Below are 115,343 nucleotides of genomic sequence, written 5' to 3' on the forward strand. Positions count from 1 at the left end.
GGCGGGTCGCTCTCCGCCGGACGTTGTGCTCGACTTCGCCGAGCACGCGCGGCGAAAACGCGCGCGACATCAGGTTGCGCAGCTCGCGGTGCCGAGGCCGGTCGGTGACCGCGAGCATCTTGCCGCCGGCGGAGTCTCCGCCGCGCAGCAGCACGTCCAGCACGGTCCCGCGTGCGGAGCTCAGCACCTTCACGTTGGCGTAGCAGGAAAGCACGTCGGCGTGGCGGGCGACGACCCAGAAACCAGGATCGCCGGCGTGCCAGTACACGGGCTTCGACTTCCGTACTTCGCGCCAGAACTCGTGCGCATCGTGCCGGACGAAGGCGGTGGCGTCGGTCAGGTCCAGCTCAGTCCGCGTACTCATCTGCGAATCGTGACAACAGCGGAGATGGCGTCGCTGATATCTTGCCCAGGTCTTTCTCCTTGAATGAGAGAAGAAAGATTGATGATCAGTCACTCGCTGCCGTGCCATGCTCCGGAACATGGGTCACCGAACTCACCGGCGCCGCTGGCGAGGCCGATCAATCATGTGCGTTGTCCGATCGCACGAGTGGTGCGCTTTCCGCATCCCGGTGGCTCGACGACAACTTTTCCATCCTGGTCTGCCGCGATGCCGCCGGATGTCGCACTCGTCGGTGTTCAGTACCCGGGCAGAGGGGCCCGATTCGGCGAGCCACCGGCCGGCACCGTCAGGGAGATGGGTTCTCACGTCGCCGTCGAGGCAAACGTCGCCGTCGTGCCCGGCACCGGCTTTGAAGAGGTGCTGAAAGCCGGAGTCATGAACTCATCGACTTCACCAGTGCAGTCACCAGCGAGGAGGCGGCGTCTTGAGCTCTCTGACGTATGCGGATTATCTGCGGATGGAGACTTTGCTTTCGCTCCAGGAACCGCGGACTCCGGACTCGGCCAGCCGGGCGGTCGTGCTGGCCGAGCAGTTCTTCATCATCACGCACCAGTCTTGCGAGCTGTGGCTGAAACAGATCGGGGCGGACTTGGACGCCGCCGCCGAAGCCCTCGTACCCCCCTGTGACACCTCCGATCTGGAGCTGAGTTTCGAATTCCTGTTGCGAACTGGTGAGATCCTCCGGGTACTGCAGGACCAGCTTCGTGCATTGGAGAAACTGTCGCTCCGCTACTTCGCCGAGTTCCGGCCTTTTCTGGACACGGCGAGCGGCGCCCAGTCAACGCAGTTCCGGCGGCTGACAGGGCTCCTGGGCAACGACCACCATCCAGGCAGCCTGTATGAGGCGTTCGTTGCCGCAGCCGAGTATCACGGGCAGTCAGTTCACGATGTGTGCCGTCGTGGTGTCGAGTGCGGAGTTCTGCACCGCATCGCGGAAGCGCTGCTGGAGATCGGAAACGGATACTGGCACTGGAAAGTGGCACATCTGGCGCTGGTGTCGAAGATGCTCGGGGACCATGACGGAACCGGCGGGTCGAGCGGCGTTGACTTCCTCGCCCGCCGCGTCACCAGACCCTTCCCCGAACTGCGTCGGCTGCGGGGGAAGGTGCACCACTGCTAGATCCTAAGGGCTGTCCCGTAATCCCCGGCGGGTCAGCGCATGGCGTCAGATGCGGTGCATCGCAAGGCGGAGGGTCGTCCTCATACTGGGCGTATTCGGATGAGCCCGACAACGCAGCGAGGTGCCGTAGCTGGCGTCGGGCGCCCGGCGGGGATGCGGGACAACCCTTAGGTGGCCGCGGTTTCCAGCACGTAGCCGCGGCCCCACGCCGTCCGGATGACGAGGTCGATCGGCGACAGACGGCGGCGGAGCCGCATGATGTGGAGGTCGAGCGAGTTCCTCGTCGGCCTCGGCACGCGCTCCGCGAGCCGCTGCGTGAGTTCGTGCCGGTACACGACCTCCCCGAAGTGCTCGATAAGCAGCTCCATCAGTTCGGTCTGGACATTTGATATGGTGATCGAATGAGCACCGAAACCCAGCGTTCCCGCCGAATCGAGTGTCGGAACCTGGCGGCTGTCGAGCCGGTTCTGTAACGCCCTGACACGAGCATCCAGATCATCGCGAGATATGGGTGCACGAACCCAGTCTTCGAAGGGATCGTTGCAGACTGGAGGTCGCGCACCTCCCTCGACGACGAGAAGACGGGGTACGCCTTCCCTCTTACATCGATTCCGAAGGTCCGTTTGGGCCGGCCATCGGACGAACATGACGTCGCTGTTTGTGCCTCCCACAGAACACACGCCTCCCCGTTGACGCTCATGGATGGTCACCATCTCCGCCTTTATATGGCGTACAACCGGCGGCGGCACCGATGCGTTCCGGGCAATCCCGAGCGCGCGCCTCGCAGCACGCCCGTGGCCTACCCGTTCATTGCCTCCCGGAGACTGCGGGGCCGCATGTCGGCCCAATTCTCCTCCACGTAGGCGATGCTCGCAGCCCGTCCCGCCGGACCGAAGACGATGCGCCAGCCGGCCGGTACCTCGGAAAACGTGGGCCAGAGCGAGTGCTGGTCCTCGTCGTTGACCAGGACATGGAACTGGCCATTCTCATCGTCGAACGGATTGATGCTCACCTGTATCCTCCAGATCTCTTTCCACCGGTCAGGGTTTGGTCAGGGTCACTGCGCTGCCCGCAGAATCCGGTTGATGACTCGGCTGATCTCAGCCGCGTTCCGCGGCCGGTACATCTCGTCGTGAGCGCAGGCGATGTCAATGCGCTGGACCGGCCGTCGATGTGCGCGGCGCGCGGTACGCACCGCCGGCCGGGTCGGGGTCGGGCAGGCGGCACGGTCCACCTTCCCGTTCTCGGTCAGCGGCAGTCGGTCGAGCACCACGATCTCACCGGGCATCATGAACTCCGGGAGACGGGCGGCGAGTTCCTCCCGCAGCCGCGACGGCAGCCGTGACACACGGCGGGACACCGCGGGAACGTTCAGCAGACGGGACGAGGGGGCGTCGGCCGGACGGCAGACGCCGTCGCAGCAGAGGACGTCGACATCGGGCACCATGACCGCCTCGAAGCAGTCCACCGCCTGTGCCGACCAGGTGCCGTACACCGCCAGCCCCTGTGCGGCACCCCATGCCTCCAGCTCGGCCGGGTCGAGCGTGCCCCGCGACTCGACGGAGGCGCCCCAACCACATCCGCCGCTGCGCGTACGACAGGGGAATCATTTCCTCGTTCACCTTTCGATCATCCTGCGCAGCGGCTTTCGGGAAGAGGCTGACATGTCGTTCCAACGGCCGGTCAGTTCAGCGACGGTGGGGGCGGTGAAAAGGGTCCGGATCGGGATCTCCACGCCCAACTCCGCCCGCACTCGCGCCACCAATCGGGTGGCCAGCAACGAATGCCCGCCCAGCGCGAAGAAGTCGTCGTCAATACCGACCCGCTCCACCCCCAGCACCTCGGCGAACAGGGCGCACAACATCGTCTCCCGCGGCGACCGCGGAGCCTGGTACCCATCTCCACCGAATTCCGGCCGCGGCAGTGCCAGACGATCCAGCTTTCCGTTCGGCGTCAACGGCAACTCCGCCAACACCACAAACGCCGCTGGAATCATGTACGCCGGCAACCGCTCCCCCACCAGAGTCCGCAACTGCTCCGCCGACGGCACCTCATTCCCGGCCTCCGGCACCACATAGGCCACGAGTTGCCGATCGCCGGGGTGGTCTTCGCGGGCGATGACGGTGACGTGGCGGACGGCCGGATGGCGGGTCAGGGTGTGCTCGATCTCCGCGGGTTCGATACGGAACCCTCGCAGCTTGATCTGGTGATCGGAGCGCCCGAGATACTCGACCTCACCCGTGCTGGTCCAGCGGGCCAGATCCCCGCTGCGATACATCCGCGCACCGGCCTGACCGAACGGATTCGCCACGAACCGCTCCGCGGTCATCCCCGGCTGATCGTGATAGCCACGGGCCAAGCCGTGCCCGGCGATCCAAAGATCACCGGTCACACCGGGGGGCACGGGGTGAAGAGTGCGGTCGAGGATGAGGATCTGGGCATTGGCGACGGGGCCGCCGATGGAGGGAGGCATGCCGGCGGTGCCGGGAACGAGGTGGGCGGCGGTGGAGTAGATGGTGGCTTCGGTGGGGCCGTAGAGGTTGGTGACCTCGGCGGCGTGTTCGCACAGGGTGTCGGCCAGTGATGTGGGCAGCGCTTCGCCGCTGGTGATCACTCGCAGCCCGGTGAGGCAGGTCGGGGCGTGGGTGGCCAGCACCTGCCAGAGCGCTGGGGTGGCCTGCATGATGGTGACGCCCGCGCGGTCGATGAGGTCGAGCAGTGCCGCGGGTTGGGTGATGGTGTCCTTGCCGGCCAGTACCACCCGGGCACCGGCCAGCAGGGGCAGGAACAGTTCCAGGGCGGCGATGTCGAACGCCACGGTGGCGACTGCCAGTAGCCGGTCGTCCGATGACAGCGAGAAGCGGCCCTGCATACCGGTGAGCAGGTTGACCAGGGAGCCGTGCTCGATGACCACACCCTTGGGCTTGCCGGTGGATCCCGAGGTGTAGATGGCGTAGGCGGCGTGGTCGAGACCCACCGCGGTCTGCGGGTCGTGGGCGGGATAGGCGGACAGGTTCAGCTCGGCCAGCACCTGCGGGTCCAGCACCAGCACCGGTCTGCTGTCCTCGACCACGGACCGCACCCGGGCGGGCGGATGCTCCGGGTCCACCGGCACGTAGGCACCACCTGCCTTCCACACCGCCAGCAGCGCCACGACCAGGTCGAGCGAGCGCGGCAGCAGCACCACCACTCGCGACTCCAGCCCCACGCCCTGCTCGATCAGCCAGTGCGCCAAGCGGTTGGCGTGCTCGTTCAACTCCAGGTACGTCAGCCGGCGACCGTCGAACTCGACGGCAACCGCGTCCGGCGTCGCCGCCGCCTGCTCGGCGAACAGCTCGGGAACGGTCACCTCGGGGAGCGCGGCCGCGGTGTCGTTCCAGCGGTGCAGCACCCGGTCCCGCTCGCCGTCGCTCAGCACGTCGATCGCGCCGACGGTGGTCTGCGGGTCGGCGGCGATCTGCCGCAGCACCCGGGTCAGCCGATCGGCGATGACCGCGACCTCGGCGTGCTCGAAGGCGTCGCGCCGGTACTGGAAGGAGAGGCGCAGCAGCGGGTCCGCCGCCGCGATGACGGTCAGCGGGTAGTGCGGCGGGGCGTACGGGCGGATGCCGGTCACCGTCAAATCTGCCGACGCGCTCGCCGCCGAGAGGCCGGCGCGATCGACGGGGAACGACTCGAACACCACGAGAGCGTCGAACAGGGCGCTCAGCCCGGTTGACCGCTGAATGTCGGCGAGCCCGAGGTGGTGGTGGTCCAGCAGCCTCGCCTGAGCGTCCTGCAGCCGCCCCAGCAGTTGCGCGACGCTGTCGGTCGGCGTGCACCGCACGCGCACCGGCACCGTGTTGATGAACAGGCCGATCACCGCGTCCACACCCGGCAGTTCGGACGGCCTGCCGGAAACCGTGGCGCCGAACACCACATCGTCGCGACCGGTCAGCCCGGCGAGCACGATGGCCCACGCGCCCTGCACCAGTGCGTTGACGGTGACGCCGAGGCCCGCGGCCCGGCGCGCCAGCAAAGCGGCGTCCTCGCCGGACAGCGCCGCGACCACCTCGCCGCTCCCTCGGCCGGCCGAGCGCGCCGTGGGTGCCAGGAGGGTCGGCTCCGCCACGCCGGCCAGCTCCACGGCCCACGCCTGTGCCGACTCCGCCCGGTCCTGCCGTGACAGCCACCGCAGGAAGTCCCGGTAGCCCTGGGTGCGCGGCAGGTGGGCGTCGCTGCCTCCTGCCGCGTACAGGTGCATCAGTTCTTGCTCGATCAGCGGCAGCGACCAGCCGTCGAACAGCACGTGATGGGCGGTGAGCGCGAGCTCGGCCCGTTCCGGCCCCATCGTGACGAGGGTGAGCCGGAGCAGCGGTGGGCTGTCGGGGCGGAAGCGGGCGTCCCGCTCCTCGGCGAGGACACGTTCGAGGCGCTCGTCGGCCTCGGGCTCGCCGGTGAGGTCCACGTGCCGCCAGGGCAGTGGGACATCGTCCACCACGATCTGCACGGACTCACCGGTCGCGCTGGACAGGAACGCGACCCTGAGGTTCGGGTTCCGGTCAAGCAGGGCCTGGCCCGCGGCACGCATGCGCACCGCGTCCACCGGGCCGCTGAGCCGGAACACGAACTGCGTCTGGTAGGCCTCGGAGGCCGTGTCCGCGAGCATGGTGTGGAACAGCAGGCCGTCCTGCAGCGGTGTGAGCGCCCAGACATCGCTTACCCGGCCGAAGCGCTGCTGCCAGGTGTCCAGCTCGGCCTGGCTGACGTTCACCGGCGCCACATCGGACGGGGTCAGCCCGGTCGCGCCCGCGGTCACCGCGGTGTGCAGGCCCCGCAGGGCTGCGCACCAGGTGTCGGCCAGGTCGCGGACCTCGTCGGCGCAGAGCACGCCGGTGGCGAAGGTGAACAGGGCGGTGAGCCGCGCGCCGTCCCCGGTGCCGGTCACCAGGGCGTTGAGCTCCAGAGCGCTGAGCGCGGGCATCTCGGGATCAGGTGCCGCGACGAGCTCGGCGAATTCCGGCGCCGGTGTCCATCCGGGGCCGCGCGTCGGCTCGGGACCGTCGAAGGAGAAGTGGCCCAGGAAGTTGAAGCCGATCTCGTCCGCCGGGTACGGGCGCAGAACCGCTGCGGTCTCGTCGTTGAGGTAGCGCAGCAGTGTGTAGCCGATGGCCTTGTCGGGCAGCTCGCGCCGCTGCTCCTTCACGCGCTTGAGGGCGTCGCCGGCGGCCACTCCCCCGGCGATCGCCTCCTCGACATCGATGTCGGAGATATCGAACCGGACCGGGTGGACGCTGGTGAACCAGCCGACCGTGCGGGAAAGGTCCGCGCCCGGGACGAGATCCTCCTGCCGGCCGTGCCCTTCCAGGCGAACGACGGTGGCGCCGTCGCTCACGCCCCGCTGGTGCCGACCCAGCGCCAGGACGAGGGCGGTGAGCAGCACGTCGTCGACGCCGCAGCGGTACGCCGCGGGCACCGACGTCAGCACGGCGTCGGTGAGGTCACCAGGGAGCTGTATACGAACGGTCTCCGTCGACGCGGTGAAGTCCGCCTTCGGATCGAGCGGCCGGGAACCGACCGCGGCGACGGGGGCGGCGAGCATGTCGCGCCACAGCGACAGCTCCGCCACCCGGTCGGGCCGTTTCGCCTCGTCGGCCAGCACGCGCAGCCAACGCCGCAGCGACGTCCCCACCATCGCAAGCCCCGGTGTCGTGCCCGCCCGGACGTGCCGCCACGCTTCGGCCAGGTCGGGGAGCAGCACCCGCCACGACATCCCGTCGACGACCAGATGATGCGCCGCGACCAGCAGCCTCCCAGGTCCGCCCGTCATCGGCTCGAACCACACCAGCCGGAGCATCCTGCCGTACGAGGCTTTGATGTGGCGTACCGCGGCGGCGGCCTCGGTACGCAGCAGTGCCCGCCACGAGTCCCCGCTCCAGTCTCCTGGGCAGGCGACCCGCTTGATGAGCTGGGCCGCGTCCGTCGAGCCGGGCGGGTACACCAGCAGGCCGTCCTCGGCCAGTTGTGAGCGCAGCACGTCATGACGGTCGAGGACGGCGCGCACTGTTGCGGTGAGGTTGTCGAGATCCGTCTCGGCCGGTACCTCCAGCACGAGCCACTGCGCGAGCCGGTCAAGGCCGGGTCCGCGCTCGGCGACGAGCCGCGCCATCGGCGGCAGCGGCAGCAGGCCGACGCCGCCGCCGTCGAGCTCGGCGAGTGCCGATGGGGCGGTGTCCCGGGTCGCGGCCACGGCCAGCGCGGCGACGGTCCGGCACTCGAACACGGTGCGTGGGCTGAACGCGAGGCCGCCCGCGCGGGCGCGGGCCACGACCTGTATCGCCCGGATGCTGTCGCCGCCGAGAGTGAAGAAGTCGTCGTCCACCCCGATCCGGCTCACCCCGAGCACGTCGGCGAACGCGGCCGCCAGGATGCGCTCTTCGCCGGTTCGGGCCGGCCGATGAGCCCGGCCGGCGAACTCCGGCTCGGGCAGCGCGCCGCGGTCCAGCTTGCCGTTCGCGGTCAGCGGCAGCCGGTCCAGCACAACGAAAGCGGCAGGTACCAGGTGTGCGGGCAGCCGGGCCGCGACGAAGCCCCGCAGCTCGGCGACGTCCAGCCCTGTATGGAAGTCCCAGTCCGCGCCGGCCCGGCCGATGCTGCCGGAGGTCTTCGGCACGACATGGGCGACGAGCTGGACGGCCCCGTCGGCACCGCGGCCCACCCTGGCGAGGACCGCTGCCTGGACCACCCCGGGGTGTGCGGCCAACGTCGCCTCGATCTCCGCGGGTTCGACCCGGAAGCCACGGATCTTCACCTGCTGATCGGCGCGTCCCGCGAATTCCAACTCGCCGTTCTCGTTCCAGCGCGCCAGGTCGCCCGTCCGGTACATGCGCCGCCCGGCCGGGCCGAACGGGCACGCGACGAAGCGCTCCGCGGTCAGGGCCGAGCGGTTGTGGTAGCCCCGGGCAAGCCCGGCGCCCGCGATGTACAGGTCACCGAGCACTCCAGGCGGGACCAGCCGGAGCCGGTCGTCGAGCACGTACAGCGCGGTGTTCCAGATCGGCGTGCCGATCGGGATGGTGCCCGCCCCGGGCCTGCATTGCCACGCGGTGACGTCCACCGCCGCCTCGGTCGGCCCGTACAGGTTGTGCAGGGGTACACCGAATACGTGGTGGAACCGCGCGGCGAGCTCGGCCGGCAGCGCTTCGCCGCTGCACATGACACGGCGCAGGCCGGTGCAGGCTCCCGCCGCCTCGTCGTTGACGAACTCGGCGAGCATCGACGGAACGAAGTGAAGCGTCGTCACCCCGGCCCGCTGGATCAGCTCGGCGAGGTACGCCGGGTCGCGGTGCCCATCCGGCCGCGCGACCACGAGGGTGGCGCCGGTGATCAGCGGCCAGAAGAACTCCCAGACCGAAACGTCGAAGGAGGCCGAGGTCTTCTGCAGCACCCGGTCCGAGCCGTCCAGCCGGTAGCGCTCCTGCATCCACAGCAATCGGTTGACGATCGCGGCGTGCGTGATGACGGCGCCCTTGGGCTGCCCGGTCGACCCCGACGTGTAGATCATGTACGCCGGGTGCTCGACCGAGTGTGGCGCGATCGACGTGGGCCCGTCGGTGAGGGGGACTTCGTCGACCGTGATCAGGGGGACGTCCGTCCGGGGCAGCAGGTCGGCCGTGTCCTTGACCGTCAGGAGCAGCGTCGGCTTCGCGTCGGCGAGCATGAACTCCACACGGGTGGTGGGATAGTCCGGGTCGACCGGGACGTAGGCGGCGCCCGCCTTCAGTACGGCGACGAGCGCGACGACCAGCTCCGGCGAGCGGGGAATCGCGACCGCGACGAACCGTTCGGGCCCCGCGCCGCCCTCGATCAGCATGCGGGCCAGACGGCCGGACCGGTCGGCGAGCTCCCGATACGTCAGGCAGGTGTCCTCGAAGGTGACCGCGATCGCGTCCGGGGTGGAGCCGGCCTGCCGGTCGAGCAGTTCCGTCAGTGTCGCGGTCGGCGGGGTGACCGTGGGTCCCGCGTACTCGGTGAGCAGCGTGTGGTGTTCCGCGGCGCTGAGTACGGAGACGTCCCCGACCGGGGCGCGCGGGTCGGCCAGCGCCGTCCGTACGAACGTCACGAACCTGTCGGCGAGTCCGGCGATGTCCTCGTCGCCGTACACCGGCCGCGGGGCGTCCAAGCGGACGAACAGGTCGCTGTCGGCCCCGCCGTCGGTGTAGGTGCAGACCATGAGCTCGTCGACCACGCCGAAGGTGCCGCCGGCGAAGCGGGCCACGCTGCCCGCGAGGTCGAGCGCCTCGACGAAGGGAATCACGTTGACGACGGCGCCGAACGGGCTGCGCGTATCGCCGGCGTGGCCTGTTGCCCGCTTGATCAGGGAGATGTCGTGCCGGGCGTGCCGCAGCACGCGCCGCCGCTCCCGGCCGATCGCCTCGGACAGCTCGACGAAGTCCGCCGCGGGGGGCACCTCCACCTGAAGCGGCAGGCGGTTCGAGAGGAGGCCGAGCGATCGTCGCATGGCTCCGACGCGGTGGTTGACGGTAAAGGTCAGCAGCGGCCTGGGCAGACCGCAGATATGTCGCAGAAACGCCGTGGCCGCCGCGGAAAGCAGGTCCGGCACGCTCGACTTCACCGCGAGGGCGGTGCGCCCCCAGGCGGCGAGCTCGGCGGCGGGGATCGTCGCGGTGCGGGTGGTCATCCCCTGCCGCTCGGTGAGGCCGTCCCAGTACCCGGCCTCGGTGGCGGGGCCGTCGGCGGCCGGGCGGACACCGGTGGGGAGCCGCGCCGCGGTCGGCTCGTCGGCGAGATAGTCCTGCCAGAACCGCTCGGCGTCGGCGAATCGTTCCGATGCCCGGTACGCGGCGTCCTTTTCCGACGCGTCGCCCGGTGGGTCCGCGGGGCGCTCCGGTACGGCGGAACCCGAGCGCAGCGCACGGTAGATCTCCGCGATCCGCTGGGACAGCAGCGTGAGGACACCGAACGCGTCGGTGAGGGTGTGGTGGAAGACAAGAACCACGAGGTGGTGGTCGCCGCCCAGCCGGATGGAGCCGAGCCGCAGGAGCGCGTCCTCGCCCAGGTCGAACGGCCGGTGTACGAGTTCGGCCACGATGGCGCGTGCCGCATCGGCGGGGTCGTCGGCGTCGCTCACGTCGGCGTGGAACGGCTCCCACGCCTCGGGGTCCCGGGCAACCAGCCGCAGCCCGTCATCGCCCCGGCGGAAGTTCACCGTCAGCGCTTCGGCCTCGGCCACGGCCGCCCGCAGTGCCGCCGCGAGCAGGGGAATGTCCAGGTCACCATCGACGTCCCACAAGGTCGCCACATTGTTCGGAGTGTCTGGAGCGAGCTCCTGCGCAAGCCACATGGCCTCCTGCGCGGACGTTACGCCGGTACAACCCATCCAGACTTCACTCCCCGTAAAGGTGGTATCCAGATCAGCGGCCACTCGTCGCCAATCGTCGTTGCGGCTCCCGGGTTTGATCAGCTGGCATGAAAGATGTTGGCCAGAGATCGAAACAGAACCGGACAGAGTTCGAAACAGAACCGGACGTCGAGCCGTTGGTCCGGTTAGCTGCGCGAGCGCGGCGCAATGGCCGGTACCCGACCGGCCCGCCGCGCCCACCACCGGCTCACCTGCCTACCGCGACCCGCCCTACCGCGACCCGTCCGACGGTGACCCGTCCGACGGCGGAGCCTCGGCCTCGGCATCGTGGGAGCTGGTCCGGATCACCTCGGCCACGGTCAACTCGTAGGAGGAGTACCACCGTTCTCGGCCCAGCCGCTGCGCCAGCTGATGCGCGGGGTCGGCACGCCACTTCTCCAGGGTTTCCGCATTCCGCCACCTGACGACCGCGAGGCGCTCGCCGTCCTCGGCCGTGTAGTGCTTGACGTCCATCAGATCGGACCCGGCGATGACGCGGACCCGCTCGCGCATTTCGGCCTCGGTGGCGTAGTAGTCCTCGCCCGCCTGATCGGAGAGGCGCGACGTGAACAGGATCACGAACATCCGGAGTCCTCCAGGGTGACTGTGTTCGGAGTGAGGGGCGGCGTGCAGGCGCGCAGCCGGCTGTCGGACGCCGTGACGAGCTCCGCGCCGTACCGGCCGAGCAGGCTCTCCACGAGGCGGTCCAGGCGCTGGTCGTTCCTCAGCACCGAGGCATAGCTCTCCTCCGTGAAGGCGCACTGCTCGTACAGGGGAACGAACCGGTCGGGGAAGAGGTCGACAAGACGCTTCCGCAGGACTCCCTTGGCGTGGGCCGTCTCCTCCTGCGGCGGGTTGGCCATGATGTAGTAGTGCTGGTAGGAGAGGTAGGAGATCGCGTCGGCGTCCTCGGTCCGTGACTTTTCATAGGCGGCAAGCGCCGCCGTCCAGTCCTCGGTGGAGTCGAGGCAGGCGATGAGGGTACGGGCGTCCTCGAAGCCGCAGTTCATGCCATGCCCCATGAAGGGGGCCATCGCGTGGCAGGAGTCCCCGAGCAGCGCGAACGTGTCCCGCCAGACCCATCGGTCGCAGCGTACGACCATGAGGCTGGAGACGGACCTGGTGGCGAGCTGTTCGGCAAGGTCCGGGATGGCGGCCGTCGGTTCGGGAAAGCCTGCTGCGAACACCTTGAGCAGGTCCTGGCCCTCGACCGTGGCGTAGGAGGGCGCCGGCCCTTCGCGACGCATGAACAGGGAGCCGGAGAACTCCCCCGACGGCATGGGGAACGCGGCGAACAACGCGTCACCGGTCGGCCAGTAGTGCATGGTTCTGCGGTCGAGCCAGCCGCCCGGCACATCGATCTCCTGATAGGCCAGCTCAAGATTGCGCACCTCTGCCTGTGCGCCGCGGGCTGCCAGGGCGGCACGGGCAGCGGAATGCGCGCCGTCGCAGCCGAGTACGCGGCGACATGTCAACCGCTGCCGGCCGTGCCGGTCTTCCACGAGCACGGCCGGTTCGTCCAGGTCCACGGAGTGCACCCGCTGCCCGAAGCGCAGGCGTACGCCAACAGTCGCCTCGGCGGCGTCCAGCAGGATGTGATGCAGCCGCTCACGCTCCACCGACCAGATCGGCTGCCCGTCCCGGCTGTACGGCGTGACATGGGAGCTGCCGTCGGGCAGGTGTGCGCAACGTCCGTGAAGGGGCACGCATATCTCCCGCACCGCCTCAGCGAGACCCAGGTCCGACAGGACGCGCCAGCCTCGCGCGGACAGCATCACCGTGAGGGACCGTCCCTGGCCGCCGGCACCACGCCGCGGGTCCGCTCGCTTCTCCAGGATCGTGACCGGACCGAACCGGGGGGCGAGATAGACGGCCGCGACCGCACCCACCAGGCCGGCCCCGACGACGACGATCTCAGGGCTCCCTTCGGTGCGGGCTTCGTCCTTCGCGTGCATTGCTTCGCCGTCCCCTCGTCCGACATCCGCTCCGCCGCCAACCGTCGGTCCGCGTCGTGTTCTCAGCACGCTCTTCCCTGTGGCTGCCGCAGTTCCGCCAGAACCACGGCCCCCGCCTCCTTCGTGCTCAGGGACCCGCCGAGGTCGGGGGTGACTCTTCCGGCCTCGACGGCGGCCACGACAGCACCCCGAACGGCGTCTGCCTCTCCGGTATGGCCCATGTGCTCGATCAGCAGCGCCGCGGAGAGAATGGCACCGAATGGATTGGCGACCCCGGTCCCCGCGATGTCGGGCGCGCTGCCGTGCACGGGCTCGAAAAGACCATGCCGGGTCGCGGGGTTGAGATTGGCCGACGCCGCCACGCCGAGGCCGCCCGCGAGGGCGGCGGTGAGATCGCTCAGGATGTCGCCGTAGGAATTGTTGGTGACGATGACGTCGAAAGCCGTCGGATCGGTAGCCAACTTCATCGCGGCGGCGTCCACATAGAGATGTGACGTGTCGAATTGCGGGTGCAGTGCGACCGCCTCGTGCCAGCAGCGCTGCCACAACTGCCCGCCGTTCCTTACGGCGTTGGCCTTGTCCACCATGCATACCGAGCGTCGCGCCACGGAGAAGGCGAAATCCATGATGCGCGAGACACCATGATGGGTGCTGAGGTCCACGTCGATGGCGATTTCCTGCGGGGACCCCACGCGAGTGCTGCCGCCGACGCCGCTGTAAAGGCCTTCGGTGTTCTCCCTGACGATCACACAGTCGATCGCGCGTCGCGTTTCGTCGCGCAAGGGGCTCAGTCTGTCGTGCCACAGCCGTGCGGGCCGGTAATTGGCGTAGAGGTCGAGTTCGAGGCGCAGTGTGGACAGCACGCTCCGTACGTATGCGGTGCCGCTCAGCCGGGGATCCCCGACCGCACCGAGCAGCGTCGCCTCGCTGGTCCGGATCCGGTCGAGATCGGCCTCGGACAGAGCGGCCCCGGTGCGCAGGTACGTTTCCGCGTTCACCTGGTCGAGGACATCCATCCGCACACCGAGTGCAAGAGCCTCAAGAATGTCCAGCGCCGGTTCGATCACTTCCGGCCCGATACCGTCACCGGGAATCACGGTGATCCTTTTCAAAGCGGCACCCCGTAGTCATAGGGACGAAGGCGACATCCTCACGTTCTCCGGCGCCGCTCACGCCCTGCCCTGGCGCACGACGTCCGCGACCAGTCCCGCGACGTCGGTCGCCACATGGAAGTGCCCTCCCGGCCGCACGCTCAGCGTGAACTCACCGGAGCTGACGCGCGCCCACTCCCCCAGTCGCGCCTCGTCCACCAGCGGGTCGCCCACACCGTGATAGCAGCGCACCGGGCAGGACAGCGGCCGGATCCCGGGGCGGGGCCGGTAGTTCGCGTGGGCCCGCAGATCCGAGCGCAGCGTCGGCAACAGGAGCTCGCGCAGCTCGGCGCTCTCGGCGATACCGGGTTCGATGCCGCCCAGCCCGCACAGCTTCGCCCAGAACTCGTCGTCGGGTGCCAGATGGATGCTGCCACCGCCCGCGACTCCGGGCGGGAGCGCGGCGGACACGCACAGCTCTCGCGGCTCCTCGCCCGCGTCCCGCAGTACCAAGGCGGTCTCGTAGGCCACCAGCGCGCCCAGGCTGTGCCCGAACAGCACACAGTCGCTCGCGGGGAGCCGCAGCAGTTCCGCCGCGGCGCGGCCGGCCATGGCGACCACATCGTCCATGGATGGCTCCCCGAACCTGTCACCGCGGCCGGGGTACTGGACGGCCGTGAGCGACACGCCGGGCGGCGCCGCGGTGGACCACTCGCTGAAGGCGGTCGCCGACCCTCCGGAATGCGGGAAGCACACGACACGAACGTCGGGACGGTCGACGGCGGTCAGAGACCGCACCCAGCCCCGTTCCCGTATCCGGCTCATCATCTCCGCCTTTCTCGTCGGCCATCGCTTCGCCCGTCCCATGGTTTCCGCTCCATGCGAAATCACGGAGTCCGCGAAAGATGTCGGCAAGACATCAGCGGCGCTGTGTGGTCGGCCCATGACGATGCGAGGGAAAGGAGGATCCCGGATGAGTCGGTCGCTCGATCTCACCGATCCGGTCACCTTCGTGGGGATGGACGCGTACGAGTGCATCGGGTACGCGGCGAGAGCCCCGTGTCCCGACCAACGCTGCCACGGTCCTCACCTCCGCGCCGGTGCTTCCCTGGGCAGGGCCGAGGTGCGCGCGCGGCCGCGGTCCCTCGTCAAGTCCCCACGGGAGATCGAGTCTGCCGGGGTGCCGCAGCGCATCTGCACCAACTCCCGTACGCCTACGGGCGTCTCCCCGTGGGTTTGAGTCCGCGGTCGGCCTCCTGAAGGGGAACGCGATCATGCTCGACGGTTTTGTGCCCTGGCCCTACTACCTCGCTGCGGACCTCCGCCGGTCGGGAATCTGGCTCGGCCGGCCGATCGGTGACCTGCTGCACGAATCCTGCCGGCGGCACGCCGACCGCGTGGCCGTGGTCTGCGGCGAGCGCAGGATGACCTACGCGGAGCTGTCCCAACAGGCCGACCGGCTGGCGGGCGGCCTGATCGAACTGGGCATCAGACCGCTTGACCGAGTGGTCGTACACCTGCCCAACATCCCCGAGTTCGTCATCCTGGTCTTCGCTCTGCTGCGGGCCGGAGCCATCCCGGTCCTGGCGCTGCCCGGGCACCGCAGGGCCGAGATATCCCATCTGTGTGCCCATTCCGGCGCGGTGGCCTACGTCGTGAAGGACGAGTTCGGCGGATTCGACTTCCGCCGGCTCGCCCGGGAGATCCCCTCGATCCCGCACGTCCTCGTCAGCGGCGATGCCCAGGAGTTCACCGCACTGGAGTCGCTGGGCAGCGAGGGCGTACCCATGCCCCGCGTGGACCCGTCCGATCCGGCGCTGTTCCTGCTGTCCGGGGGCACCACCGGACTGCCGAAACTGATTCCCCGGACCCATGACGACTACGTCTACGTCATGCGGGCCACCGCGGAAGCGATGCGCGTCGGCCCGGAGCTGGCCTACCTCGCCGTCAATCCGGTCGCGCACCAGGCGGCGCTCGCCTGTCCGGGTGTGCTCGGCAGTCTCCTGCTGGGCGGCAAGGCGGTCCTCACGTCAAGTGTGCGACCCGACGAGGTGTTTCCGCTGATCCGTCGCGAGAACGTCACCGTCACCACGCTCGTGCCCTCCGTGCTGCGGTTGTGGGCCGACTCCCGACGGCAGCCCGGCGAGCTGTCCCGACTGCTCATCCAGGTCGGCAGCGCCCCGCTCGACCCGGCACTGGCACGTCGGGCGGGTCAGGTCCTCGGGTGCCGGATCATGCGGTGGTACGGCATCAGCGAGGGTCTGCTGACCCACACCAGGCTCGACGATCCGGACGAGGTGGTCGTGAACACCGACGGCCGGCCCATGTCGCAGACCGACGAGGTCCGTATCGTCGACGAGTCCGGAAAACCCGTACCGGACGGGGAGGCCGGCGAAATGCAGGTACGGGGTCCGTACACGATCCGGGGGTACTACAGGGCTCCTGAGGAGAACGCCCGTGCGTTCACTCCGGACGGCTTCTTCCGGACCGGCGATCTCGTCCGGCGCAGGCCGGACGGCAACATCCTGATCGTCGGAAGGATCAAGGACGTCATCAACCGGGCCGGTGAGAAGGTGTCGGCGGAAGAGGTGGAGCGGCAATTGCGCACCCACCCGGCCGTACAGGACGCGGCCGTGATCGGCGTGGCGGACACCGTGCTCGGCGAGCGGACCTACGCGTTTGTCGTTCTGACCGAGGCGGATGTCCGGACGTCCGCGATGAAGGAGTTCCTCCGGGGTCGCGGCCTGGCCACGTACAAGATCCCCGACCGGCTGGTCCCGGTCGCCCAGTTGCCGCGCACCCCGATGGGCAAGGTGGACAAGAAGGCGCTGCGCGCGCTCGCTGCCGCGTCGCCAAGGTGACCGGCTCACAGGCACCGGCCGCACGCCAATGGCCCGCGATCCGAACCGATCGCGGGGCCGTTGCCATGCCTGTTCAGTCGCCCAACTGCCCGCCCCTGACGGCCGAAACGAAGGAGGCCCAGCCGGCCGCCGGGAACACGAGCGCCGGGCCGTGCGGAACCTTGCTGTCTCGTACCGGGACGGCAGCGGCGAAGTCGTCAGAGACCTCGACGCACTCGCCTCCGTCCTGATTGCTGTAGCTGCTCTTGCGCCAAGCTGCGGCACTCAAGTCGATGGGTCGCACAGCACTTCCTCCAACGTGGCCAAGACGAACTTCCGCGACTCAGCCGGAGACAACGCCAGGTCGCGCATCGCATCGTACGCACGCTGCAAACGCTCAACCGGAGCGTTCTCCTCGATGAGATCGCCTCGGTAGCCGTTCTCCGTGTAAGCCACCGTACGTCCGTCCGCCAGCCGCAGGAACATCACGGTGGCGTTCATCAAGCCATGCAGTCCGACTCTGAGCGGAAGCACCTGCATCGTCACATTGGGCTGCTCTGCAACCTCCGCCACGTACTCCAACTGCCCCCGCCACTCCCCCACATCCCGCAACGGCATCCGCAGCACCGCCTCCGACAGGATCGTCCGGAACGGCGGCGCATCCTCCCCCTCCAACAACTCCCGCCGCCCCATCCGCGCCTCAACCTGCTGCTCAAGTTCCTTCCCCTTGAGCCCACCCGCCGCCAGCACCTCCCGTGCGTACCCCGGCGTCTGCAACAACCCCGGAAGCACGCTCACCGCGAAGTGCCACAGGCTCACCGCCTCCGCCTCCAGCGCCATGTACCGCCGGTACCGCTCCCGGAACTGCGTATGGTCCCCGGCGGCCAGCTCCCACAACGCCAGCAGCAGTCCCGGCGTCCCGTAGTGCTGGTCCAGCGCCTGGACGACCTCCGGGCTGCCGAGCGTCTCGCCCTTCTCCATCTTGCCGAACAACGACCAATCCCAGCCAAGCCGTTCGCCGAGCGCCCGCAGGCTGGTGCCGCTCCCGGTCCGCAATGTCCGCAACTCCTCGGCGAACCGCTGACGGGGTTCCTGGCTGCGGCCGGTGATGACGCGTCGCTGCGGCATACCGCTCCCTCCGGGACGTGCGCGTGACCGATGTGGAACGTGTGGAACCACCTCCGCGCGACGGGGAAGCACCGCCCCGTCCACAACCCGGTCGCCCACATCCGGCCGCATCCTCGTAACGACCGGACTACGCAGCGTAATTCACCCAGCGCAACCCGGTCATGGAATCAACGGAATCACACCGACCGCCGCACCGACGAGGAAGCACATGCCCCCCACGCCGCCCGTACCCCACACCCCCAAGATCCAGGAAGCCCGCGATGCCCGCGACGCCCTCGCCACCGCGCTCTCCCAAGCCGGCATCCAGCTCCCCGCGATGGACATCCACACCCCCTGGGCGGACGACCGCAAAGCCGAAGCCCGGTACGCGCTCGTCCATCTCGGCGTGTGCTCCGCCCCCGTGGCCCACATGCTCGCCAACGTGATCACGAAAGGGATCACCGGGTGACGGAGGACACCGACGCGGTCCCCTCCGTCGGTAGGACCGTCCACGACACGGTCCGCGACCGCGTGGGACGGGTCATGGGCCACGTAGGCCCGTACGTCCAACTCCGCCCGCTCGCCGGTGGCCTCGAATGGGACGCCGACCCGAACCACCTCCGCCCCCTCACCCCGGCCGAGCTGCTGAGCGCCCTGGTCGCCGAAGCGAACGCCCGGAGCAGACAGCACAGGTGACAGGACGGGCGACAGCGCCACAGCCACCCGTAGCCGGACCCCCGGCCCCCGCTCACCCCGACCTGGCCGACTCCGACCTGGCCGACTCCGATCCCTTCCCCTCCCCGTGATCAACACCCTCACCTAGGATGGCGAGAACCATCTCAGCGGCCCGACGGGCTTCCTGATCCGCCTCGCGAGAGCGCGCGGCGGACATCGAAGGACATGCCCCCACCCGCACGAGTCTTCTTCGTGCTGCCTGGGGGCATTGCCTTGCTGTTCCGTGAGTCCGCGGCGTCCGTGGCCGCTCGCATCCTCGAAGGGTCGCTGGCGCTGCATCTGACCGAGAACTTCCGTCACCAGCACGGCCGGCGCGCCGGGCAGCCGGAGGTACGGTCCTGGGAACGCAGCCTCCCGGCCCTCGTCAACGCCCTCATGGAGGCCGGACTCGACGACGTCGAGATCCTCATCGAGTACAGCCTGCCCCTCACCAGCAAGCGCGCGGACGCCGTACTCGCGGGCGTGCACCCCACCACGGGTGAACCGTCGTACGTCGTGGTCGAACTCAAGCAGTGGAGCGCGGCCTACCCGGAGGAGGACGAGCCGCTGCTGTGCCGGATCGACGCGTACGCGCACCCCGTACTCAACCCGATCGAGCAGGTCCGCGGCTACTGCGAGTACCTGCTGTCGTTCAACGGCGCGCTGGAACGAATGCCGAGGTCCCTTGCTGGGGTGGCGTTCCTGCACAACGCGACCGAGTTCGGTGTCGCGGGTCTGCGGGGCGTCAAGGAGGACCAGCACGGGCGGATGTACACCGGTGAACAGCGCGGCGCCTTCCTGGACTTCCTGCGCTCCCGGCTCGCCGCGAAGCCCGGTGCCGAGGCCGCCGACGTACTGTGCGACGCCAGGATCCGGCCGTCCAAGCAGCTGATGGCCGTCGCGGCGGCCGAGATCCGCGACCGCGAGCAGTTCGTCCTCCTCGCCGAACAGCGGGTCGCCTACGAGCAGGTGATGTCCGCCGTCCGCAAGGCGAAGCGGTCCAATCACAAGCAGGTCGTCGTGGTGACCGGCGGTCCCGGCTCCGGCAAGAGCGTCGTGGCACTGTCGCTCCTGGGCGAGCTGTACCGGCGTGGGGTGACCGCTCTGCACGCGACCGGGTCCGCGTCGTTCACCAAGACGATGAGGAAGGTCGCCGGGGCGCGCATGCCCGTCGTGCAGAAGTTGTTCATGTACTTCAACAGCTTCATGGACGCCGAGCCGAACGACCTCGACGTGCTGATCTGCGACGAGGCCCACCGGCTGCGGAAGACCTCCGCCAACCGCTACACCAAGGCGGAACTGCGCACCGGCCGCCCCCAGGTGGCCGAGCTGATCGACGCGGCCCGGGTGCCGGTGTTCCTGCTCGACCAGCACCAGGTGGTGCGGCCGGGCGAGATGGGGACGACGGAGGAGATCAAGCGGGCCGCCGCCGCGCAGGGCCTCGACTGCACGGTCGTGGAGCTGGACGGCCAGTTCCGGTGCGGCGGGAGTGACGCGTACGAGAAGTGGGTCGTCGACCTGCTCGGGCTGGAGAGCGGCACGCCCGGCGTGTGGGAGCCGGACGGCAAGCTGGAGCTGCGGACGGCCGAAAGCCCTCAGGAACTCGAGGACTTCCTCGTCGCGCGGCGCGAGGAGGACTACGGAGCGCGCATGTCGGCCGGCTACTGCTGGAAGTGGACCACCAAGGTCACCCCGGACATGACGACGCTTCCCACCGACGTCGTCATCGGCGACTGGGCGCGGCCCTGGAACGTGTACGGCGACCGGTCCGTGCTCGGCGCGCCGCCCGCACCCCTGTGGGCCACCGATCCGGCCGGTTTCGGGCAGGTCGGCTGTGTCTACACGGCGCAGGGATTCGAGTACGACTGGTCGGGCGTGATCATCGGCCCCGACCTGGTGTGGCGTACGGACCGCTGGGTCGTGGACCGGTCTGCGTCGAAGGACCCGATCTTCACGAAGGCGACGCCGGACAGCGACATCGACCGGCTGATCCGCAACACCTACAAGGTGCTGCTGACGCGGGGCATGGTCGGCACGATCATCTACTCAACGGATCCCGAGACGCGTGAGAAGCTGCGCTCGCTGGTGCATCCGATGTCGGGGGTGGAGGCACCGGTCCTCGTGTAGTCGGGCGAGTGCGAAAAGTGGTCGCCGGGACGCTGATCGCGCGCCGCGGAAACGACGTCCGCCGGTGGACGTGGGCGGGCTATCGGGCCAATGCGACGTTGGGCGCGACGCTGATCGCCGGCCCGGTTCGACCCGCCCGGCTTGGCGGCCACCGCTTGCGCGCGGCCGGGCTGCACCATGCTCACCACCGACCACCCACGCGTGACCGCCGAGAAGATCTGATTCGCGACACCACGACGGGCCCGCACAACGCCTGTTCCCGAGTGCCCGGCTACCTCAACTCCGGCCCTGTTCCCGGAGGATGAGACACCCCACTGTCTGTCCTTGCGCGGTGATGCTGAAGTGGGGTGATGCATTGCGGCGGCGGTGAGGCCGGGGTGCGGCGCCGGTTGCTCCGGCCGACCAGGAGTGTCCCTGGCCCTCGGATGCTGTGATCAGTGCCTGGACGAGCCGGCAGAGAGGTCCCCTCCGCCTCACCTCCGCCGGTCGTGCGTCAAACGTGCGTCACGTGCGTCACGTGCGTCGAACATGCGTCAAGATATCGCCCGTAACGCACGTAGCGCACATAATGCCCATCTGCCGAACTCGCAGGTCAGCGGCCCTTTTCGGCAGGCTCAAGGATCGCCACGCACTCCACGTGATGCGTCATCGGAAACAGGTCGAACGCCCGCAGCGTGCGCGGCTTGTAGCCGTTCTCGGCGAAGTACGCCAGGTCCCGCGCCAGCGCCGCCGGGTCGCATGCGACGTACGCGATGCGTCGCGCGCCGAGGCCCGCCAGGTGCTTCACCGTCTGCTTGCCCGCCCCCGCGCGCGGCGGGTCGAGCACAATCAGGTCCACCTCGGTGATCTGGGTGCGCGGAAGGATCTGTTCGACCTTGCCCTGTTCGATGCGCACCCGCTCGAAGCCCTGGAGGTTGTGCCGCGCGTCCTCGACGGCGCGCTTGCTGGACTCGATGCCGAGCACCGCGCCCTTCTCGCCCACCCGGTCGGCGAGGGCGCCCGCGAACAGGCCGACCCCGCAGTACAGATCGAGCGCCATGTCGCCCTTGCGCGGCAGCAGGCCCTGCATGACGGCCTTCATCAGCGTGTCGGCTGCCTGCGGATGGACCTGCCAGAAGCCGCCGTTGCCGACGCGGTAGGTGCGGTCGTCGGCACGCTCGCGTACGAAGGCACGTCCGTGGACCCGGTGGACCCCGCCGTCCTTCTCGTCGACGCGCAGCACCGAGACCGGCTTGTCCAGCTCCACCAGCGGCAGCCGGCCGCCCGGGCGCGGGGTGAGGATGACCTGGCGGTCGTTCGATCCGGTCGCCGCGATCGCCTCGACCGAGGCCATCTGCGGCCAGTCCTGCAACTCGATGCCGAGCTCACTGACCCCCGGCGCGGCGATCATGCAGTGGTCGATCGGCTGGATGTCGTGCGAACGGTGCTTGCGCAGTCCCACGCGGCCGTCCTCGTCGACGGCGTACTGCACGCGCGTGCGCCAGGCCGGCACCTCGCCCGCGGGCAGCTTGTCGCCGGGCGCCGGCATGACCGTGCCGTCCCAGCCGGCCTCCTCGGGGGTGAGGCCCGCGAGCCGCTGGAGCTGTTCGGCGATCACCTCACCCTTGAAGCGGCGCTGCGCGCCCGGCTTGGCGTGCTGCCAGTCGCAGCCGCCGCACTTGCCGGGACCGGAGTAGGGGCAGGGCGCCTCGACGCGGTCCTTGGACGCCTCGATGATCTTCACCGCGTCGGCGCGCAGGAAGCGGGAGTCCTCGTCGCCGTCGGTGACACGGGCCACGATCTTCTCGCCGGGCAGTGTGTGCCGTACGAACAGCACCCGCCCTTCCTCGGTACGGGCGATGCAGTGGCCGCCGTGTGCGACGGGTCCGACCTCGACCTCGTACTCCTCCCCGACCAACGACGACTCGGATGCGTTCTGCATGGCGGGGTGACTCCAGGGATGCGAGAGGGGCTGCCGTCCGTGTGCGGACGGCAGCCCCCCAGTCTACGTGGGTGCGCGGACCCCTCAGCCCTTCCCGCTGGGCTCCTTGGGGCGCTGGTCCACGGGACCGCGGCGCACGGAACCGGGCGCGTTCCACTCCTGGCGCTTCCTCGCCCGCTTCCTCGCGGCCTCCGAGGACACCAGCTGGTACGGCACCGAGGTCACCATCACGCCGGGCGTGAACAGCAGGCGACCCTTGAGCCGCAGAGCGCTCTGGTTGTGCAGCAGGTGCTCGTACCAGTGGCCCACCACGTACTCGGGAATGACGACGCTGACCACGTCCCGCGGGCTCTCGCGCCGAAGCCCCTTGACGTACTCGATGATCGGCCGGGTGATCTCGCGGTACGGGGAGTCGAGGATCTTCAGCGGCACATTGATGCCGCGCCGCTCCCACTCCTCCTTGAGCGCCTTGGTCTCGGCCGGGTCGACGCTGATGCTGATGGCTTCGAGCTTGTCGGAACGCATCAGCTTGGCGTACGCGAGGGCGCGCAGCGTCGGCCTGTGGATCTTGGAGACCAGGACGATGGAGTGCACGCGCGACGGCCGCACATAGTCGTCGGGGCGCTCCTCGGCGGCGGCGATCTCCTCGGAGACCCGGTCGTAGTGCCTGCGGATCGCGGTCATCGTCCCGTAGAAGATCACCATGCCGAGCAGCGCCACCCAGGCGCCGTGCGTGAACTTCGTCGCCAGCACGACGACGAGCACCAGGCCCGTGAAGAAGGCACCGAAGGTGTTGATCGCCCGGGAGCGGACCATGTGCCGACGCTTGGCCTGGTCCTTCTCGGTCCGCAGATGGCGGTTCCAGTGCCGGACCATGCCGATCTGGCTGAGGGTGAAGGAGACGAAGACGCCGACGATGTAGAGCTGGATGAGCTTGGTCGAGTCGGCGCCGTAGACCCAGACCAGCAGGATGGCCGCGCCGGCCAGCAGCACGATGCCGTTGGAGAACGCGAGCCGGTCGCCCCGGGTGTGCAGCTGGCGGGGCAGGTAGCGGTCCTGCGCGAGGATCGAACCGAGGAGCGGGAAGCCGTTGTACGCGGTGTTCGCGGCCAGGAACAGCACGAGTGCGGTGGCCGCGGCCAGGACGACGAAGAAGAACGTCCCGTCTCCGAAGACGGCGGCGGCGACCTGGGAGATGACCGGGTCCTGCACGTAGTCGTCGCCGACCGGGACGCCGTTGCGCAGCAGGTCGTTGGCGGGCTGCTCGGCCATCTTCACGTCGGTGGCCATGGCCAGGCCGATGATGCCGCAGAACATGGTGACGGCGAGGGCGCCCATGAGGGCCAGCGTGGTCGCGGCGTTCTTGCTCTTCGGCTTGCGGAAGGCGGGGACGCCGTTGCTGATCGCCTCGACGCCGGTGAGCGCTGCGCAGCCGGAGGAGAAGGCACGCAGCAGCAGGAAGACGAGGGCGAAGCCGGCCAGGCCCTGGTGCTCGGCCTTGATCGCGAAGTCGGCGGTGGGGGCCTTCATGGTGTCGTCGAGGACGAGGCCCTTGAACGCACCCCAGGCGATCATGATGAAGACACCGGCGACGAAGACATAGGTCGGGATCGCGAAGAGCTTGCCCGATTCCTTGACTCCGCGCAGATTCATCAGGGTCAGCAGAATGATGATGGCGACGGCGCAGAGAACCTTGTTCTCGACCACGAACGGGATCGCGGAGCCGAGGTTCTCCACCCCGGACGAGATCGACACGGCCACGGTGAGGACGTAGTCGACGAGCAGCGCGCTGGCGACCGTGAGGCCGGCCCTGGGGCCGAGGTTGGTGGTGGCGACCTCGTAGTCGCCGCCGCCGCTCGGGTAGGCGTGCACGTTCTGCCGGTAGGAGGCGACGACGGTGAACATCAGCACCACGACCGCGGCCGCGATCCACGGGCTGAAGTGGTAGGCCGACACACCCGCGATGGAGAGCACCAGGAGCACTTCGCCCGGCGCGTACGCCACCGAGGACAGCGGGTCGGAGGCGAAGACGGGCAGAGCGATGCGCTTGGGGAGGAGTGTTTCTCCCAGCCTGTCGCTGCGCAGCGCCCTCCCGATCAAGATCCGTTTGGGGAGGTCGGTCAGTTTGGACACGCAGAGGATCGTAAGCGTTCGAAATGCGCCATGCCCACCCACCACCCCCCTCGGCCGCGGAATCTCCTGTTCCGCACGCGTAAGGGGTCCCTGCGCGGACCGCGCGTGTGTAGCTTGGGCCGCGGTCTGAGACCCTGTTAAGCCTGAGCACAAGACCATTGCCAGCCGGAAGGACGGTCGTGCACATCGTCATCATGGGATGCGGGCGAGTGGGAGCCGCTCTCGCGCAGACCCTGGAGCAGCAGGGGCACACGGTCGCCGTCGTCGACCAGGACCCCACAGCCTTCCGACGCTTGGGTTCCGGTTTCGGCGGACGCCGCGTCACGGGGGTCGGTTTCGACCAGGACACCCTGCGTGAAGCGGGGATCGAGGAAGCCGGCGCCTTCGCCGCCGTCAGCAGCGGCGACAACTCCAACATCATCGCCGCGCGGGTCGCCCGCGAGATGTTCGGTATCGAGAACGTCGCGGCCCGTATCTACGACCCGCGGCGTGCGGAGGTGTACCAGCGCCTGGGCATCCCCACGGTCGCCACGGTCCGCTGGACGGCCGACCAGATGCTGCGCAGGCTGCTGCCGTCCGGCGCGGAGCCGCTGTGGCGCGATCCGAGCGGCGGCGTGCAGCTCGCCGAGGTGCACACCTCCGCCTCCTGGATCGGTCACAAGGTCAGCAAGCTGCAGGAGGAGACGGGCGTGCGCGTCGCGTTCCTCACCCGGCTGGGCGAGGCGGTTCTGCCCACGTCACAGACCGTGCTGCAGGAGGGCGATCTGGTCCACGTGATGATGCGTACGGACGAGATCGAGAAGGTCGAGGCGGCTTTCGCCGAAGGCCCTGAGGAGGGCGGTCACTGATGCGGGTCGCTATTGCCGGCGCCGGCGCGGTGGGCCGTTCCATCGCGGGCGAGCTGCTGGAGAACGGGCACGAAGTGCTCCTGATCGACAAGGCGCCGACCGCCATCTCGGTCGAGCGGGTGCCGCAGGCGGAGTGGCTGCTGGCCGACGCGTGCGAGATCACCTCGCTGGACGAGGCCGCGCTGCAGCGCTGCAACGTCGTGATCGCGGCCACCGGTGACGACAAGGTGAATCTGGTCGTCTCGCTGCTCGCGAAGACGGAGTACGGCGTTCCGCGCGTGGTGGCCCGGGTCAACAACCCCAAGAACGAGTGGCTCTTCAACGAGTCCTGGGGTGTCGATGTCGCCGTCTCCACGCCGCGTCTGATGTCGGCCCTGGTGGAGGAGGCGGTGAGCGTCGGCGATCTCGTACGGCTCCTGCGCTTCAGCCACGGCGACGCGAACCTGGTCGAGCTGACGCTGCCGCCGGAGTCGGCGCTGGCCGGCACTCCGGTCGGGGATGTCGCATGGCCCGAGGACACCTCGCTGGTCACGATCATCCGCGGCTCGCGGGTGCTCACTCCCAGCACGGAGGAGACGCTGGAGGCGGGCGACGAGCTGCTGTTCGTGGCGGCCCAGGCGCGCGAGGAGCAGCTGGAGGACCTGCTGTCGGTCCGCCGCGAGGACGCGACGGGCTGACGCCCGGTTCGCCGGTCGTCCGCACGCCGCAGGGCCCGGATCCCAGGACGGCATCCGGGCCCTGCGGCGTATGCGGTGAGCCGCCCCGCGACGGATGCGGTGAGGCGGTGTCGCGGTACGCGGCTACGGTTTGCGGTGCCTGGCCGGACCGTCCGACAGCCGCTGGACGCCTTCGTCGACCAGGGGCTCCATCGTCTCGTCGAACCGCCCGGCCGCGCGCTCGCGCTCCTTCTCGGCCTGCTCCTCCGCCTCCATCTCCGCGAAGACGTCGATCGGCGCGGGTGCCTTGGCCAGGAAGACCCAGGTCAGATACACCGCCAGCAGGAACGGCGGGATCTTGAGGGCGATCAGGACCCAGCCGAGCTGAGTGGTGTCCGCCCACCAGTACAACGGGAAGAGGATCGCGCACTTGGCCAGGAGGATAAGCCCCCACGCCCAGCTCGCCTTGGCGTACGCCTTCTTGCGGCCCGGGTTCCGGGTCCGCCAGGAGAGGTTCTCCTTGAAGACCGGGCCGAGGATCAGACCGATCAGCGGGACGCCCGCGATCGTCGTCACGATGTAGGCGATCGCCAGGCCGAGGGTGTAGAGCATGCCCGGCAGATAGAAGTCCTTGGCGTTGCCGGTCATCATCGCGAAGACCACACCGAAGGCGACCCCGAAGACGCCGCTGAAGGCGTGCTTGACGGTGTCCCTGCGGATCAGCCGGACGGCGACGAGCAGCAGCGAAACCGCGAGGGCGGCGATCGCGGAGACGTGCAGGTTCTTGTTGACCGTGAAGATCGAGACGAACAGCAGTCCGGGCAGAACCGTCTCCACCATGCCGCGCACGCCACCGAAGGCCTCGAACAGCGCCGCCTCCGTCACTGCTTTGGCGTCGCTGTCCTGCTTCTGCTGGTCGTGCGCGGTCGAGTGGGCGGGGGTCGGCTTGTCGAAAGACGTCACCGGCTACTCCTGTCCGAGCGGTCGGAGTTCGTATTTGGGGTTGAACAGCACCCGGCGGCCGTGGCTCATGGAGATCCGGCCCGAAGCGATGAGCCTGCGGCCCGGTTCGATGCCCACGATGGACCGGCGGCCGAGCCAGACGACGTCCAGCGGGGCCGTACCGTCGAAGAGCTCCGCCTCCAGCGCGGGTACACCGGCCCTCGGACGCAGGGTGACGGTGCGCAAGGTACCAGCCACCCTGACTATCTGGCGGTCACCGCACTCGGCGATGCGGGTACACCCCGATGCCTGCGCGTCCTCACGCAGTTCCTCGGACTCGAGGTCCTGCTGGGAGGAGGACAGCCGGTCGAGCATGCGACGGAAGCGCCCGGCCGGCTTCTCAGCCTTGTCGGAGCGGGGTGCGGCACTCATGGGTCAAGACTACCGGCCATGTCTGTCCTCGAATCAGCGCTCGAAGCGGTAGCCCATGCCCGGCTCGGTGACGAAGTGCTCGGGGTGCGAGGGGTCCGCTTCCAGCTTGCGGCGCAGCTGGGCCATGTAGACCCGCAGATAGTTCGTCTCGGTGCCGTAGGAGGGGCCCCAGACCTCCTGGAGCAGCTGCTTCTGGCTGACGAGCCGGCCCGTGTTGCGTACGAGTACCTCGAGCAGATGCCACTCGGTCGGGGTCAGCCGCACATCGCGCCCGTCCCGGTGGACCTTCTTCGCCGCGAGATCGACGGTGAAGCCCTTCGTCTCGACGATCACGACGTCGTCGTCTCCGCCGCCGACGGGTTCGGCCCTGCGGACGGCGGCGCGCAGCCGGGCGAGCAGCTCGTCCATGCCGAACGGCTTGGTGACGTAGTCGTCGGCGCCGGCATCCAGCGCCTCGACCTTCTCGTCGGAGGTGTGCCGGGCGGAGAGGACCAGGATCGGAACGCGGGTCCAGCCGCGCAGGCCCTTGATCACCTCGACGCCGTCCATGTCGGGAAGACCGAGGTCGAGCACGACGACGTCGGGGTGGCGGGCCGCGGCCACCTGGAGCGCGGTCGCACCGTCGGGAGCGGCGTCCACCTCGTACTTGCGCGCCTTCAGGTTGATCACGAGGGCGCGCACGATCTGCGGCTCGTCGTCGACCACGAGCACCCGGGTCATCGGGGCCTGCCTTTCTGCACTGGTGTCCGAGCTGTCGCCGGACCTGTCGCGGAGCCTGTCGCCGGAGCAGGCGCAGTGCCTGTCGCCGGAGCTGACGTCTGCGCCTTCTGTCCCGCCTGCTTCCGTCCCGCCGTCCCGGTCACGAGGTGACCCGGGCGGGCAGATCGGCGGCTATGGAGGTGTTGCCCGGGGCCGCCCTGAGGGTCAGGACCATCGTCACGCCCCCGCCGGGGGTGTCCTCGGCGGCCAGGGTGCCGCCCATGGACTCGACGAAGCCACGGGCGACCGCGAGACCGAGGCCCACCCCGGCACCGCGTGGAGCGTCACCGTAGCGCTGGAACGGTTCGAAAATCCGCTCCTTCACGTCATCGGGGACACCGGGCCCACGATCGGCGACCCGCACCTCGACCCGGTCGCCGAGTGCGCTCGCGGCGACGGTGACGGGGATGGCGTCGGGGCTGTACTTGACGGCGTTCTCCACGATGTTAGCGACGGCTCGCTCCAGCAGCCCACGGTCGACGGCGACCATGGGCAGCGTCTCGGGGATGTCGAGATCCACGCTCTCGGCGGGCACGCCGACGAGCGCCATCGGGACCACCTCGTCCAGGTCGGTCACCCGGATGAGCGGGGTGACGGTGCCGGTCTGGAGGCGGGACATGTCGAGGAGGTTGCCGACGAGATGGTCGAGGCGGTCGGCGCCGTCCTCGATGGCTTCGAGGAGCTCCGCCTCGTCCTCATCGGACCAGGCGACATCGTCGGCCCTGAGCGAGGAGACGGCCGCCTTGATGGCGGCGAGCGGGGTGCGCAAGTCGTGACTGACGGCGGCGAGCAGGGCCGTGCGTATCCGGTTTCCCTCGGCCAGCCTGCGGGCCTCCTCGGCCTGTCCGACCAGGCGCTGGCGGTCCAGTACGACCGCGGCCTGCGCGGCGAAGGCCGACAGCACCCGGCGGTCCTCGGCGGGCAGGACCCGGCCCGAGAGGGCGAGTGCCATGTGGTCGCCCACGGGCATGTCGACGTCCGCGTCCTCGGGACGTGCGACGGTGCTGGGGCCGACGCTGCCGGCACACGTCCACGGCTCGACGTCGCTCTGCCGCTCCAGCAGTGCGACGGAGACCATGCCGAAGGTCTCGCGGACCCGCTCCAGCAGCGCTTCCAGGCTTGTCTCGCCCCGCAGGACGCTGCCGGCCAGGAAGGAGAGGATCTCGGACTCGGCCCGCAGCCGGGCGGCCTGATGGGTGCGGCGGGCGGCCAGGTCGACGACGGAGGCGACCGCGACGGCCACCGCGAAGAAGATCACGATGGCGACGATGTTCTTCGGGTCGCTGACCGTGAGGGTGCGGGTGGGGGGCGTGAAGTAGTAGTTCAGCAGCAGCGAGCCCACGGCGGCCGAGGCGAGGGCCGGCAGCAACCCGCCGAGCAGCGCGGACAGCACGGTCAGGAAGAGGAAGAGCAGGACGTCGTTGGCGAGCCCCAGGCTGTCGTCGAGGCTGGTCAGCAGCAGCGAGAGCAGTACGGGACCGGCGACCCCGGTCAGCCAGCCCGCGATGATCCGGGAGCGGCCGAGCCGGGCGCCGCGGGCGACCGGCAGTCCGCGGCCCTTGCCGGCCTCGTCGTGGGTGACGATGTGGACGTCGAGGTCGGGCCCGGACTCCCGGGCGACGGTGGCGCTGACGCCGGGGCCGAAGACGTACTGCCAGTTCGGGCGGCGGCTCGCGCCGAGGACGATCTGGGTGGCGTTGACGCCGCGGGCGAAGTCGAGCAGGGCGTGCGGGACGTCGTCGCCTATGACGTGGTGGAAGGTGCCGCCGAGGTCTTCGACGAGGGTGCGCTGGACGGCCAGTTCCTTGGGCGAGGCGGAGGTCAGCCCGTCGCTGCGGGCGATGTAGACGGCGAGCACCTCTCCGCCCGCGCCCTTCTCGGCCAGCCGGGCGGCGCGGCGGATGAGGGTGCGGCCTTCGGGTCCACCGGTGAGGCCGACGACGATGCGTTCACGGGCCTGCCAGGTGGAGCGGATGTTGTGCTCGCCGCGGTACTGCTGGAGGTATTCGTCGACCCGGTCGGCGACCCAGAGGAGCGCCAGCTCGCGCAGGGCGGTGAGGTTCCCGGGGCGGAAGTAGTTGGACAGGGCCGCGTCGACCTTGTCCGAGGTGTAGATGTTGCCGTGGGCCATACGGCGCCGCAGGGCCTGGGGCGACATGTCGACCAGTTCGAGCTGATCGGCCCGGCGGACGACCTCGTCGGGAACGGTCTCGCGCTGCCGTACGCCGGTTATCGACTCGACGACGTCGCCCAGCGATTCGAAGTGCTGGATGTTGACCGTCGAAATGACGTCGATGCCGGCCGCGAGCAGTTCCTCGACGTCCTGCCAGCGTTTTGCGTTGCGTGAGCCCGGCACATTGGTGTGCGCGAGTTCGTCCACGAGGGCGACGGCGGGACGCCGTGCCAGGACCGCGTCGACGTCCATCTCGGTGAAGACCGTGCCGCGGTAGTCGATCTCGCGCCGGTGAAGCTGCTCCAGGCCGTGCAGCATCACCTCGGTGCGGGCGCGTCCGTGGTGCTCGACGAAGGCCACCACGCAGTCGGTGCCACGCTCCACGCGCCGGTGCGCCTCGGACAGCATCGCGTACGTCTTGCCGACGCCCGGCGCCGCACCGAGGTAGATCCGTAGCTTGCCGCGTCCCATGGCCCCATTGTCTTTCGGAATCCGCACCTTCACGCTGCGTCGACCTTACGGCCAGCGTTCCGGACAATCCGGGCACCGGGTGACCCTCAGCTGCGGTATTGACGCGATTCTGATGCGCCCGCCGCATACCGAAGCGGCCCGTGGCGGTCCGGGGATCCGGAACCGCCGCGGGCCGCGGGCAGACTGCGGATGCACCAGCCCCCGAAGGGGTCAGCGCACCTCGGTGATCTCGGGGCCGCGCTGCAGCTGCCCCATGCCACCGGAGAACCGGGAGTTCTCCTGGTCCTCCTGCTGGACACCCTCGGGAACCATCTGAGCGTCGTCCGGCAGCTTGAGGACGATCGGGTCGCGCGGCGCCATCGGCCCCTCGCCCCGTACGACGACGGTGTCCCGGAAGATCTGCTCCAGGAGACCGGCGGCCTCCGGCTGCACCGCGCCCTGTCCGGAGATCACTCCACGGAGGAACCAGCGCGGGCCGTCGACGCCGACGAAGCGCACCAGCTGTACGCCTCCGGTGCCGTCCGGGAGCTGCACGGGCACCTGGGCCCTCAGCTCCCAGCCGAGCGGGCCCTCGACCTCGTCGATGATGCCGCCCTGCTGCGTGATGCCCGAGGCGATCTCCTCGCGGACCTCGCCCCAGATGCCTTCCTTCTTCGGCGCCGCGAAGGCCTGCAGCTGTACGGCGCTGTCGCGCAGCACGACGGTGGCGGCGACGATCGCGTCACCCGCGACCTCGACGCGCAGCTCCATTCCGTCCACTCCGGGCACGAAAAGGCCGCCCAGATCGACCCGGCCCTCGCCGGGCTTGGATACCTCGGACACGTCCCAGGGGCCGTCGGGCCGGGGCGCCGGCGGAAGGTTCACCCGGCGGGGCGTCCCCTTCTCATCGGCGTACTCCGTGTCACGCTCGTCGACGACCTGCTCGGCCTCGCCCGCTGCGTCCGCCGCGTCCTCGGCGGAACCACTCTTCTTGCGACGTCCGAACACGTCACTGTCCTTCCCGGTCGGATACGGCCGAAGCGTATCGATTCCCACCCGTTGAGCCGTCCACTGCGGCATGACCGCCGGTGGAACCGAAGCCCCCCTCGGCCCGCGCCGAGCCGGGAAGCTCCGCCACCTCATGGAAGCGCACCTTCTCGACCTGCTGGACGACCAGTTGGGCAATCCGGTCGAACCGATCGAACCGCACACTCTCGCGCGGGTCGAGGTTGACCACGATCACCTTGATCTCCCCACGGTACCCGGCATCCACGGTCCCCGGGGCATTCACGAGGGCTACTCCGCAGCGGGCGGCGAGGCCGGAGCGCGGGTGCACGAAGGCCGCGTACCCGTCGGGCAGCGCGATGGCCACTCCGGTCGGAAGCACGGCCCGTTCTCCGGGGGCCAGCTCGGCGGCCTCGGTGGTCACGAGATCGGCGCCGGCGTCGCCCGGGTGCGCGAACGCGGGGAGCGGCACCTCGGGGTCCACACGACGGATCAGCACATCGACAGGGTTACGCATCAGGGGTTCACCTCGAAGGCGCGGGAGCGCCTGATCTGGTCGGGGTCGGCCATCGCTGCCTGGATCTCCTCCGGGCGGCCGTTGTCGATGAAGTGGTCCACTTTGACCTCGATGAAGAGGGCTTTGGCCCGGACTGCGACGGGCCCTTCCGGGCCGCCGATGCGCCCCACGGCGCTGGAGTAGATCTTCCGCCCGGAGACCGCGTTCACCTCGGCCTGCAGATGCAGGACGGTGTCCACCGGCACGGGACGGACGAAGTCGGTCTCCAGCCGGCCGGTGACCGCGATGGTGCGCAGCAGCCAGTTCAGCGAGCCCAGCGTCTCGTCCAGGGCCGTGACCAGCACACCTCCGTGCGCGAGGCCGGGCGCTCCCTGGTGGGCGGGCTTGACGGTGAATTCGGCGGTGATCGTCACGCCTTCACCGGCCCGCGACTCGAGGTGCAGCCCGTGCGGCTGTCCCCCGCCGCAGCCGAAACAGTGTTCGTAGTGCGCGCCGAGGAGCTCACCGGGGGCAGGGGCCTCGGGATGCCGTACCGGCGGTAGGGCATCGGCCGGAGGAGTCAGAGCCGAGCCCCGGGCCGATGGTCCGGGGCTCGCCCCCCGGGAATTCGCAGTGCTCACAGGCGCAGACCTTACCCGCGCGGCCACCGGCCGGCCGCACCGTGCCAAGCTTGGCGTCATGCAGCCTTCCGCCCCGCGCTACGAAGAACGTCTGACCGCGCCCCGTTCGTGGTGGGCCATCACCGCCCTGATGGGCGTCGCGGGCGGTCTCGTCCTGCTGCCGCTGGGTCCGCTGCCGATGCTGGGCGGCCTGATCCTCGCCACGGCGGTGGCCGGCGTCGTGGTGAGTTCGTACGGCTCGGTACGCATCCGCGTGGTGGCCGGCTCGCTGGTCGCGGGCGACGCCCGGATTCCGCTGACGGCGCTGGGCGATGCCGAGGTGCTGGACGCGCAGGAGGCGCGCGCCTGGCGCTCCTTCAAGGCCGATGCGCGCGCGTTCATGCTGCTGCGCAGTTATGTGCCGACGGCGCTGCGGATCGAGGTAACAGATCCGGATGACCCGACTCCGTATGTGTATCTGTCGACCAGGAACCCGAAGGCGCTGGCAGCCGCCCTGGGCGAGGTGCGCGCGGCCTGACGGCTTGGGGACTCAGCGTCCCAGTTCGCGCGTCACGGAGAACGCTTCCAGCGGTTCCTCGGGCTGTTCCAGCGGCGGGAGCGCGGGCAGCGCGTCCCAGGGGACCTGTCTGGTGCGCAGATCCTTGCGGATGCGCCCGGCGAGCTTCCTGGTGTCACGACGGTTCATCACGGCGCCGACGGCCGCGCCGACCATGAACGGCATCAGGTTCGGAAGATTGCGCACCATGCGCTTCATGATCTGCTGGCGCAGCTCGCGCTTGAGCTGGCCGCCCAGCGCGGCGTTGACCGTCGAGGGCTTGGCCACGTCGATCCCGCGCTCCTGCGACCATGAGGTCAGATATGCGGTGCTGCGCTCGGTGAGGTTGCCCGGCGGCCGCAAGCCGTAGACCTCATGGAGCTCGGCGATGAGCTTCAGCTCGATCGCGGCGACGCCGGCGATCTCCGCGGCCAGCTCGGCCGGCATCGCCGGCGGGACGGGCAGCATCGCGGCCGCGCCGATGCCCGCACCCACGGTGGAGGTGCCGTTCGCCGCGCCCGTGACGAGCTTGTCCGCGAGCTGCTCCGGGCCGAGGCCCGGAAACTGTCTGCGAAGCGTCTTGAGATCGCGAACCGGCACACGGGGTGCGTTCGCGATCAGCAGGTCGGCGATGTGGCCGAGCACCGCTTTGGCGCTCTCGCCGCCCTTCCGGACGCCCTGGCGTACGGCGGCCAGGCGTGGGGCCCTGAACCTGGACCCCGCCTGACCGGCTCCCGCGAGCGAGGCCATGGGGCCCCGCCCGTCATCTCCTGCGCCGTGGAGCAGCAGGGCGGCCGACTGCTCGGCAGACGCTATGGCGTCCTGTGCCGGGCCCGTACCGCCCTGGTGCGCCTGCGACGGCTTCTGACGCCGAAGACGCCGCTTCCTGGACGGTGTCTCGCCTGCCACGGCCGACCCGACCTCAGTCGCAGTCGCGGCAGATCGGCTGGCCGTTCTTCTCGCGGGCCAGCTGGCTCCTGTGGTGCACCAGGAAGCAGCTCATGCAGGTGAACTCATCCGCCTGCCGTGGCAGCACGCGAACGGACAGTTCCTCGTTGGAAAGGTCCGCTCCGGGCAGCTCCAGGCCTTCGGCCTGCTCGAATTCGTCGACATCGACGGACGACGTCGTCTTGTCGTTCCGGCGGGCCTTCAGTTCCTCAAGGCTGTCCGAATCGACGTCGTCGTCGGTCTTGCGTGGGGTGTCGTAGTCCGTTGCCATGTCGCTCTCCCCCTCTGGGTGTGGTGTCTGCGGTGTCTCCAGCGCACGTAACGCGTGAGAGGCCGGACTTGTGCCCGACCCGAGGCGGAGATTTTGCCTCACATCAAGGTCTGTTACTCAATCGACACCCAACCGGATCCCCCGAGAGTGATCGGGTTGGATGGCGATCGGGACCGTACACGGTCCGAATGTCGCACTTCACGGGCGCCACCCCGTGTACTTCCCGTGATCTCGACCCCCGGAAACCCGGACTTTTCCCGGCTTTCCGGTAAGAGTCTTGATCACAGAGAGTAGATGGCCTGAAATTCGCCTATGTGATCGATCCCACACGGGCCCCTCGGGTATGAGTCCCAAAAATTCCGCGCAAAGCGAACGAAGCAATGTGCGTCGATCAGCATCTCAGACCGGGAGGGTGACACGCATCACGAGGCCACCGCCCTCACGAGGCTCCGCGATGATACGGCCTCCGTGGGCGCGCGCCACCGAGCGGGCGATCGAAAGCCCCAGGCCGACGCCCTTGTCGCTGCCCGTGCGCTCCTGGCGGAGCCGTCTGAAGGGCTCGAAGAGGTTGTCGATCTCGTATGCGGGAACCACCGGCCCCGTGTTCGAGACCACCAGGATTCCCTGGTCCTGCTGGATCTCTGTGCTGACATGCACCCAGCCACCTTCCGGAATGTTGTAGCGCACGGCGTTCTGGACGAGGTTCAGGGCGATCCGCTCCAGCAGGACGCCGTTGCCCTGCACCACGGCGGACGCCCGTTCCCCGCGGATCTCGATGCCCTTGGCGTCGGCCTCGGCGCGGGCCTGGTCGACGGCGCGCGTGGCGACCTCGGCCAGGTCGACCGGTTTGCGCTCGACGATCTGGTTTTCACTGCGGGCGAGCAGCAGCAGGCCCTCGACCAGCTGTTCGCTGCGCTCGTTGGTGGCCAGGAGGGTCTTGCCGAGCTGCTGGAGCTCCGTGGGAACCCCCGGGTCCGAGAGATGGACTTCCAGCAGCGTGCGGTTGATCGCGAGCGGTGTACGCAGCTCGTGCGAGGCGTTCGCGACGAAGCGCTGCTGCGCGGTGAAGGCCCGGTCCAGCCGGTCCAGCATCTCGTCGAACGTGTCCGCGAGCTCCTTGAGCTCGTCGTCGGGGCCGTCGAGCTCGATGCGCCGGGACAGATCGGAACCGGCCACCTGACGCGCGGTGCGGGTGATCCGGCCGAGCGGGGACAGGACCCGTCCAGCCATCGCGTAGCCGAAGGCGAAGGCGATGATGCTCAGGCCCAGCAGCGCGAAGAGCGAGCGGCGCAGCAGGTCGTCCAGAGCCATCTCGCGCTGGTGCTGAAGACATCCCGCGACGGCCTGGTTGAACTGCTGGCCGGTGCCCCCTCGCGGGAGCCTGCACCAGTCGGTGGTGGCCTGAACCTGGCCCTCGACGATCGTGAACGGCAGATCGGCGACGCTGACGTGCAGCGCCTGCGCGGTGAGCAGATAGATGATCGAGAGCAGCAGGATGCCCGCGATCAGGAACATTCCGCCGTACAGCAGCGTGAGCCGTATCCGGATCGTGGGACGGAGCAGGGGACGGACCGGGTCCCTGGGGTCCCAGGTCGGTTTCGGAGGCGCCTCGGGCGGCGCTGGAGTCGCTGCCACCGAGATCAGATCCGGTAGCCGGAGCCGGGAACGGTGACGATCACGGGCGGCTCGCCGAGCTTTCGGCGCAGGGTCATGACGGTGACCCGCACGACGTTCGTGAACGGGTCGGTGTTCTCGTCCCAGGCCTTCTCCAGGAGCTGCTCGGCCGAGACGACCGCGCCCTCGCTGCGCATCAGGACCTCCAGGACGGCGAACTCCTTCGGGGCGAGCTGGATCTCCCTGCCCTCGCGGAAGACTTCGCGGCGGTTCGGGTCGAGCTTGATGCCCGCGCGCTCCAGGACGGGCGGCAGCGGCACGGTCGTGCGCCGGCCGAGCGCCCGCACGCGCGCGGTGAGCTCACTGAAGGCGAAGGGCTTGGGGAGGTAGTCGTCGGCGCCCAGCTCAAGCCCCTCCACCCGGTCGCTGACGTCGCCGGAGGCGGTCAGCATCAGGACCCGGGTGGGCATGCCCAGCTCGACGATCTTGCGGCAGACGTCGTCACCGTGGACGAGCGGGAGGTCCCGGTCCAGGACGACCACGTCGTAGTCGTTGACCCCGATGCGCTCCAGCGCCGCGGCGCCGTCGTACACGACGTCGACGGCCATGGCCTCCCGGCGCAGTCCGGTGGCCACCGCATCGGCGAGCAGCTGCTCGTCCTCGACGACGAGTACGCGCACGTCGTGATCCTTCCTCCGGGCCCGTCACCCATGATGAGGGCAGGTGTGTGCACTGACTGTGCGCGTCCATCCTGCCCTTTACGCGCGTAAACCGGCCGTAAGACAAAGCCCACCGGACGCCGCCGACCTGGGCCTGAAGGAATCCACCGGATTCCTGGGCCAGTTGAGGTTTCTCTGAGGGAAGGCTGGGGGAGGACGTTTAAACACCCGCGATCACGCCCTGTATGTGGCAAGCCACGACCTGTTCCAGGGTTGATCACCCACCGTCGGCACACCCCCGTGCCACTGACCCACGACGAGGGGGCGCACCATGGACGCATTCACCTCAGGACTGCTGCAGCGCATAAAGGCCGCGCAGACCGACCTCACGCTGGCTCGCGAGACGGGCGACGACTTCCTGGCGGATGTCGAGCAGGCAGAGCTTGACGACCTGCGCCGCCTGGCTGCCGAGCACGGCGTCGAGGTCAGCGCGGCATAGCGCCGAACCGACAGTGAAGGGCCCCGACGCCGCGGGACGGCGCCGGGGCCCTTCACTGTCGGTTCGGCGCGGCACTGTCGGTTCGGCCCGGCCGTGACGGCACCCCCCTTGGGGCCCTCTCTTCGGGACCGGGGCCCGTCGTGTGTTCGGGATCAGGCCAGGGTCTTTCGTTTGCACCAGGCCCGCTCATGCACCAAACCCCGCTGATGCGCCAGACCCCGCTCACTGATCCGGCCTGATCCAAGTGAAGGGCCGCCTAGTCGTGCCAGGCGCCGAACTCCTCCAGGAGCGTCTGCAGCGGCTCGAAGACTCCGGGGCTCGCCGCCACCGTGAGATCGCCGTCCGCCCGGCTGCCCGGGCGTCCGCCCGTCAGGGCTCCCGCCTCGCGGGCGATCAGATCGCCCGCGGCGAGGTCCCAGGGACTGAGCCCGCGCTCGTAGTACCCGTCGAGACGGCCCGCCGCCACATCGCAGAGGTCCACGGCAGCGGAGCCGCTGCGGCGGATGTCCCGCAGCCGTGGGATCAGCCGCTGGGCGACGTCCGCCTGGTGGCTCCTGACGGACGCGACGTAGTTGAAGCCCGTGGAGACCAGGGCCTGGTCCAGCGGGGGCGCAGGGCGGCACTGGAGGGGCTTGTCGCCGGTGTACGCCCCGTTGCCGAGGACCGCGTGGTACGTCTCCCGGCGCATCGGGGCCTCCACCACGCCCACGACCCGCTCGCCGTCGCGCTCGGCCGCGATGGAGACCGCCCAGGTCGGCAGGCCGTACAGATAGTTGACCGTGCCGTCGAGCGGATCGATCACCCAGCGCACTCCGCTGGTACCGGCCGTGGAGGCGCCCTCCTCGCCGAGGAAGCCGTCGTCGGGGCGGCGCTCGCCCAGGAAGCCGGTGATCAGCTTCTCCGCCGCGATGTCCATCTCGGTCACGATGTCGATCGGGCTCGACTTGGTCGCCGCGACGCCCAGGTCGGCGGGGCGGCCGTCGCGCAACAGCTCCCCGGCCCGGCGGGCTGCTTCCAGGGCGAGGTCGAGCAGTTCGGACAGGAGAGTTTCGGTCACGGGGGCTTCCTTGGGACGGGAGGTTCCTCGGACGGCGACGGGAGGTTCCTCAGGCGTACGGGCTGTCCGCGCCGGCGGCTGCGGATTTCGGGGCCCGGGCCGGGCAGCAGCCGACCGGGCAGAGGTCGTGGGAGGCGCCGAGCGCGCCCAGCGCGCACCGCTCGGCGCTCACACCGCGCTCGGTGGCCGCGCGCTCCAGGACGAGGTCCCGCACGGCCACGGCGAACCTCGGATCCGCTCCCACCGTCGACGAGCGCCGCACGGGCAGTCCCAGCTCTGCGGCCTTCGCGGTGGCCTCGGTGTCGAGGTCGTAGAGCACTTCCATGTGGTCGGACACGAAGCCGATGGGGACCATCACCACCGCGGGCGCGCCGGAAGCATGGAGCCCCTCCAGGTGGTCGCAGATGTCCGGCTCCAGCCAGGGGATGTGCGGGGCGCCGCTGCGCGACTGGTAGACGAGCCGCCAGGGGTGCTCGATGCCCGTCTCGTCCCGCACCGCGTCGGCGATCAGCCGGGCCACGTCCAGGTGCTCGCGCACATACGCGCCGCCGTCCCCGTGCTCGTCGGCCGGTCCGGAGGCGTCGGCCGCGGACGTCGGGATCGAGTGCGTGGTGAAGGCGAGGTGGGCCCCGGCGCGCACCTCCTCGGGGAGGTCGGCCAGCGACTCGAGGACGCCTTCGATCATGGGGCGGACGAATCCGGGGTGGTTGAAGTAGTGCCGCAGCTTGTCCACGCGCGGCAGTTCGAGGCCCTCGGCATCCAGGGCGGCCAGGGCGTCCGCGAGGTTCTCGCGGTACTGGCGGCAGCCGGAGTAGGAGGCGTACGCGCTGGTGGTGAGGACGGCGATGCGCCGGTGGCCCGCGGTGACCATGTCACGCAGGGCGTCGGTCAGATACGGCGCCCAGTTGCGGTTTCCCCAGTAGACGGGCAGGTCCAGGCCGTGGTCGGCGAAGTCCTTGCGCAGGGCGTCCAGCAGGGCACGGTTCTGGTCGTTGATCGGGCTGACCCCGCCGAAGAGGAAGTAGTGCTGCCCCACCTCCTTGAGCCGTTCCTTGGGGATGCCGCGCCCTCGCGTCACATTCTCCAGGAAGGGGACGACGTCGTCCGGGCCCTCGGGCCCGCCGAAGGAGAGCAGCAGCAGGGCGTCGTACGGGGCTGGGTCACGCTGATCCGACATGGCCCCGATCCTGCCACCAGCCTCCGGCACCGGGAAAACCGCGGTGCGCCGGACACGCGTTCGGGCGTAACCTGTGAACGCCCGTCATACGCCTTACCGGAGCGCTCCTTGCCCAGTCCGTACCGCGTCATCTTCGCCGCCCCCGGCAGCAAGGGGTTCTCCGCCGCAGGTTTCGTCGGCCGTATGCCTCTGTCCATGATGGGCATCGGCATCGTCACGATGATCTCCCAGCTCACCGGCCGCTACGGGCTGGCGGGCGCGCTGGCGGCGACGCTGGCCATGTCGGCTGCGGTGCTCGGCCCGCTGATCTCGCGGCTGGTCGACCGCCACGGCCAGGCCAGGGTGCTGCGCCCGGCGACCCTCGCGGCGGTCGCCGCTGTCGCGGGCCTGCTGATCTGCGCCGTGCGGGGGGCGCCGGACTGGACGCTGTTCGTCTTCTCCGCGGCGGCGGGCGGTGTGCCGAGCGTGGGTTCGATGACCCGCGCCCGCTGGACCGAGATCTACCGGGGATCGCCGCGCGAGCTGCACACCGCGTACGCCTGGGAGTCGATCGTCGACGAGGTGTGCTTCATCGTCGGGCCGATCATCTCGATCGGGCTGTCCACCGCCTGGTTCCCGGAGGCCGGGCCGCTGCTCGCCGCCGCGTTCCTGGTGATCGGTGTCTTCTGGCTGACCGCGCAGCGCGCCACCGAGCCCGTGCCGCAGCCGCGCGAGCATCACACCCGCGGGTCCGCGCTCCGCTCCCCCGGGCTCCAGGTACTGGTGGCCACCTTCGTGGCGACCGGCGCGATCTTCGGCGCGATCGACGTGGTCACCGTCGCCTTCGCCGAGGAGCAAGGGCACAAGGCCGCGGCGAGCGTCGTCCTCGCGGTGTACGCCCTCGGCTCGTGCCTTGCCGGAGCGGTCTTCGGACTGCTCCATCTCAAGGGTGCGCCTGCCCGAAGGTGGCTGGTGGGGGTGTGCGCGATGGCCGTGAGTATGATCCCCCTCCAACTGGCCGGGAACCTTGCTTTTCTGGCCGTGGCGCTCTTTGTCGCGGGCCTGTCCATCGCTCCAACGATGGTGACCACCATGGCCCTGATCGAAGCTCACGTACCGCGCTCCAACCTGACCGAGGGCATGACCTGGACCAGCACCGGGCTCGCGGTCGGGGTGGCGCTCGGCTCCTCGGCCGCGGGCTGGGTGGTCGACGCCGCCGGGGCGGACGCGGCCTACGTGGTGCCCGTCATGGCGGGAGCGGTCGCGGCCCTGGTGGCGTTCCTGGGGTACCGCCGGCTGCGCAGGCCGGTGCCGACGCGGGAGGGGCAGCGTGAACGGGACTACGAGGACGGAGCGCAGCACGTGGCGTAACTGGGCGGGGAATGTGAGCGCCCGTCCGGTACGGGAGGTCTCGCCCGCCTCCACCGAGGAACTGGCCGCCGCCGTACGCAGGGCGGCCGAGGACGGCCTCAAGGTGAAGGCCGTCGGCACGGGCCACTCCTTCACGGCGGCCGCGGCCACCGACGGCGTGCTGATACGGCCCGAACTGCTCACCGGGATCCGGGAGATCGACCGCACGGCCATGACCGTCACCGTCGAGGCTGGCACCCCGCTCAAGCGGCTGAACGCGGCACTCGCCCGTGAGGGACTCTCCCTCACGAACATGGGCGACATCATGGACCAGACCGTCGCCGGCGCGACGTCCACCGGGACGCACGGCACCGGCCGCGACTCGGCTTCGATCGCCGCCCAGATCAGGGCTCTTGAGCTGGTCACGGCCGACGGTTCGGTGCTGACCTGCTCCGAGAAGGAGAATCCGGACGTCTTTGCGGCGGCCCGGATCGGGCTCGGCGCGCTCGGTGTCGTCACCGCGATCACCTTTGCCGTGGAGCCGGTCTTCCTGCTGACGGCCCGCGAGGAGCCGATGGCCTTCGACCGGGTGACGGCGGACTTCGAGGCGCTGTTCGCGGAGAACGAGCACTTCGAGTTCTACTGGTTTCCCCACACCGGCAACTGCAACACCAAGCGCAACAACCGCAGCGCCGGCCCCCCGGCCCCTCCGGGTCGGCTGAGCAACTGGATCGAGGACGAGCTGCTCTCCAACGGCGTCTTCCAGCTGGCCTGTTCGTTCGGCCGCGCCGTTCCCGCGGCCATCCCGGCGATCGCCAAGATCTCCAGCCGCGCCCTCTCGGCCCGTACGTACACGGACATTCCCTACAAGGTCTTCACATCTCCGCGCCGCGTGCGATTCGTGGAGATGGAGTACGCGCTTGCGAGGGAGGCTGTCGTCGAGGCGCTGCGCGAGGTGAAGGCGATGATCGAGCGCTCACCGCTGCGGGTCAGTTTCCCGGTGGAGGTGCGGACGGCCCCCTCCGACGACATCACGCTCTCGACCGCCTCGGGCCGGGAGAGCGCGTACATCGCGGTGCACCTCTACCGAGGCACCCCCCACCAGTCGTACTTCACCGCGGTGGAGCGGATCATGACCGCGCACGGCGGGCGACCGCACTGGGGCAAGGTGCACACGAGAGACGCGGAGTACTTCGCCGACGTGTATCCGCGGTTCGCCGAATTCACCGCGCTGCGCGACCGGCTGGACCCGGGGCGGCTGTTCGGCAACGACTATCTGCGGCGGGTGCTGGGCGACTGAAGCCGGGCCCTGGCGGGCGCGTGCAGTCGGGCGGGCACGGCCTGAAGGACGCGGTCGCTCCCCGGCCGGGGAGTCCGTGTCCGTCCCGGCGCAGGGCGCCCCTGCTGGACCGTGACGTCGCGTATCTGCTCGCCGGTCCGGCGGAACAGGTGCTGGAAGACCGAACCTCCGCACGCAACCACGACACTGACGACTCCGGCGCCGGTGATCGTCCAGTACACGCGCAGCCTGGACGCGAGCACCGCCGCGGCGATCGCCGCCGGCGCACGTCCGGCGACCTGACGAAGGCTCAGGCCGATCCGCTGTTCCCTCTTTCTCCTTCTTCTCATCCACCCCCAAAAGGGACTGACGAGCGAAACGAATAGTTCCTTTTGAGAAGATTCCGTGAAACAAGACACTGATCACCCATGTCGGAGACGCCCAACTCCCGCCCCTGCGGAGAAGTTGGGCGGCGCGGCGGTCCACCCCCGTGGCCCGAATGGAGTACTGTGGCCAGCCCTGGGCCCGGCCTCCCTTTCGGGCGTTCGGACCCCAGGTAGGGGGCCGAAAGCGGCGCTCGATCCGGCGGCGCCGCGGCACCGCACGGGTGCTTGATGCGGAGAGTGACCACCCGGTCACTCAGGGTCGCAAACAGGTAACCGTGCCATAACGGCGATCCAGGGCCTGTGCCCGACACGCCGGGCAACTCGGCAAGGTTGTGGCAGGCTGCACCCGGGCAGGCCACACTCGACTAGCGGAAGCAGCGACGCACGTGACGTCGGCAGGCACCACCCGGGAGGTCCCCATGCCCGAACTGCGTGTCGTGGCCGTCTCCAACGACGGCACACGACTGGTGCTCAAGGCTGCGGACAGCACGGAATACACGCTTCCGATTGATGAGCGGCTGCGCGCCGCCGTGCGCAACGACCGCGCCCGCCTTGGCCAGATCGAGATCGAGGTCGAGAGCCATCTGCGCCCCCGCGACATCCAGGCGCGTATACGCGCCGGAGCCTCCGCGGAAGAAGTCGCCCAGTTCGCCGGAATTCCGGTCGACCGGGTGCGGCGCTTCGAGGGGCCGGTACTCGCGGAGCGCGCGTTCATGGCGGAGCGGGCCCGCAAGACCCCCGTGCGCCGTCCTGGCGAGAACACCGGACCGCAGCTCGGTGAGGCGGTGCAGGAGCGGCTCACGCTGCGCGGCGCCGAGAAGGACACCGTGCTGTGGGACTCCTGGCGCCGGGACGACGGCACCTGGGAGGTCCTGCTGGTCTACCGGGTCGCGGGCGAACCGCACTCGGCGAGCTGGACGTACGACCCGCCGCGGCGGCTGGTCCAGGCCGTCGACGACGAGGCGCGCGCGCTGATCGGCGAGACGGACGACACGATCGCCTCTCAGGAGCCGAGCTTTCCGTTCGTGCCACGCATCGCGCGGCTGCCGCGGGACCGGCCCCTGGACCGGACGCTCGACCGCCCCGGGGACCGGCCTGCCGTGCCCTCCGGGGAGCCCGAGGAGAACGGCGGGGAGCGCGACTCGCTGACGAGTCTGCTGGAGGCGGTGCCGAGCTTCCGTGGCGACATGGTCGTCCCGGAGCGGCCCGCGCCGCCGGAGCCCGCCACGGCCGAGCCGGCCGACGAGCCCGAGGCGGAGGAACCGGTCGCTCCGGCCGCCTCGGCGGGCGCTGGGTCGGCGTATGCCGACGTGCTGATGCCGCGCTCGGTGGCGGGCCACCGTGACCGTCTTACGGGCACGACGGACCGCCAGGCGGAGGCGGACGGGGTGCGCCCCGGCCGGCGCGCCGCGGTGCCGAGCTGGGACGAGATCGTCTTCGGCACGCGCCGCAAGAAGCAGGAGTAGCAGGCGAGTCAGTGACGATGGGGCCCGGCACCGTGAGGGAGCATCCGTGATGTTGCCGGGCCCACCGTCATGCGGGCCGTCAGCCCGGCTGGGAGCCCGTAGCCACCGGGCGCGAGGTGTCCCGGGACCACTCCGACCATGAACCGGCGTACAGCGCCGGAGTGAATCCCGCGATCTCCAGGGCAAGTGCCTGCTGAGCGGCGGAGACGCCCGAGCCGCAGTAGACCCCGACCACGTCCATGTCCTGCGTCGCGCCGAGCCCGAGGAAACGGCCGGTCAGCTCCCCCGGTGCACGGAACCGGCCCTCCTCGTCGACGTTCTCCGTCGTCGGGGCCGAGACCGCACCGGGGATGTGGCCCGCGACCGCGTCGATCGGCTCCACCTCACCCCGGTAGCGCTCCCCCGCCCGTGCGTCCAGCAGCAGGCCGTCCCGGGCCAGCGCGGCCGCGTCGTCGGCGTCCAGCAGTGGCAGAGCGCCCGGCTCGGGCTGAAAGGTCCCTTCCACCGGATCGGGGACCTTGGTCTCCAGCGGTCCCGTCCACGCGGTGAGTCCGCCGTCCAGGACCCGGACCGCACTGTGCCCGCTCCAGCGCAGCAGCCACCAGACGCGGGCCGCGCCCCAGCCCTTGTCCCCGTCGTACGCGACGACGGGCGTGCCGGCGGAGATCCCGGCGCGGCGCATCACCGCGCCGAAGGCGGCCAGGTCGGGCAGCGGGTGACGGCCGCCCGCGCCGGGCGGTCCGGCCAGTTCCGCGTCGAGGTCGACGAAGACGGCGCCCGGGATGTGCCCGGCGTCGTAGTCGGGGCGTCCATGCGGTCCGCCGAGGCGGTACCGCACGTCGAGCAGGACCGGCGGAGTCGGTCCGGCAAGAGCCTTCGCAAGATCGGTGGCGGAGATGATGGGGTTCATGAGGTCCATCCTCGCGCAGGGCCCTGCCACACCGTAACGCCGGCGAAACGGATGAGTAATCACAAAGCGGGCATCCTCCATCGGGAACCCGCCAAAAGCGGCGCGGCCGTGGCGTGGCGGACGCCGGGTGATGCAAGCATCTGCACCGGGCGCGGCCGTTCCGCACGACGGCCACCCCGTCCCCCGGCACGACCACCACGAATGGTCCGAGGAGAGAGTGACGATGACCGAGGCGACTCGGCACACGCCCGGCACACCCAGCTGGGTCAGCTTGATGGTGCACGGCCTTGACGCAACCCAGACGTTCTACGGAGAGCTGTTCGGCTGGGAGTTCTCTCCCGGCCCTCTGCAGCTCGGCCCGTACGTCCGCGCGTTGATCGAGGGCAAGGAGGTCGCGGGCATCGGCCGGCTCCCGGCCGACCGGCATCTGCCGATCGCCTGGACGCCGTATCTGGCGACCGACGACGCGGACAGGACCGTCGAAGTGATCAGGAGCTGCGGAGGAACGGTCGGAGTCGGCCCGCTGGACGCGGACGACGCCGGCCGGCTGGCCGTCGTGACCGACCCGGCGGGCGCGGTCTTCGGTATCTGGCAGATGAGCGCCCACAGCGGCACGGCGGTATACGGCACACATGGCACGCCTGTCTGGAACGAGCTGCTGACCGCGGAGACCTCGTCGGTCGGCAAGTTCTACCAGGCCGTCTTCGGCTACGAGACGGAGGCCGTCGTCTCCACCACCGTCGACCACGTGACGCTGAAACTGGAGGGGAGACCCGTGGCCTCACTGCACGGCGTGGGCCATGCCCTGCCCCGCGACCGCGGTACGCACTGGATGACGTACTTCGAGGTCGAGGACACCGACGAGGCCGCGGAGCGCGTGACGGAACTCGGCGGACATGTGCTCAAGGCGCCCCACAAGGGGACGAGCGGTCGGCTTGCGACGGTCGCTGACCCGGAGGGCGCGGTCTTCACGATCGTACGGTCGGCCGGGCGCTGACCGCGGCTTCCTCGGTGACCTCCACGGGGAGGACGTCCGGCGAGAGTGCGGCGGCGCGGGCGGTGGCCGCCGTCATCCGCCGGCGGTGGTGCCGTCGGCACAGGACCTCGTAACCGATCTCGTCCGGCGACTGGTTGACGTCCCCGACGACGACCTGGGCGCCCTCGACGACCATCACCCCGCCGGCCGTACGGGCGTTGTGCGTGGCGCGTGCGCCGCACCAGCACAGCGCTTCGACCTGGAGCACCTCGACGCGGTCGGCGAGTTCGACGAGCCGCTGCGAGCCCGGGAAGAGCTTGGAGCGGAAGTCGGTGGTGATACCGAAGGCGAAGACGTCCAGGTCGAGGTCGTCGACCACACGGGCGAGCTGGTCGATCTGTTCGGGCGCGAGGAACTGCGCCTCGTCGGCGATGACGTAGTCGCAGCGGCCCCCCTTGGAGAGATGGGCGACGAGATACGCGTAGAAGTCGAAGCCCTCCGCGGCCTCGACCGCGTCCGTCACCAGACCGAGCCGGGAGGAGAGCTTGCCCTCGCCCGCGCGGTCGTCACGCGTGAAGATCATCCCCTGGAGGCCGCGCGCCGAGCGGTTGTGCTCGATCTGAAGAGCGAGGGTGCTCTTTCCGCAGTCCATCGTTCCGGAGAAGAACACCAGCTCGGGCATGGGGTGTTGAGGACCTTTCGGGTCTGGGGCGCAGGGAGGCGGTTACGAGCGTACTTCGAGCAGCGGTACGAGCTGCTCCACGGGGGTCATGGAGCCGTGCATGCCGAACATCGCCGACTCGTGGGGCTCACGGACGGACGCGGTGATCACCACGTCGTCATGGGCCGCGGCCACGACATCGCCGATCCGGGCGTACACACGCTCGTCGATCCGGGCGCCGAACCAGCCTGCCGATATCGCCTCGTCGCGGCTCGCCACCCAGAACTGCTCGCCGAGCACCTCGCGCCAGACGGCCAGCACATCGGACTCGGCGCCGGGGACGGCGTAGACATGGCGCGCCCGGCCCTCGCCGCCGAGCAGGGCGACTCCGGCGCGCAGTTCCCAGTCCTCGTCGAAGTCGATGCGCGACTGCTCGTCGAAGGGGATGTCGATCATGCCGTGGTCGGCGGTGATGTACAGGGCGGCCCGGGGCGGGAGTTGCTCGGCGAGGCGCTGGGCCAGGCGGTCGACGTACATCAGCTGTCCGCGCCAGGCGTCGGAGTCGATGCCGAAGCGGTGGCCCTTGCCGTCCACGTCGCTGTAGTAGGTGTAGACCAACGATCGGTCCCCCGCGGCCAGTTGTTCGGCCGCGAGGTCCATCCGCTCCTCGCCGGAGAGACGGCCGAGGAAGCTGCCGCCGCTGAGTGCGATCTTGGTGAGCGGGGTGTGCTCGAAGGTCGGGGAGGACACCTGCGCGGTATGGATTCCGGCCTCGTCGGCGAGCTGGAAGACCGTGGGATACGGCTGCCAGACGCGCGGCTGCGTCCATGGCCTCCAGCGGAGCTGGTTCATCAGCTCACCGGTCTCCGGGTTGCGCGCGGTGTAGCCGGGCAGGCCGTGCAAGCCGGGCGGCAGGCCGGTGCCGACGGAGGCCAGCGAGGTGGCGGTGGTGGCGGGGAAGCCGGCCGTGATGGGACGTCCGGTGCCGCCGCGCGAGCTGGGGAGAAGCGAGGTGAGATACGGAGCCTCGTCCGGGTGTGCCTTGATCTGCTCCCAGCCGAGGCCGTCGATCAGAAAGACGCAGTTCCGGTCGGCCGGGATGAGCTCGGGGATGTTCCGGGTCAGTCCCGGCACGCCCTGGCCCGCCGCGAGTGTCGGCAGCAGATCCGCGAGCGATCCCGTGCCGTATTCGGGGACGGGTGCGGTGTCGAGCGCGAGCGGAACGGGGTCGTCCGGCCAGGTCGCGGACTGCGCTGCGGGCTGTGCCATCAGCGCGTGGCTGCCGTGGCTTCGGAGAGCGCCTGGGCGAAGGCGAGCGTCTGTCGGACGGTGTCCGGACCGTCGCCCGCCTCGCTCACGCGCAGGCTCAGGTCGTCGGCCGTGGAGTTGCCGGTGTAGCCGTGGTCGGCGTCGCAGTTCGGGTCGCCGCAGGCGGCGGGCTCCAGGTCGATACGGGAGACGGCGCCCCAGCCGATGGTGAGGACGACCTCGCGGGGCAGGGTGCCGGGGGTGTACGACTCGGGGTTGGCCACGACCCGGCTGACCACGACCGACGAGATCCGGCCGAGCTTGACCGATTCGGTCGAGGTCGTGGCGTACGGCGTCGGGGAGCTGGTGTCGGCGGCCTGCTCGTCGGTGTGGCTGACGATGAAGCGGTTGGCCGTCAGGACGAGGACAGTGACATGGCGGCGCACCTCATTGGCATCGAACGTCGTCTCCTGGTGCACCAGGTACGACGCGATCTGCTCGCCACCGACAGCGGCCTCCACCGCCTCGGCCACGAGGGCCGGGTAGTAGCCGCTGCGCTCGATCGCCGCGCGCAGCCCCTGGGTCGTCGTACCGGTCTTCGCCATGCCGTCCATCCTACGGGGCCGCGGGGCCGGTGAGCGCTCAGTAGCTGGGGAGTCGGCGGGGGCCCAGGTCGGTGCGGGCGGGCGGTGGGGCGAGGCGTACGGAGGCGTCGAGCACGGTGAGGCCCGCCTGGGCGACCACGACCGGTTCGAGGCTGATGTCGACCACCTCGGGGTGATCGTCGACCAGCCGCGACACCCGGAGCAGCAGTTCCTCCAGGGCGGGGGTGTCGACGGGCGCCGAACCGCGCCAGCCGAACAGGAGGGGCGCGGTCCGGATACTTCTGATCAACTCGGCCGCGTCACGGTCCGTGGCGGGTACGAGCCGGTGAGCCGTGTCGCCGAGCAGCTCGGAGGCGGCTCCGGCCAGCCCGAAGGAGAGCACGGCGCCGACCGCGGGGTCGATGGCGGCGCGGACGACGGTGTCGACGCCGCGCGGGACCATCGCCTGGACGACGGGCTGAAGCTCTTGCGCCTTGCCCAGGGTCTCCGTCAACTCGCCGAACGCCTGGCGCAACTGCGCCTCGTTGGCCAGATCGAGCCGTACGCCGCCGAGGTCGGCGTGGTGACGGAGGTGCGGGGCCGTGGTCTTGAGGGCCACGGGGTAGCCGAGACGTCCGGCCGCCTCGACGGCCGCGTCCGGGCCCGGCGCGGGAAGGGTCGGCCGCACGTCGATGCCGTACCGGCCGAGCAGTCCCCTGGCGTCCGCCGGGGCGAGCGTGTGGCCCCGGGGGTCGTCACGCCCGTCGAGCAGCGCCTCGAGAAGTGCGGCGGCGCCGGTCTCGTCGATGTCCTCGTACTCGGGAACCTTCCCGGGCTCGGCGGCCTGCCGTCGCCACTGGGCGTACTTCACGGCCTCGGACAGGGCCTGGACGGCTCGCTCGGCGGCGGGGTAGGCGGGGATGCGGTAGTCCCGGGGCGCGGCGGCGGGGGCCGGGGCCCGGTAGCGGGCGGCGGCGGAGACGGGCGCGGCGCTCGGTGCCGGGGGGCGGGTGGGCGGCCCGGTCTCGGGCCGCGCGGGGGCGACCGCCGCGACGCGAGCCTTCTCCTGGTCCGTGTCAGGGGCCGCGCCCCGGTCCGGGCCGTCGGCCGACACGGGCGTACGGGTACTCGACGCCGCCGCCAGGGCCTCGGCCAGGCCGCCCATCTCCACGTGGACCACCGCCACCGGCTTCGCCGGAGCGGTCGCGGCGGCTTCGCGCAGGGCCTCCGCCAGCACTTCACCATCACCCGATTCGGTGACACCGTTCTCGCCGACCCAGGGGATCGCCGTCACCACGACGGCATCGCAGGCACCGTCCTTCAGCGCATCGGCGAGGGCCGCGCGGAAGTCCGCGGGCGTGGCCGCCGTCGTGAGGTCGAGGGGCGGCAGCGGGCGCAGGCCCTCGGCCAGGCAGGCGTCGTAGGTGAGCAGCCCGAGGGACTCCGAGTTTCCGAGGATCGCCACCCGGGGGCCGCCCGGCAGCGGCTGGCCCGCCAGCAGCAGGCCCGCGTCGACGAGCTCGGTGACGGTGTCGACCCGGATCACGCCCGCCTGGCGCAGCAGCGCTCCGACGGTGGCGTCGGGGATCCGGGTCACCGGCACGGCGTGGCCCGGCGGCTCGCTGCCGCTGTGGCGGGCGCCCTTGACCACGACCACCGGTTTCACCGCGGCCGTGCGCCGCGCTAGCCGGCTGAACTTGCGTGGGTTGCCGATCGATTCGAGGTACAGCAGGACCACATCGGTGTCCGGGTCCTCGTACCAGTACTGCAGAAAGTCGTTGCCGGACACGTCCGCGCGGTTGCCCGAGGAGATGAAGGAGGACAGCCCCGCGCCGCGCCGGTGCAGTTCCGCCAGCAGCGCGATCCCGATCGCGCCCGACTGGGTGAACAGCCCGATGCGCCCGGCCGCCGGGGACTGCGGCGCCAGGGAGGCATTGAGCCGTACGGCGTCCGAGGTACTGATGATGCCGAAGGAGTTCGGGCCGATGATGCGCATGCCGTAGGAGCGGGCCTGTCGCACCAGTTCACGCTGACGCTCCCGGCCGGCCGCGCCGCTCTCGGCGTATCCGGCAGCGAGGACGACCAGCCCCTGGACCCCGTGCTCGCCGCAGTCGGCGACCGCCTCGGGCACCCGCTCGGCGGGTACGGCCACGACCGCCAGGTCGACCGGTTCGCCGATCTCGGCCACGGAGCGGAAGGCCGGGACGCCGTCGACCTCGCGCTGATCCTGGGCGAAGGCCCGGTTCACCGCGTACGTACGGCCCGTGTACCCGGCGTCGAGGAGATTGCGCAGCACGGTACGCCCCACCCCGCCCGGCGCGCGGCCGGTGCCGACGACGACGACCGCCCCCGGGGCGAGCAGGCGCTGCACGGAGCGGGCCTCCGCACGCTGCTCGCGGCCCCGCTGGACGGCGAGCGACTCGGCGGTCGGTTCGAGGTCGAGCGTGAGACGGACGGAGCCGTCCTCGAAGCTGCGCTTCTGGGTGTATCCGGCGTCCCGGAACACCTTGATCATCTTGTTGTTGGCCGGGAGTACTTCGGCGGCGAAGCGCCGGATGCCCCGTTCGCGGGCGACCGCGGCGATGTGCTCCAGCAGGGTGGAGGCGACACCGCGCCCCTGGTGCGCGTCCTGCACGAGAAAGGCGACCTCGGCGTCGTCGGCGGGGGCGCTCGCGGGCCTGCCCTGCTCGTTGATCCGGTCGTAGCGGACGGTGGCGATGAACTCGCCGCCGACCATGACCGCCAGACCCACCCGGTCCACGTAGTCGTGATGGGTGAAGCGGTGGACGTCCTTGGCGGAGAGCCTCGGATGGGGAGCGAAGAAGCGGTAGTACTTCGACTCGTCCGACACCTGCTCGTAGAAGCTGACCAGGCGCTCGGCATCCTCGGTGGTGATGGGCCTGATGCGGGCGGTCCCGCCGTCACGCAGCACCACGTCCGCCTCCCAGTGATCGGGGTAGGCGTGGTCCGGCTGGTTCTGCATGGGTGAAGCGTACGACTCACCCACCGGTCGCGTAGGCGGTTGGCTGAGGGCAGTCTGAGGAGGGCCGAACGGCGCTCGCACCCGGGCCGAGGCCAGTTGGAGAGCACGCCGCGACACATGAGAGACTGGTCTAGACAACCCGCAAAGACTTGAAGGGCAACACCATGGCTGAGCGCCGCGTCAACGTCGGCTGGGCGGAGGGCCTTCACGCCCGCCCCGCTTCCATCTTCGTCCGTGCCGCCACGGCCTCCGGCGTCCCCATGACGATCGCCAAGAGCGACGGCACCCCGGTCAACGCGGCGTCGATGCTCGCCGTGCTCGGCCTGGGCGCACAGGGCGGCGAGGAGATCGTGCTCGCCTCCGAGGCGGACGGCGCCGAGGCCGCCCTGGACCGTCTGGCCAAGCTGGTCGCCGAGGGCCTCGACGAGCTCCCCGAGACCGTCTGACCCCCCGGAACGGGTTGCCCGAATTTCTCCGCGACGGAGCCGCGAAATCCCGAATGAGGGAGACTGCGGCTCCGTTTATCTATAGGCCCGGATTTCAATTGAACAAGGGCAGCGGAAAACAGGACCCGCGCATGTCTTGTCTTTGTATACGGTGCGACTGTTAATGACGGGCGCTCGCGGTGTTTACGGCATGTTGCGAAGTCCTCACGCGCTCCACGCGACGCAGCCGGTGCGCGGCGAGTGCACGTTCGGTATGCAGTGCGGTCAGCGTCCGCGCACGCTCGACGTCGCCGCGGGCCACCGCGTCCACGATCGCGCCGTGCTCCGCCCAGGAGTCGACGGGCTTGGCCGGCTGCTCGACGGCGTACATCCAGGCGATCTTGTGCCGCAACTGGGTGAGCAGCGCGGTCAGTCCAGGGCTGCCGGAGGCCTGGGCCAGCGTCTCGTGGAACCAGCCGCCCAGGGACCGCAGATCCTCGCCCTGGCCGCGGCGGGCTCGCTCCTGCCCCAGCCTCACCAGGCCGCGCAGGACCTTCAGATGGGCCTCGGTACGCCGCTGGGCGGCCCGGGCTGCGCCCAGCGGCTCCAGCAGCATCCGGATCTCCAGCAGGTCGGCGGCCTCCTGGTCGGTGGGCTCGGCGACGCAGGCGCCGGCGTGCCTGCGGGTCGTGACGAACCCCTCGGACTCCAGGGTGCGCAGGGCTTCGCGCACCGGGACCCGCGAGACGCCGTACCGCCGCGCCAGCTGCTCCTCGGTGAGCCGGCTGCCACGCTCGAATACACCGGAGACGATGTCGTCGCGGATCGCCGTGCATACCGAGTGCGCAGGAATGCGCATATCCGAACCTCCGCTTTAATCCGCGCGAAACGCAGCCGATTGACGTCTGTCCCGTGACTCTATTGCAATACGCAGGATTTTCCGATGCCACCCGGGAATCCATGCATATCTTTTGGCCAGCAGTTCGGGCGAAAAACGACGAAGGCCCCGGCGGGAAGCCGGGGCCCACGATCGGGTGAGTGTGAGATCAGACGTTGACGTCGTGCGCGCGCAGGTACGCGAGGGGGTTGATGTCGGAGCCGTACTCGGCGCTCGTGCGGGCCTCGAAGTGGAGGTGCGGCCCGGTGGTGTTGCCGGTCGAGCCGGAGAGACCGATCTGCTGGCCGGGCGTGACGCGCTGGCCGACCGAGACGCCGATGGACGAGAGGTGGCCGTACTGCGTGTACGAGCCGTCGTTCATCCTGATCACGACGTTGTTGCCGTAGGCGCCGCCCCAGCCGGCCTCGACGACGGTGCCGGAGCCGACCGCGTGCACGGTCGTGCCGGACGCGGCGTGGAAGTCGATGCCGGTGTGGCTGCCGGAGGACCAGATGGCGCCGCCGGTCTTGTAGCCCGTGGAGACGTAGGAGCCGCTGATCGGCGCGACGAAGGTGTTGAGGCGCTTGCGCTCGGCGTCGCGGGCGGCGCGCTCCTTGGCCTCGCGGGCCGCCTTGGCGCGGGCCTCGGCCTTGCGCTTCGCCTCGGCCTCGGCCTTCGCCTTGGCGACCGCCTCGGCGGCCTCCTGCTGCTGGGCGGCGGCCTGGTCGGCGATCTGGTCGGCGATCTGGTCAGCAGCCACCATCTCGGTCAGACCGGTGTCCTCGACCGTCGCGCCGGAGTCGGCGGCGAAGGCGGGGGAAGCGATGGATCCGATGACGCCGGTGGTGGCTAGGGCCGCGACGCCCGCCATGCTCGCGCTCTTGCGCGACATACGGCTCGGGGCACGGTGCTTCCCGGTGGCACGGGTGAACGCCATGAAGTGGCTGGTCCTTTCCTTCCCTCTCGCCTACCGGGTTAGCTGACGGGTTCGGAGCAGGAAGGTCTCCTACGGGCCCCTCCGCACGGGTGCGAAGGCTTCCGATTCACCCCAGGGACTGAGTGGGTCCCCGGCTCCCCAGGCTCGCGCCTGACGGGGACTCGGCGATGGCTGTCCGATGCCGCGGGTGCGGCGGGCTTGTGGCGGACAGCCGGACCGACGCTAGGCCGGGCCGCTTTCAATCGCCAAACAGACAGGGACTTTTGTAGTGCACGCCACAGGGCAGACGGGCAGCGTCCATGGCAAAGCGGACATAACAAGGAACCCCGACATCACCATGGATGCCGGGGTTCCGGTTGCACATGTGGAGCTGTCCGGCCGTAGGGCCGCACTCAATCAGCCTGTGACAACACTCACTTCACCGATGCCGAGCGCCCTGACCGGCTCCTCGATCTGCGAGGCGTCGCCGACGAGGATCGTCACCAGACGGTCCACCGGGAAGGCGCTGACGGCCGCCGCCGTCGCCTCCACCGTCCCGGTCTCCGCCAGCCGCACGTACAACTGCGCCTGGTAGTCGTCCGGGAGGAACTGCTCGACCTGGTCGGCGAGCGTGCCCGCGACGGACGCGGCCGTCTCGAACTTCAGCGGAGCGACGCCCACGAGGTTCTGCACGGCCACATCGCGCTCCGCGTCGGTGAGCCCCTCGGCCGCGAGCGTGCGCAGCACCTTCCAGAGATCGTCCAGCGCCGGTCCGGTGTTGGGCGTGTCCACCGAGCCGCTGACGGCGAGCATCGAGGCGCCCGATCCGTCGGGGGCGGAGCGCAGCACCTGGCCGAAGGCCCGTACGCCGTAGGTGTAGCCCTTCTCCTCCCGCAGCACGCGGTCCAGACGGGAGGTGAGGGTGCCGCCCAGGCAGTACGCGCCGAGGACCTGCGCCGGCCAGACACGGTCGTGCCGGTCCGGGCCGATGCGGCCGATCAGCAGTTGCGTCTGCACGGCACCCGGCCGGTCCACGATCACGACGCGCCCTGTGTCGTCGGCCGCGATCGGCGGTACGGGACGGGGCTCGGCCTTGTCGCCCGTCCAGGTGCCGAGGCTGTCGCCGAGCACGGCGTCCAGGTCGACTCCGGTGAGGTCGCCCACGATCACCGCGGTGGCCGTGGCGGGCCGCACATGCGCCTCGTAGAAGGCGCGCACGGCCGCGGAGTCGATCCCGGCCACTGTCTCCTCGGTGCCCTGGCGGGGGCGCGACATGCGCGCGGTGGCCGGGAAGAGTTCCTTGGAGAGTTCCTTGGCCGCTCGGCGGGCGGGGTTGGCCGTCTCGTGCGGGATCTCGTCCAGACGGTTGCGTACGAGCCGCTCCACCTCGCTGTCGGCGAAGGCGGGCGCGCGCAGCGCCTCGGCGAGCAGACCGAGAGCCTTGGGCAGCCGGGAGACCGGGACCTCCAGGGAGACGCGGACGCCGGAGTGGTCGGCGTGCGCGTCGAGGGTGGCGCCACAGCGCTCCAGCTCGGCGGCGAACTCCTCGGCGGAGTGCTTGTCGGTGCCCTCCGAGAGGGCACGCGCCATGATCGTGGCGACGCCGTCGAGGCCCTCGGGCTCGGCGTCCAGCGGGGCGTCGAGGGAGATCTCGATGGCCACCACCTGCTGGCCGGGGCGGTGGCAGCGCAGGACGGTCAGGCCGTTGTCCAGCGTGCCGCGATCGGGGGCGGGGAACGCCCAGGGCCGGGGCGCGCCCGCCTGGGGCTGCGGGTGGAACGTCATGGTCACGGCAGCGTCGCTCACTGGTCCGTCCCCTCGTGCTCGTCGTTCTCGTCGCTGTCGCTGTCGTCGCTGTGCTCGCCGTCGTCGGCGGAGACGGGTTCGTAGACGAGCACCGCCCTGTTGTCGGGCCGCAGCCGGGCCTGGGCGACCGCCTGCACCTCCTCGGCGGTGACGTCGAGGACCCGCTGTACGGCGGTCAGCGCCAGCTGCGGGTCGCCGAACAGCACGGCGTACCTGCACAGTTCGTCCGCGCGGCCCGAGACCGTGCCGAGCCGGTCCAGCCACTCGCGCTCCAACTGGGCCTGCGCGCGTTCCATCTCCTCGGGCGTGGGGCCCTCGGCGGCGAACCGCGCGAGCTCCTCGTCGACCGCGGCCTCGATCTGCGGGACCTCGACGCCGCCGGACGTCTTGACGTCCAGCCAGCCCAGCGACGGGGCGCCGGCCAGCCGCAGCAGACCGAAGCCGGCCGCGACGGCCGTCTGGTCCCGGCGCACCAGGCGGTTGTGGAGCCGGGACGACTCGCCGCCGCCGAGGACGGTGAGCGCAAGATCCGCGGCGTCACACTCGCGGGTGCCGTCGTGCGGCAGGCGATAGGCGGCCATCAGCGCACGCGCCGGGACCTCCTCACGGATCTCCTCGCGCAGCTGCTCCCCGATGACCTCCGGGAGCGAGCCGTCGCGCGGCGGCTGCTTGCCGTCGTGGGAGGGGATGGAGCCGAAGTACGTCTCGATCCAGGCGAGCGTCTGCTCCGGGTCGATGTCGCCGACGACCGACAGCACGGCGTTGTTCGGCGCGTAGTACGTACGGAAGAAGGCGCGGGCGTCCTCCAGGGTCGCCGCGTCCAGGTCGGCCATCGAGCCGATAGGCGTGTGGTGGTACGGGTGGCCCTCGGGGTAGGCGAGAGCGGTCAGCCGCTCGAACGCCGTGCCGTACGGAACATTGTCGTACCGCTGGCGGCGCTCGTTCTTGACGACGTCGCGCTGGTTCTCCATCGACTCGTCGTCGAGCGCGGTCAGCAGCGAGCCCATGCGGTCGGCCTCCAGCCAGAGCGCGAGCTCCAGCTGGTGGGTGGGCATTGTCTCGAAGTAGTTCGTACGCTCGAAGCTGGTGGTGCCGTTCAGCGAGCCGCCCGCGCCCTGGACCAGCTCGAAGTGGCCGTTCCCCGTCACCTGGGCGGAGCCCTGGAACATCAGGTGCTCGAAGAGGTGGGCCAGGCCGGTGCGGTCCCTGACCTCGTGGCGCGAACCGACGTCGTACCAGAGGCAGACCGCGGCCACCGGGGTCAGATGGTCCTCGGAGAGCACCACGCGCAGGCCGTTGGCCAGCCGGTGCTCTGTCGCTGTCAGGCCGCCGGAACCGGCCTGCGCTGTGGCCGTGTGACCCATGGGCATGTACGTCCCTTCGATCGCGATGCTGCTGTTTTTGTCAGCCCTGCCACTGTATGCAAGCGCGCTGACACCTGGCGAAGTTCCCGGGTCGCGGTCGGCGTTGTCAGCGGGACGGTCCACAATGGTCCGCGTCAGATCCAGACCTGGTACGTGAAGGAGCAGCAGCCGCGATGGCCCGCCGCAGCACGAAGACCCCGCCTCCGGACGATTTCGAGGAGAAGATCCTCGACATCGACGTCGTGGACGAAATGCAGGGCTCCTTCCTCGAGTACGCCTACTCGGTGATCTACTCCCGGGCCCTGCCGGACGCACGGGACGGCATGAAACCGGTCCACCGCCGGATCGTCTACCAGATGAACGAAATGGGCCTGCGCCCCGACCGCGGCTATGTGAAGTGCGCCCGTGTCGTCGGCGAGGTCATGGGTAAGCTGCATCCGCACGGCGACGCGTCGATCTATGACGCCCTGGTGCGGATGGCACAGCCGTTCTCCATGCGCCTGCCCCTGGTCGACGGGCACGGCAACTTCGGTTCCCTCGGCAACGACGACCCGCCGGCCGCCATGCGCTACACCGAGTGCCGGATGGCCGACGCCACCAGCCTCATGACCGAGTCGATCGACGAGGACACCGTCGATTTCCAGTCGAACTACGACGGCCAGGAGCGGGAGCCCGTAGCCCTCCCCGCCGCCTATCCGAATCTGCTGGTCAACGGCTCGTCCGGCATCGCTGTCGGTATGGCGACGAACATGCCGCCGCACAACCTGGGCGAGGTCATCGCCGCCGCCCGCCACTTGATCAGGCACCCGGGCGCCGACCTTGAGACGCTGATGCGCCATGTCCCCGGTCCCGACCTGCCGACCGGTGGCCGGATCGTGGGCCTCGCGGGCATCAAGGACGCCTACGAATCGGGGCGCGGCACCTTCAAGATCCGGGCGACGGCCTCCGTGGAGGACGTCACGCCGCGCCGCAAGGGCCTGGTCGTCACCGAACTGCCCTTCACGGTCGGTCCGGAGAAGGTGATCGCGAAGATCAAGGACCTGGTCTCGTCGAAGAAGCTCCAGGGCATCGCCGACGTGAAGGACCTCACGGACCGTGCGCACGGACTGCGCCTGGTCATCGAGGTGAAGAACGGCTTCATCCCCGAGGCCGTCCTGGAGCAGCTCTACAAGCTCACGCCGATGGAGGAGTCCTTCGGCATCAACAACGTCGCGCTGGTGGACGGTCAGCCGCTGACGCTGGGCCTCAAGGAACTGCTCGAGGTCTATCTCGACCACCGCTTCGACGTGGTGCGCCGGCGCAGTGAGTTCCGGCGGACCAAGCGGCGCGACCGGCTGCACCTGGTCGAGGGCCTGCTCGTCGCGCTGATCGACATCGACGAGGTCATCCGTCTCATCCGCTCCAGCGAGAATTCCGCGCAGGCGAAGCAGCGGCTGATCGAGCGCTTCTCGCTGAGCGACGTCCAGACCCAGTACATCCTGGACACGCCGCTGCGCCGGCTCACCAAGTTCGACCGGATCGAGCTGGAGAGCGAGCGCGACCGCCTGAACGGCGAGATCGACGAGCTCACCGGAATCCTGGAGTCGGACTCCGAGCTGCGCAAGCTGGTCTCCTCCGAACTGGGGGCGGTGGCGAAGAAGTTCGGCACCGAGCGGCGCACGGTGCTGCTGGAATCGGCGAGCACTCCGGTCGCCGCGGTGGCGCTGGAGGTCGCGGACGACCCGTGCCGGGTGCTGCTCTCCTCGACGGGTCTCCTGGCGCGTACGGCCACCGGCGAGCCGCTGGCGGACGAGGGCGCCCGGCGCACCAAGCACGATGTGATCGTCTCCGCGGTGCCGGCGACACAGCGCGGTGACGTGGGGGCGGTGACCTCGGCAGGGCGGCTGCTGCGGCTCTCCGTGATCGATCTTCCGCAGCTGCCGGACACGGCGTCGGCGCCCAATCTCTCGGGCGGCGCGCCGGTTTCGGAGTTCCTGTCGCTGGACGCGGACGAGACGGTCGTCTGTCTCACCACGCTGGACGAGTCGTCGCCTGGGCTGGCGCTCGGCACGCTTCAGGGGGTGGTCAAGCGCGTCGTACCGGACTATCCGGCGAACAAGGACGAGTTGGAGGTCATCACCCTCAGGGACGGTGACCGGATCGTCGGCGGTGCCGAGCTGCGCACGGGCGAGGAGGACCTGGTCTTCATCACCTCGGACGCGCAGCTGCTGCGCTATCCGGCCTCGCAGGTCAGGCCGCAGGGCCGGGCGGCGGGTGGCATGGCCGGGATCAAACTGTCGGACGGCGCCGACGTGATCTCGTTCTCGGCGGTGGACCCGGCCGGGGACGCGGTGGTGTTCACGATCGCGGGTTCGCACGGCACGCTGGACGACTCGGTGATGACGGCGAAGCTGACGCCCTTCGACCAGTACCCCCGCAAGGGGCGTGCCACGGGCGGGGTGCGCTGTCAGCGCTTCCTCAAGGGCGAGGACGTGCTGGTCCTGGCCTGGGCGGGTGCGGCCCCCGCGCGGGCGGCGCAGAAGAACGGCGCACCGGCCGAGCTGCCGGAACAGGACCCGCGCCGGGACGGTTCGGGCACTCCGCTGACGTCGCCGGTGGCCGTGCTGGCGGGCCCGGCGAGTTAGGCCGTGTTCGAGAACTGCCGCCCCGCTCGCCCCGCCCTGCGGGCGGACGGCGCCAGTTCCAGAACACGGCCCCAGGGTCTTCCGTTTGGATCAGGCCGAGCCCGGCAAGAAAACGAAAGACCCTAGCCGTCGGCCTCTTCGGACTGCACGTAGCGCAGGACGCCCCACATGCTGTGCTCGTCGGGGGCGTCCTGCGGCCGGGTCACCCGGGTGCCGTCGAGTTCCCTGGTGAGCGCCGCGGTGTCGATACCGGTGCCGATCAGGACGAGTTCGGTCGCGCGCCGCGCACCGGCAGGCCAGGGCTCCGGGTAGAACCGGAGAAAGGGGCCCACGGCGTGTACGGCGTACCGGTTGTGCGCATCGAGGTCGCCGAAGTCGGCGAATCCCTTGATGCGAAAGAGTCCGTCCGGCCGTGAGTCGAGGAAGTCCAGCAGCCGGCGCGGGTGGAGAGGCTCAGCGGCGCTGAAGGAAACGGTCTCGTAGGCGGTGTGCAGATGGTCCGTGTGATCGTCGTCGCCCTCGACGAGGTCCTCGAAGGACAGCTGCCCCACACGCTCGGTCCGGGGGCGGCAGTCGAAGAGCATCTCCGGGTCGATCCGCCCGTACGCCGCCGTCGTCACCGCGGCCGACCGTGCCAGTGGAGCGATCTCCTCGCGCAGCCGCCGGCCCGCGGCATCGTCGACTCGGTCCGCCTTGTTGAGCACGACCAGATCGGCGAGCGCGAGATGCCGCTCGATCTCGGGATGCCGCTCCCGTGTGCCGTCGAACTCCGCCGCGTCGACGACCTGGACGAGTCCGCCGTACACGATCCGCTCGTTCTCGCTGGCCAGCACCATGCGGACGAGTTCCTGGGGCTCGGCGAGTCCGCTCGCCTCGATGACGATCACATCGAGACGAGCGGCGGGCCGGGCGAGCTTGCCGAGGAAGACGTCCAGCTCGCTCGCGTCGACCGCGCAGCACAGACATCCGTTGCCGAGCGAGACCGTGGAGTCGCCGAGCTGACCGGCCACCGTCATCGCGTCGATCTCGATGGAGCCGAAGTCGTTGACGATCGCGCCGATCCGGGTCCCGCGGCTCGCCCGCAGCAGATGGTTGAGCAAGGTCGTCTTGCCTGATCCCAGGAAGCCCGCGAGGACGATGACGGGGATCTGTTCCTTGCTCGGGGACAACGGGGGCCTCTCTCAGGGCGCGGGTACCGGCTGCGGCGGAGGCGGGCCGACGTAACGGGCCGCCGGGCGGATGATCTTCGAGTCCTCCGCCTGCTCCAGGATATTGGCGCTCCAGCCGACCACCCGGGCCGCACAGAAGGTCGGTGTGAACATCTCGCGCGGCAGTCCGCACAGCTCCATGACCACCCCCGCGTAGAACTCGACGTTGGTGTGGAGCTCACGGCCCGGTTTGAGCTCGGCGAGTATCGCCTCGACCTGCTTCTCGACCTCGACCGCGAAGGTGACGAGCGGACCTCCGAAGTTCTCGGCGATACCGCGCAGCAGGCGTGAGCGCGGGTCCTCGGTGCGGTAGACGGGGTGCCCGAAGCCCATGATCCGGTCGCCGGAGAGAACCCGTTCGCGGATCCAGGCCTCGATGCGGTCCGCGGTGCCGATGGCGTCGAGGGTGTCCAGCGCGCGGCTGGGCGCCCCGCCGTGCAGTGGGCCGGAGAGCGCGCCGACCGCCGCGACCAGGCTCGCCGCCACGTCGGCGCCCGTGGACGCGACGACCCGCGCGGTGAAGGTGGAGGCGTTGAAACCGTGGTCGACCGTGGAGATCAGATAGCTCTCGATGGCGCGGACCTGCTTGGGCTCAGCCTCCGAACCGGTCAGCATGTAGAGGTAGTTGGCGGCGTACGGCAGGTCGTCGCGCGGGTCGACGGGCTTGAGCCCCCGGCCCAGCCGATGGAGCGCGGTGAGCAGGGTGGGGACCGCGGCGCAGGCTGCGAGCGCGTCCTCGCGGCGCTGCTGGGAGTCCAGGTCGTACACCGGCCGGAAGCCCCGGGCTGCGCCGAGCAGGGAGAGCGCGGTCCGCAGTCCGGCGAGCGGGCCCGAGACGGAGCCGGTGCGGGCGATCCCGGGCAGCGCGTCGCGTACACCGTCGGGAAGGCGGCGCAGTGCCGCGGTGCGCGCGGTGAAGGCGGCTCGCCGGTCGGCGTCGGGCAGTTCTCCGTGGAACATCAGATGCCAGACGTCCTCGAAGCTGCGGTTCTGGGCGAGTTCGACGGCCGAGTACTGCCGGTAGTGGTAAAAGCCCTCGCGGCCGCGGACGTCGCCGAGCGCGGTGTCGGTGACGACGACGCCGGCGAGTCCTCGCGGTACGTCGAGGGGTGCGCTGTGCGCCCCTCGCGGTACGTCGAGGGGTGCGCTGTGCGCGGTGATCGACATGTCTTCCTCCCAGTCGTCCTTGATTCGACTGTCTATGCTTGACTCAATCATTGTCAATATTGATTGAGTCAATATAGATACGGTGGAGTCATGACGGATCAAGGGGAGGACGGCCCCCGGCTCACGACGCGGGAGGCCGCCGAGCGGCTCGGCGTGAAGGCCGAGACGGTGTACGCGTATGTGAGCCGCGGCCAGCTGACCAGCCGGCGCAGTCCGGGTGGCCGGGGAAGCACCTTCGACGCCCGGGAGGTCGATGCGCTGGCGCGCAAGGCACGGCCTGAGTCCCGGCCCGCCGGCGATCTCGTCTTCCGCACCGGCATCACACTCATCGACGGAGAGAGGTACTACTTCCGCGGAGTGGACGCGGTCGCCCTCGCGGAACGCTACGCGTACGAGGAAGTCGTCCACTGGGTGTGGACCGGCCGGCCCGCGCCCGGAGCGCGCTTCACCACACCCCCCGAGCCGCTCGAAGCAGCGCGCCGGGCGGTGGGCGCGCTGCCCGGACACGCGGGGACGATGGACCGGCTGCGGGTCGCCGTCATCGCCGCGTCCGCCACGGACCCCCTGCGCTTCGACCTGGACCGGGAGATGGTCCTGAGCACGGCGGGAGGTCTCATCTCCACCCTCGTCGACGCGCTGCCGGTGGTCGGCCGGCCGCACCCCGGCGAGGGCGGGATTGCCCGGCGGCTGTGGCCGCGGCTGACCGGTCGGCCGTCCGACGATGCGTCACTGCTGGTCCTGGACAGGGCACTCGCCCTTCTCATCGACCACGACCTGGCCGCGTCCACGCTGGCCGTACGGGTCGCCGCCTCCGCCCGCGCCCATCCGTACGCGGTCGTCTCCGCCGGACTCGGTGCGCTGGAAGGTCCCCTGCACGGCGCGGCGAGCGGGCTTGCCCATCGCATGCTGAGCGAGGTGCTGGAGCGCGGCGGCGCGGCCCCCGTCGTGGCGGATCATCTCCGGGCGGGGCGACGCGTGCCCGGTCTCGGGCACCGCCTCTACCGGGGCGAGGACCCGCGCGCCCAAGCCCTGTTCACGGCGCTCACCGAGGTACCAGCCGCGGGTCCCGCCCTGGCCGCGGCCCGGGACGTCGTCGCCACGACCGCGCGTCACACCGCGCTGCACGCCAATGTCGATCTGGCGCTCGCCGTGCTGTCGGTGGCCTCCGGGATGCCGGCCGAGGCGGGCGAGACGGTCTTTGCCGTGGCGCGCACGGCCGGCTGGATCGCGCACGCGCTGGAGGAGTACGAGGAGCGCCCGCTGCGCATGCGTCCGAGCGGGCAGTACAACGGCCCCCGTCCGCCCAGGCCGTTGCCCTGAGCGGACGGGGGACGCGGTGCCTCGGGCCGGCAGCGCGCCCGGGGCGCGGTGCGGCCTTGCGCGGGGTCAGCTGAGGGCGGCATCGGCTGCTGTTCGCCAGGATCCGGTGACCTGCGACTCCGCGGGGCCGGCAGCGCGCCCGCGTCGGCAGGCCGTCGTTCCTGGCGCGCGCCCGATCCTCGGTTCGGTCGGACACGTCCGGCCGGGGCGTCAGGGCTTGCGGGGCGGCACGGTGTTCTCAAGCGGCCCACCGGCCAGGTAGGCCAGAACCTGGGTTCGGATGAGCCGCAGCGCCCGGGGCAGAAAGGCCCAGGTGTTTCCCCAGAGCCGGGAGATCGCCTACCACCTGGCCGACTCGGAGGCCACGGCCTACTTCTGCTTCGAGGGCGGCGCGGAGCTCCCGCTCGGGGAAGAGCGCTGGTCTGCCTTCGAAGAGACGCCGGGCTGCGAGCACTTCTTCCTGATGACCGCCGCGCCCGCCGAAAAGTCCCCGATCGCCGGGGCGAAGACCCTGACGGCGGCGCTGGCCGGCCAGAGCGCGGACGTCGACACGGTGGCCACCGAATCCAGCGACACGGCCGTCATCCTGTACACCTCCGGCACCAGCGGCCGGCCCAAGGGCGCCGAGCTCACCCACGGCGAGGAGATCAAGGCCTGCGTGGTCCTCACCCCGGGAGCGACGCTCTCGGCCGAGCAGTTCATCGACTGGTGCAAGGAGCAGATGGCGGGCTACAAGTACCCTCGCCGAGTGGAATTCCTCGATGTCCTGCCCACCAACGCCACCGGCAAGGTCCTCAAGCGCGAGCTCCGGGACGCTGGTTCGGCGTGCTCCCGCGCTAGCGAGGTCGCCCGATGAACACACCAGACAGCGTCGACTACGTCGTCGTCGGAGCCGGCTCGGCCGGAGCCGCACTCGCCGGCCGACTGACCGAGAAGGGCACGGCCTCGGTCGCGCTCCTGGAAGCGGGCGGCCCGGACAAGAAGGCGGCCGTCCACATCCCCGCCGCCTTCTCCCAGCTCTTCAAGACCGAACTCGACTGGGACTACACGACGGTCCCGCAGAACGAACTCTCCGGGCGCCCCGTCTACTGGCCCAGGGGGCGGATGCTCGGCGGCTCGTCGTCGATGAACGCGATGATGTGGGTGCGCGGATTCGCCGCCGACTACGACGAGTGGGGCGACCTCTGCGGCCCCGAGTGGTCGTGGAAGGGCCTTCTGCCCTGCTTCCGCCGTATGGAGAGGATCACCGGTGCCACCGGCCCCGACCACGGACGCTCCGGCCCCCTGCACATCGAACCGCAGCGCGACCCCAACCCGCACACGGCCGGCTTCCTCGACGCCGTCAGGGAACTCGGCCATACCGTCGAGCCCGCCAACACGGCTGTGCCCACCGGGTTTTCGCAGTCCATGGTGAGCCAGCGGCGCGGCGCGCGGTTCAGCACCGCGGACGGCTACCTCAAACCGGCCCGCAACCGCTCGAATCTGAGGGTCGTCACGAACGCGCAGGCCACCCGCGTTCTCTTCGAGGGACGCAGAGCGGTCGGCGTCGAGTACGTCACGGGCGGCGTAACGCGCCGGGTGCTGGCGCGCCGCGAGGTCGTGCTCAGCGGAGGCGCGGTCAACACCCCGCAGCTGCTCATGCTCTCCGGCATAGGTCATGCCAACCGGCTGCGCGAGATGGGGATCGACGTCCTCGTGGACGCCCCCGAGGTCGGCGCCAACCTCACCGACCACCTCATCACCGGGCTCGCCGTCGACGTCCCGGACAGAACGCTTGTCTCCGCCGAGCGGCCCGGCGAGCTCCTGAACTATCTCGTCCGGCGCCGGGGGATGCTCACTTCGAACGTCGGCGAGGCATACGGATTCGTCCGCAGCCGTCCCGAGCTCGAACTCCCCGACATCGAGATCATCTTCGCCCCGGTGCCGTTCATCGGAGAAGGCCTCGTCAAGCCGTCCGGACACGGGGTGACGGTGGGTGCGGTCCTCCTGCGGCCCCTGAGCACCGGATCGATCACCCTTGCCTCCCCGGACCCGCTCGACAAGCCGGTCATCGACCCCCGCTACCTCACGGACGCGGGCGGGGCCGACCGTACCGCTCTGCTGGCAGGGCTGGACGTCTGCGAGCAGATCATCGACCGGTTCACTTCCCGCGGATGGTCCTCCGGCCGCTTCCTGATGCCTCCCGGGGGCGAGGCCCTGCCCCGTGACCGGCGTCACTCGCTGGCACTGACCGATCACGCCCACACCCTCTACCACCCGGTGGGAACGGCACGGATGGGCCGCGACGACGCCTCCGTCGTGGACCCGCACCTGCGCGTACGAGGAGTGGAGGGCCTGCGGGTCGCGGACGCGTCGGTCATGCCGACGATCATCCGAGGCCATACCAACGCTCCCGCCATCGCCATCGGGGAAAGGGCAGCGGACCTGCTGGGCGCGAGCTGAGGCGGCAGCGGCCGCACACCGCCCGGTTTGCTGGCCGCCGTCCGACCGTGCCCGGGGCGGGAGGCGCACGCCGGCCGCCGACGTGCGCCGAGGGACCGGGTGGCCGAGATTGGAAGTATCCGATCCGTCCCTCGGGAGCGTCCGGCGGGCCGGCCGTGCACACGGAGGACGTGTCATGAGGAGTCATGTGAGCGGAACGCGCGCGGACGAGGGGGCAGCCGGTACGGCACGGGGCGACGGCCGGGCCGCCACGCCGTTCCGGGCGCCGGCACGCTCGGCGACCGGCGGAATCGTCCTGTGGGCGCCGTGCCCCCGCCTCGTCCAGGACTGATGTCCGGGGCCACGGAAGCCGGGCCGTCGACGGACCTGGTGCTCGTCGTCGGTGTGGCCGGCTCGGGCAAGACCACGGTGGCGCGGATCGTCGCGGAGCGGCTCGGCTGGCCCTGCCGGGACGCGGACGAATTCCATTCCGAGGCCAACCGCGCCAAGATGGCCGCCGGCCACGCACTGACGGACAGCGACCGGGGGCCCTGGCTGGATGCCATCGGCGCCTGGATGGACCGTGAGATCGCGGCGCGTCAGCCGGCCGTCGTCACCTGCTCCGCGCTCAAGCGGGCCTACCGGGACCGGCTGCTGGGCGGACGGCCCGGGGTCCGTCTGGTGTATCTGCACGGTTCGCACGAGGTGATCCGCTCCCGACTTGCTGCCAGGCACGGCCACTTCTTCCCTGCCGCTCTGCTGGACAGCCAGATCAAGGACCTTCAGGAGCCGGAGCCGGACGAGCGCCCCGTGGTGGTGGAGATCGACCAGCCTCCCGAGGCTGTCGCCACCGCGGTGCTGACGTTGCTGCACGAGGAATCCGCCCCGGGCCGTCCGCCGACCGGAGGGGCCACCGAACGCGCCGTACCGCCCCAGGAGCCGCGTACGCCCGCGAGCCCGACAGGCGAGCACTGGGAGTTGCGGCACGGCGGGCAGAGCGCCGTCGTGGTCCAGTTGGGCGGCGCCCTACGCCACTACGAGGTGGACGGCCGGCCGCTGTTGGACGGATTCCCCGCCGACGGGCCCATCACCGGTGGGCGGGGGCAACTTCTGATTCCCTGGCCCAACCGGGTGGGGGACGGCCGCTACCGCTTCGACGGCAGGGAACTGCAGCTTCCGCTGACCGAGCCGGAGCAGCTCAACGCGATCCACGGACTGCTCCGCTGGACCCCGTGGCACCTGCTCGCCCGCGGCGAGGACACGGTGCGAGTGGGCACCACACTCTTCCCCCAGCCCGGATACCCCTTCCTGCTGGACGTGTTCGCCGAGTACCGGCTCGGGCCCGCCGGGCTCGAAGTCCTCGTCTCGGCCACCAACGCGGGGGCTGTGTCCGCCCCTTACGGAGTGGGCCAGCACCCGTATCTGACGGTCGGCCCCGACCTCGTCGACACCGTGGTGCTGACCGTTCCCGCCCAGTACCGGCTGCGTACCGACGAGCGGGGCCTGCCGACCGGACAGGAGCCCGTCGAGGGCACGGCGTACGACTTCCGCGCCGCGCGCCCCATCGGGGATCTACGACTGGACACCGCCTTCACCGGACTCGACCGCGACCCCGAGGGCCGGGCGGTTGTGCGAGTTGCCCACCCCTCCGGTGTCCGGGGGGTCGAACTGTGGCTCGGCGAAGGCACTCGGTACGTGCAGCTCTTCACGGGCGACACACTGGCCGGGCCCGAGCGGCGGCGCGGTCTTGCCGTGGAAGCCATGTCCTGCCCCCCGGACGCCTTCCGCAGCGGCACGGATCTCACCGTCCTGGAGCCCGGCGCCACACATGTGCTCCGGTGGGGCCTGAGCCCATGGGGACTGCCATGACCTCACCCACCACCGGTGGTTCCGGAGCACATGACCGCTGGCATCCGGCTCGGCGAGCGCCCGCGGGCAGGGTGGTCGCCCGTCCGGTCGCCGTTCAGCGGGAGGGCGGATAGGTTCGAGTAGGTGGGAACGCTGGGTCTCCGCGGCGCGGAGTGGCAGGTCCTGGCGCCAGGCAGGGGCCGTGAGCGCAAGAGGACGGTGGTCGCCGTGGGCGACACTCCCCACTACGACATCGTCATCATCGGTACCGGCGCCCGCGGCGGCACTCTCGCCCACCGGCTCGCCCCGGGCACCTCCGCCCTGGACGTCAACTGCAAGGCCCACGACCTCGACAACCTCTACGTCGTCGACACGAGCTTCTTCCCGAGCATCGGCGCGGTCAACCCGTCCCTGACCGCCATCGCCAACGCCCTCAGAGTCGGCGACCACCTCCTGGCCCGCCTCGGCTGACCGTCCGGGCCACCGCTGGGCCGACCGGGCGAACATGGTCCGCCCAACGGCGCAACCGCTACTCGCTCCACATGCTCCCCGCCGGGGCCCGTGGTTGCGTGGCCTCCGTGCCAGGCCGGCTGCGGCCAGGCGGACCGGAGCCGCGCAGCGAGGAGGCAGGCCATCGTGGATTCCACCGTGGAAGCACCCCGGGATGTGATTCCTGCGCAGCTGCTGAAAGGCCAGAAGGCACTGGTCACCGGCGCCAATTCCGGCATCGGCCTGGCCACGGCCATCGGCTTGGGCCGGGCCGGCGCCGACGTGGCCGTGAACTACGTGGCCGACCGTGACGCGGCCGACAGGGTGGTCGAGGAGATCGCCGCGCACGGGGTGCGTGCCGCGGCGTACGAGGCGGATGTGTCCAAGGAGGACCAGGTCACGGCCATGATGGACCGGATGGTCCAGGAATTCGGGACGATCGACATCCTGGTCGCCAACGCGGGTCTGCAGCGCGACGCCGGCTTCACCGAGATGACCCTCGCCCAGTGGCAGAAGGTCCTCGACGTCAATCTCACCGGCCAGTTCCTGTGCGCCCGCGAGGCGACGAAGGAGTTCCGGCGCCGTGGAGTCGTCCCCGAGGTGTCCCGGGCGGCCGGAAAGATCATCTGTATGAGTTCCGTGCACCAGCTCATCCCCTGGTCGGGCCACGTCAACTACGCCTCCTCCAAGGGAGGCGTACAGATGATGATGGAGACCCTGGCCCAGGAACTCGCACCGGAGAAGATCCGGGTGAACGCGGTCGCCCCCGGGGCGATCAGGACGCCGATCAACCGCAGCGCCTGGGACACGCCCGAGGCCCGGGAGGATCTGCTCAGGCTGATCCCGTACAACCGGATCGGAGACCCCGAGGACATCGCCCACGCCGTCGTCGGACTCGCCTCCGACCTCATGGACTACGTCGTGGGAACCACCCTGTACGTCGACGGCGGGATGACCCTCTTCCCCGGCTTCGCCACCGGCGGCTGACCTTCCCTCCGTCCCGAAGAGGGAAGACGTCTATGTCTATGCACACCTCGCTTCACCTGCTGGCGTCCGCCCCGGCCCAGTTGCTGCCGGCCCGGGAACTCATGGCCCTTCACCCTGGCCTCCCACATCATCCTGGTACCCCTGGGCGTGGCACTGCCCTTGATCACCCTGGTGATGCACTGCCGAGGGCTGAGCCACGACGATGCCACCGCCCTGCTGCTCGCGCGGCGCTGGTCGGCCGTCATGGCGGTGCAGTTCGCCGTCGGGGTGGTCACCGGCACCGTGCTCTCCTTCGAGTTCGGCCTGCTCTGGCCCGGCCTCATGGGCAGGTGGGGCGATGTCTTCGGCATCGGATTCGGTGTCGAGGCCTGGGCGTTCTTCCTCGAAGCGGTGCTCATCGCCATCTACCTGTACGGCTGGCGCCGGCTGGGCACGGAGGCCACGGCGGACGTCTGGTCCAACCCCACCTCCATCGTCTTCGGGCTGCTCGCCATCGCGGCCACCGCGTTCCTCGGTGCCGTGTTCCTCACCGGGGACGCCCGCCGCTTCGACGCTCCCGATCTGGTCGGATACTTCCGGCTGCGCGCGCTGGCCGCCCTCGCCGTACTCGTCGCCCTGGCCGTGATCACGTTCTTCGTCACCCACGAGGACGCCCCTCATGTGTGGCACGGGCTCACCCACGGCGTGGGGCTGGTCTTCGTCGTCGTGGCGGGGGCGGCCACGATCGCCAGCGCCTGGCTGCTCCTTCGGACGCCCGGCAACTGGGCCCGCGTCACAGCCGTCGGGGTCGTCGCGTCCGCCGTCATCGCCTGGGGCATGGCCCAGCGCCCGTACCTCATCCCCACCTCGCTGACCGTGGCCGACGGCGCGGGCGCCCCCGCCACGCTGACCTGGCTCGCGATCGTCACCCTGGTGGCCCTGGTGATCGTCGTACCGGCCGTCGTCTTTCTGTACTGGCTGGACACGCACGGAGAACTGGAATCACTCACCGACGCCGACCTGCGAAGAAGCGGCGCGGAGGGTGACGGTACGACAGGGAACCACTGACCGCCCGGACCCCGGTCGGACCCCACCGCGCCCTTTGACGAAGGAAAGCAGCTGTGACCGACGACGAGATCCTTCTCGGACTCGCACTGACCGTGGTGCTCGCCACCGGCTCGCAGATCCTGGCGAGCAAGCTACGCGTCCCGGCGCTGATCCTGCTGCTGCCCGCCGGCTTCGCCGCCGGTGCGCTGACAGACGTCATCCATCCGGACCGGCTGATGGGACCGACCTTCTCCGCGCTGGTGTCGCTGGCCGTCGCCGTGATCCTCTACGACGCGGGCATGGGGCTCAACCTGCGCAATCTCACCGGTCGCACCCGGTGGATCGTGGGCAGGCTGCTCATCCTCGGCGTGCTGCTCACGTTCCTGATCACCTCGGCGGTGGCACCGGCGATGTTCGACATGCCGCTCAGAGTGAGCGCGATGCTCGGCATGATCCTCGTCGTGTCCGGACCGACCGTCGTCGGTCCCCTGCTCGACTTCGTACGACCGTCCGACAAGGTGCGACGCATCCTCATCTGGGAGGGGACGCTGACCGACCCGATCGGCGGCATCCTCGGCGCACTCGTCTTCCACGCCATCGCCACGACGCACCGTGTCGACATCGGCCGTGGTTACCAGCTGGGCCAGTTCGCCATCAGTATGGCCGTCGGTCTGATCGGCGGGGCAGTGGGAACCGCGTTGCTGTGGCTGACACTGCGCACCCTGCGGCTCGGCGAGACCCTGGGCACCCTGGCCCAGCTGGCCACCGTGATCGCCGTATCCGCGGCGTGCGACATCGTGCGGGACGACACGGGGCTCATCGCCGCAATCGTCACGGGACTGACCGTCACCAACATCGGGGGCTTCGACATGCCCGCGCGGCGCCCCTTCTTCGAGACCCTGGTCCAGCTGATCATCGGGCTGCTCTTCGTCTCCATCTCCTCCACGGTCACCCCGTCCTCCCTGGTGCCCGTGCTTCTTCCCTCGCTGGCCCTCATCGCGATCCTCGTCCTGGTCGTCCGTCCGCTGGTCGCCTACATCGCGACGGCACACTCGGGTCTGACCCGAGGGGAGCGGGCCTTCGTCGGATGGATGGCCCCACGCGGCATCGTCGCCGCGGCCACCGCCTCGGCCTTCGCCGCCGGCCTCGTGCAGCGGGGAGTGGACGGAGCCGCCAGGATCCTTCCGGTCACCTTCCTGGTGATCGTGGGAACGGTCCTGCTGTACTCGCTGAGCGCGGCCCCCGTGGCGCGGAAGCTGGGGGTCGTCAAGCCCACCGGCACACGCCTCCTTCTGGTGGGCGGCGAGCCGTGGGTGGTCGACATGGGAAAGGCCCTGCGGTCCGCGGGGCTCGAAGTCCTGATGTGGGCGGGGCTCGACGAGGAGCGGGAACGGATCAAGGACGCCGGGATCGCGCTGGCCAAGGGGGATCTGCTGGCCACGGCCACCAACCCCGGGGCGCGGCTGGAGGGAGTGACGGCCGTGTTCCTGGCCACGGACGACGACGACTTCAACGCGCTCGCCTCTGTGGTGATGCAGGACAACGTCGAGGGTCCCGTCTACCGGGTCGGACCACCGCACCAAAGCCATGGGGTCGTCGCTCCGTACACCGGCGGCGCCATCCTCTTCGGCAGTTCGCTGGTCCGTCACGTCCTGGCCGCGCGCTACCTTCAGGGCGCCCGGTTCCTGGTGCAGCCCGCCTCCTCTCCGCTGCCGCCGGGACACGACACACTCTTCGTGGTGCGGGCCGACCACCGGTTGGAGCCGGTGACCGAGAAGCAGCCGGCCTCCCCGCACGCAGGCGACAGCGTTGTCCTACTGGGCCCTGCCCTCACCGGGCGGTGAACCTGACACGCGGGTTCCGCGCACCCTATGTCCCGCCCTCGCGCGCCCGGTTGAGGGTCGCGTCCAACGTGATCGCCGCGTCGATCAGCGCGAGATGGGTGAAGGCCTGTGGGAAGTTGCCGAGTTGCCGCCCCGTCAGGTCGATCTCCTCGGAGTACAGGCCCAGATGGTTGGCGTACGTGAGCATCTTCTCCAGTACGAGGCGGGCCTGGTCGGTCCGCCCCGCCCGGGCCAGGGCATCGACGTACATGAACGTGCACAACGAGAACGTCCCTTCGGAGCCGCGCAGTCCGTCGGGCGAGGCTTCCGGGTTGTAGCGGTAGACCAGGCTGTCGGTGACCAGTTCCCGGTCCATCGCGTCCAGGGTCGACTTCCACATCGGGTCGTCGGGCGTGATGAAGCCGACGGTCGGCATCCGCAGCAGCGACGAGTCGAGCACATCACTGCCGTAGTGCTGCACGAAGGCCCCGCGCCCCGGATGCCACCCCTGTGCCAGAACCTGCTCGTAGATCTTGTCGCGTTCGGTCGTCCAGCGCCCGCGGGCCGCCGGACGGCCGCTCGCCGATGAGAGGCGCAGGGCGCGGTCGAAGGCGACCCAGGACATCACACGACCGTAGGTGAAGTTCTGCTGGCCGCCGCGTGTCTCCCACAGTCCCTCGCCCGGACGGTCCCAGTGGTCGACCAGCCAGTCGAGGAGTGTGTGCAGCGAGGTCCAGCCCCTGGTGTCGAGCTGGATTCCCCGCTGGTGGGCGAAGTAGATGCTGTCCAGCGCCTCGCCGTAGATGTCCAGTTGCAGCTGGGTCGCGGCTCCGTTGCCGATGCGCACGGGGGCGGAGCCCTGGTACCCCTCCCAGTGCTCCAGGATCTCCTCGACCAGGTCGGCGGAACCGTCGACCCGGTACATGATGTTCAGCGGACCGGTGTCGGTTTCTTCACCGGCCTTCTCCTTCACCCGGTCGCGCAGCCAGCCGATGAACGCCGTCGCCTCCTCCTTGAAGCCCAGTCCCAGCAGGGCGTACACCGAGAACGAGGCGTCACGGATCCAGGTGAACCGGTAGTCCCAGTTGCGCTCGCCGCCCAGTTGCTCCGGCAGGCCCGCAGTGGGGGCCGCGACCAGCGCGCCGCTCGGCGCGTAGGTCATCAGCTTCAGCGTCACGGCTGAGCGCTCCACCGCCTCGCGCCACCGGCCGGAGTAGCGGGACTGACTCAGCCAGGACCGCCAGAAGTGGACCGTGTCATCGAAGAGCTGCTGGAACTCCGTCAGGCGGATCTCACGGGGCGGTCCGTGGGACGACGACTCCATGATCAGACCACGCTGCTCGCCCGCCTGAAGGGTCACGGTGAAGTGGAGATCCTTGTCACCGGAGAGCATGTTCAGCAGTCGCTCGTCCCCCGGCTCACGGACGGCGTGGACGGCCAGCTGCAGGCCCTCCGACGCGAACACCGCACCGTGCTCCGATATGTGCAGCTCGTGGGGCTTACGGCCGTAGTCGAATCGCGGGGCGACATCCACCTCGAACGTCATGCTGCCGCGTACGCAGCGCAGCATGCGGACCAGTCGGTGGCAGTCCGTCGCGGTCGTCCCGGTCACCGGCATGAAGTCGACCACCTCGCCCGTACCGGACTCCGTCATGAAGCGCGTCACCAGAACGGCGGTGTCTGGAAGGTACAACTGCTTGGTCGAATAGGCTTTCAGCGCCGGCCTGACCGTGAAGTGCCCGCCTTTCTCCCGGTCCAGCAGAGCGCCGAACACACTGGGTGAATCGAAGCGCGGACAGCAGAACCAGTCGATGGTCCCGTCGGTCGTCACGAGGGCCGCGGTCTGCAGATCGCCTATCAGCCCGTGGTTCTCGATCAGCGGGTATTCGTCCATGCCGAGCCCCTTTCGGCCGGACCGAACAAGCGGCCCCGGCAGGTCCGGTACGGCTCCGCCAGGGCCGGTGAATTGAGCAACCGACGCGCTGAGCGGATCACTCGGCCAGCTTAGGCACGGAACACCTGCGCGGTCCTGCCGAGTGCGTCCTCGTGAGGGCGTCGGCATACTGCCGCTGCGCCCCTGCGGGAACGGCTCTAACGTGAAGGAAAGGCCGTCCCGCACCGGAATCGGAGGGTGCCTGTGCCGTACTGCCGAGCACCGTTTCCAGCGAGGAAAGGGGTCCGCGCGTGCGGGCCGTGATGTCCTGGGCGACCGCGTTCAGGCTGCGGCAGTACGCAAAAGCAAGTCTGTGGATCGTGCCGCTGTTCGGACTCGTGCTCGGAGTCGTTCTCGCCGAATGCGCCATTTCCGCGGACAGCGCGGACTGGCCGCCGAGCGGCTGGCGCTATTCCGCGACCACGGCGAGCGGAGTACTCAGTGCCATCGTCGGTGCGATGGTGGCACTGCTCGGATTTGTCGTGACCATCGGGGTTCTCGTCGTCCAGCAGGCGACTGGAACCCTGTCCCCCCGATATATGCGCCTCTGGTACCGGGACCGGCTGCAAAAAGCCGTACTGGCCACCTTCACCGGGACCTTCGCGTTCGCGTTTTCCTTGCTGCGCAGCATCGAGGCGAACTCCGTGCCCGACCTCGGAGTCACACTGGCCGGCGTGGCCGTGTCCGTCAGCCTGCTGCTCCTGCTCGTGTATCTCAATCGGTTCACGCACAACCTCAGGCCCGTGGCCATCGCCGATCTTGTCGGGCGCATGGGGATGAGCGTCTTTGCCCGCGGAGCCACGGCGATCCGCCGCGCCGCGCCGCACCGGGACGCGTCCCAACCGTCCGGCGACCCGGTGACGCGTATCCGAACAGCACGCGGTGGGGCCATCCAGGCGGTCGACGCTGCCGGGCTGGTCGCGGAGGCGGCGCGCCACGACTGCACCTTCGTCGTGGCCCATCTGATCGGTGACTTCGTGCCTCCGGGAGCCGTCCTCGTCGAGGTCCACGGCGGCACGTCGGCGCCCGATCCGGATCGGGTGACCGGTCTGATCGCCCTCGGGATCGAACGGACCATCGAACAGGACCCCGCCTTCGCCCTGCGGGTTCTCGTCGACATCGCCATTCGGGCACTCTCCCCCGCCGTGAACGACCCCACGACCGCGGTTCAGGTGCTCAATCACATCGAGTCGTTCCTGCACATGGCGGGCAGCGCGCCACTCCCCGGCCGGTATGCGCTGACCGACGGCCACGGCCGGTCGCGGCTCGTGCTGGTGGGGCGTGACTGGGAGAACTACCTTCAGCTGGCCGTATCCGAGATCCGCGACTACGGAGCATCGTCCGTGCAGGTCTGCAGACGACTGCGCGCACTGCTCGAAGGCCTCCGCGACACCCTGCCGCCGGCGCGCCTTCCGGCGGTTCGGGTCCAGTTGGGGCTGCTCCAGGAATCGGTCGAGCGGGTCTTCACCGACCCGGCCCGACGTGCCGTCGCGCAGAAGGCCGACCGCCAGGGCCTCGGCGGGCAGTACCGGGCCCCTGGCTGAGGGCGTCGCCGCGTCCGGGGCGGGCGGCGGTGTTCCAGGGGGCCGCGGACGTGCGAAGGCGGCCCCGGTCACGTCGGAGATCGTCCAGTCTGTGGGTCGCAGCATCCACTGCCATGACCGCGCCACAACCGTCTTGCCACGGAATCATCGATTCCGACCGCGGTCGCGCGGCTTTGCCGCCGACCTCCACGAGGACGCGAGCGGTCCGCGAACCACGCAAGCAGCTTGCGTCGAATCGGGGGTTTCAGAAAGGCGGCTCCGCCCTCTACCGTTCCTGGGCATGCGCCCCGTACCGACCGCTCCCGCCCGACGTCGGCGGTTCGGCTGGCCGCAGCGGGTCTTCTCCCAGGTCCTGCTGATGCAGCTGGCCATCGCCACCGGCGTCACCGTGCTGGCCACCGGCCTGTTCCTCGCCCCACTGAGCGCGCAGCTCGACGACCAGGCGATGCGCAGGGCGCTTGCCATCGCCGAGACGACCGCCTCCCCTGAGGTCGCCGAGGAACTGCTCGGCTCCCGGCCCTCGACCGGCGGACCGGTGCAGACGAAGGCCGAGCGGATACGCCGTGCCACCGGTGCCGAGTACATCGTGATCATGGACAAGCGCGGGGTGCGCTGGTCCCACCCGGCTCCCGAGCAGATCGGCCGGGTCGTCTCCACCGATCCGAGCGACGCACTCGCCGGTCATGAGGTCATGGAGATCGACAGCGGGACACTCGGGCGCTCCGCCCGCGGGAAGGTACCACTGCGCGCCGACGACGGCACGATCGTCGGCGCGGTGTCCGTCGGCATCGAGTACGACAGCGTGCGCGCCCGCCTGCTGGCGGCGATCCCGGGGTTGCTCGCCTACGCCGGCGGGGCGCTGGCCGCCGGCGCGCTCGCCGCCTGTCTGATCTCCCGCAGGCTTCAACGACAGACCCATGACCTGGCCTTCTCCGACATATCGGCCCTGCTGGTGGAGCGCGAGGCAATGCTGCACAGCATCCGGGAAGGCGTCGTGGCGATCGACGCTTCGGGCCGCATCCGGCTGATGAACGACGAGGCCCAGCGGCTTCTCGGCCTCGGCCCGGACGCAGGCGGACACCCCCTCGACGAGGTGCTCGGCGAGGGCCGCACCACCGATGTGCTGGCGGGGCGGGTCACCGGCGAGGATCTGCTGACCGTGCGCGGAAGCCGGGTGCTGATCGCCAACCGCATGCCGACCGACGACGGCGGGGCGGTCGCCACCCTGCGTGACCGCACCGAGCTGGAGCAGCTCGGCCGCGAGCTCGATTCCACCCGTGGCCTGATCGACGCCTTGCGCGCGCAGGACCATGAGCACGCCAACCGCATGCACACCCTGCTCGGGCTGCTGGAGCTGGAGATGCACGAGGAGGCGGTGGAGTACGTCACGGAGGTCGTCGGCGTGCACCGGGCCACCGCCGAACAGGTCACCGAGAAGATCCACGATCCGCTGCTGGCGGCGCTGCTGGTGGGCAAGGCGACGGTGGCCGCCGAGCGGGGCGTATCGCTGCGCATCGCGCCCGGGACACTGCTGCCCGACCGGCTGGTGGATCCGCGCGGTCTTGTCACGGTCGTCGGCAATCTGGTCGACAACGCGCTGGACGCCGCTGCGGGGTCCCCCGAGCCGCTGATCGAGGTCGAGCTGCGCGCGGAGGGCCGCACGGCCATCCTGCGGATCGCGGACAGCGGCCCCGGTGTCCCGCCCGACCAGCGTGAGTTGATCTTCACCGAGGGCTGGTCCACCAAGGAACTCCCGGCACACGGCAAACGTGGCCTCGGTCTTGCGCTGGTACGCCGGCTCGCGGAGCGGCAGGGCGGTAGCGCCCGGGTGCGCGAGACGGCCGGCGGCGGCGCGGAATTCACCGTCGTACTCCCCGAGGCGCTGGCCGAACCGGGGCTGGTCACCGCGGTGGAGACGCGATGACCGACGGACGAGCCCTGGACGCGGACGACGACACGATCGACGTCCTGGTGGTGGACGACGACACACGGGTCGCGGGGATCAACGCGGCCTACGTCACCAAGGTGCCCGGGTTCCGCGTTGCCGCGACGGCACACTCGGCCGCCGAGGCACTCGCCCGGATCGCCGACCGCCCGGTCGATCTGATCCTGCTGGACCACTATCTGCCGGACGGGAACGGTCTCGCGGTCGTACGGGAACTGCGCCGGCTCGGCCACCAGACGGACGTGATCATGGTGACGGCCGCGCGGGACGTGGCCACGGTCCAGGCGGCGATGCGCCATGGCGCACTCCAGTACCTCGTGAAGCCGTTCAGCTTCGCCGGTCTGCGTGCCAAGCTGGAGGCGTACGCCACGCTGCGCCGCACCCTGGAGGGCGGCGGCGAGGCGGAACAGGCAGAGGTGGACCGGATCTTCGGGGCGCTGTCGGCGGGCTCGGTCGCCCCGGACCTGCCCAAGGGCCACTCCCCGACCACGGCCGAGGTGGTGCGCCAGGTGCTGCTGGCGGCCGAAGGGCCGCTGTCCGCCCAGGAGATCGCGGAACGGGCCGGAGTGAGCCGCCAGACGGCCCAGCGCTATCTGAAACTCCTCGAGCGCACGAACCGGGTGCGTCTGAGCCTGAAGTACGGCGAAACGGGCCGCCCCGAACACCGCTACGTATGGTCGACCAGCGTCTGAGCCGTCCGCCCGCCCGGCGCGTCTCCAGCCCGGCAGACGACCCCGGCGCGTCTCCAGCCCGGCCCGGCAGGCGATTGAGGACAGAACGGCTCCCGTACGGCCCCTGGGATCGCATCGTGCCAGGATTCACACCGCTCCCGCCCCCGTCAACGCCCGTACCTCCGTCTCCGCATGCCTCGCCTCATCCGCCGCCTCGCCCGATGTCACCGTCCCGATCCAGCCCGCGACGAAGCCCAGCGGAATGGAGACCAGTCCCGGGTTCTGGAGCGGGAAGACATGGAAGTCCACCCCCGGGAAGAGCGCCTCCGGGCTGCCGGAGACCACAGGTGAGAGCACCACCAGAAGCACCGCCGGAACCAGCCCTCCGTACACCGACCAGACCGCGCCGCGCGTGGTGAAGTTCCGCCAGAACAGGGAGTAGAGCAGGACGGGCAGATTGGCGGAGGCGGCGACGGCGAAGGCCAGCCCGACCAGGAACGCGACGTTCAGATCGCGGGCGAGCAGGCCGAGGGCGATCGCGGCCGCCCCGATACCGGCGGCGGCGAGCCGGGCGACCGCCACCTCACTGCGCTGTTCGGCGTGGCGGCGCCTCAGCGACGCGTACAGATCGTGGGCGACGGAGGCGGAGGAAGCGAGCGTGATCCCGGCGACCACGGCGAGGATCGTCGCGAAGGCCACGGCGGCGACCACCGCGAACAGCACCGTCCCGCCGGTGGATCCCGCTCCCCCGCCGAGGTCCAGGGCCAGCAGCGGGACCGCTGTGTTCCCGGCGGCGTTGGACGTGCGGACCGCGTCGGTGCCGAGGACGGCCGCCGCACCGAAGCCGAGCACGATCGTCATCAGATAGAAGCTGCCGATGAGACCGATCGACCAGACGACCGAGCGGCGGGCGGCCCGCGCGGTCGGAACGGTGTAGAAGCGGGACAGGATGTGCGGCAGCCCCGCCGTGCCCAGCACGAGCGCCAGGCCGAGGCTGATGAAGTCGAAACGCGCGGTCCAGCTCCCGCCGTACTTGAGGCCGGGCGAGAGGAAGTCCTTGCCGTGGCCGCTTCGTTCGGCGGCGGAGTTGAGCAGTTGGTTGAAGTCGCCGTGGAAGCGGGCGAGAACGAGCACGGTCATCACGATCGCTCCGGCCATGAGCAGCACGGCCTTCACGATCTGGATCCAGGTGGTGGCTCGCATCCCTCCCAACGACACATAGACGACCATCAGCGCACCGACACCGACGACGGTCCACGAGCGCGCGGCTTCGCTCGTACCGCCGAGCAGCAGCGCGACGAGGCTGCCGGCCCCGACCATCTGCGCCACCAGATAGAGAACGGACACGGTGACCGAGGAAGTTCCCGTGGCGATGCGGACGGGCCGCTCCCTCATCCGCGAGGCGATGACATCGGCGAGGGTGAACCGGCCGCAGTTGCGGACGAGTTCGGCGACGAGCAACAGGACGACCAGCCAGGCGACGAGGAATCCGACGGAGTAGAGCATGCCGTCGTAGCCGTAGAGCGCGATGAGCCCGGAGATGCCGAGGAAGGAGGCGGCGGACATGTAGTCGCCGGCGATGGCGAAACCGTTCTCCAGCGGCGAGAAGAGCCGCCCGCCCGCGTAGAACTCCTCGGCCGAGCCGTGCCTGTTGCGGCTCACCCAGGTGGTGATACCGAGCGTGACCGCGATGAACGCGCTGAACAGCAGCAGCGCCAGGGTCTGGTGGTCGCCGTTCAACGGTCGTTCCCCCGCGTCGTCTCCTTCGCCCGGGTCTGGTCGAAGACGGTCCAGCGCAGATCGAGCGCGGCACGGTCTCTGCGCAGCCGCGCATGCCGGGCATAGGCCCAGGTCAGCAGGAAGGTAGAGAGGAACTGTCCGAGTCCGGCGATCATCGCCACGTTCACCGCGCCGGCCACCGGCCGTGCCATCAGACCGGGCGCCGCGGTCGCGGCGACGACATAGGCCAGATACCAGGCGAAGAAGGCGAGGGCGGAGGGGACGACAAACCTCCGGTAGCGGCTGCGCACCTCCTGGAAGGCGGGGCTGCGCTGCACCTCCAGATAGATGTCGGCCGCTGTGGGGCCGGCGCTCCCCCGCTCCGCGGACTGCGGCGGCACGACGGGCGCCAGGGCGCCCGTCCCGTCCAGTTCACCCCAGCCGGAGGCCAACGCGTCGTACCACGGGTCGTCGAACCGCACCGCTGCGGCCTCCCACCCTTCCTGCTTCTCCACCGATCAGCTCTCCTTGTCAGCGAACCGTTTCGGCCGCGTGCACAAGGATGGACAGAGCAGGAAGATCCCGGACTCTTCTCCCGTCGGTCTTCACCCCATCAGGTGATGCCAGACCCCGGTGGCTGCGCCAGTCCTCTCCGATAGGCGTACCGGACGGCCTGAGCCCGGTCGGGGACACCCGTCTTCGAGAAGAGGTTGTTGATGTGTGTCTTCACCGTGGCGGTGGAGATGTGCAGCGTGCGGGCGATGTCCGGGTTGCTGAGGCCCTCCGCGATCAGGGTCAGCACCTCGCCCTCCCGGGCGGTCAGTCCGTCGGGCAGTCTCGACGCGGGCGGTTCGGGCGCCGAGGTCACCTGCTCCAGGAGACGGCGCTGGACGACCGGTGAGAGCCCCGCGCGGCCGGCCATGACGTCCTGGATGGCCCGCACGATCTCGTCGCCGTCGGCGTCCTTGGTGAGATAGCCGCGCGCCCCGGCCCGCAGCGCGGGGAACAGCGACTCGTCGTCCGCGTAGGTGGTGAGCACGACGACATGGGTGCCCGGGTGTTCGCTGCGGATCCGGCGGGTCGCCTCGACCCCGTCGCAGCGGGGCATCCGCAGGTCCATGAGGACCACGTCGGGGGCGAGTTCGGCGACGAGGGAGACGGCTTGGTCGCCGTCCTTCGCCGAGCCGACGACCTCGATGCCCGGCAGCAACCCCAGGAGCATCACGATGCCCTCGCGCACCACCGCCTGATCGTCGGCGACCACCACCGTGGCGATCCGCTCGCTCATGCGGGCACCCGCAGCCTCACCACGAAGCCCTCTCCCTCCGGTCCCGCCTCCAGGCTGCCTCCGAGCAGTTCGGCCCGCTCCCGCATCCCCAGCAGACCGTACCCGGATCCGGATCTCCCGAGCTCACCGGCGTGCGCGCCGGAGCCCGAGTCCCTTACTTCCAGGGCGACTTCGCCTGTGCCGTAGACCAGCATCACGCACACCCTGGAGCCGGGCGCATGTTTGCGGGCGTTGGTCAGAGCCTCCTGGGCCACCCGCCGTACCGCCTGAGACGCCTCGGCGTTCAACGGCCGCCGTTCTCCCCTGACCTCGGTCTCCGCCCCGTCCGCGACCGCCAGTTCCCGCAGATACTCCTCCACGGGTGCCATCTCGCCGCGCAGCGCGGAGAGCGCCTGCCGGGTCTCCGCGAGTCCCTCACGGGCCATCACCCGGGCCGCCACCACCCGTTCCCGGATCTGGTCCCGGAACGGCCCCTCCGGGCCGCGCTCGATCTGGAGCCGGGCGGCTTCCAGATGGACGAGCTGCGCGGAGAGGCTGTGCGCCAGGACGTCATGGATCTCCCGTGCGATACGGGCCCGTTCGGCAAGCGCCGCTGAGGCGGCCTCGGCCTCGCGGGCGGCCCTCTCCTGGGCAAGCAGGCGGAAGCCGGTCCCTCTGGCCTGGGCGTCGAGGCGCAGCGAGTACCCGGCGAGCAGGACCGCGGCCATCGAGACGAGGGCTCCCAGGTCGCTGTCGTCGGCCAGGAGAAAGCCGCACGACATCACCGCGACCACGCTCAGGCCGCAGAAGAGCGGAAGCCGCTCCATCGACATGACGGATGTCGTGATCCACAGAACCATCGCCGGAACCTCCGCGCCGGCGATGTACGCACCCGCTCCGCAGGCCGCGACCGCGGCCATCAGGCCGAGCGAGGGCCACAGCCGGTTCTCCAGGGTCGTCCTGTGGAAAGCGAGGACGGCCGCCGCGCAGCAGATCAGGCCGATCGGCGGGAGCACGCCCGTCCAGCCGTGGAACGCCCCCGAGCCGTACGCGCTGAACACCGCCCACGCGGCGAGCCCGCTGAGCAGAACGTGGTCGAGGACGGTACGGACTCGCGGCACACCGAGTCGGGACAGCGCTTCCCGCGTGGGCCACTCGGTCCACCTGCTGCTGCGCACGTCGGCACCCCCTCCATCGCCCCGAATGCTACGGAGGAGACGTGCGAACGGGATCGGATCAGGGGTGGAGCCGACGGCTCCACCCCTGGGTGGGCTCCCTCGCCGTCAGGCGTCGATCCGCGAGCGGTCCAGCGTGGCCGCTGAGCTGGTGATGAACTCCTTGCGGGGCGCGACCTCATTGCCCATGAGGAGGTCGAAGACCTGCTCGGAGGAGTCCAGGTCACCGATGTTGATCCGGCGCAGGGTGCGATGACGGGGGTCCATCGTGGTCTCCGCGAGCTGGTCGGCGTCCATCTCGCCGAGGCCCTTGTAGCGCTGGATGGAGTCCTTGAATCGGACTCCCTTGCGCTGGAACTCCAGCAGGGTCTGCCGCAGCTCCCCGTCGGAGTACGTGTAGACGTACTTGTCCTGGCCCTTCTTGGGCTGGATCAGCTCGATGCGGTGCAGGGGCGGCACGGCGGCGAAGACCCGGCCGGCCTCGACCATGGGCCGCATGTAGCGCTGGAAGAGCGTGAGCAGCAGACAGCGGATGTGGGCGCCGTCGACATCGGCGTCGACGAGCAGGACGATCTTGCCGTACCGCGCGGCGTCGAGGTCGAAGGTCCGGCCCGACCCGGCTCCTATGACCTGGATGATCGCTCCGCACTCGGTGTTCTTGAGCATGTCCGAGACGGACGACTTCTGTACGTTGAGGATCTTGCCGCGGATGGGCAGCAAGGCCTGGAACTCGCTGTTCCGGGCGAGCTTGGCGGTGCCGAGCGCGGAGTCTCCCTCGACGATGAAGAGCTCGCTGCGCTCCACGTCGTCGCTGCGGCAGTCGGCGAGCTTGGCGGGCAGCGAGGAGGACTCGAGAGCCGTCTTCCTGCGCTGCGCCTCCTTGTGCTGGCGGGCCGCGATGCGCGTACGCGCGGCGGCGACGGCCTTCTCCAGCACCGCGCGGGCCTGGGCCTTGGCGTCCCGCTTGGTGGAGGTCAGGAAGGCCTTGAGCTCCTTGGCGACGACATTGGCCACGATCCTGTTGGCCGCCGAGGTGCCGAGGACTTCCTTGGTCTGGCCCTCGAACTGCGGCTCGGCCAGCCGGACGGTGACCACCGCGGTCATGCCCTCCAGGGCGTCGTCCTTGACGACGTCGTCCTCGGCGACGCGCAGCAGCTTGGCGGAACGGAGCACCTCGTTCATCGTCTTGGTGACAGAGCGCTCGAAGCCGCTCACATGGGTGCCGCCCTTGGGGGTGGCGATGATGTTCACGAAGGACTTCACGCTGGTGTCGTAGCCGGTGCCCCAGCGCAGGGCGATGTCGACGCCGAGCTCACGGGTGACCTCGGTGGGGGTCATGTGGCCGCGGTCGTCGAGGACCGGCACGGTCTCCTTGAAGGTGCCCTGCCCGGTCAGCCGCAGCACGTCGCAGACGCCCTTGTCCTGGGCGAGGTACTCGCAGAACTCGCTGATGCCGCCGTCGAAGCGGAAGGTCTCCTCGCTCTTGCCCGCTCCCTCCAGGTCCCGTTCGTCGTGGACGACGATGGTCAGACCGGGCACCAGGAAGGCCGTCTGGCGGGCGCGCTGGTGCAGGTGCTCCAGGGAGAGCTTGGCGTCCTTGAGGAAGATCTGCCGGTCCGCCCAGTACCGCACGCGCGTGCCCGTGCGCGCCTTGGGCACCCGCTTGCCCTTGAGCAGGCCGTTCGCCGGGTCGAAGGGGGCGTCCGGGCCAGGCTCGGTGAAGATGCCGGGGACCCCGCGCCGGAAGCTGATCATGTGTGTCGAGCTGTTACGGTCCACCTCGACGTCCAGGCGGGCGGAGAGGGCGTTGACGACGGAGGCGCCCACGCCGTGAAGACCGCCGGAGGCGGCGTACGAACCGCCGCCGAACTTGCCGCCGGCGTGCAGCTTGGTCATCACGACCTCGATGCCCGAGAGACCGGTCTTGGGCTCGACGTCGACCGGGATGCCCCGGCCGTTGTCCTTGACCTCGACGGAGCCGTCCTCGTGGAGGATCACCTCGATGTGGTCGCAGTGCCCCCCGAGGGCCTCGTCGACGGAGTTGTCGATGATCTCCCAGAGGCAGTGCATCAGGCCGCGGCTGTCGGTGGACCCGATGTACATGCCCGGGCGCTTGCGAACCGCCTCGAGCCCCTCGAGTACGAGCAGGTGCCGCGCGGTGTAGTTGGAACCGTCACGGTCTGCGGTCAGTACCGCACTGGACGGCACGGACGTTTCGGCGGTCACGCGGTTCGCTCCTCGCTGAATTTGAGATGTGGCCCAGTGGGGTAGAGGCCCGGCGTCGGTCGCCCGTCAGAGGGTACCGAGGCCTGGTAGAGCCGATGTAACGCCACCCTCGTGATTTCTCATGCTAGTCCAGTCTCGTATGCATGTTCGATCCCTCGATGGAGTGAAGCGCACATCACGTTCCCTTCCAGGCATGAACCATTTAGGCTCCGGGCACGTCCTCATGAACAACCGGCAACCCAGCCGGGAGGGCCAATCGAGACAAGCAACGCGAAATCCGTAGAGCGAAGCAATACGGCTCATTCGCCGCCAACCGGCAGCAAACAGCCACCTTGAGAAGAAGTTTCGAGGAAAAGCCACGAGCGGGAACGTTTTCGGCCTGGTTGGATGTTGACCCTGGTACGACAGCTCGTCGAGCTAGAGAAGAGGCGACGTGACTACTGTTCTGACCCCCGCGAGCCCGCTGACGGCCGCTGACCGCTGCGACCGCTGCGGCGCCCAGGCGTACCTGCGCGTCGTCCTGACCAGCGGCGGTGAACTGCTCTTCTGCGCCCACCACGGACGCAAGTTCGAGCCAGAACTCAAGAAGATCGCCGCGGAAATACAGGATGAGACCGACCGACTCACGGCCGTTCCGGCCGCCGTCGGTGAAGAGGAACACTGACACCTCGCATCCACGACGAGCAATGGGCCGGTCCTGGACCGACCGACGGGCGGCCACCCCTGAACACCAGGGGCGGCCGCCCGCTCTCATACCGTCACCGCCGAAGCGGTTCCGCGGCTCAGTTCTCCGGCGGATGCACCGCCGAGACCCGCGTGTAGACCCCCGGGCTCTCCGGCAGCCCGCAGCCGCTGCCCCAGGAGACCAGACCGATGAGCTTCCCTTGGGCCACCAGCGGCCCTCCGCTGTCTCCCTGACAGGCGTCACGCCCGCCCCTGGTGTCTCCTGCGCACAGCATCGTGGACGCCGCGTAGCGGCCATTCAGACCGCCTGGATAGGCCTGTTCGCAGGCGGCGTCCGGCAGCACCGACACCTGGGCCGCGTGGAGCGTGGACGCATAGCCGCCGTCTCCGGTCGTATCGCCCCAGCCGTAGACCGTGGCGCTCACCCCCGGCTCGTACGCCGGGTCGCCCGCGCCCGCGACACCGATCACCTGGGAGGCGGGCAGCGGCTCGGCCAGCGTGAGCACCGCCATGTCTCCGCCGTTGGTCATCGCGTTGTACTCCGGGGCGACCCAGCTGCCACTGACCGCGATCTCCCGGCCGTCGGCTCCGGACAGCTCGGAACGGCCCGAGATGACGCGCAGATCGGAGACCGCGCTCACGTCCTGGCCGAGCACGGTCCGACTCAGGCAATGGGCCGCGGTCATCACCTTCGTCGGCGCCACCACGACACCGCCGCAGAATTGGCCCGCGCGCGTTGCGCCGAACCGGTCACGACTGGAGAGCGCGACGACCCATGGACTGTCCGTGACAGCCACCGGATAGCCACCGACGACCACTCCGTCGGCGACGGCCGGGACCGGTGACGCGAACGGCACTGCTGCCGCCGCGGCAATCAGGGCCAGGGCCCCGGTCAGGGCTCGGGCGGGGGATCGGCGCATGCGGTCTCCTGACTCTGCGTGGGATCAAGTCCACTCAGAGTCAGCCAGCCCGGCGCCGCGCGCACCCGCACAGACCCGCGTAGGGCCCGGTCCCTGACAGGATCCGGGCCCTACGCGGGTGTATCTCTACGACCTAGTCGAGGTAGTCGCGCAGTACCTGCGAACGCGACGGGTGACGCAGCTTCGACATGGTCTTGGACTCGATCTGGCGGATGCGCTCTCGCGTCACCCCGTAGACCTTGCCGATCTCGTCCAAGGTCTTGGGCTGACCGTCGGTGAGACCGAAGCGCATGGAGACCACGCCCGCCTCACGCTCGGACAGCGTGTCGAGCACCGAGTGCAGCTGCTCCTGCAGAAGCGTGAAGCTGACCGCGTCGGCCGGAACGACCGCCTCGGAGTCCTCGATCAGGTCACCGAACTCGCTGTCGCCGTCCTCACCGAGGGGGGTGTGCAGCGAAATCGGCTCACGGCCGTACTTCTGGACCTCGATGACCTTCTCGGGGGTCATATCGAGTTCCTTGGCCAGCTCCTCCGGGGTGGGCTCGCGGCCCAGGTCCTGGAGCATCTGGCGCTGGACACGCGCGAGCTTGTTGATGACCTCGACCATGTGCACCGGGATACGGATGGTGCGGGCCTGGTCGGCCATGGCGCGGGTGATCGCCTGCCGGATCCACCAGGTGGCGTACGTGGAGAACTTGTAGCCCTTGGTGTAGTCGAACTTCTCGACCGCGCGGATCAGACCGAGGTTGCCCTCCTGGATCAGGTCCAGGAACAGCATGCCGCGGCCGGTGTACCGCTTGGCCAGCGAGACGACGAGGCGGAGGTTGGCCTCGAGGAGGTGGTTCTTGGCGCGGCGGCCGTCCTCGGCGATGATCTCCAGTTCACGCTTGAGCTTCGGCGCGAGCTTGTCGGAGTTCGCCAGCTTGTCCTCGGCGAACAGACCCGCCTCGATGCGCTTGGCGAGCTCGACCTCCTGCTCGGCGTTGAGGAGCGGGACCTTGCCGATCTGCTTGAGGTAGTCCTTGACCGGGTCGGCGGTGGCGCCGGCGACGGCGACCTGCTGAGCAGGCGCATCGTCCTCGTCGTCGTCGGAGAGTACGAAGCCCTTGTTCTCGCCCTCGGCCTCTTCCTCCTCGCCCTTGCCGCCGGGCTGGACCTCATCGAGCAGCTCTTCGCCCTCGGCGGCCTCGTCGGAGTCCTTCTTGCCCGCGGTCTTCTTTGCCACGGTCTTCTTGGCGGCGGTCTTCTTGGCCACCGTCTTCTTGGCCACCGTCTTCTTGGCGGCCGTCTTCTTGGCAGGCGCGGTCGCCGAGACCTCGTCGGCCTGGACGTCGACGGACTCGGCCGTCGGCGCCGCGGTGGCCGCGACGGTCTTCGCCGGGGCGGTCTTGGCCGCGACGGTCTTGGTGGCGGTGCGCTTTGCCGGGCTCTTCGCAGCGACGCTCTTGCGGGCGCGCTTCGGCGACTCCGCGGCACTGACCATCAGCGTCACACCCTCTTCCTCGAGGATCTGGTTGAGGCTGCGCAGAACATTCTTCCACTGGGTTGGCGGAATCTGGTCAGCCTCGAAGGCCCGACGCACGTCATCGCCGGCGATCTGCCCATCAGCCTTTCCCCGCTCGATGAGCGCCATCACAGACTCGGACTCGGCGATCTCCGGCGGGAGCGTACGGGATGTGCTGGCCGACACGAACAACCTCTCGGAACGATGGAAACGGCTTCCGGCCCCGCCCATGATCGGGCCGGAGCCGACGACCACCAGGCTGCGGATGTGCCGGTGGCGCGGGGCGGAACCTCGGACTTGAACAGCGCCCTGAATGGCGGCTGTATTCCCTCCTCGGCTGTCACCTCTTAGGTCATCGCGCAGTTTCGAGGAGTGTTACGCCCAATCCACGTGGCCCGAGTCACACCTCATTCGCGACAAAGCGGCCAGGTGGGGATATCTCCACACAATCGTGTCGCCGGATTCGCAGGGAATCCGGCGACACACGATGCGTACGCCGACCCGCCCCCTGACGCTACCCGCGCTCAGTGCTCGCGCGGCGCGGGAACGACTCGCTCCACCTCGGGGTGGACGGTGAGAAGTTGGCGCATGGCCGACTCGGCGGCGTGCGGGTCGCCGGCGGCAAGCGCGTCGGTGATCCGCGCGTGATGGGCCAGGGAGACCTCGGTAGGGCGGTCACAGCCGGTGACCGGGCCGCCGGAGACCTGGAGTGCGGCGGAGACGATTCCGGAGAGATGCTCCAGCATGCGGTTGGCCGCGAGCTGGATCAGGAGGGAGTGGAACTCCGCGTCAGCCCGCGAGAACGTGATTCCGTCACCCTGAGTGAGCGCGTGACCCATGATCTCGACCATGTCGGCCAGCCGCTGCTGGATGTCCTCCCGGCCGTGCCCCGCGGCGAGGCGGGCCGCGAGGGGTTCGATGGTCCAGCGCATCTCGTTCAGCTCCCTGCGCTGGTCGTCACGCTGGGGGCCGAAGGCGCGCCACTCGATGATGTCGGGGTCCAGCAGATTCCAGTCACTGACCGGACGGACCCGGGTGCCGACATTGGGGCGGGCGCTGACGAGGCCCTTGGCCTCGAGCACGCGCAGCGACTCCCGGACGACGGTGCGGGAGACCTCGAAGCGCTGCCCGATCTCCTCGGGGACGAGCGGGCGGTCGGCGCCCAGGTCCCCCGAGACGATCATCTGGCCGAGCTGCTGGACGAGTTGGCCGTGCAGTCCGCGGCCCCGGCTGCCTGCCGCGCGGCGGCCGACCCGGCCCAACTCCGCGTCTGCGCCGTCCCACGAGGGAGGGCCGACGCGGTCGGCGCCGGGCGACTCCGCGTAGGGGTATCGGTCGAGTTCGCCCGGGCCGGCGAGGCCTGACTCGGCGGGGCGGGCGGCGGTCATCATGGTGTGCGCAAGGGTACTCACGCATCCTTTGTCGGCGTCGCTCCGGCGGCCCTTGAGGTCTTTGGTGAAAAGCACACGAAAGGGTGATCGGCGCTGCCCCCACAATTGACGCCTTATCGGAAAGAAACGGGCGCTCTCAAGGGAGTTGTGGGCAGATCGCCGAGTCTCGGTCGATCATGATCACCAACCGGTGCTACGACGAAGGCCCTTGACCAGATATGCGCAGATCAAGGCCGACAAGGACAACATCAGTGACGCACCCACGGGTTGGGCGAGGAGATGCACTCCGCCCATCAGCCAGTGATCCGCCTGCCCCGGCAGGCGGATCCAGGCCAGCTCGCGCAGCCGCCCGGGGAGCCCGGCGATCGAACGGACGGACGGAGCGACGAGCGCCTTCTCCACGACAGGAGCGATGAGCACCGGCACCGCCAGTACGGCGGCCACACCGGCAGCCGTGACCCGGAAGACCCCGGCGGCAAGCAGTCCGGCCCAGGCACAGCCGACCGTGAGACCGCTCCAACTGGCGGACAGGGAAAGCCAGTTCTTCGGCACGGGAGCCGCCTCACCGCCGTACACGAGCCGGAGCGCCTGAAGGTCGGCCGCCGCCACCAGGGTCGCAAGCAACAGCGCGGCAGCGGCGGTCACCGCCAGCTTGGCGAGCAGGAGGCCGAGACGGCGGGGCACGGTGCCACGGGCGGCGGCAAGCGCGGGATACCGGAACTCCTCGCCGAAGGAGAGCGCCCCGATCAGTCCGGCACCGAAGGCGGCGGGCGGAAGGGGAAGGAACTCGGGCCAGGCGGCGAGCGCGACCGGCAGCGGAGTGCCACCGGTACGGGCGAGCAGGACGCACAGCACGACGGAGGTAACCAGCACGGCGACCGTGACGACCAGAGCGGTACGGACTCCGAGAAGGCGGCGCAGCTCGTAGCGCAGCGGCCTGGAAGGACTGCGGACCGGCCGAGGCAGGCGTGGAGGCATCGTGGGACCGGTCCGGCGGGCCGGATGCAAGGCGGCCTGCCGCCCGGCGCCGGGGATGGCGGGCGGCACGGGAGCCGAGGGCCGGGAGGGGGGCCGAGGACTCGGCGGGGAAGCGGGCGCGGGTCGGGCGCCCGACGGGGAGCCGGGCCCGGGTCTGGTGGCCGGCGCGGGAGCCGAGCGGGTGTGGGTGGTGGGACCTGAACTGGTTTTCGGGGCGGAGGCGGGCCGCGTGCTCGGCGCGGGAGCCGAGCGCGAGTCCGGGGCGAAGGCGGCAGCGTGATCGGCATCCGGCACGGGGCTGAGCGGGACGGTCGGCTCCGGAGCCGACCGTCCGTCCAGTGCGAGGGCTGACCGCCGGTCCGGCGCCGGAATCGACTCGCCGACCTCATCGGTCAGCCGGTGGACGAGAACGCCGTGCCGAAACGCGGCTTCCCCGATCTCCGCACAGCTGCTGCCGTAGACGGAGAGCAGGCTGCCGCTCTCGGCAACGACCTCCACCGAGCGCCGGGCGGCCCGCGCCTCGCGGGTGATGACAGCGGCCAGGCGGGCAGCGTGAGGAGTACGGACGGCGACTCGGGGGCGGAGCCGGGTGCGCGAGAAGTCCGTGGCGTCCTGGTCGGCCACGAGCCGGCCCGCGTCGATGGTGACCACCCGGTCGGCGAGCCGGGCTGCCTCCTTGGGGTCGCCGGTGGTGCACAGGACCGTTCCGCCGCCGTCGGCGTAGGTGCGGAGCAGTCCGCGCAGCCAGCCGTTCTCCCGGGGCGAGAGCCCCTTGGCGGGCTCGTCGAGGATCAACGTCTGAGGGGCGCCGAGCATCGCGGACGCAAGTCCGAGTCTGCGGTCCATGCCGAGCGACAGCGTGCCGAGGCGCTGCCCCCCGAGGCCGGTGAGGCCGACCGCCTCCAGCGCTTCGTCGGCGCGGGAGCCGCGCACTCCGGCAGCGGCGCACAGCATGCGGAGCTGGCCGCGGACGGTCCGTTCCGGATGCCCGGGAACGTCTCCGAGCAGCACCCCGACCTCCCGTGCGGGGTGTGCGATGGAGTGGAGAACGTTTCCCCGGAAGTACGTGACGCCACGGCCGGACTCGAGTTCGAGCATCAGACGCAGGGCCGTTGTCTTGCCCGACCCGGCGGCACCGAGGAGGACCGTGACACAGCCTGGCCGGGCCTCGAAGGAGACGTCGTCGACGGCGGGCGGACGTTCTCGACGGCGTGTACTGGTCAGTCCGATGGCCTGGAGCATCGCTTCTCTCACGGAAGATGAGACCGCTCGGCGGCTGGCCGGGCTACCGCAGCAAGATAACGCGACATTTCAGACTTTTGGTGCACCGCTCGGAGATCCGGGTGTCAGACCTCGGCCAGGGCCGGAACCCGTACCAAATCTCGATCGGGCTCCATCAGGCCCGATCAGGTGCAGTTGAGCGCGGTCAGACTTCCGGGCGCAGCATCGGAGGGTTCAGCACGGTGGCGCCACCCGCCCGGAAGAGTTGCGCGGGACGGCCTCCCTGACGGGTGGTGGTCCCGCCCGCGGGAACCAGAAATCCGGGCGTCCCGGTCACCTTGCGATGAAAGTTCCGGGGGTCGAGCACGACGCCCCACACCGCTTCGTACACCCGTCGCAGCTCACCGACCGTGAACTCGGGCGGGCAGAACGCGGTGGCCAACGACGAGTACTCGATCTTGGAGCGGGCCCGCTCCACCCCGTCGGCCAGGATCCGCGCGTGGTCGAACGCGAGCGGGGCGGTCTGCTCGTCCTCACGGCCGAATCCGTTCTCCTGGCCGAGCAGGTCCTCGACGGGTGCCCAGCGCGCACTATTGGCGTCGCCTCCGGCGCGAGGCGCCGGGAGGTCGGGCGCGAGCACCAGATGGGCAACGCTCACCACGCGCATACGGGGATCCCGCTTAGGGTCTCCGTAGGTGGCCAGTTGTTCGAGATGCGCGCCGTTCCCCGGCGCCGGGGAGGCGGGGTCGTGAGCGCACAGTCCGGTCTCCTCGGCAAGCTCCCGTGCTGCCGCCGCCGCCAGATCCTCATCGCCCCTGACGAAGCCACCAGGCAGCGCCCATCGGCCCTGGAACGGCGGCTCGCCGCGCCGTACCACCAGTGCGCAGAGCGCATGACGACGCACGGTGAGCACGACCAGGTCGACGGTCACAGCGAAGGGCGGAAAGGCCGACGGGTCGTAGGGAGACATGCCGTGATCATAGTCGTCTGCCTGACGATAAACACTCCCTTCGCCACCTGCGGCACCTGTTTCTTCACCCCGCCTCCCCACCCTTGCGCCCACCCTTTTCACACCCTCGACCGGAGGTCATCGGCGGACCCTCCGCCATGGCGAGGCCGAGTCTGCTGATCCACGCGGAGGAGCGCTCCCCCCGCGTCACACAGCCCGGTCAGGACACGGTCAGGACACGGTCCGGTCAGCCGCACGGCGTCCCCGGGCACGCATCGCCGGGCATGCAGTGTGACCGTCGGGCAGAGGTGGGGGCTGGCCTCCGCCTCGTCGACGACGCCCGCGGCAGTGAAGCCACCCCCTTCTCAGGACCTGCCGCGATCAGCCCCTCCAGGGCGACAAACGGTTCGTGCACCCGAACGGCTCCAGTGCGGTACCCGTAGGGGTTGTGGGGGTTGTGCCCCGGCTCCTTTCCCGAGCTGCGCAGTCCCCCCTCGGCATCGCGCGAACGCTCCACCGCGAGCGAACGCTCCACCGCGAGTGCGGGGTCGGGGTCCGGAGTCCGCGGGCGTGCGCACAACGACGTGAACTCGGGCGCGGTAGGCGGAGACCAACCGGCCCTTCACCGTGACCGGTTCACGCCGCACGACCTACAGCCGGCACCGGGAGAGCAGCCGCAGGCAAGCCTGCTGGCGCCCTTGGAGGCCCGTCCCGCCGAACCGGCCGTGCCCGGCGATCGGGCGATCGCCAGCCAGGGCAGGGCAGGGCGGGTCGTGTCGTGTCAGGGCGGGGCGGGGCAGATGAGCGCGTTGTGCAGTGACGGCAGATCGGCCGTCCCGGTCCCGGCGACGCGGAGCCCGTCCTGAGCCTCGTCCCGTCTGGAACTGATGGGGCGGGCGGGCCAGTGATGGAGATGAGTGGTTCGTTGTGCCTTCATGCGGTCCCGAGAGCCGCTTCGGACAGGGCGGCACAGCTCGCACAACGCCACCATGCCGGTGAACGCCGACCCCGGGACGGCCGGTCAGGGCAGTCATCGTTCACTCTTCGTGCCACGCCGTGTACCACGTCGGCCTTGGGGCCTGCCTCCCCGGCCGGAATCGGCGGATGCCGACCCCGGGGGACGCACCCCGGTCGGAGGGAGAGCCCTCCTGCCCGCGCCCCCCTCGGGTCGCCGGATCCGCTGAGATCGTGGACGGTTCGGCGCCTCTCCCGACCTGCGGCTCCCGGGAGACTCCCGTGAGCCGCGCGCCTCCCGCAGACAACTGCGTAGGGTCTCCGGATCCAGGTCCTCGTTGCAGGCCTGGTGCAGCAGGCGGGCGAAGACATAGTCGGGGTCGACCCGCAGGGCACGTCCCAGGGCAACCCGCGCTTCCGGCTCATCCCCGGTGGACCAGGCGACCCAGCCGGCCAGCGTGAGCGGTGCGGCGGCGTGCTCGGCATAGGGCCCGACGCAGCGGCGGGACAGTGCCCGCCAAAGCCGCAGCGCCGGAGCCGCCTCCGGCCCTTCCATCCACTCCGCGGCCTGGTCCCGTGTCTCCCGGTCCTGCAGTCCGAGGATCACCGTCGCGGCCTCCTCGTGAGTGAGGAGCCGGTCATCGGCAGCATCCGTCTCGGCCCAGCCGCCGGTCCGTGGTGTCGCGGCGATCCGCTTCATCAGCCGGTCGGCCAGTCCGAGTGTCGCCGAGGCGACCTGCTTGCGCCCTTCATCGTCCAGAATCCGGGGCACCAGCGCCGCGCCCGCGACGTCCAGTGCGTTCTCCTGCTCAGCCGCTGACGACGTCGTCAGGGGTGCCAGCCGCCCTTCCATCTGCCTCAGGGAACCCCGGACTTGGATTCCCGCGTAGGCGGCAGCCGCGGCCATGACCGAGGTGCCGGGCAGCGCCAGCGGACTGCCTTCGGCCGGACAGCAGCGGGCGTCGGGGCAGCAGTAGGACCAGAAACGGCCGTCGGAAATGCAGAGCGCCTCGTAGACCGGCACCTCGAAGGCACCGCAGGCGGTCCTCAGCCTTTGTGCGAGCGGGCGCAGCCGCTCCATCACCTGGTGGCCCGTCTCGTCGGTGGCCGCGTCCTGACAGAGGAAGATCACAATGCCGTCGGGGCGTTGTCCACGGCGCTCGCTGCCCTCAATCAGACATTCCGCAAGTTGCTCCGCGACCGGCGGCCATTCGCGGGGCGAGCTCGGGATGCCGAGCCGCAGCCGCCCGCCGAAGCGGCCCCGGTTGCCGTGCAGCGCGACGAGCACGATCGAATCGTTCGGGTGGAAGCCCATCATGTACGGAAGGGCGTCGGCCAGTTCGGCGGGTCCGCGCAGGGTGATCTGCTGCTCGTCGGCCGGGTCGGTGAGTTCGTGATGCTTGTTCATGGCACGACGGTCTCGCGGCGGTCCCGGCGCCGCGACCCCTGTGGATAACGTTATGCACAGGTCAGCTGTCTCGTTCGCGCATTGTCGGCACCATCGGGTTGCATGGAGGCATGACCAACGCAGACCTCGCAGATTCCGCAGACCTCAGGGCTTCGGCCGACTCCGTCCTCGCCCGCCTCGTCTCGGACACCACGGGCACCGCCCGGCTGCGCGAGGACCAGTGGCGCGCGATCGAGGCACTCGTTGCCGACAAGCGCCGTGCGCTGGTCGTGCAGCGGACAGGCTGGGGCAAGTCCGCGGTGTATTTCGTCGCGACCTCACTGCTGCGCGAGCGCGGCAGCGGCCCCACCGTGATCGTTTCCCCTCTCCTCGCCCTTATGCGTAACCAGGTGGAGGCAGCTGCGCGAGCCGGTATCCGCGCCCGGACCATCAACTCCTCCAACACCGAGGACTGGGACACCGTCCAGGCCGAGGTGGCCGCAGGCGAGGTGGATGTGCTCCTGGTCAGCCCGGAGCGGCTCAACAACCCTGACTTCCGCGACCAGGTGCTGCCCAGGCTCGCGGCGGCCACCGGGCTGCTGGTGGTGGACGAGGCGCACTGCATCTCCGACTGGGGCCATGACTTCCGGCCCGACTACCGGCGGCTGCGCACGATGCTGGCGGACCTCCCGGCCGGTGTCCCGGTGCTCGCCACCACCGCCACGGCCAATGCCCGAGTGACGGCGGACGTCGCCGAGCAGCTCGGCACAGGAGCGGGCACGGACGCTCTCGTCCTGAGAGGTGCGCTGGACCGGGAGAGCCTCAGCCTGAGCGTGCTCCAGCTCCCCGACGCCGCGACACGGCTCGCCTGGCTCGCCGATCACCTTGGTGAACTGCCGGGTTCCGGGATCATCTACACCCTCACCGTCGCGGCGGCCGAGGAAGTGACCGCCTATCTGCGGCAGTGCGGCCACACGGTCGCCTCGTACACCGGCCGCACGGAGAACGCCGACCGGCAGCAGGCCGAGGAAGATCTCCTCGCCAACCGTGTCAAGGCCCTGGTCGCCACATCCGCGCTCGGCATGGGCTTCGACAAGCCCGATCTCGGTTTCGTCGTGCACCTCGGCTCACCCTCCTCCCCCATCGCCTACTACCAGCAGGTGGGCCGTGCGGGCCGCGGTGTGAAGCACGCGGAGGTGCTGCTGCTGCCGGGCCGGGAGGACGAGGCGATCTGGCAGTACTTCGCCTCAGTGGCCTTCCCCCCCGAGGAGCTGGTGCGGCGCACCCTCGATGTGCTCGGCCGCGCGGGCAGGCCCCTCTCCCTGCCCGCGCTGGAGCCGCTGGTCGAACTTCGGCGCACCCGGCTGGAGACGATGCTCAAGGTCCTCGACGTGGACGGCGCGGTGCGCCGGGTGAAGGGCGGCTGGACCACGACCGGCCGGCCCTGGTCGTACGACTCCGAGCGCTATGCCTGGGTCGCCCGGCAGCGAGAGGCCGAGCAGCAGGCGATGCGCGAGTACGCCCGGTCGACGGACTGTCGTATGGAGTTCCTGCGGCGGCAGCTGGACGACGAAGAGGCGGCGCCGTGCGGGCGCTGCGACAACTGCTCCGGGGCCCGCTTCAGCGACAAGGTCTCCGACACTGCGCTGGATGCCGCTCGCGGGGAACTGGGCAGGCCGGGTGTCGAGGTGGAGCCTCGCAAGATGTGGCCGACAGGCCTGGCGGCGGTGGGCATCAGCCTCAAGGGCCGTATCCCCGAAGGTGAGCAGACCTCGTCGGGCCGTGCGCTCGGCAGGCTCTCCGACATCGGGTGGGGCAACCGGCTGCGCCCCATGCTCACCGCGCAGGCTCCGGACGGCCCGGTCCCGGATGATGTGGTGCAGGCCGTCGTGACCGTGCTCGCCGACTGGGCCAAGGGTCCCGGCGGTTGGGCGTCCGGCTCGCCGGAAGCGCCGCCGCGGCCGGTCGGTGTGGTCACCGTGGCCTCGCACAGCCGGCCTCAGCTGGTCGGGTCCCTGGGCGCGCGGATCGCCGAGGTCGGCCGGATGCCGTTGCTTGGATCCGTGGAATACGCGCCAGAGGCGATGGATCGGCGGATCTCGCGCACCAACAGCGCTCAGCGGGTTCGGGGACTGCACGAGGCGTTCGCGGTACCACCGGAATTGGCTGAGTCGCTGGCCGCTTCCGACGGTCCCGTGCTTCTGATCGACGATCTTTCGGACAGCGGCTGGACGCTCGCCGTGGCCGGGCGTCTGCTGCGCAAGTCGGGCGCGAAGGGGGTATTTCCGCTGGTCCTCGCCGTTCAGGTGTGAGGTCAGGGGTCGGGCGGGCATCGGGTGGGCAGGGATAGAGGAGGGATATGAGCCGCATACCCGCTGATTCCCGCCGGTGACGCCAAATTGCTCGTTGCCGCATGACCACGCGCCAGCAAGAATTGGAACGCTCCCCGCGCGGCCCGTTCGCGGTCCGGAAGGGCCGTGCCGCGGTGCGTCCCCATCCGACCCTGCCCGCACTGTGGGCGCGTATGCGAAGGGAGGAACGTGACCTTCGGATTCGCTCCGTCCGCAGCCACTTCGCTCACCACGTCCGCCGGCTCCGCGAGCCGCCTCGCCAGGTTGCTCGAACCTGCCGAGTGGGCGGCGGCGGGCATACCGCTGCTGCGCAACCCCCGTGAGGTGGTCAGCGGACTGCACACCCGCCATAGGCCTGCGCCGGCGACCGCGGTCGTCGCCGTGCTCGACCATGAGGAACGGGTCGCGGCCAGCGCGTCGTTCACCCGTCGGTCCGCCCCCGTGGACGGCTGGGAGTTCCGCAACGTCCTGCTGGCCAATCTGCGGCGCGTCATCCCGCACGATCTGCGTCGACGCACGCCCGTGCGCACCGCCGTACTGCTCTACTGCCGTGAGGGCGACGAACGCTGGACGGAGGAGGACGGGGCCTGGATGTGGGGACTGCGGGACGCCTGCACCCTGCATGGGCTGCGCTGCGGGGCGTACATCACGCTGACCCGCGGTGGCTGGCAGGTGCTGGGCGAGGGCCGGGGCGGACGTCGGCCCAACTCCCTGTCGGCTCCTGGCGATCTCGCCGACCTTGCGACCGAGCCCGAACCGCTGTCGCTGCGGACCGCCAGTGGCGCGGCCGAAGCGCTTCGGCGTACCGCGGCCCGCTGACGCGGGGACGGCCGCCCACCGGCTGCCCACGGACGCGGGCAGCCGGATCGGGACGGGACCGAGCAGGAACGGGCGACAGTGCCGGGCGGACCGCCCTGCACGCCGTACGGCGAGGGCCCGCGGACGCGTGCCACAGACCGCGGATCTGGCCGCGCGGTGGCGGCGGCCGGACACTTGACCGCGCAGTGGCTGGTCACACCACTCACGACTGGTCAGGTCGTGCGATCGTCGGAGGTCGCGCGGTCCGGGCGGACCACGCGCCGTATGAATCCCCCTGGCCGGTGAGGACCCGGGTGCCCGGGGACACCGTGTGATCCCCGCGGTCCATGTTCGGCCGTACGGCTCAGCCGCCCGTGCCGAGCACGGTATTGATCCGCTTGGGGTCGCCGCACACGATCAGCAGCGTGGTCGCCTGCGCCAGAGCCGCGGGCAGCGCTCGCGCGGACGCGTCGTCGGCGCCTCCGTTGACCGCGAGGACGACCACGGGACGGGCGGCGGCCCGGCCGACCGCAGCGACGTCCGTGTAGAAGACATCGTCGCGGGCGTCGTGCTGCGCCCAGTAGGCGGCTTCGCCGAAGGACAGTTCGTGCGCGGCCCACGGGTGTTGCTCACCGGTGGTGAGCACGAGGACCTCGCCCGGCGCACGGCCGGAGTCGAGCAGCAGGTCGACCGCCTCGTCGGCGGCGTCGAGCGCGCCGTCCGCAGGGGCGGGGATCAGCTGGATCTGAGGCGTTGCGGACTTGACCGGCCGGGGCGCCTGAGGCTGACCGGCAGCGGTGTGCGTACGCGGCGGCGTGGGCCTGGCCGGGCCGGGGCCCGGGTTGCCGGGACGCGGCGAGGCCGCGGAACGCGGACCGGGCACGGGACGGGGGGTCGGCGCGGTACGGCCTGCGGCCGGAGTTGCGCGGGGACCCTGGGCACTCTCGTGAATCTGAGGCTCCTCGGGGATGAGAGGCATGAGTGGATGTCTATCAAATGCCGATGCGGAAGGCATCGGCGGGTGGGCACAAAAGTACGACTGCCCAGATGGGAGGGCGGGTTCAGAATTCGAAGCCGAGCTGGCCCCCGCTTTCCAGAGCGGCCGCCTCCGGGGAGACACGGACCTTCTTGAGGTGCCGCCACTGGGGCAGCGCGTCAAGATAGGCCCATGAAAGCCGGTGGTAGGGGGTGGGACCCAGGGTTTCGAGGGCGGCCTTGTGCACGGGTGAGGGGTAGCCGGCGTTGGCGTCAAAGCCGAAGTCGGCGAACTCCCCCGGCAGTTCCGCCATCATCGCGTCCCTGCGCACCTTGGCGATCACCGAGGCCGCGGCAACCGCGACACAGGACTGGTCCCCCTTGATGACCGTGCGGACCTGCCAGGGAAGCCCCAGGTAGTCGTGCTTGCCGTCGAGAATGACCGCGTCCGGCCGGACCGGAAGTCCGTCCAGTGCGCGGACGGCGGCCAGCCGCAGCGCCGCGGTCATCCCCAATTCGTCGATCTCCTCCGGCGAGGCGTGCCCGAGCGCGTGGGCCGTGACCCAATGCTCCAGCAGCCCGGCCAGTTCCGTACGGCGCTTCGGGCTGATCAGCTTGGAGTCCGTGAGGCCGGCGGGCGGTCTGCGCAGACCGGTGATCGCCGCGCACACCGTGACCGGACCGGCCCACGCCCCGCGTCCGACCTCGTCGACACCTGCGACGATCTTGGCGCCGGTGGTGGCTCTGATCGAGCGCTCGACTGTGTGAGTGGGTGCTTCGTACGGCATGGCGCCAGCAAGGTTACGCCGACCGACCCCACCCGCGACAACCGGATTGCCCTCACCGGCCGACTCCGGACGATCAACCGGCAATCGTCGGGTGATCAACGGGCCCGGCTCCGGACGATCAACCAGCCCGGCTCCCGGCGATCAGTCGTTGCGGGGGCGCAGAAGCGGCACCATCACCTGGTCGATCATCTCGGAGATATCCAGGTCAGGCCATTCGCTTCCGCACACCTTCGCGCGGTACATCATGAGACCGGGAATCACATCGAAGATGAGGTCACCGGAGATATCGGGGCGCACGTCGCCGCGCCTGACGCCGCGGTGCACGACCTCACGGAAGAGCCGGTTGGAGGGCTCGACGACCTGGCGCACGATCACGCCGTGGAAGCGTTCGGCGCTGGAGTTGTCGCACTCGTGAAGCACCGCGCGCAGCGCAAAGCCGGACCGGGAGTACATCGCGTCACGTACACGCCGGCACAGCTGAAAGAGGTCCTCACGGATGCTTCCGTGATCGGCTACCTCGTCAAGCGTCGGCAGTCCGGCTTGAAGGGCATCCGCGACCAAGTCCTCTTTGGACGGCCAACGCCGGTAGACGGCGGCCTTGCCGGTCTGGGCGCCCGCGGCGACGCCTTCCATGGTGAGCCCGTTCCAGCCGACCGTACTCAGCTGTTCCAGGGCCGCGTCGAGGATTGCGCGTTCCAGCACGGGGCCACGGCGTCGCAGCGAGACCGGGGGCGTCTCAGCGGCGGCAGTCCAGCGCGAAGGGGGCATCTTCATCTCTCCGTTGGGGACAGGAGGACAGTGAACGCTTGCGTTCACTGTCGGGGATTCTCTACGGTTGACGAGACAGTGAACGGATGCGTTCACTAATTCACTTGTGGGGGACCCATAGTGACAACCTCTCAGTTAACAGCTCCGAGCAAGCCGGGAGCGGCCCGCAGGCAGGGACGCCCCGGGATCGCACTCACCGTCATCGCCGCCCTGCAGCTCATGGTGGTCCTCGACACGACGATTGTGAATATCGCTCTCCCGCACATCCAAGGAGCCCTCGAGTTCACCACGACCCAACTCTCCTGGGTGGTCAATGCCTACACCCTCACGTTCGGTGGGCTGCTGCTGCTCGGGGGACGGGCGGGCGACATTCTCGGCCGCCGAAGGGTGTTCGTCTTCGGTGTGCTGCTGTTCACCTTCGCCTCGCTGCTCTGTGGCGTCGCACAGGAACCCTGGCAGATGCTCGCCGCCCGCGCCCTCCAGGGCATCGGCGGCGCCATTGCCTCGCCCACCGCACTCGCGCTCATCACCACGACCTTCCGCGAAGGCCCCGAGCGCAACCGCGCGTTCGGCATCTTCGCCGCCGTATCAGCCAGCGGTGCGGCCATCGGCCTGCTCGCCGGCGGAATGCTCACCGAGTGGCTGAACTGGCGCTGGGTCTTCTATGTGAACCTGCCGATCGGCATCCTGATCGCTGTCCTCGCGCCGGTGTTCATCAATGAGTCCGAGCGGCACTCCGGCCGATTCGACATCACGGGCGCCCTCACCTCGACCACGGGCATGGCGTCCCTGGTCTACGGCTTCATCCGGGCCGCCGAGGACGGATGGTCCGATGGCCTGACCCTCGCCGCCTTCGCCGCCGCGGTCGTGCTTCTCACGGCATTCGCCCTGATCGAACGGAGGGCGAAGGAGCCGATCACCCCGCTGCGGATGTTCGCCGACCGCAACCGCTCGGGTACGTATCTGATCATGATGAGCCTCGCCGCGGCGATGTTCGGCATGTTCTTCTTCATCGTGCTCTTCGTCCAGAACGTGCTGGACTACAGCCCGATCAGCTCCGGTCTCGCGTTTCTGCCGGTCACGGTGATGATCGTGACCGCTGCCGGTATCTCGTCCAAGCTGCTGCCGGTCCTCGGCCCCAAGCCGTTCCTGACCGCCGGCGCGGTGTTCACCGGCAGCGGTATGGCCTGGCTCACGGCCCTGGACCCGGGCAGTTCGTATCTCGGCGGGGTGCTTGGGCCGATGCTTCTGTTCGGTTTCGGTATGGGTCTCGTCTTCGTGACGGCGACGCTCACGGCGGTCTCGGGTGTCGCTCAGCACGAATCGGGTGCGGCCTCCAGTCTGCTCAACGCCACTCAGATGGTGGGTGGTTCCCTGGGGCTGTCGATTCTCATGACGCTTTTCAGCACCGCCAGCCGCGAGGAAGCCGAACGTCAGCTGCCGTCCTTCCTCACCGATGCGACGCCGGCCCAGAAGGCGGCCTTCGCCACGACACACGAACTGCCGCCGCCGTGGGGGCATCAGGTGCTCGCCGAAGGCATCTCGACGGCGTTCTGGGCAGGCGTCGGTCTGGTCGGACTCGCCGTGCTGACCGCGGTGTTCGTCATCAAGGTGCGCAAGAGCGACCTGGAAGCGCTCAGCGGGGCGGCAGGCGCCGGCGGCGGCCACGCGGCCTAGGAACCGTCACCACCGCCGGGGACGGGCCGCGCACGGGGGTTGCGGCCCGTCCCCTTTCGTCGGGCAGCTAGGGCATCTCGTAAGGACCCTGGTTCCCGGAGTCGTACGGCCTGATCTCACCGTCCTGACCGGGGTCGTCGAACTCGCCGAATCCGTCGTACTCGTCGCGCTCACCGGACACCCCGTCGTCGGCACACGCGTATCCGAAGGTGTCGGCCTTCCTGTCCGCGAGGATCCTTCGGGCCCGTGACTCGCCCCAACTGGTCGCATACCAGGGCTTGTCCTCGTCGGCGAGGTTCTTCGCGATGCCCGCCAGCGCGCAGGAGCGCAGCGGCTCGGGCAGCCTGTCCAGGGCCGGGACGGCATCCGCGGACAGCTCCTGGAAGTAGCCGACGTCGATCTTTCCCGTGCGCTGATAGCGCTCCACGTTCCGCTCGGCGACCATCCCGTCCGGTGAGAGCACGCCGAAGACAAGCACGGCCCCAGCAGCGCTCGCGGCGACCGCGCGGGGCAGCCATTTCACTCCGAAGACCCCGGCAGCCATGATCAGAAGGATCACCAGGCCGAGCCACAGCTCCATGGCCGCCACCGACGTCCGCAGGCGCGTCAGCCCGTAGGCGTCGACGTACAGATCCATCCGGCGCAGAGCCGACGCCACCACGACCAGAGTGAGCAGACACAGGGTGCCCAGCACCGTGCGCACAAGGGCGCGGTCGCCCGCAGTGCCGCGCGGAGCCCAACGCAGCGCGAGCCCGATCACCAGGAGGGTGAGCACCGTCGCCCAGAGCAGCTGCCAGAAGCCCTGGCGCGCATACTCGGCGTGGGTCAGCCCGGTCTCCCGAAGCACCTTGTCGTAGCCACCGAAAAGCACCGCGAGCTGGACGGCGATGAAGGCGGCGAAGAGCAGATCGAGCACGATGAGGGGCGGCGCCCACTCCCAGCGTGCGCGGGCCCGGCCGGGGCGCACGGCGAGCCGGTCCCAGCGCAGTGGAGCGGCCGCTGTGTGGGCTGCGGCGAGCGTGCCGACGAGACCGAGACCGAAGAGGAAGAGGCGCCAGGGCCCGTCGGCGATCGAGATGTCCGGAATCAGTCCGCCGAGCAGATCCGCGAAGGCCGCGTCCGCTCCGGCGAACAGCGCGCCGAACACGATCAGCAGCACAGCGGCGACCGCGGTCGTCCGCACCGCGGTGCCCCAGCGGGTACGCGAGCTGCCTGCCCGCTCGCGTACCCCCCGCCATCCCCAGGCCATCCCCGTCGCAAGGGAGTCCAGAATCCCGATCGAGCCGAGAAGGACACCGGGCCAGGTGCGGCCGCCGTGCAGCGCGAGCGACCCGGCGAAGAGCGCTCCGAGGACAGCGAGGAAGGTCGGCCAGCCCGCATCCCTCAGCGCCGGCACACCGAGCAGAGCCGTTCCGCCTACGGCCCAGACAAGCGTCCAGGCGCGTGGCCGGCGGCCCGCCGGCCGGGCGGCAAAGTACGCGGCAAGGGCCACGGGCACCGTCACGATCAGCAGATTCAGGCCCAGACCGTCGCCCAGCAGCAGCGTGCTGAGCAGGGCCGCGGCCAGGGCCGACCAGAGCGTGGCCGCGGGTACTTGGGCGGGCGGGGCCGGACGTATCTCTGCGAGCCGCGCCCCCGGTTCACCGGACTTGCGCAGCTGCGCGGGCGGCGGCTTCCACAGATCCTCCGGCGCCCGGGACGGCTCGGGCAGCTGCGGTCTCCGACCAACACCGCCACCGGGATCGGCAGGCGGCTCGGTGGATCGTACGTCTGACACGGGACCCCCTCCCGACCGGATCGCGCGTCGGCCGGGAAGGCGGGCGTACGACCGGTGTCTCGTCCGAGCCCGCGCCCGGCATGATCAGCTCGGCGGAGCGTGACGGACAGATTAGCGGCGAGGCCAGGGCGCGGTGAGTCGGATGCGGGCCCGAGTCCGGACCGTGACCATGGGACTGCCCGGCGCCTCCTTCGGACCGCCACGCCCGGACACTCCTCCATGTCCGGTCCGGACTCCGAAGCATCCGCGGCGGACTCGGGACCATCACGTTCGGAGTCGGCGCAGCCGTGCACCTGCCCGGGGCTGCCCGTGCTCGGTCGACCGCGGCCGGGCGCGGAGAGCTCAACGAGCCTGTTCAGGCAACCAGTCCGGGAGCGCCTCCGTCTGATCGAGCCATGCTGCAGGAGGCTGTCCCCCCTTGCCCGCCGCGACCACTCCGCCGACGATCGCGCAGGTCGTGTCGACATCCCCGCCCACCTGGGCGGTCGTCCAGAACGCCTGCTCGAAGTCGCCGAGCGAACGGGCCGCTGACCACAGCGCGAACGGCACCGTGTCGTGCGCGCTGGTGCGCCGACCGCTGCCCAGGACCGCGGCGACGGTCCCGGCGTCGCCGTAGTCGAGCATGTCCCGCGCCCGGCGAAGTCCGGCTCCCACGGCGCTGCGCGGTACGAGCGCGACGACACCGTCGAGCAGCTCCGCAGGGTCCGGAGGGCCTGCCGGATTCGCGGCCAGCGCGGCGGCGGCGGCCACGGCCATGGAGCCCACCACCGCCTCGCGGTGCTGATGGGTGGTGTACGAGGAGATCTCGGCCTGGTGCGTGGCCTGCTCCGGATCGGAGGCGTACCAGGCGCCGAGCGGCGCGATCCGCATTGCGGAGCCGTTGCCCCACGATCCCTGGCCCTTGAAGAGAGCGGCGGCGAGTTCACGCCAGTCCCCGCCCTCTCTGATCAGCCGGAGCATACGGTTGACGGCAGGTCCGTAGCCCCGGTCGAAGTCATGGTGCTCGGCGAAGGACTGTGCCAGCGCGTCCTGGTCCACTCGGTCATGAGCCATGAGCACGGAGAGCACCGAGCAGGCCATCTCGGTGTCGTCGGTCCACTGCCAGGCACCCGTCGGCAGCTCGCGCCGCTTCAGCAGGGGATAGTTCGAGGGAACGAAGAACTGGGAGCCCAGGGCGTCTCCCACGGACAGTCCGCGCAGGCTGTCCAGGGCGCGTTCGAAGCGCCGGTCGCGAGAGGACTCAACGGTCATCTTCCTGCCACTCTATCCGGTGACGCCGTACGGCTCGGGGGTGCGCCACCGCTCGAACGGCCGGTCAAGGGCGTAGCGGCCGTTCTGAGCCAGTTCAAGCGTCCGGGTCTCGGCATTGCCCGGATTGGCGAGCGATTCGAAGTCGGCGACCGACCAGTGGAACCAGCGCATACAGAAGAGGCGCATGGTCAGTCCGTGCGTCACCAGGAGCACGTTCGGCGGATGGTCCGGCGACTCGAAGCTGCGGTAGAGGCTCTCCAGGAAGGATCCGACCCGGTCGTACACATCCGCTCCCGACTCCCCCTGGGCGAAGCGGTAGAAGAAGTGGCCGTAGGCATCCCGGTAGGCCTTCTGCAGCCGCACGTCATCCCTGTCCTGCCAGTTTCCCCAGTCCTGCTCCCGCAGCCGCGGCTCCTCCCGGACCCGTACCCGTTCGGGATCGAGCCCGAAGGCGCGGAAGGTCTCGTGGGTGCGGCGATAGGGCGAGACGTAGACGCTGACGCGCTCCTGGCCGAACAGCTCGCGGAGCCGCACGCCGGTTTCCTCGGCCTGTGTCAAGCCCCTCGGTGTCAGTCGCAGCGCATGGTCGGGCTCGCGCTCGTACACGGTGTCATCGGCGTTTCCCTCCGACTCGCCGTGCCGGACGAGAACGATGCGTCGCGGTCGTGCCATGACATGAACAGTAGATCGGTCCGAACCCGGCCGAGCACCCGGGACGGGCCCGTCCGGCGTATCCCCTGGTGAGAGGCGCTCCACGGCAGGACGGGCGACCCGCCCTCGCCCGCGGGCCCCGGCTCGTCCCCGGGGACGGGAAAGATCTCGCCGGCCCCTCGGCAGCGCGTCAGCAGCAACTCAGCCCCGGATGGTCGGCGGACCAGGCGGCCGGATTCACACCGTCCAGCTCGGCTCGAGCTGCACCACGTCACCGGCCAGCGCCGACACGTCCGCCTCCGTCTGCGCGCGCAGCAGCAGCCGCTCCACGCGCTCTCGGCGGTACTTTCCGTGTTCCGCCGCCGACTGCCACATCGACATCACCAGAAACTCACTTCCCGGCGCCTCCCCGAACAGCCCACGCACCATCCCCGGCGACCCGGCCATCGCCGGATTCCACACCTTCTCCTGCATCAGGGCATAGTGCTCGACCCGGTCCTCACGCACCTGGCAGTGCGCGACCCGTACGACATCGGCGTCCGTGAACCGCGGCTCGAACCCCGTCTTCACATCGAAGCGGTAGTCGAACAGCTTGACCTGCATGTCCTTGTACGTACCGGCCTGACCGGATGCAAGTCGGTCGTGCGAGCGCGCCATGAACGAGTCGTAGAACGCCCTGCTCTCCCAAAAGGCGAAGACATGCGCGACATGCGGCCTCCCTCTGCTCCACCCGCCACCCTGTCCCCGAAACCCCGGCTCACCCAGCAGCCCCGCCCACTTCCGCTGTCCCCGCTCGAACCCACGACGGTCCATCACGGTGCAGCGAATCCACTTGACCAGCACCGCGCCATCGTACGGCGCGGAACGTGGCCCCCGTCACTCTCCTGCCGAGTGAGTGCATGCGTAGATGTTCTCCCGTGCCGCAGGAGTCCAGGCCGATTCCGACCGCGTACGGCCCCGGTGCGCGCCGCGGGCGTGAAAGCATGGGCAACCGGCGTGCACCGTCCGGGAGTTGTGCGTCATCACGGGGAAGGGGAATCTGGTGAGCAGTCTCAACAAGGGAGTCCGGAAGGCGGAGGTCACGCTCCGGTGGGATCCGAGCCCCTTGGGTGAGCCCGCCCACGATCTCGACATCGTGGCCGCGACGTACCCGGCGGACGACCGGCACGGCGAACCGGCGTATGTCGTGCATTTCGACAGCCGGTCACCGGACGGCACGATCCTTCTCGTCAGGGACAGCAAGACCGGTCAGGGCTTCGGCTCCGACGAGGTCATGACCCTGGAGTTCGACCGCCTGGCGGGCTCCTACGGGCGCGTCGTCGTCGGCGTGGTCATCCAGCAGCGGGACGGACGGAGGGTCTTCGCCGACATCACGAACACCCTCGTCCGGATTCTCGAAGGACACACCGAGCTGGGGCAGAGCGACTTCGCCGAGGTCCCGGGATCCACCGCCGCGGTCGTGGGCGAGTTCGTCAGGAGCGAAGCGGGCGACTGGCAGTTCCACAGCGCCGTCCGAGGATTCGACGCCGACCCGCAGTCCTTCGTCTCGCTGATGGGGAGCAGTACTTACTGACCCGGCCACCACCCCTGAGTGACCGCACGACGAAGGGGACCGGCCGATGGCCGGTCCCCTTCGTCAGCTGTGATTCACGCCTGGACGGCGCCCAGTGTCAGCTGCAGCCGCTGGTCGAGCCGCATCCCTCGCAGATGTAGCAGGAGCCGGCCCGCTGCATCTTCGTCCCGCAGGAGAAACACAGCGGCGCGTCAGCGCTGATGCCCAGCTGCATCTCGACGAGCTCCGCCGAGGTGTGCGCCTGCTGCGGAGCCGGAACCTCCGCCTTCGGGGCGACGACGGCCTTCGGGGCCTCCATCTGACGCGGGGCGGACTGGGCCAGACCCTCGACGTCCATGTCCTCGTCGGACGGCTCGTACGAACCGGTCTCCAGGTGACGCTGACGCTCGTCGGCCGAGTGGATGCCGAGCGCGGAGCGCGTCTCGAAGGGCAGGAAGTCCAGCGCCAGGCGGCGGAAGATGTAGTCGACGATCGACTGCGCCATCCGCACGTCCGGGTCATCCGTCATACCGGCAGGCTCGAAGCGCATGTTGGTGAACTTCGAGACGTACGTCTCCAGCGGGACGCCGTACTGCAGACCGACCGAGACGGCGATCGAGAAGGCGTCCATCATGCCCGCGAGGGTCGAGCCCTGCTTCGACATCTTCAGGAAGACCTCGCCGAGACCGTCGTCCGGGTAGGAGTTGGCGGTCATGTAGCCCTCGGCGCCGCCCACGGTGAAGGAGGTGGTGATACCCGGACGGCCCTTGGGGAGACGCTTGCGGACGGGACGGTACTCGACGACCTTCTCGACCGCGGCCCGGATCGTCTCCTCGGCCTTCACGGTGACCTCGGCCTTCTCCTTGTCCTTGGTCTTGGCGGAGAGGGGCTGGCCGACCTTGCAGTTGTCGCGGTAGATCGCGAGCGCCTTGACGCCCATCTTCCACGCCTCGAAGTAGATCTCCTCGACCTCTTCGACGGTCGCCGACTCCGGCATGTTGACCGTCTTGGACAGCGCGCCCGAGATCCACGGCTGGATGGCCGCCATCATGCGGACGTGGCCCATCGCGGAGATGGAGCGCTCGCCCATGGCGCAGTCGAAGACCTCGTAGTGCTCGGTCTTCAGGCCGGGGGCGTCGATCACATTGCCGTTCTCGGCGATGTGGGCGACGACCGCTTCGATCTGCTCCGGCTGGTAGCCGAGGCGGCGCAGCGCCTGCGGCACCGTGCCGTTGACGATCTGCATCGAGCCGCCGCCGACGAGCTTCTTGAACTTGACCAGGGCGAGGTCGGGCTCCAGACCGGTGGTGTCGCAGGACATCGCGAGACCGATGGTGCCGGTGGGGGCGATGACCGATGCCTGGGAGTTACGGAAACCGTTCTTCTCGCCGAGACGGATCACGTCCTGCCACGCCTCAGTGGCGGCGGCCCAGACCGGCGAGTCCAGGTCGTCCATGTGGACGGCCGCGCTGTTGGCGTCGGCGTGCTGCTTCATGACGCGCTTGTGCGGCGCGGCGTTGCGGGCGTAGCCGTCGTACGGGCCGACGACCGCGGCGAGTTCGGCGGAGCGCTTGTACGACGTACCCGTCATCAGCGAGGTGATGGCGCCGGCGAGCGCGCGGCCGCCGTCCGAGTCGTACGCGTGACCCGTCGCCATCAGCAGGGCGCCGAGGTTGGCGTAGCCAATGCCCAGCTGGCGGAACGCGCGGGTGTTCTCGCCGATCTTCTGGGTCGGGAAGTCGGCGAAGCAGATGGAGATGTCCATCGCCGTGATGACCAGCTCGACGACCTTGGAGAAGCGGTCGACATCGAAGGACTGGTGGCCCTCGCCGTCGTCCTTCAGGAACTTCATGAGGTTGAGCGAGGCGAGGTTGCACGAGGTGTTGTCCAGGTGCATGTACTCGCTGCACGGGTTCGAGCCGTTGATCCGGCCGGACTCCGGGCAGGTGTGCCAGTGGTTGATGGTGTCGTCGTACTGGATGCCGGGGTCGGCGCAGGCCCAGGCTGCCTCGGCCATCTTGCGGAAGAGCGACTTGGCGTCGACCTCCTCGATGACCTCGCCGGTCATCCGGGCACGCAGGCCGAACGTGGAGCCGGACTCGACGGCCTTCATGAACTCGTCGTTCACGCGGACCGAGTTGTTGGCGTTCTGGTACTGGACCGACGTGATGTCGTCGCCGCCCAGATCCATGTCGAAGCCCGCGTCGCGCAGGGCGCGGATCTTCTCCTCCTCCTTGACCTTGGTCTCGATGAAGCCCTCGATGTCGGGGTGGTCGACGTCGAGGATGACCATCTTCGCCGCGCGGCGGGTGGCGCCGCCCGACTTGATCGTTCCTGCGGACGCGTCGGCGCCGCGCATGAAGGAGACGGGTCCGGAGGCGTTGCCGCCGGAGGAGAGCAGTTCCTTGGAGGAGCGGATCCGGGAGAGGTTCAGGCCGGCGCCCGAACCGCCCTTGAAGATCATGCCCTCTTCCTTGTACCAGTCGAGGATCGACTCCATGGAGTCGTCGACGGCCAGGATGAAGCAGGCGGAGACCTGCTGCGGCTGGGGCGTGCCGACGTTGAACCACACCGGCGAGTTGAAGCTGAAGATCTGGTGCAGGAGGGCGTACGCCAGCTCGTGCTCGAAGATCTCGGCGTCGGCGGGCGAGACGAAGTAGCTGTAGTCCTCGCCGGCCTTCCGGTACGTCTTCACGATCCGGTCGATCAGCTGCTTGAGACCGGTCTCGCGCTGCGGGGTGCCGACGGCCCCGCGGAAGTACTTGCTGGTGACGATGTTGACCGCGTTCACCGACCAGAAGTCGGGGAACTCGACGCCACGCTGCTCGAAGTTGACCGAGCCGTCGCGCCAGTTGGTCATGACGACGTCACGGCGCTCCCAGACCACCTCGTCGTACGGATGCACGCCGGGGGTGGTGTGGATTCGCTCGATACGCAGACCCTTGCTCGCCTTGGTTCCCTTGGCTCGGGAACCTCGTGCAGGGCCGCTCGCCGTCTCTGTCATGCCGCCTCCCATACATGGGCAAAAACGCCCTGAAGTGCCCAGATCTTCCCGTGGCACAGTTCTGTTCTGATGCCGCGGACGCCGCTCGCGGCGCCCGTGACAGGTCTTGTGCCGCCCCTGTCGGCGATCGGCGGGCCCCTGGGGCGGCCGAGTCGCTCGCGAGCTGTCGCTCAGTCGGCGGCGGTGGCGGGCACGGGGACCTCAAGGGTCTCGCCGGTCCCGCATTCCTCTGTGGGAGGCCGTTGCTCGCGGAGCTCCGCGATGGCGGCCTCGAAGTCTTCGAGTGAGTCGAAAGCCCGGTACACGGACGCGAAGCGCAGGTAAGCGACGAGGTCGAGTTCCTGCAGGGGGCCGAGTATGGCCAGACCCACGTCATGGGTGGTCAGCTCGGCGCTGCCGGTGGCGCGCACTGCTTCCTCGACCCGCTGGCCGAGCTTGGCGAGGGCGTCCTCCGTGACCGGCCGTCCCTGGCACGCCTTGCGCACGCCGGAGATGACCTTGGTACGACTGAAGGGTTCCGTCACTCCACTGCGTTTGATCACCATCAGTGAGGCGGTTTCCACCGTCGTGAAGCGGCGGGAGCAGTCGGGACACTGCCGGCGCCGCCGGATCGACGTTCCGTCATCCGTGGTGCGACTGTCGACGACACGGCTGTCGGGGTGCCTGCAGAAGGGGCAGTGCATGATTCCCAACCCTCCTTCACAGCACGACGGAATAGCCTCGACGGGCCCGACGGGGCCCCTGGAAGCAGCCCCAAGCATAGGCGATGGCCACGGTCTTGGAGGACCGGGGACCACAACTGCTGGGCGGCGGGCACAATCCAACCACTAGATCTGGGGTTCGCCGGCGTTTTCTGCTCGCAGCGCGTGTCGTGCGGCGGCACCCGCTCACAGCAGGCATGCGGGCGCGTGCGGGCCGTGACACCCGCACCATCGGCGGCGGCGCGGAAGGACCCGGGACGACACCAGTGCCACCACGGGAGCCGATAGCGGGCGGGCTCAGGACCGGCGCGGGGCGACCTCGGGAAGGGCGCGCGAACGGGCACGGAAAGGCCGTGACGACATCGGGGAACCGGCCACGAGACTACGGGAAACCCGCGGGTCCCTGGATTCCGGGCCCCCGAGTGCAAGACTGGGAAGTACCCCGCCCCCTTGCACCTCGGCGGCGAAGCGCCGGTATGGCACGAATTGCCGCTCAGGCCAATCGTTCGCACATACACCCAGCCAGACGCCCACGTCAGGGAATCTGCGATTTTTCACTCGAACGTGTGTTTGGCGCAACCTTTCGAAACCCACTACCGTTGTCCAGCTAGGGAGACCATTCGAGAGGGGCCGACGTGACCACCACCGCAGACAGTGCCACCATCACTGCCCAGGACCGCTCCCAGAACCGATTCGAGCCGGTGCATGCCATGAATGACGCAGCCACGAACTCCGAGGGGCCCAAGCCCACTCGTTCGCTGCCCGGCCGACCTCCAGGGATCCGGGCCGACAGCTCAGGTCTCACGGATCGGCAGCGGCGCGTTATCGAGGTGATCCGTGACTCCGTGCAGCGTCGGGGATACCCCCCGTCGATGCGCGAGATCGGCCAAGCGGTCGGACTGTCCAGCACTTCTTCCGTGGCGCACCAGCTCATGGCTCTGGAGCGCAAGGGCTTCCTGCGTCGGGATCCGCACCGGCCCAGGGCGTACGAGGTTCGCGGTTCCGACCAGCCGAGCACACAGCCGACCGACACGAGCGGCAAGCCTGCCGCCTCATATGTGCCGCTCGTCGGCCGGATCGCGGCCGGTGGCCCGATCCTCGCCGAGGAGTCGGTCGAGGATGTGTTCCCGCTCCCCCGCCAGCTGGTCGGCGACGGCGAGCTGTTCGTACTGAAGGTCGTCGGCGACTCAATGATCGAGGCCGCGATCTGCGACGGCGACTGGGTGACGGTACGCCGCCAGCCTGTTGCGGAGAACGGCGACATCGTGGCCGCGATGCTCGACGGCGAGGCCACCGTTAAACGCTTCAAGCGGGAGAACGGCCATGTGTGGCTTCTCCCGCACAACGCTGCCTACCAGCCCATTCCCGGCGATGAGGCGACCATCCTCGGCAAGGTGGTGGCGGTTCTGCGGCGGGTGTGACAACCCGTCGGCTCTGACCGGGCCCCGGGACCCACTGCGCCGGTCCCGGGGCCCAACCACGTCCCGGCCAGCCGGCCGACCGTCCGGGGTGTCCCGACCGTCCGGGGTGTCCCGACCGTCCGGGGTGTCCCGACCGTCCGGGGTGTCCCGACCGTCCGGGGTGTCCCGACCGTCCGGGGTGTCCCGACCGTCCGGCGTGTCCCGACCGTCCGGCGTGACCCGACCGTCCGGCGTGACCCGACCGTCTGGGGTGGCCTTGCCTCCTCAACCAGGAGGCGGCGCTGTCCCCCGGACATCGTGCGCCGGGGACCGCGGTGCTTGACACCGTGCCTGGGCCCGGCCACCCGTGCCCGGGGGCATGGCGCCGGGCCAGCACGAGCTACTTGCCGTCCGCCTTGGCCGAGGCGTCGATCGCGGCCAGCGAGCGTCGCACCTGATTGCGGTCCGTGGTGTACCAGAAGTCGGGCAACGAGGCACGCAGATAGCTTCCGTACCGGGCATTGGCCAACCGCGGGTCGAGTACGGCCACGACGCCCCGGTCTCCTGTGGCGCGTACGAGTCGGCCCGCGCCCTGGGCCAGCAGCAAGGCGGCATGGGTCGCTGCGACAGCCATGAAGCCATTGCCGCCCGCCTCCTCCACCGCCTTCTGGCGCGCACTCATCAGCGGATCGTCGGGCCGTGGGAACGGGATCCTGTCCATCACCACCAGCTGACAGCTGGGACCCGGCACATCCACGCCCTGCCACAGCGACAGCGTGCCGAACAGGCAGGTCTCCGGATCGGCGGCGAAGGACTTGATCAACTCGCCCAGGGTCTCCTCGCCCTGGAGCAGGATCGGCTTGTCGAGTCGGCCCCGCAGTTCTTCGGCCGCCGCCTGCGCGCCACGCATCGAGGAGAAGAGACCGAGCGTGCGGCCGCCGGCCGCCTCCACCAGCTCGGCGAGCTCATCCATCATGTCGCCGCGCGAGCCCTCACGGCCCGGCGTCGCGAGCTGGCGGGCGACATAGAGGATGCCCTGCTTCGGGTAGTCGAAGGGAGATCCGACGTCGAGCCCCTTCCACTGGGGAAGGTCGTCGCCCGCGGTGCCTTCGGGCGCGAGCCCGAGCGAGGCCCCGACGCCGTTGAAGTCGCCGCCCAGCTTGAGCGTGGCCGAAGTCAGCACCACCGAGCGCTCCGAAAAGAGCTTCTCGCGCAGCAGGCCGGACACGGAGAGCGGTGCCACCCGCAGGGAAGCGCCGAAGCGGTCGTGCCGTTCGTACCAGACAACGTCGTACTCGGAGCCTTGCGTGATCCGTTCGGCCACGTCATGGATGTTCTCGACGGAGGCGAGGGCCTGCTTGCGCACGGCGTCCTCGTCCTGCACCGACTTGTCGCGTGTGCTGCCGAGCGCGGAGATGACCGTACGGGCCGCATCACGCAGTGCCATCAGGGCGTATCCGAGATCCTCTGGGATCTCTTCCAGGCGACCGGGCAGCGCCAGCTCCATGAGCCGCTCGAACGTCTCGGAAGCTGTCTGAAGAGCGTCCGCGGCCTTTTCGTTGACGAGCTTGGCGGCACGGCGGACTGCGCGGTTGACCTGGCCAGGGGTGAGCTCGCCGGTGGCGACGCCGGTGACCCGGGAGACCAGCTCATGGGCCTCGTCGACGATCAGCACTTCGTGCTGGGGGAGCACCGGGGCGCCCTCGATGGCGTCGATCGCCAGCAGCGCGTGGTTGGTGACAACGACATCGGCGAGCTTGGCTCGCTCCCGGGCCGCTTCGGCGAAGCACTCCGCGCCGTACGCGCACTTCGTCGCCCCGAGGCACTCCCGGGAGGAGACGGAGATCTGCGCCCAGGCCCGGTCGGAGACGCCCGGCGTGAGATCGTCCCGGTCCCCCGTCTCGGTCTCATCGGCCCAGTCGCGCATCCGCAGCAGGTCCTTGCCGAGCTTGCTGGTGGGCGCGGCGGCCTCGAACGGGTCGAAAAGACCGTCCTCCTCTTCCTGCGGCACACCTTCGTGCAGGCGGTGCAGGCAGAGGTAGTTGGAGCGCCCCTTGAGCATGGCGAACTCAGGCCGCCGGCGCAGCAGCGGATGCAGCGCCTCGACCGTGCGCGGAAGGTCACGCTCCACGAGCTGGCGCTGCAGGGCAAGGGTCGCCGTGGCGACGACGACCCGCTCGCCGTGCGCCAGGGCAGGAACCAGATAGCCGAGAGACTTTCCGGTGCCGGTGCCGGCCTGGACGAGCAGATGGGAATTGTCGTCGACCGCTTCGGCGACGGCCTCGGCCATGGTGACCTGGCCAGGCCGTTCCACGCCGCCGACGGCGGTGACGGCGGCATGGAGGAGATCGGGGAGGGATGGCTTCGTCATAGCCCGACCACCCTACGGGGCGCCACTGACAACGCGATCACAGATGGGTTCATCAGGACGGACTCAGCGGATTGGGGACCATGCCGTGGACCGCGGCGTGCGGGCGGTCGGGGCGGTCACGGTACCCGTCGAGATGCAGCCGGTTGCGATTGAGGCAGAGGCGCTCGATCTCCGGAGTAAGGAGGTCGAACATTTCGTAGCGCTCCTTGAGCTGCGGAAAGCGCGCCTGGTGCCGGAGGATCTCGGCCCGTACGAGCGAGAAGAATCGCTCCTCCGGCACGTCCAGCTGCTCTTCGCACAGGGCTGCCAGGAAGCGGAAGACACCGACGAAGAGCCCGGAGTGGATGAACTGGGTGAGGAAGGCGGGCTCCTCGGTGAGGAGGGTGCGGCGCACATCGTCGGGCATGGAGCCGTGTTCCGGAAGTGATCGGGCGCTCACGTTGACGTCGTCGACGAAGTCCTTGATCGCCAGACGCACCGGTACGTCCTGGTCGTCGTAGACCACGATGGCGTTCTCGCCGTGCGGGGAGAAAACCGTTCCGTAGCGGTAGAGGAAGCGCAGCAACGGCGGGAGCAGCGCCGCGAAGAGCCGCTGGAGCCAGACCGTGGGGGTGAGCCCCGAGCGGCCGATCAGTTCGGCGGTGAACGCGCGGCCGTCGGGGTCGACGTGCAGCAGGGACGCCAGGGTGCGGGCCCGCTCGCCCGGCGCGAGACA

General features: G+C 69.9%; 92 protein-coding genes, 4 pseudogenes and 1 riboswitch (2 of these 97 running past the window's edge). Of the genes and pseudogenes, 35 read left to right on the forward strand and 61 right to left on the reverse strand.

Annotated features, from left to right (window positions below; translation table 11 throughout):
* Nucleotides 1–472: the 5' portion of a cytochrome P450 gene (locus OG293_RS07685; RefSeq protein WP_405998016.1), read on the reverse strand. It extends 824 nt beyond the left edge of the window; 472 of the gene's 1,296 nt are visible here — the first part of the coding sequence; its start codon is at nt 470–472; the stop codon falls past the left edge of the window.
* Here OG293_RS07685 and OG293_RS07690 point away from each other — a divergent pair.
* Together OG293_RS07690 and OG293_RS07695 are read left to right on the forward strand one after the other, a co-directional pair.
* A pseudogene (locus tag OG293_RS07690) lies at nt 446–700 on the forward strand (thioesterase domain-containing protein); the annotation flags it as partial. The gene OG293_RS07685 and the pseudogene OG293_RS07690 sit on opposite strands and share 27 nt — an antisense overlap.
* A 127-nt stretch (nt 701–827) precedes the next feature.
* Nucleotides 828–1,523, forward strand: coding sequence for a tryptophan 2,3-dioxygenase family protein (locus tag OG293_RS07695; RefSeq protein WP_405998017.1), 696 nt, complete (start codon nt 828–830; stop codon nt 1,521–1,523).
* Nucleotides 1,524–1,690: 167 nt separating this feature from the next.
* Here the strand turns inward: OG293_RS07695 and OG293_RS07700 are convergent, their stop codons facing one another.
* The 8 genes from OG293_RS07700 to OG293_RS07735 form a co-directional block, all read right to left on the reverse strand.
* Nucleotides 1,691–2,236 carry a winged helix-turn-helix domain-containing protein gene (locus OG293_RS07700; protein ID WP_405998018.1) on the reverse strand — a complete coding sequence of 182 codons (546 nt, stop codon included), beginning with the start codon at nt 2,234–2,236 and terminating at the stop codon, nt 1,691–1,693.
* A gap of 86 nt (nt 2,237–2,322) precedes the next feature.
* A complete protein-coding gene (locus OG293_RS07705; protein ID WP_405998019.1) occupies nt 2,323–2,535 on the reverse strand; it encodes an MbtH family protein in 213 nt (70 codons plus the stop codon).
* A 45-nt stretch (nt 2,536–2,580) separates the two neighbouring features.
* Nucleotides 2,581–3,018 carry a hypothetical protein gene (locus tag OG293_RS07710; protein WP_405998020.1) on the reverse strand — a complete coding sequence of 146 codons (438 nt, stop codon included), beginning with the start codon at nt 3,016–3,018 and terminating at the stop codon, nt 2,581–2,583.
* 123 nt (nt 3,019–3,141) lie between these two features.
* Nucleotides 3,142–10,902 carry an amino acid adenylation domain-containing protein gene (locus tag OG293_RS07715; protein WP_405998021.1) on the reverse strand — a complete coding sequence of 2,587 codons (7,761 nt, stop codon included), beginning with the start codon at nt 10,900–10,902 and terminating at the stop codon, nt 3,142–3,144.
* A 252-nt stretch (nt 10,903–11,154) separates the two neighbouring features.
* Nucleotides 11,155–11,508: an antibiotic biosynthesis monooxygenase family protein gene (locus tag OG293_RS07720; protein WP_405998022.1), complete on the reverse strand. Its 354-nt coding sequence runs from the start codon at nt 11,506–11,508 to the stop codon at nt 11,155–11,157.
* Nucleotides 11,499–12,878 (reverse strand): FAD-dependent oxidoreductase, encoded by a 1,380-nt coding sequence (locus tag OG293_RS07725; RefSeq protein WP_405998023.1) that lies wholly within the window; start codon nt 12,876–12,878, stop codon nt 11,499–11,501. The genes OG293_RS07720 and OG293_RS07725 overlap by 10 nt, the downstream gene beginning before the upstream one ends.
* A gap of 62 nt (nt 12,879–12,940) precedes the next feature.
* Nucleotides 12,941–13,975 (reverse strand): isocitrate/isopropylmalate dehydrogenase family protein, encoded by a 1,035-nt coding sequence (locus OG293_RS07730; protein ID WP_405998024.1) that lies wholly within the window; start codon nt 13,973–13,975, stop codon nt 12,941–12,943.
* A 72-nt stretch (nt 13,976–14,047) separates the two neighbouring features.
* A complete protein-coding gene (locus tag OG293_RS07735) occupies nt 14,048–15,007 on the reverse strand; it encodes a thioesterase II family protein (protein WP_405998025.1) in 960 nt (319 codons plus the stop codon).
* Between OG293_RS07735 and OG293_RS07740 the strand changes: the two genes are divergently transcribed.
* The gene (locus OG293_RS07740) at nt 14,943–15,209 is read left to right on the forward strand and encodes a hypothetical protein (protein WP_406003851.1); all 267 of its coding nucleotides are present in this window, start codon (nt 14,943–14,945) and stop codon (nt 15,207–15,209) included. The two genes, OG293_RS07735 and OG293_RS07740, sit on opposite strands and share 65 nt — an antisense overlap.
* Nucleotides 15,210–15,243: 34 nt before the next feature.
* The gene (locus OG293_RS07745) at nt 15,244–16,830 is read left to right on the forward strand and encodes a (2,3-dihydroxybenzoyl)adenylate synthase (protein ID WP_405998026.1); all 1,587 of its coding nucleotides are present in this window, start codon (nt 15,244–15,246) and stop codon (nt 16,828–16,830) included.
* Nucleotides 16,831–16,903: 73 nt separating this feature from the next.
* Here the strand turns inward: OG293_RS07745 and OG293_RS07750 are convergent, their stop codons facing one another.
* A complete protein-coding gene (locus OG293_RS07750; RefSeq protein WP_405998027.1) occupies nt 16,904–17,113 on the reverse strand; it encodes a DUF397 domain-containing protein in 210 nt (69 codons plus the stop codon).
* Nucleotides 17,095–17,937, reverse strand: a complete 843-nt coding sequence (locus OG293_RS07755; protein WP_405998028.1) for a helix-turn-helix domain-containing protein — start codon at nt 17,935–17,937, stop codon at nt 17,095–17,097. Before OG293_RS07755 ends, OG293_RS07750 begins: the two co-directional genes overlap by 19 nt.
* Before the next feature lie 208 nt (nt 17,938–18,145).
* Here OG293_RS07755 and OG293_RS07760 point away from each other — a divergent pair, with 208 nt between their 5' ends.
* From OG293_RS07760 to OG293_RS07770, 3 genes are all read left to right on the forward strand, one after another.
* A complete protein-coding gene (locus OG293_RS07760) occupies nt 18,146–18,385 on the forward strand; it encodes a hypothetical protein (RefSeq protein WP_405998029.1) in 240 nt (79 codons plus the stop codon).
* The gene (locus OG293_RS07765; protein ID WP_405998030.1) at nt 18,382–18,612 is read left to right on the forward strand and encodes a hypothetical protein; all 231 of its coding nucleotides are present in this window, start codon (nt 18,382–18,384) and stop codon (nt 18,610–18,612) included. The genes OG293_RS07760 and OG293_RS07765 overlap by 4 nt, the downstream gene beginning before the upstream one ends.
* A gap of 204 nt (nt 18,613–18,816) precedes the next feature.
* The gene (locus OG293_RS07770) at nt 18,817–20,757 is read left to right on the forward strand and encodes a DNA/RNA helicase domain-containing protein (RefSeq protein WP_405998031.1); all 1,941 of its coding nucleotides are present in this window, start codon (nt 18,817–18,819) and stop codon (nt 20,755–20,757) included.
* Between the two features lie 592 nt (nt 20,758–21,349).
* On the opposite strand, the gene OG293_RS07775 is transcribed toward OG293_RS07770, so the two are convergent.
* Together OG293_RS07775 and OG293_RS07780 are read right to left on the reverse strand one after the other, a co-directional pair.
* Entirely contained in the window at nt 21,350–22,678 is a 1,329-nt protein-coding gene (locus OG293_RS07775; RefSeq protein ID WP_405998032.1) for a class I SAM-dependent RNA methyltransferase, read from the reverse strand.
* An 84-nt stretch (nt 22,679–22,762) separates the two neighbouring features.
* Nucleotides 22,763–24,811: an APC family permease gene (locus OG293_RS07780; RefSeq protein ID WP_405998033.1), complete on the reverse strand. Its 2,049-nt coding sequence runs from the start codon at nt 24,809–24,811 to the stop codon at nt 22,763–22,765.
* Nucleotides 24,812–24,990: 179 nt separating this feature from the next.
* Here OG293_RS07780 and OG293_RS07785 point away from each other — a divergent pair, with 179 nt between their 5' ends.
* Together OG293_RS07785 and OG293_RS07790 are read left to right on the forward strand one after the other, a co-directional pair.
* Nucleotides 24,991–25,659 (forward strand): potassium channel family protein, encoded by a 669-nt coding sequence (locus OG293_RS07785; protein WP_405998034.1) that lies wholly within the window; start codon nt 24,991–24,993, stop codon nt 25,657–25,659.
* Nucleotides 25,659–26,336 (forward strand): potassium channel family protein, encoded by a 678-nt coding sequence (locus OG293_RS07790; protein ID WP_405998035.1) that lies wholly within the window; start codon nt 25,659–25,661, stop codon nt 26,334–26,336. Before OG293_RS07785 ends, OG293_RS07790 begins: the two co-directional genes overlap by 1 nt.
* 123 nt (nt 26,337–26,459) lie before the next feature.
* Here OG293_RS07790 and OG293_RS07795 read toward each other — a convergent pair whose 3' ends face one another.
* The 7 genes from OG293_RS07795 to OG293_RS07825 all read right to left on the reverse strand — a co-directional run bounded on the left by OG293_RS07795 (nt 26,460) and on the right by OG293_RS07825 (nt 33,213).
* Nucleotides 26,460–27,278 carry a DUF3159 domain-containing protein gene (locus OG293_RS07795; RefSeq protein WP_405998036.1) on the reverse strand — a complete coding sequence of 273 codons (819 nt, stop codon included), beginning with the start codon at nt 27,276–27,278 and terminating at the stop codon, nt 26,460–26,462.
* A gap of 3 nt (nt 27,279–27,281) precedes the next feature.
* Nucleotides 27,282–27,689: an OB-fold nucleic acid binding domain-containing protein gene (locus OG293_RS07800; RefSeq protein ID WP_405998037.1), complete on the reverse strand. Its 408-nt coding sequence runs from the start codon at nt 27,687–27,689 to the stop codon at nt 27,282–27,284.
* A 33-nt stretch (nt 27,690–27,722) separates the two neighbouring features.
* A complete protein-coding gene (locus OG293_RS07805; RefSeq protein ID WP_405998038.1) occupies nt 27,723–28,409 on the reverse strand; it encodes a response regulator in 687 nt (228 codons plus the stop codon).
* 139 nt (nt 28,410–28,548) lie between these two features.
* The gene (locus OG293_RS07810) at nt 28,549–31,092 is read right to left on the reverse strand and encodes an ATP-binding protein (RefSeq protein WP_405998039.1); all 2,544 of its coding nucleotides are present in this window, start codon (nt 31,090–31,092) and stop codon (nt 28,549–28,551) included.
* Between the two features lie 210 nt (nt 31,093–31,302).
* Complete coding sequence (locus OG293_RS07815) at nt 31,303–32,079, reverse strand: DUF3710 domain-containing protein (RefSeq protein WP_405998040.1); 777 nt, start codon at nt 32,077–32,079, stop codon at nt 31,303–31,305.
* Between the two features lies 1 nt (nt 32,080).
* Nucleotides 32,081–32,593 carry a dUTP diphosphatase gene (gene dut, locus OG293_RS07820; protein ID WP_405998041.1) on the reverse strand — a complete coding sequence of 171 codons (513 nt, stop codon included), beginning with the start codon at nt 32,591–32,593 and terminating at the stop codon, nt 32,081–32,083.
* The gene (locus tag OG293_RS07825; RefSeq protein ID WP_405998042.1) at nt 32,593–33,213 is read right to left on the reverse strand and encodes a PaaI family thioesterase; all 621 of its coding nucleotides are present in this window, start codon (nt 33,211–33,213) and stop codon (nt 32,593–32,595) included. The genes dut and OG293_RS07825 overlap by 1 nt, the downstream gene beginning before the upstream one ends.
* 58 nt (nt 33,214–33,271) lie before the next feature.
* On the opposite strand from OG293_RS07825, the gene OG293_RS07830 reads away from it, so the two are divergent.
* Nucleotides 33,272–33,730: a DUF3093 domain-containing protein gene (locus OG293_RS07830; protein WP_405998043.1), complete on the forward strand. Its 459-nt coding sequence runs from the start codon at nt 33,272–33,274 to the stop codon at nt 33,728–33,730.
* Nucleotides 33,731–33,742: 12 nt separating this feature from the next.
* On the opposite strand, the gene OG293_RS07835 is transcribed toward OG293_RS07830, so the two are convergent.
* From OG293_RS07835 to OG293_RS07850, 4 genes are all read right to left on the reverse strand, one after another.
* Entirely contained in the window at nt 33,743–34,657 is a 915-nt protein-coding gene (locus OG293_RS07835) for a hypothetical protein (protein ID WP_405998044.1), read from the reverse strand.
* A gap of 13 nt (nt 34,658–34,670) precedes the next feature.
* The gene (locus OG293_RS07840) at nt 34,671–34,967 is read right to left on the reverse strand and encodes a DUF4193 domain-containing protein (protein ID WP_142213239.1); all 297 of its coding nucleotides are present in this window, start codon (nt 34,965–34,967) and stop codon (nt 34,671–34,673) included.
* A 399-nt stretch (nt 34,968–35,366) separates the two neighbouring features.
* Nucleotides 35,367–36,602, reverse strand: a complete 1,236-nt coding sequence (locus OG293_RS07845; protein WP_405998045.1) for a sensor histidine kinase — start codon at nt 36,600–36,602, stop codon at nt 35,367–35,369.
* A gap of 5 nt (nt 36,603–36,607) precedes the next feature.
* Nucleotides 36,608–37,261: a response regulator transcription factor gene (locus OG293_RS07850; RefSeq protein ID WP_405998046.1), complete on the reverse strand. Its 654-nt coding sequence runs from the start codon at nt 37,259–37,261 to the stop codon at nt 36,608–36,610.
* Between the two features lie 310 nt (nt 37,262–37,571).
* On the opposite strand from OG293_RS07850, the gene OG293_RS07855 reads away from it, so the two are divergent.
* Nucleotides 37,572–37,739: a hypothetical protein gene (locus tag OG293_RS07855; RefSeq protein WP_405998047.1), complete on the forward strand. Its 168-nt coding sequence runs from the start codon at nt 37,572–37,574 to the stop codon at nt 37,737–37,739.
* A gap of 256 nt (nt 37,740–37,995) precedes the next feature.
* On the opposite strand, the gene OG293_RS07860 is transcribed toward OG293_RS07855, so the two are convergent.
* Nucleotides 37,996–38,796 carry an inositol monophosphatase family protein gene (locus OG293_RS07860; RefSeq protein WP_405998048.1) on the reverse strand — a complete coding sequence of 267 codons (801 nt, stop codon included), beginning with the start codon at nt 38,794–38,796 and terminating at the stop codon, nt 37,996–37,998.
* A 49-nt stretch (nt 38,797–38,845) separates the two neighbouring features.
* Entirely contained in the window at nt 38,846–39,973 is a 1,128-nt protein-coding gene (locus OG293_RS07865; protein WP_405998049.1) for a ferrochelatase, read from the reverse strand.
* 108 nt (nt 39,974–40,081) lie between these two features.
* On the opposite strand from OG293_RS07865, the gene OG293_RS07870 reads away from it, so the two are divergent.
* Nucleotides 40,082–41,323: an MFS transporter gene (locus tag OG293_RS07870; RefSeq protein WP_405998050.1), complete on the forward strand. Its 1,242-nt coding sequence runs from the start codon at nt 40,082–40,084 to the stop codon at nt 41,321–41,323.
* Complete coding sequence (locus OG293_RS07875; protein WP_405998051.1) at nt 41,283–42,602, forward strand: D-arabinono-1,4-lactone oxidase; 1,320 nt, start codon at nt 41,283–41,285, stop codon at nt 42,600–42,602. Before OG293_RS07870 ends, OG293_RS07875 begins: the two co-directional genes overlap by 41 nt.
* A gap of 92 nt (nt 42,603–42,694) precedes the next feature.
* Here OG293_RS07875 and OG293_RS07880 read toward each other — a convergent pair.
* Nucleotides 42,695–42,931: pseudogene (locus OG293_RS07880) on the reverse strand (hypothetical protein); the annotation flags it as partial.
* Between the two features lie 455 nt (nt 42,932–43,386).
* Here OG293_RS07880 and sepH point away from each other — a divergent pair.
* Nucleotides 43,387–44,433, forward strand: a complete 1,047-nt coding sequence (gene sepH / locus OG293_RS07885) for a septation protein SepH (RefSeq protein WP_405998052.1) — start codon at nt 43,387–43,389, stop codon at nt 44,431–44,433.
* Between the two features lie 79 nt (nt 44,434–44,512).
* Here sepH and OG293_RS07890 read toward each other — a convergent pair whose 3' ends face one another.
* A complete protein-coding gene (locus OG293_RS07890; protein ID WP_405998053.1) occupies nt 44,513–45,343 on the reverse strand; it encodes a sulfurtransferase in 831 nt (276 codons plus the stop codon).
* A 223-nt stretch (nt 45,344–45,566) separates the two neighbouring features.
* Between OG293_RS07890 and OG293_RS07895 the strand changes: the two genes are divergently transcribed.
* Nucleotides 45,567–46,340 (forward strand): VOC family protein, encoded by a 774-nt coding sequence (locus OG293_RS07895; RefSeq protein ID WP_405998054.1) that lies wholly within the window; start codon nt 45,567–45,569, stop codon nt 46,338–46,340.
* Here OG293_RS07895 and OG293_RS07900 read toward each other — a convergent pair.
* From OG293_RS07900 to OG293_RS07915, 4 genes are read right to left on the reverse strand one after another with little or no spacing between them, the layout of a single operon-like run.
* A complete protein-coding gene (locus tag OG293_RS07900) occupies nt 46,312–47,001 on the reverse strand; it encodes a thymidine kinase (protein ID WP_405998055.1) in 690 nt (229 codons plus the stop codon). The two genes, OG293_RS07895 and OG293_RS07900, sit on opposite strands and share 29 nt — an antisense overlap.
* Before the next feature lie 42 nt (nt 47,002–47,043).
* Complete coding sequence (locus OG293_RS07905) at nt 47,044–48,249, reverse strand: alkaline phosphatase family protein (protein WP_405998056.1); 1,206 nt, start codon at nt 48,247–48,249, stop codon at nt 47,044–47,046.
* Nucleotides 48,249–48,833, reverse strand: coding sequence for a DUF5998 family protein (locus tag OG293_RS07910; RefSeq protein WP_405998057.1), 585 nt, complete (start codon nt 48,831–48,833; stop codon nt 48,249–48,251). Before OG293_RS07910 ends, OG293_RS07905 begins: the two co-directional genes overlap by 1 nt.
* A gap of 37 nt (nt 48,834–48,870) precedes the next feature.
* A complete protein-coding gene (locus tag OG293_RS07915; RefSeq protein WP_405998058.1) occupies nt 48,871–51,795 on the reverse strand; it encodes a GNAT family N-acetyltransferase in 2,925 nt (974 codons plus the stop codon).
* A 164-nt stretch (nt 51,796–51,959) separates the two neighbouring features.
* Here OG293_RS07915 and OG293_RS07920 point away from each other — a divergent pair, with 164 nt between their 5' ends.
* A complete protein-coding gene (locus OG293_RS07920; protein WP_405998059.1) occupies nt 51,960–52,241 on the forward strand; it encodes an HPr family phosphocarrier protein in 282 nt (93 codons plus the stop codon).
* Between the two features lie 160 nt (nt 52,242–52,401).
* Here OG293_RS07920 and OG293_RS07925 read toward each other — a convergent pair whose 3' ends face one another.
* The 4 genes from OG293_RS07925 to OG293_RS07940 all read right to left on the reverse strand — a co-directional run bounded on the left by OG293_RS07925 (nt 52,402) and on the right by OG293_RS07940 (nt 57,183).
* Nucleotides 52,402–53,079 (reverse strand): GntR family transcriptional regulator, encoded by a 678-nt coding sequence (locus OG293_RS07925; protein WP_405998060.1) that lies wholly within the window; start codon nt 53,077–53,079, stop codon nt 52,402–52,404.
* Between the two features lie 187 nt (nt 53,080–53,266).
* Nucleotides 53,267–54,034, reverse strand: coding sequence for a M23 family metallopeptidase (locus tag OG293_RS07930; RefSeq protein ID WP_405998061.1), 768 nt, complete (start codon nt 54,032–54,034; stop codon nt 53,267–53,269).
* 12 nt (nt 54,035–54,046) lie between these two features.
* Nucleotides 54,047–54,211: riboswitch (cyclic di-AMP (ydaO/yuaA leader) on the reverse strand.
* Between the two features lie 219 nt (nt 54,212–54,430).
* Entirely contained in the window at nt 54,431–55,798 is a 1,368-nt protein-coding gene (locus OG293_RS07935; RefSeq protein ID WP_406003533.1) for a M16 family metallopeptidase, read from the reverse strand.
* Nucleotides 55,799–55,815: 17 nt separating this feature from the next.
* The gene (locus OG293_RS07940) at nt 55,816–57,183 is read right to left on the reverse strand and encodes a M16 family metallopeptidase (RefSeq protein ID WP_406003534.1); all 1,368 of its coding nucleotides are present in this window, start codon (nt 57,181–57,183) and stop codon (nt 55,816–55,818) included.
* A 173-nt stretch (nt 57,184–57,356) separates the two neighbouring features.
* On the opposite strand from OG293_RS07940, the gene OG293_RS07945 reads away from it, so the two are divergent.
* Complete coding sequence (locus OG293_RS07945) at nt 57,357–59,807, forward strand: DNA topoisomerase (ATP-hydrolyzing) subunit A (RefSeq protein WP_405998062.1); 2,451 nt, start codon at nt 57,357–57,359, stop codon at nt 59,805–59,807.
* Between the two features lie 122 nt (nt 59,808–59,929).
* Here the strand turns inward: OG293_RS07945 and OG293_RS07950 are convergent, their stop codons facing one another.
* Both OG293_RS07950 and OG293_RS07955 read right to left on the reverse strand, forming a co-directional pair.
* A complete protein-coding gene (locus OG293_RS07950) occupies nt 59,930–60,976 on the reverse strand; it encodes a CobW family GTP-binding protein (RefSeq protein ID WP_405998063.1) in 1,047 nt (348 codons plus the stop codon).
* 12 nt (nt 60,977–60,988) lie between these two features.
* Nucleotides 60,989–62,182: a citrate synthase/methylcitrate synthase gene (locus OG293_RS07955; RefSeq protein ID WP_405998064.1), complete on the reverse strand. Its 1,194-nt coding sequence runs from the start codon at nt 62,180–62,182 to the stop codon at nt 60,989–60,991.
* A 90-nt stretch (nt 62,183–62,272) separates the two neighbouring features.
* On the opposite strand from OG293_RS07955, the gene OG293_RS07960 reads away from it, so the two are divergent.
* The 9 genes and pseudogenes from OG293_RS07960 to OG293_RS08000 all read left to right on the forward strand — a co-directional run bounded on the left by OG293_RS07960 (nt 62,273) and on the right by OG293_RS08000 (nt 72,117).
* Nucleotides 62,273–63,502 (forward strand): citrate/2-methylcitrate synthase, encoded by a 1,230-nt coding sequence (locus OG293_RS07960; protein WP_405998065.1) that lies wholly within the window; start codon nt 62,273–62,275, stop codon nt 63,500–63,502.
* A 280-nt stretch (nt 63,503–63,782) separates the two neighbouring features.
* On the forward strand, nt 63,783–64,358 hold the full coding sequence (locus OG293_RS07965; RefSeq protein WP_405998066.1) for an AMP-binding protein: 576 nt from the start codon (nt 63,783–63,785) through the stop codon (nt 64,356–64,358).
* Entirely contained in the window at nt 64,355–65,944 is a 1,590-nt protein-coding gene (locus tag OG293_RS07970) for a GMC family oxidoreductase (protein ID WP_405998067.1), read from the forward strand. Before OG293_RS07965 ends, OG293_RS07970 begins: the two co-directional genes overlap by 4 nt.
* Nucleotides 65,945–66,131: 187 nt before the next feature.
* Nucleotides 66,132–66,275, forward strand: coding sequence for a hypothetical protein (locus tag OG293_RS07975; protein WP_405998068.1), 144 nt, complete (start codon nt 66,132–66,134; stop codon nt 66,273–66,275).
* The gene (locus OG293_RS07980; protein ID WP_405998069.1) at nt 66,275–67,792 is read left to right on the forward strand and encodes a gluconokinase, GntK/IdnK-type; all 1,518 of its coding nucleotides are present in this window, start codon (nt 66,275–66,277) and stop codon (nt 67,790–67,792) included. The genes OG293_RS07975 and OG293_RS07980 overlap by 1 nt, the downstream gene beginning before the upstream one ends.
* Before the next feature lie 285 nt (nt 67,793–68,077).
* Nucleotides 68,078–68,242 (forward strand): annotated as a pseudogene (locus OG293_RS07985) (GMC oxidoreductase); the annotation flags it as partial.
* A 165-nt stretch (nt 68,243–68,407) separates the two neighbouring features.
* A complete protein-coding gene (locus OG293_RS07990) occupies nt 68,408–69,247 on the forward strand; it encodes an SDR family oxidoreductase (protein WP_405998070.1) in 840 nt (279 codons plus the stop codon).
* A 38-nt stretch (nt 69,248–69,285) separates the two neighbouring features.
* Nucleotides 69,286–70,294, forward strand: a pseudogene (locus OG293_RS07995) (cytochrome ubiquinol oxidase subunit I).
* 53 nt (nt 70,295–70,347) lie between these two features.
* Entirely contained in the window at nt 70,348–72,117 is a 1,770-nt protein-coding gene (locus tag OG293_RS08000; protein WP_405998071.1) for a cation:proton antiporter, read from the forward strand.
* Between the two features lie 25 nt (nt 72,118–72,142).
* On the opposite strand, the gene OG293_RS08005 is transcribed toward OG293_RS08000, so the two are convergent.
* Nucleotides 72,143–73,990, reverse strand: a complete 1,848-nt coding sequence (locus OG293_RS08005; protein ID WP_405998072.1) for a glycoside hydrolase family 15 protein — start codon at nt 73,988–73,990, stop codon at nt 72,143–72,145.
* 290 nt (nt 73,991–74,280) lie between these two features.
* Between OG293_RS08005 and OG293_RS08010 the strand changes: the two genes are divergently transcribed.
* The 3 genes from OG293_RS08010 to OG293_RS08020 all read left to right on the forward strand — a co-directional run bounded on the left by OG293_RS08010 (nt 74,281) and on the right by OG293_RS08020 (nt 78,210).
* Nucleotides 74,281–75,573 (forward strand): DUF2254 domain-containing protein, encoded by a 1,293-nt coding sequence (locus OG293_RS08010; RefSeq protein WP_405998073.1) that lies wholly within the window; start codon nt 74,281–74,283, stop codon nt 75,571–75,573.
* A 280-nt stretch (nt 75,574–75,853) separates the two neighbouring features.
* Nucleotides 75,854–77,497: an ATP-binding protein gene (locus OG293_RS08015; RefSeq protein ID WP_405998074.1), complete on the forward strand. Its 1,644-nt coding sequence runs from the start codon at nt 75,854–75,856 to the stop codon at nt 77,495–77,497.
* The gene (locus OG293_RS08020) at nt 77,494–78,210 is read left to right on the forward strand and encodes a response regulator (protein ID WP_405998075.1); all 717 of its coding nucleotides are present in this window, start codon (nt 77,494–77,496) and stop codon (nt 78,208–78,210) included. The genes OG293_RS08015 and OG293_RS08020 overlap by 4 nt, the downstream gene beginning before the upstream one ends.
* A 126-nt stretch (nt 78,211–78,336) precedes the next feature.
* Here OG293_RS08020 and OG293_RS08025 read toward each other — a convergent pair whose 3' ends face one another.
* The 5 genes from OG293_RS08025 to OG293_RS08045 all read right to left on the reverse strand — a co-directional run bounded on the left by OG293_RS08025 (nt 78,337) and on the right by OG293_RS08045 (nt 84,576).
* The gene (locus OG293_RS08025; RefSeq protein ID WP_405998076.1) at nt 78,337–79,929 is read right to left on the reverse strand and encodes a cation acetate symporter; all 1,593 of its coding nucleotides are present in this window, start codon (nt 79,927–79,929) and stop codon (nt 78,337–78,339) included.
* On the reverse strand, nt 79,926–80,423 hold the full coding sequence (locus OG293_RS08030; RefSeq protein WP_405998077.1) for a DUF485 domain-containing protein: 498 nt from the start codon (nt 80,421–80,423) through the stop codon (nt 79,926–79,928). The genes OG293_RS08025 and OG293_RS08030 overlap by 4 nt, the downstream gene beginning before the upstream one ends.
* A 98-nt stretch (nt 80,424–80,521) precedes the next feature.
* Nucleotides 80,522–81,196, reverse strand: a complete 675-nt coding sequence (locus OG293_RS08035) for a response regulator (RefSeq protein WP_405998078.1) — start codon at nt 81,194–81,196, stop codon at nt 80,522–80,524.
* A complete protein-coding gene (locus OG293_RS08040) occupies nt 81,193–82,353 on the reverse strand; it encodes a sensor histidine kinase (RefSeq protein WP_405998079.1) in 1,161 nt (386 codons plus the stop codon). Before OG293_RS08040 ends, OG293_RS08035 begins: the two co-directional genes overlap by 4 nt.
* A gap of 105 nt (nt 82,354–82,458) precedes the next feature.
* Nucleotides 82,459–84,576 (reverse strand): type IIA DNA topoisomerase subunit B, encoded by a 2,118-nt coding sequence (locus tag OG293_RS08045; protein WP_405998080.1) that lies wholly within the window; start codon nt 84,574–84,576, stop codon nt 82,459–82,461.
* A gap of 433 nt (nt 84,577–85,009) precedes the next feature.
* Between OG293_RS08045 and OG293_RS08050 the strand changes: the two genes are divergently transcribed.
* The gene (locus OG293_RS08050; protein ID WP_307660675.1) at nt 85,010–85,240 is read left to right on the forward strand and encodes a hypothetical protein; all 231 of its coding nucleotides are present in this window, start codon (nt 85,010–85,012) and stop codon (nt 85,238–85,240) included.
* A 118-nt stretch (nt 85,241–85,358) separates the two neighbouring features.
* Here the strand turns inward: OG293_RS08050 and OG293_RS08055 are convergent, their stop codons facing one another.
* The 6 genes from OG293_RS08055 to OG293_RS08080 all read right to left on the reverse strand — a co-directional run bounded on the left by OG293_RS08055 (nt 85,359) and on the right by OG293_RS08080 (nt 94,585).
* Nucleotides 85,359–86,180, reverse strand: coding sequence for a S1 family peptidase (locus tag OG293_RS08055; RefSeq protein ID WP_405998081.1), 822 nt, complete (start codon nt 86,178–86,180; stop codon nt 85,359–85,361).
* Between the two features lie 133 nt (nt 86,181–86,313).
* Nucleotides 86,314–87,870 (reverse strand): RNA polymerase sigma factor, encoded by a 1,557-nt coding sequence (locus OG293_RS08060; RefSeq protein WP_405998082.1) that lies wholly within the window; start codon nt 87,868–87,870, stop codon nt 86,314–86,316.
* A gap of 338 nt (nt 87,871–88,208) precedes the next feature.
* Complete coding sequence (locus OG293_RS08065; protein WP_405998083.1) at nt 88,209–89,096, reverse strand: FadR/GntR family transcriptional regulator; 888 nt, start codon at nt 89,094–89,096, stop codon at nt 88,209–88,211.
* A gap of 159 nt (nt 89,097–89,255) precedes the next feature.
* Nucleotides 89,256–91,295: an ATP-binding cassette domain-containing protein gene (locus OG293_RS08070; RefSeq protein ID WP_405998084.1), complete on the reverse strand. Its 2,040-nt coding sequence runs from the start codon at nt 91,293–91,295 to the stop codon at nt 89,256–89,258.
* 184 nt (nt 91,296–91,479) lie between these two features.
* A complete protein-coding gene (locus OG293_RS08075) occupies nt 91,480–92,244 on the reverse strand; it encodes an NUDIX hydrolase (RefSeq protein ID WP_405998085.1) in 765 nt (254 codons plus the stop codon).
* Nucleotides 92,245–93,253: 1,009 nt separating this feature from the next.
* Nucleotides 93,254–94,585: a DUF4192 domain-containing protein gene (locus tag OG293_RS08080; RefSeq protein ID WP_405998086.1), complete on the reverse strand. Its 1,332-nt coding sequence runs from the start codon at nt 94,583–94,585 to the stop codon at nt 93,254–93,256.
* Nucleotides 94,586–94,695: 110 nt separating this feature from the next.
* Between OG293_RS08080 and OG293_RS08085 the strand changes: the two genes are divergently transcribed.
* Nucleotides 94,696–96,876, forward strand: a complete 2,181-nt coding sequence (locus tag OG293_RS08085) for a RecQ family ATP-dependent DNA helicase (RefSeq protein WP_405998087.1) — start codon at nt 94,696–94,698, stop codon at nt 96,874–96,876.
* A 228-nt stretch (nt 96,877–97,104) separates the two neighbouring features.
* The gene (locus OG293_RS08090) at nt 97,105–97,734 is read left to right on the forward strand and encodes a hypothetical protein (protein WP_405998088.1); all 630 of its coding nucleotides are present in this window, start codon (nt 97,105–97,107) and stop codon (nt 97,732–97,734) included.
* Nucleotides 97,735–98,077: 343 nt separating this feature from the next.
* Here the strand turns inward: OG293_RS08090 and OG293_RS08095 are convergent, their stop codons facing one another.
* From OG293_RS08095 to OG293_RS08105, 3 genes are all read right to left on the reverse strand, one after another.
* The gene (locus OG293_RS08095; RefSeq protein ID WP_405998089.1) at nt 98,078–98,692 is read right to left on the reverse strand and encodes a hypothetical protein; all 615 of its coding nucleotides are present in this window, start codon (nt 98,690–98,692) and stop codon (nt 98,078–98,080) included.
* A gap of 82 nt (nt 98,693–98,774) precedes the next feature.
* Nucleotides 98,775–99,476 carry a ribonuclease HII gene (locus OG293_RS08100; protein WP_405998090.1) on the reverse strand — a complete coding sequence of 234 codons (702 nt, stop codon included), beginning with the start codon at nt 99,474–99,476 and terminating at the stop codon, nt 98,775–98,777.
* A 141-nt stretch (nt 99,477–99,617) separates the two neighbouring features.
* Nucleotides 99,618–100,244, reverse strand: a complete 627-nt coding sequence (locus OG293_RS08105) for a TetR/AcrR family transcriptional regulator (RefSeq protein WP_406003535.1) — start codon at nt 100,242–100,244, stop codon at nt 99,618–99,620.
* Between the two features lie 120 nt (nt 100,245–100,364).
* Between OG293_RS08105 and OG293_RS08110 the strand changes: the two genes are divergently transcribed.
* Nucleotides 100,365–101,921 carry an MFS transporter gene (locus OG293_RS08110; RefSeq protein ID WP_405998091.1) on the forward strand — a complete coding sequence of 519 codons (1,557 nt, stop codon included), beginning with the start codon at nt 100,365–100,367 and terminating at the stop codon, nt 101,919–101,921.
* 67 nt (nt 101,922–101,988) lie between these two features.
* On the opposite strand, the gene OG293_RS08115 is transcribed toward OG293_RS08110, so the two are convergent.
* From OG293_RS08115 to OG293_RS08130, 4 genes are all read right to left on the reverse strand, one after another.
* A complete protein-coding gene (locus tag OG293_RS08115; RefSeq protein ID WP_406003536.1) occupies nt 101,989–103,719 on the reverse strand; it encodes a DUF4153 domain-containing protein in 1,731 nt (576 codons plus the stop codon).
* Between the two features lie 321 nt (nt 103,720–104,040).
* The gene (locus OG293_RS08120; protein WP_405998092.1) at nt 104,041–104,949 is read right to left on the reverse strand and encodes an ADP-ribosylglycohydrolase family protein; all 909 of its coding nucleotides are present in this window, start codon (nt 104,947–104,949) and stop codon (nt 104,041–104,043) included.
* A gap of 12 nt (nt 104,950–104,961) precedes the next feature.
* Nucleotides 104,962–105,621, reverse strand: coding sequence for a histidine phosphatase family protein (locus OG293_RS08125; RefSeq protein WP_405998093.1), 660 nt, complete (start codon nt 105,619–105,621; stop codon nt 104,962–104,964).
* Nucleotides 105,622–105,837: 216 nt separating this feature from the next.
* Nucleotides 105,838–106,443: a YdbC family protein gene (locus OG293_RS08130; protein ID WP_405998094.1), complete on the reverse strand. Its 606-nt coding sequence runs from the start codon at nt 106,441–106,443 to the stop codon at nt 105,838–105,840.
* 199 nt (nt 106,444–106,642) lie between these two features.
* Here OG293_RS08130 and OG293_RS08135 point away from each other — a divergent pair, with 199 nt between their 5' ends.
* On the forward strand, nt 106,643–107,173 hold the full coding sequence (locus tag OG293_RS08135) for a TerD family protein (RefSeq protein ID WP_405998095.1): 531 nt from the start codon (nt 106,643–106,645) through the stop codon (nt 107,171–107,173).
* A 97-nt stretch (nt 107,174–107,270) separates the two neighbouring features.
* On the opposite strand, the gene OG293_RS08140 is transcribed toward OG293_RS08135, so the two are convergent.
* Complete coding sequence (locus tag OG293_RS08140; protein ID WP_405998096.1) at nt 107,271–110,156, reverse strand: vitamin B12-dependent ribonucleotide reductase; 2,886 nt, start codon at nt 110,154–110,156, stop codon at nt 107,271–107,273.
* A gap of 170 nt (nt 110,157–110,326) precedes the next feature.
* The gene (gene nrdR, locus OG293_RS08145; RefSeq protein ID WP_405998097.1) at nt 110,327–110,839 is read right to left on the reverse strand and encodes a transcriptional regulator NrdR; all 513 of its coding nucleotides are present in this window, start codon (nt 110,837–110,839) and stop codon (nt 110,327–110,329) included.
* A 653-nt stretch (nt 110,840–111,492) separates the two neighbouring features.
* Between nrdR and lexA the strand changes: the two genes are divergently transcribed.
* On the forward strand, nt 111,493–112,278 hold the full coding sequence (gene lexA / locus OG293_RS08150; RefSeq protein ID WP_405998098.1) for a transcriptional repressor LexA: 786 nt from the start codon (nt 111,493–111,495) through the stop codon (nt 112,276–112,278).
* A 379-nt stretch (nt 112,279–112,657) separates the two neighbouring features.
* On the opposite strand, the gene OG293_RS08155 is transcribed toward lexA, so the two are convergent.
* Entirely contained in the window at nt 112,658–114,628 is a 1,971-nt protein-coding gene (locus tag OG293_RS08155) for an ATP-dependent DNA helicase (RefSeq protein WP_405998099.1), read from the reverse strand.
* Nucleotides 114,629–114,680: 52 nt separating this feature from the next.
* On the reverse strand, nt 114,681–115,343 hold the final stretch of the coding sequence (locus OG293_RS08160; protein WP_405998100.1) for an IucA/IucC family protein. The gene runs 1,194 nt beyond the window's last position; the window shows 663 of its 1,857 coding nt (coding positions 1,195–1,857); its start codon lies beyond the right edge, outside the window — the gene reads right to left on this strand; the stop codon is at nt 114,681–114,683.

Source organism: Streptomyces sp. NBC_00829 (genome assembly GCF_045161795.1).
Lineage (GTDB): Bacteria > Actinomycetota > Actinomycetes > Streptomycetales > Streptomycetaceae > Streptomyces.

Excerpts from the sequence above, each read along its gene's own strand:
- OG293_RS07725 (WP_405998023.1), bottom strand. The coding sequence starts at position 12,878 with ATGCACGCGAAGGACGAAGCCCGCACCGAAGGGAGCCCTGAGATCGTC.
- OG293_RS07840 (WP_142213239.1), bottom strand. The coding sequence starts at position 34,967 with ATGGCAACGGACTACGACACCCCACGCAAGACCGACGACGACGTCGAT.
- OG293_RS08125 (WP_405998093.1), bottom strand. The coding sequence starts at position 105,621 with ATGGCACGACCGCGACGCATCGTTCTCGTCCGGCACGGCGAGTCGGAG.
- OG293_RS07965 (WP_405998066.1), top strand. The coding sequence starts at position 63,783 with ATGAGCCGCAGCGCCCGGGGCAGAAAGGCCCAGGTGTTTCCCCAGAGC.
- OG293_RS08035 (WP_405998078.1), bottom strand. The coding sequence starts at position 81,196 with ATGAGCGAGCGGATCGCCACGGTGGTGGTCGCCGACGATCAGGCGGTG.
- sepH (WP_405998052.1), top strand. The coding sequence starts at position 43,387 with ATGCCCGAACTGCGTGTCGTGGCCGTCTCCAACGACGGCACACGACTG.
- OG293_RS08085 (WP_405998087.1), top strand. The coding sequence starts at position 94,696 with ATGACCAACGCAGACCTCGCAGATTCCGCAGACCTCAGGGCTTCGGCC.
- OG293_RS08155 (WP_405998099.1), bottom strand. The coding sequence starts at position 114,628 with ATGACGAAGCCATCCCTCCCCGATCTCCTCCATGCCGCCGTCACCGCC.
- OG293_RS08070 (WP_405998084.1), bottom strand. The coding sequence starts at position 91,295 with ATGCTCCAGGCCATCGGACTGACCAGTACACGCCGTCGAGAACGTCCG.
- OG293_RS07805 (WP_405998038.1), bottom strand. The coding sequence starts at position 28,409 with ATGACCCGGGTGCTCGTGGTCGACGACGAGCCGCAGATCGTGCGCGCC.
- nrdR (WP_405998097.1), bottom strand. The coding sequence starts at position 110,839 with ATGCACTGCCCCTTCTGCAGGCACCCCGACAGCCGTGTCGTCGACAGT.
- OG293_RS07910 (WP_405998057.1), bottom strand. The coding sequence starts at position 48,833 with ATGGCGAAGACCGGTACGACGACCCAGGGGCTGCGCGCGGCGATCGAG.
- OG293_RS07865 (WP_405998049.1), bottom strand. The coding sequence starts at position 39,973 with ATGTCGGATCAGCGTGACCCAGCCCCGTACGACGCCCTGCTGCTGCTC.
- OG293_RS08005 (WP_405998072.1), bottom strand. The coding sequence starts at position 73,990 with ATGGACGAATACCCGCTGATCGAGAACCACGGGCTGATAGGCGATCTG.
- OG293_RS07905 (WP_405998056.1), bottom strand. The coding sequence starts at position 48,249 with ATGGCACAGCCCGCAGCGCAGTCCGCGACCTGGCCGGACGACCCCGTT.
- OG293_RS07900 (WP_405998055.1), bottom strand. The coding sequence starts at position 47,001 with ATGCCCGAGCTGGTGTTCTTCTCCGGAACGATGGACTGCGGAAAGAGC.
- OG293_RS07930 (WP_405998061.1), bottom strand. The coding sequence starts at position 54,034 with ATGGCGTTCACCCGTGCCACCGGGAAGCACCGTGCCCCGAGCCGTATG.
- OG293_RS07720 (WP_405998022.1), bottom strand. The coding sequence starts at position 11,508 with ATGTTCGTGATCCTGTTCACGTCGCGCCTCTCCGATCAGGCGGGCGAG.
- OG293_RS08015 (WP_405998074.1), top strand. The coding sequence starts at position 75,854 with ATGCGCCCCGTACCGACCGCTCCCGCCCGACGTCGGCGGTTCGGCTGG.
- OG293_RS07770 (WP_405998031.1), top strand. The coding sequence starts at position 18,817 with ATGCCCCCACCCGCACGAGTCTTCTTCGTGCTGCCTGGGGGCATTGCC.
- OG293_RS07945 (WP_405998062.1), top strand. The coding sequence starts at position 57,357 with ATGGCCCGCCGCAGCACGAAGACCCCGCCTCCGGACGATTTCGAGGAG.
- OG293_RS08105 (WP_406003535.1), bottom strand. The coding sequence starts at position 100,244 with ATGCCCCCTTCGCGCTGGACTGCCGCCGCTGAGACGCCCCCGGTCTCG.
- OG293_RS07740 (WP_406003851.1), top strand. The coding sequence starts at position 14,943 with ATGAGTCGGTCGCTCGATCTCACCGATCCGGTCACCTTCGTGGGGATG.
- OG293_RS07755 (WP_405998028.1), bottom strand. The coding sequence starts at position 17,937 with ATGCCGCAGCGACGCGTCATCACCGGCCGCAGCCAGGAACCCCGTCAG.
- OG293_RS07800 (WP_405998037.1), bottom strand. The coding sequence starts at position 27,689 with ATGAGTGCCGCACCCCGCTCCGACAAGGCTGAGAAGCCGGCCGGGCGC.
- OG293_RS07970 (WP_405998067.1), top strand. The coding sequence starts at position 64,355 with ATGAACACACCAGACAGCGTCGACTACGTCGTCGTCGGAGCCGGCTCG.
- OG293_RS07855 (WP_405998047.1), top strand. The coding sequence starts at position 37,572 with ATGGACGCATTCACCTCAGGACTGCTGCAGCGCATAAAGGCCGCGCAG.
- OG293_RS07760 (WP_405998029.1), top strand. The coding sequence starts at position 18,146 with ATGCCCCCCACGCCGCCCGTACCCCACACCCCCAAGATCCAGGAAGCC.
- OG293_RS07715 (WP_405998021.1), bottom strand. The coding sequence starts at position 10,902 with ATGGGTTGTACCGGCGTAACGTCCGCGCAGGAGGCCATGTGGCTTGCG.
- OG293_RS07890 (WP_405998053.1), bottom strand. The coding sequence starts at position 45,343 with ATGAACCCCATCATCTCCGCCACCGATCTTGCGAAGGCTCTTGCCGGA.
- OG293_RS07915 (WP_405998058.1), bottom strand. The coding sequence starts at position 51,795 with ATGCAGAACCAGCCGGACCACGCCTACCCCGATCACTGGGAGGCGGAC.
- OG293_RS07925 (WP_405998060.1), bottom strand. The coding sequence starts at position 53,079 with ATGCGCATTCCTGCGCACTCGGTATGCACGGCGATCCGCGACGACATC.
- OG293_RS07810 (WP_405998039.1), bottom strand. The coding sequence starts at position 31,092 with ATGGGACGCGGCAAGCTACGGATCTACCTCGGTGCGGCGCCGGGCGTC.
- OG293_RS07790 (WP_405998035.1), top strand. The coding sequence starts at position 25,659 with ATGCGGGTCGCTATTGCCGGCGCCGGCGCGGTGGGCCGTTCCATCGCG.
- OG293_RS07935 (WP_406003533.1), bottom strand. The coding sequence starts at position 55,798 with ATGACGTTCCACCCGCAGCCCCAGGCGGGCGCGCCCCGGCCCTGGGCG.
- OG293_RS07895 (WP_405998054.1), top strand. The coding sequence starts at position 45,567 with ATGACCGAGGCGACTCGGCACACGCCCGGCACACCCAGCTGGGTCAGC.
- OG293_RS07960 (WP_405998065.1), top strand. The coding sequence starts at position 62,273 with ATGACGGATCAAGGGGAGGACGGCCCCCGGCTCACGACGCGGGAGGCC.
- OG293_RS07775 (WP_405998032.1), bottom strand. The coding sequence starts at position 22,678 with ATGCAGAACGCATCCGAGTCGTCGTTGGTCGGGGAGGAGTACGAGGTC.
- OG293_RS08100 (WP_405998090.1), bottom strand. The coding sequence starts at position 99,476 with ATGCCGTACGAAGCACCCACTCACACAGTCGAGCGCTCGATCAGAGCC.
- OG293_RS08140 (WP_405998096.1), bottom strand. The coding sequence starts at position 110,156 with ATGACAGAGACGGCGAGCGGCCCTGCACGAGGTTCCCGAGCCAAGGGA.
- OG293_RS07940 (WP_406003534.1), bottom strand. The coding sequence starts at position 57,183 with ATGGGTCACACGGCCACAGCGCAGGCCGGTTCCGGCGGCCTGACAGCG.
- OG293_RS07700 (WP_405998018.1), bottom strand. The coding sequence starts at position 2,236 with ATGGTGACCATCCATGAGCGTCAACGGGGAGGCGTGTGTTCTGTGGGA.
- OG293_RS08055 (WP_405998081.1), bottom strand. The coding sequence starts at position 86,180 with ATGCGCCGATCCCCCGCCCGAGCCCTGACCGGGGCCCTGGCCCTGATT.
- OG293_RS08080 (WP_405998086.1), bottom strand. The coding sequence starts at position 94,585 with ATGAACAAGCATCACGAACTCACCGACCCGGCCGACGAGCAGCAGATC.
- dut (WP_405998041.1), bottom strand. The coding sequence starts at position 32,593 with ATGCGTAACCCTGTCGATGTGCTGATCCGTCGTGTGGACCCCGAGGTG.
- OG293_RS07735 (WP_405998025.1), bottom strand. The coding sequence starts at position 15,007 with ATGCACTCGTACGCGTCCATCCCCACGAAGGTGACCGGATCGGTGAGA.
- OG293_RS07920 (WP_405998059.1), top strand. The coding sequence starts at position 51,960 with ATGGCTGAGCGCCGCGTCAACGTCGGCTGGGCGGAGGGCCTTCACGCC.
- OG293_RS07980 (WP_405998069.1), top strand. The coding sequence starts at position 66,275 with ATGTCCGGGGCCACGGAAGCCGGGCCGTCGACGGACCTGGTGCTCGTC.
- OG293_RS08075 (WP_405998085.1), bottom strand. The coding sequence starts at position 92,244 with ATGTCTCCCTACGACCCGTCGGCCTTTCCGCCCTTCGCTGTGACCGTC.
- OG293_RS07745 (WP_405998026.1), top strand. The coding sequence starts at position 15,244 with ATGCTCGACGGTTTTGTGCCCTGGCCCTACTACCTCGCTGCGGACCTC.
- OG293_RS08095 (WP_405998089.1), bottom strand. The coding sequence starts at position 98,692 with ATGCCTCTCATCCCCGAGGAGCCTCAGATTCACGAGAGTGCCCAGGGT.
- OG293_RS07830 (WP_405998043.1), top strand. The coding sequence starts at position 33,272 with ATGCAGCCTTCCGCCCCGCGCTACGAAGAACGTCTGACCGCGCCCCGT.
- OG293_RS08020 (WP_405998075.1), top strand. The coding sequence starts at position 77,494 with ATGACCGACGGACGAGCCCTGGACGCGGACGACGACACGATCGACGTC.
- OG293_RS08120 (WP_405998092.1), bottom strand. The coding sequence starts at position 104,949 with ATGACCGTTGAGTCCTCTCGCGACCGGCGCTTCGAACGCGCCCTGGAC.
- OG293_RS07955 (WP_405998064.1), bottom strand. The coding sequence starts at position 62,182 with ATGTCGATCACCGCGCACAGCGCACCCCTCGACGTACCGCGAGGGGCG.